Origin of the sequence: Streptomyces sp. NPDC052496, assembly GCF_040679095.1 — a bacterium.
Lineage (GTDB): Bacteria > Actinomycetota > Actinomycetes > Streptomycetales > Streptomycetaceae > Streptomyces.
Map to the genome: position 1 here is coordinate 355,403 of NZ_JBFAUH010000001.1, position 115,343 is coordinate 470,745.

The following is a 115,343-nucleotide window of genomic DNA, read 5'->3' on the forward strand; positions in this document are numbered from 1 at the left end:
CGGCGCCGTTTCGGGTACTCCCCTGCCCTCGTATCTACGGACCCTAACGCGCTGGTCGGCGGGCGCCATCCCGCATTGTCAACTGTTCGCTGTGAGCGCAGGCTCACGGGCGTCCGGCAGCCTTCCCGGGGCCCTGACGACGTACGGGCCCGAACACGCGGGCGTGGCGTGTTCGGGCCCGTACGTCTACTGGCGCTGCGGGACGGCCGGAGCCGCCCGTGCGACCGGGAAGGCCGGGACTCAGGCCTCGGTCTTCTCGGGCTTCTCGGCCTTCTCGGCGTCGGTGCCCTCGGCCTCGGAGGCCTCGACGGTCTCCGTGGTCTCGGCAGTTTCATCTTCGTCGTCCAGGTCGACGACCTCGCCGTTGGTGTCCTTGACCGTGGCGGCCTCGACGACGACCGCGAGGGCCTTGCCGCGGGCGACCTCACCCACGAGCATCGGCACCTGGCCGCCCTCGACGACCGCCTGGGCGAACTGGTCGGGGGACATGCCGGAGGACTGCGCGCGGCGCATGAGGTGCTCGGTGAGCTCCTCCTGGCTGACGTTCAGCTTCTCCTTGTTGACCAGCTCGTCGAGGATGAACTGGGTCTTGATGCCCTTCTCCGCCTGCTCCTTGGTCTCGGCGTCGAACTCCTCCTCGGTCTTGCCCTGGATCTCCAGGTACTTCGCGAGGTCGAGGCCCATCTGGGCGAGCTGGTGGTTGACCAGGTTGTGCTTGCGGGTCTCGATCTCGTCCGCGAGCAGCTTCTCCGGCATCGGCACCTCGACCAGCTTCAGCAGCTCGTCGAGGACCTTCTCCTGGGCCTGGGTGGCCTGGTCGTACTTCTTCATCTGGGCGAGGCGCTTGGCGCTGTCGGCGCGCAGCTCCTCCAGCGTGTCGAACTCGCTCGCCAGCTGCGCGAAGTCGTCGTCCAGCGCGGGCAGCTCACGGGCGGCCACGGCGGTGACGTCGACCTTGACCTCGGCCTCCTTGCCGGCGGCCGAGCCGCCCTTCAGCTCGGAGGTGAAGGTGCCGGACTCGCCGGCCTTCAGGCCCTTGACGGCCTCGTCGATGCCGTCGAGCAGCTCGCCGGAGCCGACGGTGTAGCTGACGCCCTTGGCGACGCCGTCCTCCAGCACCTCGCCGTCGACCTTGGCCTCCAGGTCGATGGTGAGCACGTCGCCGTCCTCGGCGGCGCGCTCGACCGGGGAGGTGGAGGCGAAGCGGTCGCGCAGCTGCTCGACCGACTTGTCGATGTCCTCGTCCGACACCTCGACGGCGTCGACCTCGACCTCGATGCCGGAGTAGTCCGGGATCTCCAGGGCCGGGCGGATGTCGACCTCGGCGGTGAAGGCCAGCAGCTCGCCGTCCTTCAGCTCGGTGATGTCGACCTCGGGCTGGCCGAGGACGTTCAGCTCACCCTCGTTGACCGCTTCGGTGTAGAACTTCGGGAGCGCGTCGTTGACGGCCTCCTCCAGCACGGCGCCGCGACCGAACCGCTGGTCGATGACGCGGGCCGGGACCTTGCCCTGGCGGAAGCCCTTCACCGTGACCTGCTGGTTGATCTTCTTGTACGCCGCGTCGAGGCTGGGCTTGAGCTCCTCGAAGGGCACCTCGACAGTGAGCCGAACCCGGGTCGGGTTCAGGGTCTCCACGGCGCTCTTCACGGTTCGGTCTCCTTGGGGCTGACTTCTGGGGTTCTGCTTGAGATCTGCCGACGCCCGGGACCGGGCGCCCTGCGGATCGCGCCCGGGAGAAGGACACACGGGCACGCAGCTTGCATAGTAACCGCAAGCGGGTTGGCACCCGCAATGTGATCTTGACAGGCCGCTTACGGGCCCTTCGGCACGGGCTCCGGGAAGAGGGCCGTGCGGCCGGGGCGCGGGGCGCCCGGGACACCGTACGGCCGGCCGGGAAGGGCCGGGACGCCGTACGGCTGAACGTGGAGAAACCTGCTGGTCGGGGTGGCCGGATTCGAACCGACGACCTTCCGCTCCCAAAGCGGACGCGCTACCAAGCTGCGCCACACCCCGTCGGTGCGACACGTAGGGTACATGGCCGTGGCCGGTACGGCTGCCGGATATCCACGGGCGCGGCCCCTGGACCAGGGGGCGCACGGCGGACGGGCGGGGGCGCACGGGGCCGGAACGGCCTGCCGCGACCGGCGGCGCCGGGGCGGAGTGTGCGGCGGACCCGGGTGACCCGCTACGATGCACTGCGTGCCGCGGTCACCCGACCGGCGGCGCATGCGGGCGTAGCTCAATGGTAGAGCCCCAGTCTTCCAAACTGGCTACGCGGGTTCGATTCCCGTCGCCCGCTCCATGGACCGTGGCCCGGCCGTGAGGATCTCCTCCGGACCGGGCCTTCGGCGTTCCCGGGGGCCGCCGCGCCCGGCATCCGCCGCCGGCCGGCGATTCTTGTCACGTCCTGACCATGTGCGCCCCCTCCCCGGCGCGCCTCACTAGGGTGACCCCATGGAGATCTGGCTGAATCCCGCGTGTTCCAAGTGCCGTTCCGCCGTCGACCTGCTGAACGAGGAGGGGGCGGACTACACCGTCCGCAGGTACCTCGAAGAGCCGCCGACCGCCGCGGAGTTGCGGGAGGTGCTGGGCCGGCTGGGGCTGGAGCCGTGGGACATCACACGGACGCAGGAGGCCGAGGCGAAGGAGCTGGGCATCGGCGCGTGGGAGCGTACGGACGCCGCGCGGGAACGCTGGATCGAGGCGCTGGCCACGCGGCCGCGGCTGATCCAGCGGCCGATCATCACGGCGGACGACGGCACGGCGCTGGTCGGGCGCAGCGAGGAGGCCGTGCGGGAGGCGGTCGCGCGGAGCGGACGCGACGACCGCTGATCGTCCCGGCGGGCCCGTGCGCCGTGGGGTGCCGGGGTGCGGGCCCGTACGGCGCTAGAAGCTGATGTTGTTGATCGTCTCGGCCACCGAGTTCAGGAACCGGTTGATGGACGGCGCGATGCCGGTGGAGGCGAGGAAGAAGCCGAAGAGGATGGCTACGAGCGCCGGTCCCGCCTTGAGCGACTTGCCGCGTATCAACACGATCATGATGATGCCCAACAACAGCACGACGGACAGCGAAAGAGCCACAACTGATCACACCCTCGGTCGGAACGCCTGGCCGGCCCCGGAAGCATGCAGCCGCGCACACCCCCGCTCGGCACCCATCGTGCCACCAAGTCACTGCCCAGTGGAGGCGGGTGGCGAATCATCGGCCAAGGCTTTGCCTCCGCTCCGGACGGCCGCGGCGCCGCGCCCGGGCGGACACCGGCCCGGCGCCCGGGAATTGACGCCACGGAACGCATTCGGCCGCGCGGCCGGAACCGTGCGCGACCGCCCGGCCGGAGGGCACCGCACCCGTCGGCCCCCTTTTGTGCCTACGTGAATTGATGTGGCACGAGCCCCGCCGACGGACGGCCACCGCCCCGACATACCGGTAGCGAAGCGGACATCACCCCCGCGTCCACGACGGGGCATATGCCCTCGCCTAAGGGGGTGACACAGCCCGGGGCAGACATTCACCGGCCCTCCGGAAAATGCGGCGAGAGTTCGCCCGGAACTCCCGGCGACCGCCGCCCGCAAGGGAATTGCCCGGCACGCCGCACCCGTATTACACATTCGGCGGAGAAGGTTTTACGCATTCCGCGGCCGCCACCAGGGCGCGTCAGATGTCCCCCGCCGCACCGACCCCACGACGCGTGCTTCCCTCGGGCGCCGGACCCCTGGCCGGGGCGCGGCGGGCCCCGCCTCGGGGGCCTCGGGCAGCGGTCCGCGCGCCACCGGACGACCCGGGGCGGAAGCGGCACCGCCCGCCGCCGGAAGCGTCCGGGGCGCTTTCTTCGACCATGCGAAGTATCTGGCGATCACCCTGGTCGCCATGGGGCATTCATGGGGGCCGCTGACCGGTCGGAGCCGAACCGCCGGAGCGCTCTACATGACGGTGTACGCGTTCCATGCAACGGCTGCTCCAGTTCCTGCCGTTCTTCGTCCTGGGGCTGAACCTGCGGTTCGCGCACTTCGCGCTGGTACGGCGGCGTGGTCCTACCGCCGGGAAAGCGCCCAGGAGTTGGGGGCGCCCTGGCGGGCGGGGGTGGTGATGACGCTCGCGATGTTCGACTGCTCGCTGGTCCTGACCGGCTGCTTCCTCGCCTGGGTGCCGGCCCGCCGTACGTGGTGCACGGTGCCGGGCTGGAGCCGAGGACGGCGTGGGCGTTCAGGAAGGAACCGGCGGGACGGGGCTGAGGCCCGCCACCGGGTGGCCGCCGAGCGCCGCCATCCGGGCCGCGACCTGCTCGGGCGAGGGCCGCTCCAGGCTGTCGGCGAGGGCGCCGTCGGCGAGGAAGAGGACCCGGTCGGCCCAGGAGGCCGCCACCGGGTCGTGGGTGACTATGACGACCGTGGTGCCGAGCCCGTCGACGACGCGCCGCAGCAGGCCGAGGACCTCGCCGGCGGAACCGGCGTCGAGCGCGCCGGTGGGCTCGTCGGCGAAGAGCACGTCCGGGTCGGTGACCAGCGCGCGGGCGATGGCGACGCGCTGCTGCTGGCCGCCGGAGAGCCGGCCGGGACGCCGCCCGGCGTGACCGCCGAGGCCGACCCGGGCGAGCGCCTCGGCCGTGCGCCGTGGGTCGGCGCGCTGTCCCGCGAGCCGCATCGGCAGGGCGACGTTCTGCTCGGCGGTCAGCGACGGCAGCAGGTTGAACGCCTGGAAGACGAAGCCGAGGCGTTCGCGGCGCAGGGTGGTGAGCCGGCTCTCCCGCATCCGGGTGAGGTCCGTACCTCCGACGCGGACCGTGCCGCCGGTCGGCCGGTCCAGGCCCGCCGCGCACTGCAGCAGCGTGGACTTCCCCGAGCCGGAGGGGCCCATCACGGCGGTGAAGCTGCCGTGCGGGAGGGTGAGGTCGATGCCGCGCAGGGCGTGTACGGCGCCCGCTCCGCGCCCGTACTGCCGCCGGACGCCGCGCAGCTCCACGGCGCAGGAGTGGCCCGCCTCCTGCTCCGGCCCGGCCCGGCGCCTGTCGCGCAGCCCCATCACGCCGCCTCCCGTCTCGTACGTCCGTCGTCCCGTGCGCCCGTCGCCGCTGCGTCCGTCGTCCCGTGCCTCCGTCGCCTCGTGCTCCGGTCGCCCTCCGACCGTACGGAGCGGGGGTGAACCTGGGCCATGACGGCTGCCGGTGGCTCCGGGGTGGGGAAAACCCCAGCCAGGGCTCTCCTCGGGAGGGCTGGTGAAGGTCCCGGAGGCGGGTCGGTGGAGGAACGGGTGGGTGCCGGCGTGGCAGGTGGCGCGCACGGGGCCGCCGGGCCGGAAAAGTCGTTTGGTAAACTAACCATTAACGCTTTCTTGACTCCCCCTTGACCGAACAGCGTCCGGCCGAACTTCTGGAGGAGCCATCGGACACGCAGAAACCCTCCTCGCGATGGGCGGGGCCTTCCTGGCCGCCGCCGTCCTCGCCCGCCTGGGCAGCCGTATCGGGCTCCCCACGATCCCCCTGTTCATCCTGGCCGGGATACTGCTCGGCCCGCACACCCCCGGCGTCTCGCTGGTCGACGACCCGCACGAGCTGGAGATGCTCTCCCTGCTGGGTCTGGTGCTGCTGCTCTTCTACCTCGGCCTCGAATTCCACCTGGACGACCTCAAGGAGGGCGGCCGGAAGATGGCCGTCGCCGGGGCCGCCTACCTGGCGCTGAACGTCGGCGCCGGACTCGTCTTCGGCTTCCTGGTCGGCTGGGGCACCCCCGAGGCGCTCGTGCTGGCCGGTGTGCTCGGCATCTCCTCGTCGGCGATCGTCACCAAGGTCCTGATGGACACCGGCCGCCTCGGCAACCCCGAGACCAAGCCGATCCTGGGCATCATCGTGGTCGAGGACATCTTCCTCGCGCTGTACCTGGCCGCCCTCCAGCCGGTGATCTCCGGCGCCGACTCGATGGCCTCGGCGGTCCTCGACGCGGGCAAGGCGTTCGGCTTCCTGCTGCTCCTGGCCGTGGTGGCCCGCTGGGGTACGCGGGTGATCGGCAAGCTGATCGCCACCAAGGACAACGAGCTGCTGGTCATCTCCTTCCTCGGCGCCGCCGTCTTCGTGGCGGGCGTCTCGGAGTGGTTCGGCGTCGCGGACGCGATCGGCGCGTTCATGGTCGGTCTGATGCTCGGCAGCACCAGCTCGGGCAAACGGATCATGGAGCTGGTGCATCCGCTGCGGGACGCCTTCGGCGCGATCTTCTTCTTCGCGTTCGGCCTGTCCATCGACCCCGGTGACCTGCCGTCGGTGGTCTGGCCGGTGCTGATCGCGGTGGTGCTGACGCTGGTCATGAACGTGGTCGCGGGGCTGGTCGCCGCGCGGATCTACGGCTTCGGGCCGCGCCCGGCCGCGAACATCGCCACCGCGCTGCTGGCCCGCGGCGAGTTCGCGCTGATCCTGGCGACGATGGCGGCGGGCGCCGGGCTGGACGAGCGGCTGGCGCCGTTCATCGCCGGGTACGTGCTGGTCCTGGCCGTCCTGGGGCCGCTGGCCGCGGGCCGGTCCGCGTGGCTGGCGCGGATCCTGCCGGGCGGCGGGGACCGGACGGTCACGGCACCGTCCACGGCTCCCGCGGCAGCGGGCGGCCGGTCTCCAGGAGCGTCTTGAGGTGGGCGAGCACCGCGTACCAGCTCTGGGCCGCCGCGTCCCGCTCGGCCTCGCCGGCCAGGCCCTCATGAGGCCGCGGTCGGCCCGGGGCCGGTGAGGGCGTGCCAGGCCTGCTGCGGCGTGCCCTCGATGTGCGTGACGTTGCCGAAGGTGAGTGTGCCTGCCGTGCCGTCCTCCGTGTGCCGTGCCGGGCGTCCGGCTCACCGTACGGCTCAGTCGCGGCAGATCAGCAGCAGCGCGCGGTCGTCGTTGACGTCCTTGGCGACGGCTTCGATGAGGTGCCAGGCGGCGCCGGCGAAACCGCAGGCCACATAGCGGTCGGCCTCGCCGGTCAGCCGGTCGATGCCCTCCGCGATGTCCCGGTCGGCGGCCTCGACCAGGCCGTCCGTGAAGAGCATCAGGACGTCACCGGGGCGCAGCGTCCCCTTGACCGGGTCGAACTGCGCCCCGTCGTACACCCCGAGCAGCGGCCCTTCGGCCGCCTTCTCCTCCCAGCGGCCGGTGCCCGCGCTGAGCTGGAGGGCGGGCAGGTGCCCGGCGGACAGCAGCTCGTAGTCGCCGGACTCCAGGTCGAGCACCAGGTGGATGGAGGTGGCGAAGCCCTCGTCCCAGTCCTGGCGCAGCAGGTAGCCGTTGGCGGCGGGCAGGAAGCTGTGCGGCGGCAGCGAGCCGAGCAGGCCGCCGAAGGCGCCGGACAGCAGCAGAGCGCGGGAGGCCGCGTCCATGCCCTTGCCGGACACGTCGGTCAGCACGACTTCGAGGATGTTGCCGCCGTGCGTGCGTGAGGCGACCACGAAGTCGCCGGAGAAGGACTGCCCGCCGGCCGGGCGCAGCGCCATCTCGCGGTGCCAGCCGGCCGGCAGTTTGGGCAGTTTGCTCTGTACGCGGATACGTTCGCGCAGGTCGAAGAGCATCGTGCCGCCCCGTCGCCACGGCACGCCGACCCGGCTGCGGAACTGCGCGATCAGCAGTCCGGACAGGCCGACCGCGGCGACCACCAGGACCGTGCCCGGCGTGATCCGGTCGCGGCCCTGGTCGTACGGGCCGAGCAGGGACGCCTCGACGATCAGCGCGGCGGCGGAGGTGCCGTACAGGGCGAGCAGGTTGGCCGGGCGCAGCAGCAGTCCGCCGGCGATGACCGGCAGGACCAGCGCGGTGGGCGCGATCCAGTCGGGGCGCCAGACGGTGCCGCAGGCGATGGCGGGAATGGCGATCAGGAGGGCCACCAGGGCGATCCAGTCGGAGCCGTCGCCGCGGAAGTAGTCGACCCCGGCCTTGCGCACGCTGATGCGGACCCGGTGCATCGCCTTGCGCCACCGGGCCGTCGGGGACTCCGCTCCCGTGCTGCTCGCCATTGTTCTGGGACCTTATCCACCCGTTCGGCGGCGCGTCGATTCACGGCACGCCGCCTGGCGCAATCACCGGGAAACGCCGTTCGAAAAACGGTCGCGCGGGCGGAAGCCGTCCTGCTACGCATGGCGTATGACGACCGAGTTACGGCAGCTTCGGCCGGACGAGTGGGACGACTGGTACGACAAGCTGGAACGCGCCTTCGGCGGCACCCCGGAGGCGCCCGAGGAGCGGGCCCTGTGGCGCCGCCTCGGAGAGCCTGAGCGCTGCCTGGCGGTCCGCGACGGCGGCGAAGTGGTGGGCACCGCGGGGGCGTTCTCCTTCCGGCTGTCGGTGCCCGGCGGCGCCGTCGTCCCCGTGCCCGGCGTGACGCTGGTCAGTGTGCAGCCCACGCACCGGCGGCGCGGCATCCTCCGCGAGATGATGCGCCACCAGCTCGCGGACTTCCGGGCGCGGCGCGAGCCGCTGGCCGTGCTGACCGCCTCGGAACCGGCCATCTACGGGCGCTTCGGGTACGGCGCGGCGTCCGAGGCGGTGCGCATGACGCTGGACACGCTGCGCCTGTCGGTCCGCGTGCCGGAGGGCGGTGACGACGTACGGCTGCGGCTGGTCGACCCGGAGGACGGGCTGGCGGCCTGCGAGAAGGTCTACGAGCAGCTGGTCACCGGCCGGCCCGGGATGCTCGCCCGGCAGCCCGGCTGGGAGCGGCTGCCGCTGCTCGACCCGGAGGCCGACCGGGACGGGGCCGGGCCGGTGCTGTGCGTGCTGGCCGAGGTGGCCGGTGAGGTGCGCGGGTACGCGCGCTACGCCGTGAAGGCCGCCTGGAGCGGGGGCAGCCCGGACGGGACGGTGGTCCTGCGGGACGTCGAGGCGCTGGACCCGGTGGTCTACGCCGCCCTGTGGCGCTACCTGTTCGGCATCGACCTGACGTCGCGCGTGACGGTGCTCAACCGGCCGGCCGACGATCCGCTGCTGCACCTCGTGGACGACATCCGGGGCTCCCAGGTCGTGGTGCGCGAGTCGCTGTTCGTCCGGCTGGTGGAGGTCGGCGAGGCCCTGGCGGCGCGGACGTACGCGACGCCGCTGGACGTGGTCCTCGACGTGGCCGACCCGTTCTGCCCGTGGAACGAGGGCCGGTGGCGGCTCACCGGTGACGAGAAGGGCGCCTCGTGCGAGCGGACCACGGACCCGGCCGACCTGGCGCTGTCCGTGCGCGAGCTGGGCGCCGCCTACCTGGGCGGCTTCTCCCTGGGCGCGCTGGCCACGGCGGGCCGGGTGCGCGAACTGCGGCCGGGCGCCCTGCGGGAGGCGTCGACGGCGTTCGGCACGTACGGCAGGCCGTGGCTGCCGCACGGCTTCTGAGGGCGGCGCGCGGCGCCCCGGCCCCCGCCCGGCCCCAGGCCTATTTCGGCTGGCAGGTGGGGCACCAGAAGAGGTTGCGGTTGGCCAGGGCCGCGGTGCGGATCTCGGAGCGGCAGATGTGGCACTCCTGGCGGGCCCGGCGGTAGACGTAGACCTCGCCGCCGTGGTCGTCGACGCGCGGCGGGCGGCCCATGGCCTCCGGGAGGTGTGCGTCCCGTACCGTGTCGATGCGGTTGTGCCGCACGCCTTCGCGCATCAGCGCGACCAGGTCCGCCCAGATGGCGTCCCATTCGGACCGGAGAAGATCACGTCCGGCGCGGTACGGGTCGATGCCGTGCCGGAAGAGGACTTCGGCCCGGTAGACGTTGCCGACGCCCGCGATCACCTTCTGGTCCATCAGCAGCGCCGCGACGGACGTACGGCTGCGGGAGATCCGCGCCCAGGCGCGCTCGCCGTCGTCCTCCGGGCGCAGCGGGTCGGGCCCGAGCCGGTCGTGTATCGCCTGCTTCTCGGCGTCCGTGAGCAGCGCGCAGGCGGTGGGCCCGCGCAGGTCCGCGTAGGCCGTGCCGTTGGCCAGCCGCAGCCGGACGGTGTCGGTGGGCGGCGGCGCGGGGGCGTCGCCGAAGGTCAGCTTGCCGAAGAGGCCGAGGTGGATGTGGACCCACCCGGCGGGCCCGAAGCCGAGGAAGAGGTGCTTGCCGTGCGCCTCGGCGGTGGTCATGACCTGGCCGTCGATCAGCGCCGCGCTGTCGGAGAACTTGCCCTGGGGGCTGCTCGCCCGGACCGGCGCGCCTTCGAAGAGCGCACGGTGGTCCAGCGCGAGGCGGTGGATCGTGTGCCCCTCGGGCATGGGCCGGTGCCTCCTCGGCGGGATGGGACGGGGTGCGTACGGCGTCCGCCCGCGCCGGGAGCGGCGCGGGCGGTACGGGCGGGCGGGCTCAGCCCTGCTGCGGGTGGTGGGCCGGGATCTCCGGCAGCTCGCCGGTGCTCTCGTAGCGGGAGAGCATCTCGATGCGGCGGGTGTGCCGCTCCTCGTTCGAGTACGGCGTGGCCAGGAACGCCGCGATGAAGCTCGTGGCCTCCTCCTGGGTGTGCATCCGGCCGCCGACCGAGATCACGTTGGCGTCGTTGTGCTCCCGGCCCAGCTTGGCGGTCTCCTCGCTCCAGGCGAGCACCGCCCGTACGCCCTTGACCTTGTTGGCGGCGATCTGCTCACCGTTGCCGGAGCCGCCGATGACGATGCCCAGGCTCTCCGGGTCGGCCGCGGTCCGCTCGGCGGCTCGCAGGCAGAACGGCGGATAGTCGTCCACGGCGTCGTAGATGTGCGGGCCGCAGTCCACGGGCTCGTGGCCGTGGGCCTTGAGCCAGTCGACGAGGTGGTTCTTCAGTTCGAAACCGGCATGGTCGGAGCCGAGATACACGCGCATGTGCTGAGTGTGGCACGAGTGTGTGTCCCGACGGGCCCGGGGTAGGTGTCGCCGGGGTTCCCGCCTGCCATACATGCGGTGTACACGCGGTGACGTGCGGAAATGAGATCCACGCAACGATCCGGATTCAGATCTTCCAAACCGCCCGTTAACGCGGTTCTAATGCGGGGACTCGACACCGAGAACCACAGAAGGACGGTGCACATGGGCGCGCACCCGCCGACCATGAACGCGGGCCAGGCGGCCGGGAACCCCGGCGGCGGCCCCGGCGAGGGCCGGTCTCCCGACGGCCTTCAGGCAGGACTCAAGAACCGCCACCTGTCGATGATCGCGATCGGCGGGGTGATCGGCGCGGGCCTGTTCGTGGGCTCCGGCGCGGGCATCGCGGCCGCCGGGCCCGGCATCCTGCTCTCGTACGCGCTGACCGGCCTGCTGGTCGTCCTGGTGATGCGGATGCTCGGCGAGATGGCCGCCGCCTCCCCCACCTCCGGCTCGTTCTCCGCCTACGCGGACCGGGCGCTGGGCCGCTGGGCGGGCTTCACCATCGGCTGGCTGTACTGGTTCTTCTGGTCGGTCGTGCTGGCCGTCGAGGCGACCGCGGCCGCCTCGATCCTCACCGGCTGGGTGCCCGCCGTCCCGCAGTGGGCGTGGGCGCTGCTGGTGATGATCGTGCTGACCGGCACCAACCTGATCTCGGTGGGCTCGTTCGGTGAGTTCGAGTTCTGGTTCGCCGGGATCAAGGTCGTGGCGATCGTGGTGTTCATCGTGGTCGGCGCGCTGGCGATCTTCGGGCTGCCGCCCGGCGACCACGCGGTGGGCATGGCGAACCTGACCGGCCACGGCGGCTTCCTGCCGAACGGGCCCGGCGCGATCCTCTCCGGCATGCTGCTGGTCGTCTTCTCCTTCATGGGCAGCGAGATCGTCACCCTGGCGGCCAGCGAGTCGCCCAACCCGGTGCAGGCCGTCCGCAAGGCCGTCAACAGCGTCATCTGGCGGATCGCGCTGTTCTACATCGGCTCCATCACGGTGATCGTGACGCTGCTGCCGTGGGACGACCCGGCGCTCGACAAGAGCCCGTACGTGGCCGTGCTGAAGTCGCTGGACATCCCGGCGGCCGGCACCGTGATGGACGTCGTGGTGCTCACCGCCGTGCTGTCCTGCCTGAACTCCGGCCTCTACACCGCTTCCCGGATGGCCTTCTCGCTCGGCGAGCGCGGCGACGCGCCGAAGTCCTTCGCCCGGGTGAACAAGGGCGGCGTCCCGGCGACCGCGATCTGGGCCTCGGTGGCCTTCGGCTTCGTCGCGACGATCTTCAGCTACACCTCCAAGGACACCGTCTTCGAGTTCCTGCTGAACTCCTCCGGCGCGGTGGCGCTCTTCGTCTGGCTGGTCATCTGCTTCTCGCAGCTGCGGATGCGCAAGGTCATCGAGCGGGACATGCCGGAGCGGCTGACCGTACGGATGTGGCTGTACCCGTACCTCACGTACGCCACGATCGCGCTGATCCTCTTCGTCATCGGCTACATGTTCTACAACCCCGACGGGCGCAAGCAGATGGTGCTCTCGGTGGTCGCGGCCGTCGTCGTACTGGCCGTCGGCCTGGTGCTGGACCGGCGGCGGCGCGCCAAGGGCGAGGCGGCGGGCGACGCCCCCGCACCGGGTCAGGGGGACGTGCGGAAGGACTCCTTGACCCGCTCGTAGGCGCGCAGGGCGGCGGTCCCGGCGGAGTCCAGGTACCAGAGGTTGAGCTGGTAGGTCCGGTTCCCGGTACGGAAGCCGAGCTGCCGCCCGTGGGCCGGCCTGCCGTCCCGGAGGTAGGCGAACTCCCAGACGACGGCGGGGTGCCCCTGGAAGGTGGTGCGCTCCAGCCGGATCCGGCGGTAGCCCGGCACGTCGTACTGCTGTGCCTCGTACTGCTGCCAGACCGTGAGCAGATCACCGCCGGAGGACGGGTCCTGACGCGCCGAGACGAGCGTGGACCCGTCCTTCGTGCTGTACGTGACGTGGGCGGCCGACTCCTCGGTACGGTTCCAGCCCGCGGGCGGCACCCAGCTGAAGCCGCTCTCGGCACGGCGGGGGCCGGACGTGTCCGCCGGGGCGCCGCTGCCGGTGCCGGGGCTCGTGCTCGTGCTCGTGCTCGCGGTGGAGGGGCGGGCGCTCCCCGTCCCCGTCCCGGCCGTACCGCCGGGGTCCGCGCCGCGCGTCGCGACGAGGATCACCACGACCGTGACGGCCGACGCGAGGACGCCCCCGGCGGCCAGCAGGGCACGGCGCTCGGGACGGGAACGGGCGGGCGGGGCCGCGGGAGCGGCCGGGGGTGCGGGGCCGGGATCAAGGACCGCTGGAGCGGCGGGGGCTTCGGCGGGGACTTCCTGTCCCGGTGCCGGGGCCGGCGCCGGGTCGGCCACCGTGGGCGTACGGACGTCCACGACCCGCGCCGCGTTCATCGGCGCCGTCGGATTCGCCGCCGCGGCCCGGCGGACCAGCGGTTCGAGGCGTGCCTCGACCTCGTCGAGCGCGGGGCGTGCCTCGGGTGCCTTGTTCAGCAGGTCGGTCAGCACCTCGCGCAGCGGGCCCGCGGCGGGCGGGATGGCCGGCTCCTCGTGCAGCACCGCGTGCAGCGTGGCGAGGGTCGTGGCCCGCGTGAACGGTGACTGGCCGCCGACCGCGGCGCACAGGGTGGCACCCAGCGACCACAGGTCCGAGGGCGGCCCCTGCTCCTGGCCCGCCACCCGCTCGGGCGCCATGTAGTCCGGCGAGCCGATGAGCATCCCGGCCATGGTCAGCGCGGTGGCGTCCTGCATGGCGGCGATGCCGAAGTCGGTCAGCACCACCGCGCCGCGGTCGTCGATCAGGACGTTGCCGGGTTTGATGTCCCGGTGGAGTACGCCCACGGCGTGCACCTCGCGCAGGGCACGGACCAGTCCGGTGCCGACCCGGGCCGCCGCCTCCGGGGCCAGCGGGCCGTCCTGGGCGAGGATCTGCTCCAGGGAGCGGGCCTGGACGAGCTGCATGACGATCCACAGCCGGTCGCCCTCCTCGGCCACGTCGTGCACCCGCACCACATTCGGATGGTCGATACGGGCGGTGGCGCGGGCCTCGCGCAGACTGCGTTCGCGCTGCACCACGCTTTCCTCGCCGGCGCGTTCGTCGATATGTATTTCCTTGACCGCGACCCACCGGTCGAGCATTTCGTCCTGGGCGCGCCACACCCGCCCCATTCCGCCGCGTCCGATCAATTCCAGCAGGCGGTAACGCCCGGCCGCCAGACGCCCGGGCCCCACCTCGCTCGCATTCCCCACCATGCCCAGCCCCCACAGCACCCGCGGAATCTTGTGGTACCCATCAAATACCTCTGTCGAGGACGGGGAAAAGGGGGGTTCAAGAATGTACACAACCCGACAGGGAAAACGCGCGTCCGTGGTCGCCGCGGCCGCCGCGACGCTGGCGCTGGCGGCCGGTCCTGCGGCGCTGGCGGCCGATCCGGTGCCCGGCAGCAGCGCGGGCGGAAAGGCCGGCCCGAGCGCTCCGGCGGGCTACCGGGTGACCACCGAACTGCCGGAGCGGATATCGGTGAAGACCGCCACCGGCGCGACCACGCTGACCGCCAAGGTCACCAACAAGGGCAGTGCCGACACCGGCGCGATACGGCTGACGGTGGCCGGATTCCAGGGGCTGACGGTCAAAAACGTGGCGGGCTGCACCAAGGTGCCCGAAGCACGTCTGCCGGAGGGCGCGAACAGCGCGTATTCGTGCGCCATCGGTTCCCTGGCGAGCGGTATGAGCCGCACGTACCAGGTCACCGCGCAATTCGATCTGAAAAAGCAGGGACAGATCTGCCTGCCGGTGACACTGAGGAACACCGACACCCTGCTCTGGCAGCAGGGCCCGGTCGATTTCGGCACCCGCAGCCCGGTGTCCGACGCGCCGGACACCCCGCTGATGCTGAACACGGTCAACGTACCGGCCGGTTCGGCGACCACCTCGCCGGCGCCCTCGGAGGCCGGCTCCACGGCTCCCGCGCAGCGGCTGCCCCAGACGGGCGCGCCCTCGGTGCTGCCGCTGGCGGGCGCCGCGGCGGCGCTGCTGCTCCTCGGCGGCGCCGGGGTGTGGGTCACCACCCGTAGGTCGGCTCACCGCTGAGGGCGGACCGTACGGCCTGTGTAGGTACGCGGAATGCGGCCGGGCCCCGTACCGCCACGTGGGGTGGTGGTACGGGGCCCGGTCCGGTTCCGTACGGGGGGACGGCGCGCGCGGTGTCAGCCGCGGCGGCCGAGCAGCTTCCACGCGGTGGGCAGCGCGCCCATCGCCAGCGCGGCCTTGAGGGCGTCGCCGACCAGGAAGGGGACCAGGCCGGCCGCGACCGCCTGGCCGAGCGACATGCCGGTGCTCAGCGCGAGGAAGGGCACACCGACCGCGTAGATCAGGGCCGTGCCGACGGCCATCGTGCCGGCCGTGCGCAGCGCGCCGCGGTCGCCGCCGCGGCGGGCCAGCGCGCCCACCGCGGTCGAGGCGAGGAGCATGCCGAGGACGTAACCGAAGGTCGCGCCGCCCGCGCCGGAGGCACCGTTCGCGAACCAGGGCAAGCCCGCCATGCCGAGCAGCGCGTACAGCGCGAGCGAAGCGAAGCCGCGGCCCGCGCCGAGCGAGGCACCCACGAGCAGGGCGGCGAAGGTCTGGCCGGTGACCGGGACCGGGGAGCCGGGGACCGGAAGGGCGATCTGCGCGGCGATGCCGGTGAGCGCGGCGCCGCCGACGACCAGTGCGGCGTCGCGGACGCGGGCGCGGGTGGCGTCCGCCGCGGGCAGCAGATCGGCGAGGACCGCACCGGGCCTGGTGGTTGCGTCAGCAGTGCTCATCGGAACTCCGCGGGGTGTGAGGTGGAGCGGGGACAGGGGGACGCGATGACGTTAGTCCAGCGCCCCTGAGCCGATCATCGTGTGGCGGCGACAAAGGCGCAATGGTGTCCTTGGAGACTTCCGTACAACGCCGCTGCCCCGGGGCCGTACCGGCTCGTCAGCGGTCTTCGCAGGTCACGTGATGCTCATCACGGCATGTTCCCCGGACGGGTGCGCATTTTGTGGTAGCGCGCGGCGGGCGGGGAAACTGGGGCCCAACGCGGAACCCTGTCGGGTTCCCCCAAAGACCCTTGCGAGAGTACAAGTCCATGCACGACGCATCCACCGCCACCGGAACGCCACCTCCGGGCGATGGCGCCGGCGAGCGCGAACCGCTGTCCGCCGGGCTCAAGCAACGCCACCTGACCATGCTCGGGCTAGGTGGGGTGATCGGCGCGGGCCTGTTCGTGGGCTCCGGCGCCGGTATCGCGGTGGCCGGCCCCGGCATCGTGCTCTCGTATCTGATCGCGGGCGCGCTGGCCATGCTGATCATGCGGATGCTGGGCGAGATGTCCTCGGCGATGCCCGCGTCCGGCGCGTTCTCGGTGCACGCGGAGCGCGCGCTGGGCCGCTGGGCGGGCTTCAGCGTGGGCTGGCTGTACTGGTTCCTGCTGGTGGTGGTGCTGGCGGTGGAGGCCACCGGCGCGGCGCAGATCGCCAACGGGTGGGTGCCCGCGGTCCCGCAGTGGGGCTGGGTGCTGATCTTCATGCTGGTGTTCACGGCCGCCAACCTCACCGCGGTCAAGAGCTTCGGCGAGTTCGAGTTCTGGTTCGCGACGCTGAAGGTCGCCGCGATCGTGCTGTTCCTGGTGCTCAGCCTGCTCGCGATCTTCGGGGTGCTACCGGACACCGACGCGGTCGGGCTGGCCAACCTGACCGGGCAGGGCGGCTTCCTGCCCAACGGCTGGCAGGGCGTGATCTCCGGTGTCCTCGCCGTCGCGTTCGCCTTCGGCGGTCTGGAGGTCGTCACCATCGCGGCGGCCGAGTCCGACGACCCGGCGCGCAACGTGGCGCGCGCGGTGCGCAGCGCGGTGTGGCGCATCCTCTTCTTCTACGTGGGCTCGATGCTGGTCGTGGTGACCCTGCTGCCCTGGTCGTCGATGCAGCCGGGCAAGAGCCCGTACGTCGCGGTGCTGGACAGCATCGGCGTGCCGGGTGCGGGCCAGATCATGAACGTGGTGGTCTTCGTGGCGCTGCTGTCCGCGCTCAACGCGAACCTGTACGGCTCCTCGCGGATGGTCTTCTCGCTGGCCGAGCGGGGCGAGGCGCCGCGTTCGCTGCTGAAGGTGACGGCGGGCGGGGTGCCGCGCCGGGCGGTGCTGTCCTCGGTGGCCTTCGGCTTCGTCTCCGTACTGCTGAATCTGCTGTGGCCGGACACGGTCTTCCTCTACATGCTGAACGCGGTCGGCGCGGTGCTGCTGTTCGTCTGGGGCCTGATCGCGGTCTCGCAGCTGCGGCTGCGGCGGCAGATCGAGCGCACGGCGCCGGAGAAGCTGACCCTGCGCATGTGGGCGTTCCCGTATCTGACCTGGACGGCGCTGGCGGCCATGGTGGCGGTGCTGGTGCTGATGCTCACCGACGACGGGGCGCGGCCGCAGTTGCTGTGGTCGGCCGCGGCGACCGCCGCGGTGCTGGTGGTCGCGGGCCTGCGGGAGCTGCGGATGCGGCGTTCCGGCCGCTGACGGGCGCGCGGCACGGCGCCACGGGCGTGGGGCAGGCCGGAATCGGCCGCCCCACTTCCGCTCCGGGAACACGTTGGGTCACGTCTCACAACGGTGTGGATACGGCCGGTCACGATCACGTCTGAATACCGAACAACTGCTGCACGACTGTTGCCCTCAGCGGACACAGACACTCAAACTGAGCGCGTTTTCCGTCGATCGTCTCGCTCCGCTCTCACTTAATGGGACAGGTACGACCATGAATCGGACACCTTCGTCCACCACGCCCGAGCGCGAGCGGACCGGTCAGGTCCCGGGCGCCGGACCTGGCGCGGACGGCTCCGGTGCCGCGGCCGGCCCGGAGGCCGGCTCCCCGCTGTCCAACGGCCTCAAGCAGCGCCATCTGTCGATGATCGCCCTCGGCGGCGTGATCGGCGCCGGGCTCTTCGTCGGCTCCAAGGAAGGCATCGCGGCGGCCGGCCCCTCGATCGTGCTCGCCTACGCCGTCTCCGGCTGCCTGGTCATGCTGGTGATGCGGATGCTCGGCGAGATGGCGGCGGCCAGCCCCGCCTCCGGCTCCTTCTCCGTGCACGCCGGACGCTCGATCGGCCCGTGGGCGGGCTTCACCACCGGCTGGATGTTCACCGCGCAGCTGTGCGTGGCGGTGGCGGCCGAGGCGATCGGCGCCGCCGGGATCATGACCGGCTGGTTCCCGGACACGCAGCCCTGGATGTGGGTGCTGCTGTTCATGGTGGTCTTCTGCGGCGCCAACCTGGCGGCGGTCAGCAACTTCGGTGAGTTCGAGTTCTGGTTCGCGGCCCTGAAGATCACCGCGATCGGCATCTTCCTCGTGCTGGGCCTGCTCGCCATCTTCGGCGTGCTGCCCGGCACCTCCGCCCCCGGCGTGGCCCACCTGAGCGGTGACGGCGGCTTCCTGCCCAACGGCTCGGACGGCCTGGTGATCGGCCTGCTGGCGTCGGTCTTCGCCTACGGCGGGCTGGAGACGGTGACGATCGCCGCCGCCGAGTCCAAGGACCCGGTCCGCGGCGTGGCCCGCGCGGTGCGCACCGCGATGTGGCGGATCGCCCTGTTCTACGTCGGCTCGATGGCGGTCATCGTCACCGTCATCCCCTGGAACAACGCGGACATCGCCAAGAACGGCCCCTACGTCGCGGTCCTGGACTACCTGCACATCCCCGCGGCCGGCCAGATCATGAACGTCGTCATCCTGATCGCGCTGCTGTCCGCGATGAACGCCAACATCTACGGCTCCTCCCGGATGGCGCACTCGCTGTCCGCCCGCGGCCAGGGCCCGCGCTTCCTGCGCACCGTCAGCGGCGGTGTGCCGCGCCGCGCGGTCATCCTGTGCTCCGCCTTCGGGTTCCTCGCGGTGCTGTTCAGCTACTGGTGGCCGGAGACCGTCTTCCAGTGGCTGCTGAACATGGTGGGCGCGGCGATCCTCGTCGTGTGGGGCTTCATCGCCGTCGCCCAGCTGCGGATGCGCCGCCGGCTGGAGCGCGAGGCGCCGGAGCGGCTGGTCGTGCGGATGTGGCTCTTCCCGGTCCTGACGTGGGTGGCGCTGGCCGGTGTGGTGGCGGTGCTGCTGCTGATGCTGCGGGACGAGAACCAGCGCATCCAGCTGTACTTCACGGGCGGATTCGGGCTGGTGCTCGTCGCCGTCGGTCTCGCCAAGCAGCGAATGGCGCGGCAAAAGGACATCGGCTAAGCGCAAGTAAGGCCTACCTCACCGAAAGCGGAAGTGCGGTAAGGCTTACCTCACCAGAATGCGCCGCTCTTTTCGGAGGCGGTGCCGGACCTCGGACCGGGGTCGGGCACCGCCTCCTTCTTTCGGCCCAGACTCCGCCCCTCGGCCGCTCGGTGATCACTCATGCTGGTAGCGTGCAGTTGCAAGTCGATTGCAATTAAAGGTCGTAAGCAGCTGGAGGGCTCGACATGGCCACCTACAATCTTCCGGAACTTCCGTACGACTACGCGGCGCTCGAACCCGTCATCAGCCCCGAGATCATCGAGCTGCACCACGACAAGCACCACGCCGCATACGTCAAGGGCGCCAACGACACCCTGGAGCAGCTCGCCGAGGCGCGCGACAAGGACCAGTGGGGCTCGATCAACGGCCTGGAGAAGAACCTCGCGTTCCACCTCTCCGGCCACATCCTGCACAGCATCTACTGGCACAACATGACCGGCGACGGTGGCGGCGAGCCGCTGGACAAGGACGGCGTGGGCGAGCTGGCGGACGCCATCGCGGAGAACTTCGGCTCCTTCGCCAAGTTCAAGGCCCAGCTGACCAAGGCCGCCGCCACCACCCAGGGCTCCGGCTGGGGCGTCCTGGCCTACGAGCCGATCACCGGCCGCCTGATCGTCGAGCAGATCTACGACCACCAGGGCAACGTCGGCCAGGGCTCGGTCCCGATCCTGGTCTTCGACGCCTGGGAGCACGCCTTCTACCTCCAGTACAAGAACCAGAAGGTGGACTTCATCGAGGCGATGTGGCGCGTCGTCAACTGGCAGGACGTGGCCAAGCGCTACGCGGCCGCCAAGGAGCGCTCCAACGTCCTGCTGATCGCCCCCTGATCCAGGACCTCCTGAGCGTCCTGCCTCGTGATCGTCTTCTCAGCCTTCACCCGGCAGGCGGATAGCGGAAGGGCCCCCGTGGGGACGTGACCCACGGGGGCCCTTCTGCGTCCGGCGGGCGCCCGGCCGGTTCCCTGACCCGGCCGCTCAGTCGAAGACCGGCCCCCGCGTCCGCGTCCGCTTGATCTCGTAGAAGCCCGGGATGGACGCGACCATCAGGGTGCCGTCCCACAGCTGGGCGGCCTGGTCGCCCTTGGGGGCCGGGGTGACGACGGGGCCGAAGAAGGCGATCTGCTCGCCGTCGGAGCCGGGGACGGCGATGACCGGGGTGCCGACCTCCTGGCCCACCAGGTCGATGCCGGCCTTGTGGGAGGCGCGCAGCTCCTGGTCGTACGCGTCGGTGTCCGCCGCGTCGGCCAGACCGGCGGGCAGCCCGGCCTCCTCCAGCGCGGCCACGACCGTCTCCTTCGTACGCGGCAGGCCTTGGTGGTGGAAGCGGGTGCCGAGCGCGGTGTAGAGGCGGGCCAGCACCTCGGAGCCGTACTGCTGCTCGGCGGCGACGCACACCCGGACCGGGCCCCACACCGGGCCGCCGGGGCGGTTGCGCTCGCGGTACTCCTCGGGCAGCTGGTCGAGCTTGTCCTCGTTCAGCACTCCCAGGCTCATCACGTGCCAGCGCACCTCCACCGGGCGCACCTTCTCCACCTCCAGCATCCAGCGGGAGGTCAGCCACGCCCACGGGCAGGACGGGTCGAACCAGAAGTCGGCCGGGGTGCGGCCGGTGGCGGCAGCGGTCTGGGACACGGTTGCTCCTCGGGCGTACGGACGGACGGCCGGTCGGCGGATCGGCCACCGGCTTCAACCGGGACGCGGCGTGCCATGATTCCCCGTGTTCGACATACGAGACGAGGACGAGGGAGTCACGTCGTGCCCGGTGAGAATCTGACCCGAGACGAAGCCCGGGAACGGGCCGGACTGCTGAGCGTCGACGGGTACGACGTGGCGCTGGACCTGCGCTCCGCGGTCGGTGAGGGCGAGGCCGCGCGCACCTTCCGTTCGCGCACCACCGTGCGCTTCCGGTGTGCCGCACCCGGCGCCGCCACCTTCGCCGACCTCGTGGCGCCCGCCGTCACCGCCGTCACCCTCAACGGGCGGGAGCTGGATCCGGCGGAGGTCTTCGACGGAACCCGGGTCGCCCTGGCGGGCCTGGCGGCGGAGAACACCCTGGTGGTCGACGCGCAGTGCGCGTACAGCCGGACCGGTGAGGGTCTGCACCGCTTCGTGGACCCGGAGGACGGTGAGGTCTACCTCTACACGCAGTACGAGCCGGCCGACGCCCGCCGGGTCTTCGCCGCCTTCGAACAGCCCGACCTGAAGGCCCCCTTCCGCTTCGAGGTGACCGCGCCCGACGGCTGGGTGGTGCTCAGCAACGGCGCCCAGGTGGGCGAGCCCGAGGCGGGCACGTACCGGTTCGCCGAGACGCAGCCGATCTCGACGTACATCACGGCCGTCGTCGCCGGCCCGTACCACTACGTCTCGGACACCTACCGGCGCACCCTCGACGACGGCACGGAACTGGAGATTCCGCTCGGCGCGCTGTGCCGCAAGGGGCTGTCACGGCACTTCGACCCCGCGGACATCTTCACCGTCACCAAGCAGGGCCTGGACTTCTTCCACGAGCACTTCGACTTCCCGTACCCCTTCGGCAAGTACGACCAGGCGTTCGTGCCCGAGTACAACATCGGCGCGATGGAGAACCCGGGCTGCGTGACCTTCCGTGAGGAGTTCGTCTTCCGCGGCAAGGTGACCGACGCGTCCTACGAGCGCCGCGCCAACGTGATCCTGCACGAGATGGCGCACATGTGGTTCGGCGACCTGGTCACCATGCAGTGGTGGGACGACCTGTGGCTCAAGGAGTCGTTCGCGGACTTCATGGGCGCGCTGTCGCTGGTCGAGGCGACCCGCTTCACCAACGGCTGGATCACCTTCGCCAACGGCCGCAAGGCCTGGGCGTACCGCGCCGACCAGCTGCCCTCCACCCACCCGGTCACGGCCGACATCCGCGACCTGGAGGACGCCAAGCTCAACTTCGACGGCATCACGTACGCCAAGGGCGCGGCCGTCCTCAAGCAGCTCGTCGCGTACGTGGGCCGGGACGCGTTCCTGGAGGGCGCGCGGCGCTACTTCAAGCGGCACGCGTACGGCAACACCCGCCTGGCCGACCTGCTGTCCGTCCTGGAGGAGACCTCGGGACGCGACCTGGCCGCCTGGTCGCGCGCCTGGCTGGAGACGGCCGGCGTCAACGCGCTCACCCCGCAGGCCACCTACGACGCCGAAGGCCGCGTCACCGAACTGAGCATCCTCCAGGAAGCCGTCCCCGAGCGCCCCGAACTGCGCCCGCACCGGGTGGCCGTAGGCCTGTACCGGCGGGAGAACGCGGACGGCGCGCTGGTCCGCTACGCCCGCGCCGAGCTGGACATCGCCGGCCCGCGTACGGTCGTCACCGAGCTGACCGGCGCCGAGCGCCCGGAGCTGATCCTGGTCAACGACGACGACCTCACGTACTGCAAGGTCCGCTTCGACGAGCGGTCGCTGGCCACGCTGCGCGGCCACCTCGGCGAGCTCACCGAGCCGCTCTCGCGCGCGCTGTGCTGGGCCGCGGTGTGGGGCCTGACCCGCGACGGGCTGATGCCCGCGCGCGACTACCTCGATCTCGTCCTGCGCTTCGCGGGCCGCGAGTCGGACATCGGTGTGCTCCAGTCGCTGCACGCCCAGGCTCGTTACGCGCTCACCCACTACACGGCGCCCGACCACCGCGACCCGGCCGCGCAGGAGCTGGCGCAGGGCGCGCTGCACGAACTGCGGCTGGCCGAGCCGGGCAGCGGGCACCAGCTGTCCTGGGCGCGGTTCTTCGCCTCGGTGGCCATCACGGCCGCCGACCTCCAGCTCCTCCAGGGCCTGCTGGACGGCACGGCCAAGATCGACGGCCTGGCGGTGGACCAGGAGCTGCGCTGGACGTTCCTGGAGCCGCTGGCCGCGCACGGCGCCGCCGACCGGGCCGCCCTGGACACCGAACTGCGGCGCGACGACACCGCCTCCGGCCGCCGCCACCACGTACGGTGCCTGGCCGCCCGGCCCTCGGCCGAGGTCAAGGCGCAGGCGTGGGCGGACGTGGTGGAGTCCGACGAGCTGTCCAACGCGCTGGTCGAGGCGACCATCTCGGGCTTCGTGCAGGCGTCGCAGCGGGAGCTGACGGCCGCCTACGCGCCCCGCTACTTCGACGCCGTCGAGCGGGTGTGGCGGGAGCGGTCGATCGAGATCGGCATGGCCGTGGTCCGGGGGCTGTTCCCCCTGCACCAGGACCGGCAGGAGACGGTGGACGCGGCGGACGCCTGGCTGGCCGGGCACCCGGAGGCGCCGCCCGCGCTGCGGCGGCTGGTGTCGGAGTCGCGCGACGACCTGGCGCGGGCGCTGCGGGCGCAGGCCTGCGACGGGCAGGCCGCCCGCTGACCCACGGCGCCTGCGTGCGGGGCCCGGACGGGTGTCCGAGTGCGTGCGCGGGCGCCAACTCCGCCCGGACCGGCGATTTTCGGCAGTCGAACGCCCGTACTTTAGGACGGCGTTGTCCGGGTTCGTCGACGGGCGTGTAACAGGCGTTAGGAGGCCGGACGGCAGCGGGAATGGCCGGGGCATGAACCACACTTCCCCAACCTCCGGCGGGGAGTCCCCCACCCCGCTCTCCCCCCGTCCGCTGCACGCCCGCTCCGGCACCGGGCCGCGCGTCCTGACCACCCGGCAGCTGCGCGAGCACGGCATCGGCGCGGCGGAGGCCGCCGAGCGGTGCCGCCCCGGCGGCCCCTGGCAGCAGGTGCTGCCGGGCGTGCACCTGCTCCACCCCGGGCCGCCCACCAGCGAGGAACGCCTGCACGCGGTGCTGCTGTACGCGGCGAGCCGGCCTCCTTCCGTCCCGGCCCAGGGCGGTACGGCGCCCGACGCGGAGCCGATGATCACCGGGCTGGCGGCGCTGGCCCTGCACCGTTTCTCCTCCGCTCCCCCGCTGCTCTCCCTGGACCGCGTCGAGGTCCTGGTACCGCGCACCCGGCGGCTGCGCACCACCGGGTTCGCGCAGGTCGTCCGGGCGCGGGTGATGCCGCGACCGCAGCAGATCACCGGAGTGCCGGTCGCTCCCGTACCCCGCGCGCTGGCGGACGCCGTCAGCGGCCTCTCGGACGCCTGCACGGTGGGCCGGCTGCTGACCGAAGCAGTGCGCGGCGGCCACTGCGAAGCGGCGGCGGTTGTACGGGAGTTCAGCCAGGCGCGGCTGCTGAACCTGCCGTACGTGGTGGACGCCGTGCACGCGCTGCTCGCCGAGGGCCGCGCGCTGGCCGAGGGCCGGCTCTACGAGCTGGTGCGGGAGTACGGGCTGCCGGACCCGCTGTGGAACGTGGACCTGCGGCTGCCGGGCGGTCCGCACCTGGGCGGCGTGGACGCGTACTGGCCGGAGCAGGCCGTGGCCGTGGAGATCGACGCCCGGGTGCCACGCCAGGAGGACGACGCTCTCCAGGCGCAGTACGTCCGCAAGCGTGAGCACCTGGAGCGGCTGGGCATCACCGTCGTCCACATCACTCCGCGCAAGCTGCGGGACGCGGCGGAGGAGCAGGCGGCGGTGGTCCGTACGGCTCTGATGGCGGCGGACGACCATGAGCCGGGGCCGTACGTGGTGGTGCTGCCGCGCTGACGCCGGCCGCGGCTGTGTGCGGGCGCACCGTTCAGCGCCGCCGCAGCAGCAGCTCGGTGTTGCGGTCGCCCGGGTCGCCGGCGAGGTCGCTGCGTGCTCCGGGGGCGTTGCAGGACAGTTCGCGGTAGAGCGCCGCCAGGCCCCGCTGCGAGAGGTCGCCGAAGTCCGTACGGTGCGGCGCGTGCGACTCCACGAGCGTGGTGAACAGGGACAGCGTGCCGTCGCGGTTGTCCGTCACCTCCACGACCCGCGCCAGCTGCGGGAAGTCGATGTGCGAGGCGGTGGTGACCTCCCAGAAGGTGCCGTGCGGGGTGATCCGGTTGCGGTGGCTGTGCCCGTTGATCCAGGCCAGTACGTTGCGGTGCCGGGAGAGCAGGGCGGCCAGCTCGGGCCCGCCGTGCCGCCGTTCGGCCGGGCGGGACGGGTCGGGCAGGGTGTTGTCCATGGACGTACTGGTGTGGTGGCTGAAGACGAGGACGTGCTCGTACGCGTGCGCCCGCAGCGTACGGTCCAGCCAGCGCAACTGACCGGAACCGACGGATCCGGTGTGGTGGCCGCCGGGGTCGGTGGTGTCCAGGCTGATGCCCACCACGTCCTCCGCGATGCGGAACGTGTAGTACAGCCGGTCCGCGGCCAGGTCGGCGGCCGTGTAGCCGTGGCCGTACGGGCCGGGCCCGGTGTGCCGGGGGTCGAGGTGCGCGCGCAGGTACGCGGCGCGGGTGAAGGGGGCCCGGCGCTCGTCCGGGGTGACGGAGCGTGCCCGCTTCCCGTGCGCCCGCAGCAGCTGCGCGAACTCCCGCCGGCCCGGGCCCGAACCGTGGCGCACCGCCAGGTAGGCGCGGATCGCCTCGTCGGGCGGCAGCAGTTCCAGCTTGCGTCCGCCGGTCGCCACCTCCGCCAGGAACGGGTCGTCGGGGGCGCAGCAGCCAGCGGGCAGCGAGTCGTGGTTGCCGGCGGTCGAGTACCAGGGCAGGTGCAGTCCGGGGCTGGTGACCGTACGGGTGGCCGCTTCCAGGAAGCCGGGGATGCCGGGGAAGCCCCGCAGTTTGTCGGCGTCGCGTTGGGCGCTGTCCGGCTGCCAGTAGAGCGGGTGACCGCTGTTCTGCACGCCTTCGTAGTGCCGCGGGTCGCCGGAGTTGGGGGTGATCCGGCCGCCGCTCAGCGCGGTCAGGAACCAGTCGAGTTCGATACGGGAGTTGTTGTCCGTGTTGTCGCCGGTGGTCATCGCGAAGGACAGCGGCGCCCCGGTGGCGGGCCCGCCGGGCAGGCTGTTGACGCGCTCCACGAGGGAGACCGCGCCGGCGACGGACAGGGCCTCCTGCGGGCGCCAGGCGCCGGCGGACCGCACCCGTAGGTACTCGTAGCGCAGCGGGTGCTGCACATCGACCACGTGCAGGTCGGTGAGCTGCACGAAGGAGGCCAGTACGGTGCGCCGGTCGGCCCGGCCGGGGCGCGCGGCGGCGAGGTCGCGGCGTACGACGCGGCGCCAGCCGGGGCCTTCGGCGAGCCGGCGGTATCCGGCGGCGCCGCGCGGGGTGGCCACCGAGGCGAGGGTGGTGCCCTCGGCGTACGGCACCCGGGGAACAGGCGGCGCGGCGACCGGCTCCGGGGCGACGAGGGGTGGCACGGAGATGCCCGGCGCGGCGGCCGGGGCGGCACCGGTCCCGTGGACCAGCGCGAGGGCGGCCGTGGCGCCGACGGCGCCGGTGGCGGTGAGGAGGGCCCGGCGATCGAGGCCGGGGACGGTGGGGGCGGCGGACCGTGTACGGGGCATGCACGAGCTCCCTGGTACGGACGGGCAGCGGCGAGGGCAGTGCGGTGAGCCCGCAACTGCCTTCTCACCAGGAAGCGTTGGCAGCCGGCGTGGACCTCGGGTGAACCGTGCGGCAACGCCGGCCGCCGATCGCCGGACAGGGATCACAGCGGTCGACGATGGTTACCGGACGCTCGGACCAGGGGCGGGGCGAGGTCACCGGAGGTTCATGTCGCGGGGTAGGCGGGCGGCGGACCGGACCGGCCGGGCGCCGGACGCCGGATGACGGAGGCGCCGGGCGGGCAGCCCGCACAGCCCGGACGAATGTTCACAATCTTGTGATCACATCCCTCCCCAAACCCCGTCTCCTTACGTCATATTGAGCGGTCATACAGGTCCGATTTCCGGACCCTTCACCCTGAAGAGGTGTGCGATGACCCCCGACACCCCCCGTCCGGCCGCCGGCCGGGCCAGACGCACGGCCCGGCTCGCGGCCGTCGCGGCCGTCGCCGTGGCGACCGCGGCCGGGCCCGCCCTCGCCGCCGCGGGCACCGCCCACGCCGCCGGCACCGACGCGGACCCCCGGATATCCGCCGGCACCACGGCCGAGCCCAAGGCCCCGCACGACAAGCTCGGTTCGCAGGACGCCGAACTGCTCGCCCGCGCCAAGTCCGGCGGCGCCCGGTTCGTCTCGCTGATGCTCGCCACCGCGCCCGGCTCCACCGAACAGGCGGCCGCCGGACTGGACTCCCTCAAGGGCGCTTCCGTAGGACGTACGGACGACAAGCTCGGCTACGTCCGGGCCACCGTGCCCACCGCCCAGGCCGACGCGGCCATCGCGAAGATGCAGAAACTGTCCTCCGTGCACGCCATCGACCTCCGGCAGGAGATCAAACTGCCGGACCCGCGGCCCGGCGCGGACAGCGGGGCCAAGGGCAAACCGCAGGCCGGAAGTTATCCGGCACCGAGCAGGCAGACTCCCGCGAAGAACCCCTACCAGCCGTCCTTCGAGACCGGCGCGGTGGACTTCGTGCGCGACCACCCGAAGGCCGACGGCCGCGGCGTGACCATCGGCATCCTCGACTCCGGCGTGGACCTGGCGCACCCCGCGCTGCAGAAGACCACCACCGGCGAGCGAAAGATCGTCGACTGGGTGACCGCGACCGACCCGATCAGCGACGGCGACCAGACCTGGCGCCCGATGACCACCGCGGTCTCCGGCCCGTCCTTCACCTACGGCGGCCGGACCTGGAAGGCGCCCGAAGGCGCGTACCGGATCAGCACCTTCGCCGAGGCCGCCACCACCGGCGGCGACATGAAGGGCGACCTGAACCGGGACGGGGACACCACCGACCGCTGGGGCGTGCTGTACGACCCGGCCGCCGGCACGGTCCGGGTGGACCTCAACGACAACGGCGACTTCACCGACGACGCGCCCATGAAGCCGTACAAGGACGGCTTCGACATCGGCTACTTCGGCACCGACAAGCCGGACACCCCGATCGCCGAGCGCATCCCCTTCACGGTGGAGATCCGCAAGGACGTCCCGACGGATCCGCTCGGCGGGGACTGGGCGGGCAAGAAGGCCGACTTCGTCAACATCGGCGTCGTGGAGTCCGAGCACGGCAGCCACGTCGCGGGCATCACCGCCGCCAACGGCCTGTTCGGCGGGAAGATGAACGGCGCGGCGCCCGGCGCCAAGCTGGTCTCCTCGCGCGCCTGCACCTGGAGCGGCGGCTGCACCAACATCGCGCTCACCGAGGGCATGATCGACCTCGTCACCCGGCGCGGCGTCGACATCGTCAACATGTCGATCGGCGGCCTGCCCGCGCTCAACGACGGCAACAACGCCCGCGCCGAGCTGTACACCCGGCTCATCGACACCTACGGCGTGCAGCTGATCATCTCGGCGGGCAACAGCGGCCCCGGCGCCAACACCATCGGCGACCCCGGCCTGGCCGACAAGGTCATCAACGTCGGCGCGTCCATCTCCAAGGAGACCTGGGCGGCGAACTACGGCTCGGCGGTGACGCGGAAGTACGCCATGCTCCCGTTCTCCTCCCGCGGCCCGCGTGAGGACGGCGGCTTCGCGCCGGTCATCACCGCGCCCGGCGCCTCGATCAACACCATCCCCACCTGGGAGCCCGGCGGCCCCACCGCCGAGGCGGGCTACGAGCTGCCGCCCGGCTACGCCATGCTCCAGGGGACCTCGATGGCCGCGCCGCAGGCCACCGGCGCCTCGGCGCTGCTGCTGTCGGCCGCGAAGCAGCAGCGCGTCGCGCTGCCCCCGGCGAAGCTGCGCACCGCGCTGACCTCCACCGCCAAGCAGATCAAAGGCTTCCAGTCGTACGAGCAGGGCTCCGGCCTGATGGACATCCGCGCCGCCTGGTCCGCGATCCGCGACGGCGCCGCCGCCCATGAGTACACCGTCCGCGCCCCGGTGAAGACGGCCCTGTCCGACTTCCTGAAGACGCCCGGCTACGGCACCGGCCTCTACGACCGCGAGGGCGGCCTCAAGGTACGGCAGTCCCGGACGTACGAGGTGACGATCACCCGTACCACCGGCCCCGACCGCCCCGTCCGCCACGAGCTGGACCTGATCAACAACGACGGCACCTTCGACCTGCCGGACGAGGACGGCGCGGTCTGGCTGCCGCTGAACCGGCCGGTGACCGTCGAGATCACCGCCAAGCCGCGCACCGCCGGCATCCACAGCGTCACCCTGGACCTGGACGACCCGCGCACCGAGGGCGTCGACCGCAAGATCCTCGCCACCGTCGTGGCCGCCGAGCCGCTGGCCGCGCCCACCCACGCGGTCGTCAAGACCGGCACCGTCCAGCGCAACGCCACCACCTCCCACTTCATCGCCGTCCCCAAGGGCGCCAAGGCCCTGGAGGTCTGGATGAGCGGGCTCGCGGCCGGCAGCCAGACCCGCTGGATCGCGATCACCCCGCAGGGCGTCCCGGCCGACCCGACCGGCACCCCGAACTGCTACCCGAACTACCCCAACCCCGCCAACACCTGCGACCCGACGCGGCGCACCTACAAGAACCCGGCGCCCGGCGTCTGGGAGATCGAGGTCGAGTCGCGGCGCACCTCGCCGCTGCTGGACAACCCGTACACGGTCACCGCGTCCACGGTCGGCGCCGTCTTCGACCCGGCCGTCCGCGTCCTGCCGGAGGTCAAGGTGGGCAGCCCGGCCCCGGTGACGTGGAAGGTCACCAACGCCTCCGCCGCCTTCGAGGGCACCCTCAAGGGCGGCGAGCTGGGCTCGTCCCGCACGGAGCGCCCGACGGTCAAGGAAGGCGAGTCGCAGCGGTACGAGATCGTCGTGGGCGCCGGGGTGTCCCGGCTGGACGCCGCGATCGGCGCGCCCGCCGACGCCAAGGCCGACCTGGACCTGAGCGTCCTGCTCGGCGGCAAGGTCGTCGCCTCCTCGGCGACCGGCGGCTCGGACGAGGCGGTCAGCATCGCCAAGCCGGCGCCCGGCACGTACACCGTCGTCGTGGACGGCTACGCGGTCCCCGCGGGCAGCACCGCCTACGACTACCGTGACGTGTATTACTCCGCCGGACTCGGTTCCCTCAAGACGGACGAATCGAAACCCGTGAAGCTGGGTAGCGGAGCATCGACGCAGGTCACGGCCGAGGTCTCGGTCGCGGGCCCGGCCCCCGCCGGACGCGAGTTCTTCGGCGAGGTCCAGCTGCTGAGCGCTTCCGGCACGGTCACGGGCAGCGGCGGCGTGCGCATCGAAAAGGTCGTGCCGTGACGGCCTGAGATAGTGGACAGTAACGGGGCGGGTGCCCTCGACGGCACCCGTTCCGCTGCTGTACGTACCGAACAAGGAGTGCCATGAGGATCGGAATCGTCGGAGCCACCGGTCAGGTCGGCGGCGTGATGCGGGGCATTCTCGCCGAGCGGAACTTCCCGGTGGAGCAGCTGCGACTGTTCGCCTCGGCCCGCTCCGCCGGGCGTACGCTCCCCTGGCAGGACACCGAGATCACGATCGAGGACGCGGCCACCGCGGACTACTCCGGTCTGGACATCGTGCTCTTCTCGGCCGGCGGCGCGACCTCCAAGGCGCTGGCCCCGAAGGTCGCCGACGCCGGCCCGGTCGTGATCGACAACTCCTCCGCCTGGCGCATGGACCCCGACGTTCCGCTGATCGTCTCCGAGGTCAACCCGCAGGCGATCTCCGAGCGCCGCAAGGGCATCATCGCCAACCCGAACTGCACCACCATGGCCGCCATGCCGGTGCTGCGCCCGCTGCACGCCGAGGCCGGGCTGACCGCGCTGGTCGTCGCCACCTACCAGGCGGTGTCCGGCAGCGGGCTGGCCGGCGTCGCCGAGCTGGACGAGCAGGTCCGCAAGGCCGTCGAGCAGGACGCGACCAAGCTGACCCACGACGGCTCGGCCATCGACTTCCCCGAGCCGGACAAGTACGTCCGCCCGATCGCCTTCAACGTGCTCCCGATGGCCGGCTCCATCGTCGACGACGGTCTGAACGAGACCGACGAGGAGCAGAAGCTCCGCAACGAGAGCCGCAAGATCCTGGAGATCCCGGAGCTGAAGGTCTCCGGCACCTGCGTGCGCGTCCCGGTCTTCAGCGGCCACTCGCTCCAGGTCAACGCCCGCTTCGCGCGCGAGATCACCCCGGAGCGCGCCAACGAGCTGCTGGCCGGTGCCCCCGGCGTCGCCCTCTCGCACATCCCCACCCCGCTCCAGGCCGCGGGCCAGGACGCGTCCTACGTGGGCCGCATCCGCAAGGACGAGACGGTCGACCACGGCCTGTCGCTGTTCCTCTCCAACGACAACCTGCGCAAGGGCGCGGCCCTGAACGCGGTCCAGATCGCGGAGCTGGTCGCGGCGGAGCTGCGCGGCTGAGGCGGTTCCGCGGGTGCCCCGGGGCCCGTACGGATCTTCCGTACGGGCCCCGGGGCGTATCCGTACGTACGGTTACGGCCGCCGCACCTCGAACTGGAAACACCCGTACTCCAGCGCCCGCACGTGCACCAGCACCACGTCCGGCTCCGCGAACGCCTCCGCGAACGCCGCGTCGAACCCGGCGTCCGCGTCCTCCGGAATCTCGAAGAACCGCCCGCCGACGATGTGCCCGTCCGCGTCGTAGCGCCGCAGCGTCCGCAGGGCCCCCGGCCGCGCGAACGGATACCCGGCCCGCCCGGCGTCCGGCCCGCCGCACTCCCCGGCATGGATGAACACCGGTCCGCACTCGTCGTAAGCCCCCGGCCGGGCCCGCCGCTCCTCGGCCCACCGCCGCAGCGGCGCGTACGAGACGAGCGCGACCCGCTCACCTTCCGCGATCGGCCGCAGGCAGCAGCGCAGCGGGCTGCCCACACTGTCCACGCGATCGCTCGCGCCCCCGGCGGCGAACGGTTCCATGGCCCGCCCGGAGTCGTCCGAGACGCGCAGTTCCTGGAGGGCGGTTTCGGGGATGGGGAGGGGTGTGTACGTCGTCATGCGTACAGAGTGGGCGTGCATCCGGCCCGTTTCCGGCGGGAATCGGACGTGGAGGTGGGGCGTCGCGCTCAGAGCGCCAGATGCCTGCGCAGGGCCGCGTCCAGGCCCGCCAGCACCTGTGCCGGTACGCTGCCGACCCGCCGCCCCAGCCGCTCGACGGACACCGCGCGCACCTGCTCGCACTGGGCCTTGGAGTCCCGCGGAAGCCCGCAGTCGTCGGCTGCCAGCAGCACCTGGAACGGGTAGACCCGGGTGACGTTGGAGGTGACGGGCACCACCGTGAGCACGCCCCGTCCCGCACGTTGCACGGACCGGTTGGCGGCGTCGCTGGACACCAGAACCGCGGGACGCATCTTGTTGGCCTCACTGCCCCGGACAGGCTCCAGGTCGACCAGGTAGATGTCACCGCGCCGCATCGACGATCCCGTCACCCGAGGTCCGGTCCCAGAGCTGCGCGTCGTCGCTCTCGTCCCACTCCTCCCACGCCGAGGCGTAGTCCGCCTCCAGCTCGGAAGTGCGCAGCAACTCGACTGCCGCGTGTATCACGGCTGATCGGGATTGGGCGTCCGTCTTCTTGCCGTACGCGTCGACGAACGCGACGTCCTCTTCCGGCAGACTGACACTGATCTTCATACCTCTTATCCTACCCGGGTCGGATCGCACATGCCACCCTCGATACCACTCTCTGCGACGCACGGCTCCATGGAAGGATTGGCCCAAAGTCCGATGCGAAGGAGATGAACGGGTGCCTGGCACGAATCTGACCCGCGACGAGGCGCAGCAGCGGGCGCGGCTGCTGAGTGTGGACGCGTACGAGATCGATCTGGACCTCTCCGGTGCGCAGGAGGCGGGTGAGGGCGGCACCTTCCGGTCGGTGACCACGGTGCGGTTCGACGCCGCCGAGGCGGGGGCGGAATCGTTCATCGACCTGGTGGCGCCGGCCGTGCACGAGGTGGTGCTGAACGGGGAGAACCTGGACCCGGGCACGGTGTTCGAGGACTCCCGGATCGCGCTGCCGGGGCTGCGTGCGGGCCGTAACGAGCTGAAGGTCGTCGCGGACTGCGCGTACACCAACACCGGCGAGGGCCTGCACCGTTTCGTCGACCCGGTCGACCAGCAGGCCTACCTCTACACCCAGTTCGAGGTGCCGGACGCCCGCCGGGTGTTCGCCAGCTTCGAGCAGCCCGACCTGAAGGCCACGTTCACCTTCACCGTCAAGGCCCCCGAGGGCTGGACGGTCATCTCCAACTCGCCGGCGCCCGAGCCGCAGGACAACGTGTGGCGCTTCGAGACGACGCCGCGGATCTCCACGTACATCACCGCGCTGATCGCCGGCCCGTACCACAGCGTGCACAGCACCTGGGAGGGCGAAGGACGGTCCGTGCCGCTGGGCATCTACTGCCGGCCGTCGCTGGCCGAGCACCTCGACGCGGACGCGATCTTCGAGGTCACCCGGCAGGGCTTCGACTGGTTCGAGGAGAAGTTCGACTACGCGTACCCGTTCGCCAAGTACGACCAGCTCTTCGTGCCGGAGTTCAACGCCGGCGCGATGGAGAACGCGGGCGCGGTGACCATCCGCGACCAGTACGTCTTCCGCTCGAAGGTGACCGACGCCGCGTACGAGGCGCGCGCCGAGACGATCCTGCACGAGCTGGCGCACATGTGGTTCGGCGACCTGGTCACCATGGAGTGGTGGAACGACCTGTGGCTGAACGAGTCGTTCGCCACCTACACCTCCATCGCCTGCCAGGCGCACGCGCCGGGCAGCCGCTGGCCGCACGCCTGGACCACGTTCGCGAACTCGATGAAGACCTGGGCGTACCGGCAGGACCAGCTGCCGTCCACGCACCCGATCATGGCCGAGATCCGTGACCTGGACGACGTGCTCGTCAACTTCGACGGCATCACCTACGCGAAGGGCGCTTCCGTGCTGAAGCAGCTCGTCGCCTATGTCGGCAGGGACGAGTTCTTCCAGGGCGTGCAGGCGTACTTCAAGGCGCACGCCTTCAAGAACACCCGCCTGTCCGACCTGCTCGGCGCCCTGGAGGAGACCAGCGGCCGGGACCTGAAGACCTGGTCGAAGGCGTGGCTGGAGACGGCCGGCATCAATGTGCTGCGCCCGGAGCTGACGGTCGCCGAGGACGGCACGGTCGCCTCCTTCGCGGTACGCCAGGAGGCCCCGGCGCTGCCGACCGGCGCCAAGGGCGAGCCGGTGCTGCGCCCGCACCGCATCGCGATCGGCTGCTACGACCTCAAGGACGGCAAGCTCGTCCGTACGAACCGGATCGAGCTGGACGTGGACGGCGAGCGCACCGAGGTGCCGTTCCCCGCGGGCACGCCCCGCCCGGCCGTCATCCTCCTCAACGACGACGACCTGTCGTACGCCAAGGTCCGCCTGGACGAGGACTCGCTGCGCGTCGTCACCGAGCACCTGGGCGACTTCACCGAGTCGCTGCCGCGCGCGCTGTGCTGGGCGTCGGCGTGGGACATGACGCGGGACGGTGAGCTGCCCGCCCGCGAGTACCTGGAGCTGGTGCTGTCGGGCATCACCAAGGAGTCCGACATCGGCGTCGTGCAGTCGCTGCACCGCCAGGTGAAGCTGGCGCTGGACCTGTACGCGGCCCCGGCCTGGCGCGAGACGGGCCTGGCGAAGTGGACCGAGGCGACGCTGGAACAGCTGCGGGCCGCGGCCCCCGGCAGCGACCACCAGCTCGCCTGGGCGCGCGCGTTCGCCTTCGCGGCCCGTACCGACGCGCAGCTCGACCTGCTCCAGGGCCTGCTGGACGGTACGCAGGAGATCCCCGGCCTGGCCGTGGACACCGAGCTGCGCTGGTCGCTGGTGCAGCGGCTGGCCGCGACCGGCCGTGCCGACGAGAAGACCATCGAGGCGGAGCTGGAGCGCGACCGGACCTCGGCGGGCGAGCGGCACGCTGCGGCGGCCCGGGCGTCCCGGCCGACCCCCGAGGCGAAGGCGGAGGCCTGGGCCTCGGTCGTGGAGAGCGACAAGCTGCCCAACGCGGTCCAGGAGGCCGTCATCAGCGGCTTCGTCCAGACCGATCAGCGCGAGCTGCTGGCCCCGTACGCGGAGAAGTACTTCGCCGCGGTCAAGGACGTCTGGAACGCGCGCAGCCACGAGATGGCCCAGCAGATCGCGGTCGGCATGTACCCGGCCCTCCAGGTCTCCCAGGAGACCCTGGACGCGACCGACGCCTGGCTCGCCTCGGCGGAGCCGAGCGCGGCCCTGCGCCGTCTGGTGACGGAGTCCCGCTCCGGCATCGAGCGCGCGCTGAAGGCCCAGCGGGCGGACGAGGCCGCCGCGTAACGCACACCGCACGCGCCGGAGGCGCCCCGGGCCTGGTGGTCCGGGGCGCCTTCGCCGTTGCGTGCCCTTCGGTCCCGGGCAGGGTGACGCCCGGCAGCCGGCGCGCCGGGCGCTGCCGTCTGCCGGGCGGGCCGGTGGTCCGCCGGGCCTCGCCCCCTCCGCCGGACCCCGCCCCCCTCCGGCGGGGCCTGGCGGCCGGGGACGGGCCGGGTCAGCCGTTCAGTTCGTCGAAGCGGCGGACGAGTGCGGCGCGGCCGGCGTCGGTGAGGTCGCCGTGCAGGCGCATCCGGGCCAGGCCGCCGTCGGGGAAGACGTCCAGCCGTACGTGGGTCGCGGTGACCGGGCGCGGGAGCGCGAAGCGGTGCGGGGTGTCGGGCTGGAGTGCGGTCTGCGGCAGGATCTCGAACCAGGCGTCGTCGTCGGCCGGGTCGGCGGTCGCCGCGTCGCAGCCGTAGAGGGCCGCCCAGCCCGCCGCGTTGCCCTTCAGGTACGCGGTGTCGATCTCGACGGCGCGTATCTCGCCCTGCGCGGCGAGGCGGAAGCGTACCCAGTCGTTGGTGTCGCGGACCCGGCGGCGGCGGTTCTCCCAGCCGTCGTCCATCTTGCGGGACAGGTCGGGCTGGATGATCTGCGCGGGCGAGGAGTAGAAGCGGTCGGAGGCGTCCTCGACGACACCGCCGTGCAGGACGGACGCCAGGTCGACGGTGCCGAGCACGTCCAGCCAGGCCGGGTCGGGCACGACCTCGCCGTACACCCGCAGCCGGGCGATGCCGCCGTCGGGGTGCTGCTTGAGGCGCAGGTGGGTGAAGCGGCGCTCGGCCGTCACCTCGAAGCCGTTGGCGGCGTGGCCGCGTACCGGCGTGCGCGGGACGATCTCCTGCCACTTCACGTCGTCGGCGAGCAGGTCCTGGGGGCTCGGGCTGCCGGGCAGCGCGGTGGCCTCGACGGTGATCTGCTGCGGGTAGTTGCCGCGGAAGTGGGCGGTGTCGACGATGACGCCCCGGACGACGCCGGGGGCGGCGAGGCGGATCAGCGCCCAGTCGTGCTCCTCGTCGGTGGGGAAGGGGTGCGCGCCGTCGGCCCCGCGCCGCCGCCGGGTCTCCCAGCCGTCCATGATCTTGCCCTTGTGGCCGAAGCGCTCCGGGTCGAAGACCGCGGGTCCTGGCGTCAGCAGGTTCTCGCGCTCGGCGAAGAACTCGTCGTTCGCGGCGATGACACCGGCGCCGAAGCGGCGGTCGGCGAGGTCGACGAGCGAGGTGAAGGGGAAGTCCCCGCCGCGGTAGTCCGCGTACGGGTCGCCGCCGCCGTACGGGGCGGCGTCGTTGGCGTGCGGGTCGGTGAAGGAGGCAACGGCCGGGGTGGTGGTCATCTCTGCCCTTCGGTGAGGGGGTGACGCTGACTCCTCGACGATCGCAGGATCGATTCCTCCAGGTCTATCGAAAGTTTCTGGAGGCTATGTTCAGGCAAGCTGAAAGATGTGCGCGTATCAGGTGATCCGAACGGTATGGATGTTCAGGCACACCTGAACGGGATGCCTCAGTGAGCCGCCTCCCCCGGCGGTACGGCCGCGTCCTCGGCGACCCGCCGGAGCGCGGCCAGCACCCGCGCCAGCCCCGGCGCCCCTTCCGCACCGCGCCGTACCGCCGCCACCACATGCCGTCGCGGCTGGTCGGCACGGAGCACCCGCACCGCCACCGCGGCGCCGCCCTCGTCCCGTACGGGCGCGGACCGGCCCCGCGCCCCCGACATCGCCATCCGCGGCACCAGCGCCACCCCCATGCCCGCACCGACCATGGCCAGGATCGCGTCCCAGTCGGCGGCGGCGTGCGCCTGTTCCGGCACGAAACCGGCGTGCTCGCACGCGGTGGTGGTGATCTGCGACCAGGGGCCGCTGCTCCCGTAGATCCACCGCTCGCCCGCCAGGTCGGCGAGCCGCAGGCCCGGCTCGTCCGCCAGCGGGTGCCCGGCGGGCAGCGCCACGTCCAGCGGGTCGGCGAGCAGCGCGAGCCGGGTGAACTTCGGGTCGCGCGGCGTCGGCGCGTGCGCGGCCAGCGACAGCGCGAGGTCGACGCTGCCCTCCGCCAGCAGCTCGTACGCCTCCGCCGCCTCCGCCTCCCGTACGGACACCGCGAGGCCCGGGTGCGAGCCGCGCAGGTCCCGTACGGCGGGGACCACCAGCGCGGGGATCGAGGTGGAGAACGCGCCGACCCGCACCTCCCCCGCCTCGCCCTGGAGGTAGCCGAGCAGTTCGGCGTCGGCGCGCTCCAGTTGCGCGAAGACGGCATCGGCGTGCCGCAGGACCAGGTGCGCGGCGTCCGTCAGGCGGACCCGCCGGCCGTGCGCCTCCAGCAGCGTCACCCCGAGCTGTCGGGCCAGCCCGGTCAGCTGCTGCGAGACCGCCGAGGGCGTCAGGTGCAGCGCCTCGGCGGCCGCGGTGACCGTACCCAGCTCGTGCAGGGCGCGCAGGACGCGCAGCTTCTTGATGTCCCAGTCGGCCATGCGGGCAGCGTACGCAGGCGGAACGGCGGTCTCCCTATCCCCGTGCCGCCCGGCGGGCCTCCCGGGCCGCCAGCCGCTCGTCGAACTTGCGCGCCTGGTCGTCCAGGCCACCCATGAACAGCCCCAGCTCCTCCTGGGCCCGCAGGCCGGCCGGGCCGAGACCGCCGATCTCCAGGACCTTCAGGTAGCGCAGCACCGGCTGGAGCACGTCGTCGTGGTGGATGCGCAGGTTGTAGATCCCGCCGAGCGCCATGCGGGCCGCGGCGCGTTCGAAGCCGGGCATGCCGTGGCCGGGCATGCGGAAGCCGGTGACCACGTCCCGTACGGAGCACATGGTCTGGTCGGGCGCGAGCTCGAAGGCGGCGGCGAGCAGGTTCCGGTAGAAGACCATGTGCAGGTTCTCGTCGGTGGCGATGCGGGCCAGCATCCGGTCGCAGACCGGGTCGCCGGAGTGGTGGCCGGTGTTGCGGTGCGAGATGCGGGTGGCCAGCTCCTGGAAGGCGACGTACGCGATCGAGTGCAGCATGCTGTGCGCGTTGTCGGACTCGAATCCGGCCGACATGTGCGCCATCCGGAAGTTCTCCAGCTCGACCGGGTCCACGGCCCGGCTGGTGAGCAGGTAGTCCCGCATGACGATGCCGTGCCGGCCCTCCTCCGCCGTCCAGCGGTGCACCCAGGTGCCCCAGGCGCCGTCCCGCCCGAAGAGGGAGGCGATCTCGTGGTGGTAGCTGGGCAGGTTGTCCTCGGTCAGCAGGTTGACCACCAGGGCGATCCGCCCTATGTCGGTGACCTTGGACTGCTCGGGGGCCCACGGTTCGCCGCCCATGACGCCGTCGAAATTGCGGCCGTCACTCCAGGGCACGTACTCGTGCGGCATCCAGTCCTTGGCGGCCTTCAGGTGCCGGTCGAGCTCCTTCTCGACGACCTCTTCGAGGGCGTACAGCAGCCGGGTGTCGCTCCATGCGGCCTGGCCGCGCTCTCCGGCATGGCGGTCGGGGGCGATGGTCACGGGTACTCCTGGGGACGGGGTTACCTACGGCTCCGTAGGTTACGCCATCGTAGGTTAGGGCCGTGTGAAGACAAGTTCGCGGGCGGGATCCGGCCCGCGGCGGGAGGGCGGCAGCGGCCCGGTGCGGTATACGCGGGCACGAAAAAGAGGGCGCCCGCAGGTTCTCGCGAACCTGCGGGCGCCCTCGAAGAGGCGTGGGAAGGAGTCCCGGATCAGACCTTGGACTGCTTGCGGGACTTGTCACCGGCCATCACCAGACCGGCGATGACCAGGAAGAGGACGAGGGGAGCGGCGACATAGAGGCCGAGCGTCTGGACGACACTCAGGCCCGGACCCGGGTCGTCACCATCGTCGCGGGTGAGCGCGAACGCGGGGGACGACATCAGCAGCATCAGCGCGGTGCCGGCCGTGATGGTTCCGGCGCGCAGGGCGTTCTTCTTGACCAGATTGCTCACGAGGTCAACGTATCGGACGCCGTTCACCCTCGCGCGCCCGGGGTGGCCTTACGGTTGACCGCGCCGGACGGGAGCGTGCTCACGGCCGGCCGGGGCCGGGACAGGTGGGCCGTCACGGGCGTCAGGTGCGGAGCGGCGCGGGACGCGAGCACCCGTACGCGTACGGCGTCGGCGGTCACCGGCGCGGGCAGCGCCAGGATGCGCCGGTGGCCGACGGTCGCCCCTCCGGCGATCCGCCGCCAGACCCCGCCGGCCGCCCGCGCCTCGACGGCGAACCGTTCCACCCGCTGCCCGTACCGCAGGTCCTCACCGAGCCCGACCCGGTCGAAGGTGATCACACCCGGGGCCCGGCCGCCCTGCAAGAGGTCGCGCCCGTACGTCTCCCGTACGGCCCGCCCGAAGCCGGTGAGGGAGGCGACGTCGGCCGCGTCGATCCGGCCGCTCCGGTCCGGTGCCGCATTGAGCAGCAGCGACGCGTTGCGGCCCACGCTCTTCTCGTAGAGGTCCATCAGCCGGGCGGGCGTCTTGGGCCGCTCCCAGGGATGGTGGAACCAGCCGGGCCGGAGCGAGACGTCCGCCTCCGCCGGATACCACTGGAGGTACGTGGTGGTGGGGGCCAGCAGCCTGGCGCGGGAGCCGATGTCGGCGTCGGTGGAGTCGTTGGGCAGGCCCCCGGAGAGCACCGACCAGGGGTCGACAGCGGACGGGGTGACGCTCCACTCCGTCTCACGCGCCACGCCGCGCTCGTTGCCGACCCAGCGCACGCCCTGCGGCCCCTGGAAGACGACGGTGCGCGGCGAGAGGCGGCGGATCGTCTCGAACCACTGGCGCACGCCGTACCGCTGCGTGATGCCGGCGTCCGCCCACGGGTTCGCGCCGTCCAGCCACAGCTCTTCGACCGGGCCGTACTGGGTGAGCAGTTCGTAGACCTGGTTGAGGTAGTACGCGTCGTAATCGTCGGCGCGGACGGTGAAGGAGGGCAGCCGGCCGTCGCGTACGGCGTCGGCGCGGTCGTCGCCGGGGACGAGGGTGGGGAGGGTGCGCTCGGTGACGGCGCTGCCGTTGCCGAAGCGGCCCAGCCCGGCGGGCGTCCGGCCGCGGTCCGCCAGGGCGACCCGTTCGGGCAGGGTCAGCGGCCTGCCCTCGGCCTGCTTGCGCCGGATCTCCTCGACCCAGCGCGCGTGCCAGGCGTGCGGCAGTTCGGCGCCGTCGGACGGGGAGAGGTAGAGGCCGACCTTGAGCCCGGCCTCGCGGGCGGCCCGTACGTACGCGCCGACGACGTCCGGCTGCCCGGGGCTCGCCCGGACGGTGTGCGGGGTGTAGCGGCTGGGGTAGAGCACGAAGCCGTCGTGGTGCTTGACGGTCAGCATGACCTGCTCGGCGCCCGCCGCCCGGTACGCGCGCATCCACTGGCCCACGTCGATGCGCGGCGGCGCGAACCACTTCGGGTCCTCGGTCCCCGAGCCCCACTCGCGGCCGGTGAAGGTGTTCATGCCGAAGTGCGTGAACGCGGTGACCTCCCGCTGCTGCCAGGCGCGCTGGGCGGCGGTCGGCACGACGTTCGCGGCCTTCTCGATGATCCGCGCCGGGCTGTCGCAGGGCAGGACGGTCATCTGGGAGGCGGGGCGTACGGGGCCCTGGCAGGGGCCCGGGGCGGGCTGCCGGCCGGTGGCGGTGGCCTGCGACGTGACCGGCAGGGCCAGGGGGACGAGAGCGGCGGTGACGGCGCACGCGAACGCGGCCCGCAGCCGGGCGCGTGGGCGGCTTCTTGCCATGGTTCCCTCCAACTCTCCGACCACGCGCGGTCGGATCTCTTGGACGGCGTCCACGGCATGGTGCCGTACGGCCGGAGCGGCCGGAAGACCGGCGCGGGCCGCCGCGCCACCCCCGGCCCGCCTCGACTAACCCTGTTCGCCGCGCAGTTCCCGCATCAGCGCATGGAGCCGGGGCGACGCGGCGATCTCCTCCAAGGACAGCGGGCGCCCCGTCGGGCCGGCGATCGGCAGCCGCCAGTTGGGATATTCGTCCCATGTCCCCGGAAGGTTCTGCGGACGCCGGTCGCCCACCGCGTCCGGCAGCCACACACCGACCATCCGGGCGGGCGTGCGCAGCAGGTAGCGGTGCAGCGCCTTGACCGCGGCCTCCTCACTCCCCCGTCCCTCCGGCAGCAGCCCCAGCCGGTGCAGCGTCTCCAGCCACTCGCCGACCTCGACCGCCTCCGCCGCCTGTTCCTCCCGGAGCGGGCGGTCCAGCAGCCCGAGGCCGTGGCGCAGTTCGGCGTGCTGCCCGGTCAGCCGGGCCGCCGTACTGGGCAGGTCGTGCGTGGTGACCGTGGCCAGGCAGTCGGCGCGCCAGTCGGCGGGCGGCAGCGGCCGGGCCGGTTCCTCGGTGTAGTCGCGTTCGAACCACAGGACGGAGGTGCCGAGCACCCCGCGTTCGGCCAGCTCCGTACGGACCACCGGCTCGACCGTCCCCAGGTCCTCGCCGATGACGGCGGCGCCCGCGCGGTGCGCCTCCAGGGCGAGGACGGAGAGCATCGCCTCGGCGTCGTAACGTACGTACGCGCCGTCCGTCGGCGGCCGCCCCTCCGGCACCCACCACAGCCGGAACAGGCCCATGACGTGGTCGATGCGCAGGCCGCCCGCGTGCCGCAGCATGCCGCGCAGCAGACCGCGGTACGGGGCGTAGCCCTGGGCGGCCAGCGCGTCCGGCCGCCAGGGCGGCAGGCCCCAGTCCTGGCCGCGCGAGTTGAAGGCGTCGGGCGGCGCGCCCACGGACATGCCGGCCGCGAAGGCGTCCTGCTGGGCCCAGGTGTCGGAGCCGGAGGGGTGGACGCCGACGGCCAGGTCGTGCACCAGCCCGATGCCCATCCCGGCCTCCTCGGCGGCGCGCTGGGCGGCGGCGAGCTGCTGGTCGGTCAGCCACGCGAGGCGGCTGTGGAAGTCGATGCGGTCCAGCAGGCAGCCGCGCATCCGTGCCGTACGGGCCGAGCGCGGGTCGTCCAGGCCGGCGGGCCAGCCGCGCCAGTCGGGCCCGTACCGCTCGGCCAGCGCGCACCAGGTGGCGTGGTCCTCCAGGCCGGCGCCCTGTTCGGCGAGGAAGTCGCAGTACGCGGCGCGCCGGCCGGGGCCCAGCGGCACCTTCCGGAGCAGCTCCAACGCTTCCTTCTTCAGCTCCCACACCGCGTCCCGGTCGATCAGCGCGCCCTTGCGCAGGACCGTTTCGCGCAGGTTCTGCGCCCGTACGAGCAGCGCGTCGGCCCGGTCGCGGGCGTCGCCTTCGAGGAAGGCGAACTCGGGGATCTCCTCGATGCGCAGGTGGACGGGGTCGGGGAAGCGGCGGGAGGAGGGGCGGTACGGCGAGGGGTCGGTGGGCGCTCCCGGTACGGCGACGTGCAGCGGGTTGATCTGCACGAAGCCGGTGCCGAGCGTGCGTCCGGACCAGGCGGCCAGGTCGGCGAGGTCACCCAGGTCGCCCATGCCCCAGGAGCGGGCGGAGAGCAGGGAGTACAGCTGCACCATGAAGCCGTGGGTACGGCCGGGCGGCGCGGGCATCCGGTCGGGGGCGACGATCAGGTGGGCGCGGGCGGAACGGCCGTCGGGTGTGTGGGCGCGCAGGGTGTGGATGCCGAGGGGGAGGCGGCCCACGTGGCTGCCGGGGCCGTGGACGGGCTTCCGGCGGCGCTGCCGGGCGTCGGCGCGGCGCGGGGCCCGGCCGTCCTGGCCAGGCGGCTCGTACGCGTACTCCGCGCGGCCTCCGGGGTCAGGACCCCAGTCGAGCACCTCGCCCGACTCGGTCTCCACCCGAAGGGCGGTGCCCTCGGGCAGGCGCGACAGGTCCGGCGGGCGCCCCGGGCGCACCACGACGGTGGGCGGGAGCAGGGCACGGCCCGCGCCGTGGTCGTACGCCTCCAGTGCGGCGCGTACGGCGTGCGGAGTCGAGGCGTCGACCCCGAGTGCGGCGAGCACGGCGACGACGGTGTCGTCACCGACGTGTTCGATGCGGCCCGGTGCGGGCTCATAGGACGTGCACACACCGTGCAGACCGGCGAGCCGCGGTAGGCCCATCAGACCTCCATGGTCTCCGTGCCCAGGCCGGCCGCGGTGGGCTCGCTGGTCAGCGGCAGCTCGGCGGCGATCGGGGACTCGCTGGTGAGCGGAGCGGCGTCGGCGAGCGGAGGCTCGCTGGTCAGGGGCGGTTCGCAGAAGCAGAGCGAGCCGGAGCCGTCCAGGCCGGAGTCGGGGTCGGACACCCCGGCGAACAGATCCGGCTCGACGGGTTTCTCCGGCGCGGAAATTTCCGGTCCGGAGGGTTTGACGCGCTCTGCCGGGTACTCGGGGGCGGACGACAGTGCGTCGAGGAGAAGCTGAGCGGACGCGGCCACGGAGGGCCTCCCGTTCGTCGGTAGTGGGACACGACCTGCCCTACCCACTCCGGGCGGTCGCAGACGTATCCATTCAATCAACGTGACCCAGGTCACACATCCCTCGTGCAGGCGATTTGCCGGTGGCGGACGGGTGACGGCGCAGGGATGCGCCCGGGAGGCACGTTCCGGAGGAAGTCCTTCAGCGCCTCGGGCCGCCCGTGGCGCTCCTTCGGACCGGCCCTCGGACCGGCCTCGGTCCGCCCCTGCGCGCACCCCTTCGTCCGGCCCCTGGCGCACCCTCGGTCCGCCCCTCGGACCCGCCGCGACACGCCGGTCGCACGGGGCATACCCGGCACTTCGCCTGCTGCCGTTGACACCCTCACCACCACAGTGGTGGGCTCACTGCCGAAGGCTTGTCCGGCGGGGTTCCACGGGGTACGAGGCCCCGCGGCGGAAGTCGGCTCAGGGGCGCGCGGCCGCGGGGCCGCCGGGCTGCGGCCGGCCGGTGCGACCGGCCGGGTGAGTAGTGGTTACGGGGACTGAGGAGAGACCGTGCGAGTCCGGAACAGCGTTCGGGACGCCGGATGGGGCGACAGGCGGAGCGAGGGCAGCGGCACGGCCGGGGGCGGTGGAGCCGGGAACGGTGATACGCGCCCGGGCGGAGCCGGTGACGGCGACGTCCGCCGGGCCGGGGGCGCCGGCGCGCCGCCGGCCGGGCCCACCAGCATCGGCACCGGCAGTGCCGGCCGGCTGGGGGCCGCACGGGCGCGGGCCCGTACGCGCGTCGCCGGAGCCACCGCCCTCGCCGCCGCCGTCATCGGCGGGCTCCTGGGGAGCACCGTCCCCGCCCACGCGGCGCCCGCCGACCCGGCCGTCGGCACTCCCGACCTGCCCGGGCAGTCCGACGGCTCCGGCCGGACCGCCTCCGCGGGGCAGCTGCCCGCCGTGTGGCCGCGCCCGCAGTCGATGCGGCCGGCCGGCCCGTCCGTGCAGCTGGGCGACGAGGCCGCCGTCGTCGCCGCGCCGGACGCCGATCCGTACGCCCTGGACGCGCTGCGCGCCCTGCTGCGCGACGCCGGGATGCGTACGGTCCATGACGTCGCCCCGGGGCAGACGCCGCCCGGTGAGGGCCCGGTCTTCCGCGTCGGCGGCCCGGACGCCGAGAGCGCGCTGCGGGCCCTGCGCGCGTCCGCACGCGGCGATCTGCCGTCCGGCGGCTACCGTCTCGCGGTCGGTGAGACGGCGGGCCGGGACACGGTCGCTCTGGACGGTGTCGGGCCGGACGGCCTCTTCCATGCCGTACAGACGCTGCGCCAATTGATCGTGGAGCGCGCCGAGAAGGGCGGCGGCGAGGGCGGCAGTGGTGGCCGCGGTAGGGACGGCGGTCGCGGTGGCGGCAAAGAGCTGGCCTCCGTCGTCGTCCGGGACTGGCCCGGCACCGCCGTACGCGGCATGACCGAGGGCTTCTTCGGCCAGCCCTGGACCCACGAGCAGCGCCTGGACCAGCTGGACTTCCTGGGCCGTACGAAGCAGAACCGCTACCTGTACGCGCCCGGCGACGACCCGTACCGCCAGTTCCGCTGGCGCGAGCCCTACCCGGCGGCGCAGCGTGCGGACTTCCGGGCGCTGGCCGAGCGGGCCCGCGCCAACCATGTGACGCTGGGCTGGGCCGTCTCGCCCGGCCAGGCCATGTGCATGTCCTCCGAGGACGACCTGAAGGCGCTGCGCCGCAAGGTGGACGCGATGTGGGCGCTGGGCGTACGCGCCTTCCAGCTCCAGTTCCAGGACGTCAGCTACAGCGAGTGGCACTGCGATGCGGACGCCGACACCTTCGGCTCCGGCCCGGAGGCCGCCGCGAAGGCGCACGCCAAGGTGGCGGACGCGCTCGCCGAGCACCTCGCCGCGAAGCATCCCGAGGCGCCGCCGCTCACGCTCATGCCGACCGAGTACTACCAGGACGGCTCGACCGCCTACCGCGAGGCGCTGGCGGCCGCGCTGTCCGACCGGGTCGAGGTCGCGTGGACCGGCGTCGGTGTCGTCCCCCGTACCATCACCGGAAGCGAACTGGCCACGGCCCGGGAAGCGTTCAGGCACCGGATGGTCACGATGGACAACTATCCGGTCAACGACTATGCGCAGGACCGTATCTTCCTCGGCCCCTACACGGGCCGCGAACCCGCCGTCGCCACCGGTTCCAGCGCCCTGCTGGCCAACGCCATGGCCCAGCCCACCGCGTCCCGCATCGCGCTGTTCACGACCGCCGACTTCGCCTGGAACCCCCGCGGCTACCGGCCCGGCGCCTCCTGGCAGGCAGCCATCGACGACCTCTCCGGCGGCGACGCCACCTCCCGCGCCGCCCTGCACGCCCTGGCCGGCAACGATGCCTCCTCGGTCCTCGCCGCCGACGAGTCCGCGTACCTCACACCGCTGATCGAAGCGTTCTGGAAGGCCCGCGCCGCCGCCACGAACAGCACCGACCCGCGCGACGACGAGCGCTACACCGAGGCCGCCGCCCGGCTGCGGGCCGCCTTCCACACGATGAGCGGCGCGCCGGAACGGCTGTCCCCCGGGCTGGCCGAGGAAGTACGTCCGTGGGCGCGCCAGTTGGCGCGGTACGGTTCGGCGGGCGAGCGCGCCGTGGACATGCTGGTGGCGCAGGCCCGCGGTGACGGGGCGGCCGCGTGGACCGCACAGCGCTCCGTCCAGGACCTGCTGAAGAAGATCAAGAAGAGTCCGGTGACGGTCGGAAAGGGCGTTCTGGGCCCCTTCCTCGACCGCGCGATGACCGAGTCCGACGCGTGGACCGGCGCCCGCTCCGACACCCCGCCCCCCGACGACGGCGCCCACCCCACGTCCCTGACCGTCCCCTTCGACCGTCCCCGCCCGCTGACCGCGGTCACCTCGCTCACCGAGCCGAGCCCGTCCGCCGCCGCCGTCTCCGTGGAGGCGCACGTCCCCGGCGAGGGCTGGCGCCGCCTCGGCGGCCTGTCCAGCACCGGCTGGACGCAGACCGAGGCGCGCGGCCTGAAGACCGACGCGATCCGGCTCGCCTGGCAGGACGGCACCACCGCGCCGTCCGTGCACTCCTTCACGCCGTGGTTCGCCGACACCCCGGCGGCCGGCCTGGAGCTGTCCCGCGACGCGATCGACGCCGACACCGGCGGCACCTTCTCCGTGGACGCCCGGATCTTCTCCCGCCGCCCCGCCGACGTGGAGGGCAAGCTCACCGCCACGGCACCCAAGGGGTTCACCGTACGGGCGCCGGAGCACGTCACGGCCCCGCGCGGCGGCACCGCGACCGCCCGTATCCAGGTCACGGTCCCGCGCGACGCCAAGTCCGGCACGTACGAGATCCCCGTCACCTACGGCGACCAGAAGCGGACGCTGACCGTCCGGACCTATCCGCCGACCGACGGCCCCGACCTGGCGCGCGGCGCCGCGGTGACCTCCTCCGGCGACGAGACGTCCGAGTTCCCGGCCTCGGCCGTCACCGACGGCGACCCGAAGACCCGCTGGTCCTCCCCCGCCCAGGACGACGCCTGGCTCCAGTTCGAACTCGCGCGCCCCGCCCGCCTCGGACGCCTCACCCTGACCTGGCAGGACGCCTACGCGACCGGCTACACGGTCCGTGTCTCGTCAGACGGCGTCACCTGGCGCACGGCGGCCACCGTCCGCGACGGCAAGGGCGGCCGCGAATCCGTCCGCATGGACGCGGAGAACGTCCGTTTCGTACGGATCCAGGGCGACAAGCGCGCGACCCGCTTCGGCTACTCACTGTGGAGCGTGGAGGCGTACGCGGTGAAGGGCTCGGACCGGCCGGCCCCGCCGCCCGCCCGGCAGCCCGACGGCACCCGGCCCGACAGTGCCCGGCCCGGCACGCCCGCCCGGCCCGGCTCCTCCGGAGGCGCGCCCGGGGACACGCCTGGAGGCGCAGCCGGAAGCGCGGCCGGAAGCCCCACCGGAAGCGCGACCGGCACCGCCGCCTCGGCCGCCTCGGCCGAGGGAACCTGGCCGGCGGTCGGCCGGTAGCGGCTCATGCGCGGGGCGCCGGGCCCGGACTCGTCCGGACCCGGCGGGCCCCACGCGAAAACCCGGACCTATGCCGATACGGCATCGATCCGGGCCAGTGCGTCGTCCGCCCCGTACGGCTGCAGATATGGCAGCCAACGGGGATCCCTATGCCCCGTACCGATGATCCGCCAGGCCAGGCCCGACGGCGGCGCGGGCTGATGCCGCAACCGCCAGCCGATCTCGGCGACATGCCGGTCGGCCTTGACGTGGTTGCAGCGGCGGCACGCGGCGACGACGTTCTCCCAGGTGTGCTGCCCGCCACGGCTGCGCGGAACGACGTGATCGACGCTGGTTGCGACGCCACCGCAGTACATGCACCGCCCGCCGTCCCGGGCGAAGAGGGCACGGCGGGTCAACGGGACGGGACCGCGAAAAGGCACCCGCACGAACCGCTTGAGGCGGACCACACTCGGAGCGGGCATCACACGGGTCGCGCTGTGCATCAGGGCGCCGGACTCCTCAAGGCTGACGGCCTTTTCGTTGAGGACGAGGATGAGCGCGCGGCGGAGCGGTACGACGCCGAGCGGCTCGTACGACGCGTTGAGGACCAGGACATGCGGCACGGGTGCCTCCTTGTACGCCGGCGGCGCGTGGCTCGCGCCGGGACGATCTCTCCACAGTGTCCCCCGGTGCCTGGTCGGAGCGCCACCATCACCGGGTAACGGGTCCGAGGTGTTTTCGACCACATGCCTTTACTTCCCCCCAAACAGACCCGCAATTGGTCCGGTCACTCTCGAACACCGGCGCGGACCGCCCCCGTTGCCCCGTTAGTGTGGTTGGTCTGCCCGGGGCACGGTAAGTACCGACCCGGGTCTGCTGTCCCACACGGAGGTCCCTGCTGTGTTCTGGTCCGCTTCCCCAGCCGCCACGCCGCCCGGCGCGCATCGCCGGGCGTCGCTCGACGACGCCACGGAGAAGGCCACCAACGCCGCCGGATGGGTGGAGGAGAACTGGGCGACCTGGCTCACGTCCGCCCTGCAGATCGCGCTGATCATCATCATCGCCGTGATCCTGCGGCATGTGATCCGGCGCACGATCACCAAGCTCATAGAACGGATGAACCGCACCGCGACGGCCGCCCAAGGCACCGCGCTGGGCGGGCTCCTGGTCAACGCCGAACGCCGCCGCCAGCGCTCCGAAGCCATCGGCTCGGTGCTGCGCAGCGTCGCGTCCTTCGTCATCATGGGCACCGCGGCCCTGACGGTGCTGTCCGTCCTGAAGATCAACCTGGCCCCGCTGCTCGCCAGCGCCGGCGTCGCGGGCGTCGCCATCGGCTTCGGCGCCCGCAACCTCGTCACCGACTTCCTCTCCGGCGTCTTCATGATCCTGGAGGACCAGTACGGCGTCGGCGACGAGATCGACGCGGGCGTGGCCACCGGTACGGTCGTCGAGGTCGGCCTGCGCGTCACCAAGCTGCGCGGCCCCAACGGCGCCATCTGGTACATCCGCAACGGCGAGGTCAAGCGCATCGGCAACCTCAGCCAGGGCTGGTCCACCGCCACCGTCGACGTCATGATCGCCCCGGACCAGGACCTGGACCGCGCCCGCGACGTCATCACCACCGTCGGCGAGGAGATGTCCAAGGCCGAACCCTGGAACGAACAGCTCTGGGAGGCCGTCGAGGTCCTCGGCCTCAGCGAGGTCCACCTCGACTCCGTCACCATCAGCGTCTCCGCCAAGACCATGCCCGGCAAGGCCCCCGGCATAGAACGCGAACTCCGCTGGCGCATCAAAAAGGCCCTCGACGCCGCCGGCATCACCCTGGCCCCCCGCCCCCTCCCCGACGACTCCCCCGAACCCCCCACCCCCGACCCCACCGCCACCGTAGCGGCCCCGTCGGCCCTGGCCAGCCCGACTTCCCCGCAGTCGCTGGCGACTACGCCTATTCCGGCGCCGAATATGAACAAATAGTCACCAGCACACAGCGCGCCGCCCCGAACCGGTTCCCGGTTCGGGGCGGTGTCACGTCGGAGGAGTTGGTGCTTCCTTGCCGGGCCTCAGGCCTCCGCTGCCAGGTAGTCGTAATAATCGGCCGGTCCCGTCAGTACAGCCTGGAAATACAACGGCTCCCCATCGCTGTCCAGCGGAACCTCATGACCGGCAACGCGCGTGAAACCCAGGGAGAGCTGCGGCACATACGCGTAGAGCGTCTCGTCCCGGACGGTGAACCCCATGTCCTCCACCCGCTCCAGCAGTTTCCGGGCCGGCGTACGGAAGACGTCGAGGCCCCGGAACCGCACGGTGATCTGTTCGGGACCAGGACGCGGGATCCACACCTCGGCCGCCGTGAGAGTCCGGCCGTCCTCGAAGTGAAGGACGGTCTCGAACTGCGGGTGCAGCACGACGGCCTTCATGTGACGGACCGGATCGGCAACGCCCGCATCCTGAACCTTGACCCGCCCCCATTCCGCAGCCTCGGCCAGGACGGTTTCCGCCGCCGCGCCCAGTGGAAAGCCGGTGATCCCCTGAGGCGGCTCCAGCTCGATGTCCCTCTTCATGCTCTTACCGCCATACGCTTGCTCCCTCTTCCGCGCCTGTCGCCTTGGAGAGCCCTCACCCGAAAACGCTGCACACCTCGCCGGCCGGTCGCGGCCCCATGTCCTCAGCCGTGTCGGCCACCGCCGGCGCACCGCCCTCGGACTCCGGCGTCTCCGGCCCCGGCTCAGCCTCCGCCGGCTCCCACGCGCCGTCTTCCCGAACCCGCTTCGGCCGACGCCCTTCGATCAGTACGCCCAACCCGGCGAGCACCGAATTACCGAGATACCACCAGCCCCCGTGGTTGACCATGAAGAGACGGCCCCGCTCGTCCACGGCCAGCAGGGAATCGTCCCCATGCGATCCGAGCGGGAAGACACGGCTGCCGATCAGCTCCCCGAAACCGCGCATGGTGGCCGGCGCATGACGTCCTTCCCGCGGATCAAGAATGAAACCCCGCAGGCCGCATTCCAGGCCGGGCCCGTGCAGAAGCACATGCAGCCCGTGGAATTGGCGCACCGCCCGTTCCGCTGCCGGGAAGAGCTCCCACGAGGCGCCGGTCCCGGCGCCGGCCGTACTCACCGTCTCCAGCATGGCCAGCAGCGCGGACGACCCCGCGTCGCGCGTCGGCGACCACCCCGCATCGCCGAGCACCGCGAGTACGCTGCGTACGCTGCGATCCGTCACCTCACTCATGCCGTCAGGCTCCGACGAAAGCCACGCCCAGCCGGTCCAGCAAGGACTGACAGGCAGCACAAGGCGCCGTCGACTGCCCGTGGTCCGGGTCGCCCTCTTCACGGATCATCTTGGAGACCATCGCGGCCCCGGTGAAGTACGGAAGAGCCTCCGCGAGGGAAATTGACGGCCGGCCCGGACGCTCCGCGTCGAGACCCCACAGCTGGTCAGAGATCAGCGCGGACTCCGCGCAATAACCGAGAAACGGTTCGCGCATCTCGACCGGAAGGCCGTCGAAGAACTCGCGGACAGCCGGATGCAGATTCGGCTCACCGTCACCGCTGAGGTTCGTATGGCTGTACACCTTTCCTTGCACGAGCAGCGAGGAGGCCGTACCGGGGATGATGCCGGACATAGTGTTAATCCAACTCCTGAAGGTTGTTCACGATCCAATTCCCGAACGCTTCGTATGCATCGCTTCCGAGGAAGAAGAAGCCGGACCAGTGCATGTAGTAGAACTTGCCCGACTCGTCCATCAGCACTCTCGCCCCTTCCGGTTCTTCGTACCCCACCCGGAACAACCTGGTCCCGAGTTCACCGGAACGCTCCGACATCTCCTCGAAGTCACCCGAGTGGCCACCCGCCGGGTTCACTACCAGAATCTCTTCGGGATCGATGGGATTCCGCAGGTCGAGAAGGCCGAAAGAATGCAGGAACTCCACAGCGGCGGGCACGGGAGGGGTCGGAAATCCCTCCTTCTCCGACTGGGCAACAGCCATGTCGACGAACTGATCGATGGTCTCCGAAACATTTCGGCCGACCTCCCAGCCGTTCCCGGCCAGCCACTGCTCCACTTCGCTCTTGGGCCACCCCGGAATGACCATACCTCTCACCTTTCGAACGCCTACCTGTGTGCGACGATTCCCAACGCATGCATCATCGGCCCGCACGTTGTGCACGGCTTCTTGTAATCACCGTGTGAAATACTCACGGGCTCCTCGCCAGGATTCTTTGACGGCTTGACGTCATCACCTATCTGGCGCGTATGCATGATTCCCCCTTCGAGTGCCCGACGAGCATCCTCCGGGGTTCTTATCTTAGTGCCATCCGGATCCATCTGATGAAGGCGGTCCGATATGAGGGAGACTTCGGCACACTTGCCATGGTTCGACGGGACGTTCCTCCCCTGGTCTCGGTATCCACCTGCGATGCCATCCAATACTTGTTGCAGCGCCGGATGCGCCCGTGGATGTTTCTGTGGCTGCCGAACCGGGACTCCCGCTGCGATCTCCTGCGGCGTGCGTGAGATCTTACGCTGGACGGAACTTGTGTGCGCCGTTATGAGGCCGTCATGCAGGAAACTGCCGGCACACCCTTCCCGACGGTAGTCCTTTCCCGGAAAGGGGTTGTTCTGCCCTCCCTTTTGAGCCTTGTCCGCGAGTTCCCTCGCTTGGTTCTCCAAATGGTCGAGTTGGGTCTTCGGATCCAGGTGCGAGACATCGACCGGGTCGGTTCGGTAGTGCCGCATCTGATCGGCACTGTGCCCGTGCCACCAAGGATCCCGTGCCCCGTCCCCGTTCCCGCCGGTCTTTCCCTTACCGGGCGGGCGGCCTCCGCCGCCTCCCCCGCCGGCGTCCGCGCCCTTCGGTCCCTTCGGGTGCGGCTTGCCTCCCTTGCCGAGACCTGAGAAGTGACTGGAGAGTTTCTGATCGTTCTCCTTGTGGTTCTTGGCCATCTGTTTGACGCCGCGGGTCATGTTGTCGTCGAGGTGTTTGGCGGATTTCTTGACCGCGTCCTCGATGCCGTCGATGACCTTGTCGAGCATGGTGTTGGCCGCGTCCGCGATGGCGTCCTTGCCGCGGGTGCGGCCGTGGTGATGCTTGGCGCGGCCGATTTTGCCGCCGGCGTTGGTGCGGAAGTGGCCGCCGGCGCTCTGCAGGCCGGTGACGGCCTTGTCGTGGGCGTCGTGGTCGAAGGTGAAGCCGCCGCTGCCCCCGGCACCGCCGCCGCCTCCGCCTCCCGCGCTCAGCAGCTGCATGGGATTGTCGGCGGCGGACTTGGCGGCGTCCTTGGCGCCCTGGACGCCCTGGCTGAAGCCCTCCTTGCCCGCCTTGGCGGTCTGGCTCAGGTCGACGCCGTCCTTGACGCCCAGCGCGTTGGCGCCGAGCTGGACGACGAGGTCGCCGACCATCGCGGCCAGGGCCTCTTCGACGGGGGTCAGGGCGATGCTGACGACCTGTTCGGCGACCTGCCGACAGACCTCCTTGAACAGGCGCTTGACGATCACGCGCGTGGCCTGGGTCGCGCCCAGCGCGCCGAGTTCGGACAGGCCGAAGGTGAAAGGGGCGGCGGCCTGGGCGGCGATGACCTCGGCGGCCAGGATGCCCAGCTGGACGATCGCGCCGAGCTTGGCGCCCTCGATCAGGACGGCGACGCCGTCCAGGGCGGTGGCCGCCAGTTCGCCGCACTGGGCGAGCTTCGCCAGGTGCGTACCGTTGATCTTGCTCCAGTGGGCGTTCAACGCCTCGGCCGCCTGCCCGCCGCCCGCCGAGGAGACCAGCGCCTGGACCGCCTCGTGCGCCTGGCTCGCGCCGTCGTTGATGTCGCCGGCGAACTCCCGCATGGCCGTCGCCATCTCGCGGTAATCGTCCTCGTCCACATTCGGCCAGGACACCCCGATGATGTCGAGGATCTCGTCGGCCCAGCCCGGCAGCACCACACCCATGCAGAAAACGCCCCCCGTCGAACACCACCGAACCCACTGGTAACAGCCCGGAGGACGCTGCCACCTGCGTAAACGGTTCTTCAAGGAGAGAACGAGCCGACATCTTCGGCAGGTCCCCCGGCCGCCCCGCCGCTCCCCCCGTCACCTGTATGCAGTCGTTTACCGCCCGATCTCCGGGTGACTCGGCTGACCATGGAGACCGAGATCAAGCTGCGCGTCGACGGGCAGGAGTACGAGGTGACGGTGGATTCGCGTACCACCGTGCTCGACGCGCTGCGGGAGCGGCTGGGGATCACCAGCCCCAAGAAGGGGTGCGATCACGGGCAGTGCGGGTCGTGCACCGTGCTGCTGGACGGGCGGCGGGCGACGACCTGTCTTGCGTTGGCCGTGTCGTACGACGGAGCGGAGATCGTCACGGCCGAGGGGCTGGGGGGCGGGGGCGGGGAACTGCATCCCGTACAGCAGGCATTCGTGGATCATGACGCGCTCCAGTGCGGGTACTGCACCCCGGGCCAGGTGTGTTCGGCGGTGGGTGTGCTGCGGGAGGCGGCGCAGGGGTGGCCGAGTGCGGTGACCGAGGTGGGTGCGGAGGGGGGCATCGCGCCGGAAGCGCTGGGGCATGAGGAGATCGCCGAGCGGATGAGTGGCAATCTGTGCCGTTGCGGGGCGTATGTGAATATCGTTCCCGCCGTTGCGGCTGCTGCCGAGGCCACGGCCGAAGGGGTGGACCGGTGAAGCCGTTCCGGTACGAGCGTGCCGCCGACGCCGCCGGGGCCGTGGCCGCCGTGGCGGCGCACCCCGGGGCCGCGTTCCTGGGTGCCGGTACGAATCTCGTCGACCATCTGAAGCTCGGCATCGCCTCCCCCGACCTGCTGGTCGATGTCACGCGGCTGCCCATGGACCAGGTGGAGGAGCTGGACGGCGGTGGCCTCCGGGTGGGCGCGAACGTGCGGAACGCCGACCTCGCCGCCCACCCCGCCGTACGTACCCGTTACCCCGTCCTCTCCCAGGCCCTGCTCTCCGGGGCATCCGGGCAGCTCCGCAACCTCGCGACGACCGGCGGCAACCTCCTCCAGCGCACCCGCTGCGCCTACTTCCAGGACCCCAGCGCCCCCTGCAACAAGCGCGACCCCGGCTCCGGCTGCGCGGCCCTGGAGGGCTGGACCCGCTACCACGCCATCCTGGGCGCGTCCTCGCACTGCGTGGCCGTGCACCCGTCCGACATGGCGGTGGCCATGACCGCCCTGGACGCGGTGGTCGTGACGCTGGGCCCGGACGGTGAGCGCCGGATTCCGCTGACCGAGTTCCACCGGCTGCCGGGCGACGCGCCGCACCGCGACACGGTCCTGCGGCACGGCGAGCTGATCACCGCCGTCGAGCTGCCCGCTGTCCCGTATGCGGCCCGCTCCCGATACCGCAAGATCCGCGACCGTGCCTCGTACGCCTTCGCGCTGGTCTCCGTGGCGGTGGCGCTCGACCTGGAGGACGACGGCCGCACCGTACGGGAGGCCCGTATCGCGCTGGGCGGGATCGCGCACAAGCCCTGGCGGGCCGAGCGTGCCGAGCAGGCCCTGCGCGGGCTGCCGGCCACCGAGGAGAGCTGCCGTACGGCGGCCGAGGCCGAGACGGCCGACGCGCATCCGCTGCGGGACAACGCGTTCAAGGTCCCGCTGGTCCACAACACGCTGGCCGCCGTCGTACGCGAGCTGGTGCCGGAGACGCCGGCGGTTCCTGGCGGCCTGGAGGGGACACGATGACGAGTACGTTCGAGAGCCGGGCCGGGGACCGGGACACGAGTGGGGTGGGGAATCGCCCATCGGATGACCCGGCTCGCCCCCGTGCGGTCGGCGCCGACCAGGAGCGCTCCGACGCCCGCGACAAGGTGCTCGGCCGGGCCCCGTACGCCTTCGAGCACCCGGTGGAACGTCCCTGCTACGCGCACGCCGTGCTGTCCGCCATCCCCCGTGGGCGCATCACGGCCATCGACACGGAGGCCGCGCGCCAGGAGGACGGCGTCATCACCGTACTGACGCACGAGAACGCCGAGCGGCTGGCGTCCACGGACGACGCGGAACTGGCGGTCCTCCAAGAGCCCGAAGTGGCCTTCCGGGGGCAGGTCGTGGGGGCGGTGATCGCCGAGACGCCGGAGGCGGCCCGGGAAGCGGCGTCGCTCGTACGGATCTCGTACGCCGAGGAACCGCACGCATCCGAACTGAAACCGGGCGAAAGTGAGCTGTACCGGCCGGAGACGGCCAACGGTGGTGCGGGTACGGACAGCGAGCTGGGCGACCTGGACGCCGCCATGGAGGCGGCCCAGGCGGACCCGGGCGCGGTCGCGCTGGACGAGACGTACACGACCGCGATGACCCACTGCAACCCGATGGAGCCGCACGCGACGATCGCCGTGTGGCAGGGCGACGAGCTGACGCTGTACGACTCGTCCCAGAGCGTGCACGGGCACCGCGACACACTGGCCGAGGTGTTCGGTATCGACCCGGCCCGGGTGCACATGATCTGCCCGTACGTCGGCGGCGGTTTCGGCTCCAAGGGCGAGCCGCACGCCCACTCGGTGGTGGCGGCGCTGGCCGCGCGGGCGGTGCCCGGACGGCCGGTGAAGCTCGCACTGACGCGGCAGCAGATGTTCACCCTCGTCGGTTACCGCACCCCCACGTACCAGCGGGTCCGGCTCGCGGCCGGCGCCGACGGGCGACTGACCGGCATCGGTATGGACGCCGTCGAGCAGACCTCGCGGATCAAGGAGTTCGCCGAGCAGTCCGCCAACCCGACCCGGACCATGTACGCCGCGCCGCACCGCAGGACCACCCACCGCCTGGCGGCGCTCGACGTGCCCGTACCGTCCTGGATGCGGGCGCCCGGCGAGTGCCCCGGCATGTTCGGGCCCGAGGTGGCGATGGACGAACTCGCCGAACGCCTCGGCCTGGACCCGGTCGAGCTGCGCATCCGCAACGACGCGCCGTACGACCCGGAGTCCGGCAAACCCTTCTCCAGCCGCAACCTGGTCGCCTGCCTGCGCGAAGGCGCGCGCCGCTTCGGCTGGCAGGGGCGCGATCCGCGCCCGGGCGTACGGCGGGACGGCCGCTGGCTGGTCGGTACGGGCGTCGCCTCCTCCGCCTATCCGGTCAACCGGGTGCCCGGCTCGGTCGCCGCGGTCCAGTACCGGGACGACGGGCGCTACCGGGTCGGCATCGGGGCCGCGGACCTGGGCACCGGCGCCTGGACCGTACTCGCCCAGATCGCCGCCGACGCCCTGGACGTCCCGCTCGACCGCGTCGAACTGCGCCTCGGCGACACCGCGCTCCCGAAGGCGACCGTCGCGGGCGGGTCCTCCGGGACGGCGATGTGGGGTTCGGCGATCGTGGCGGCGGCCCAGACGTTCCGCAAGCGCCACGGCCACGACCCGTCACCCGGCGACCACGCCCAGGCCGAAACGCCCGGCAACCCGCACGCGGAACGTTTCGCCATGCATGCCTTCGGGGCGCAGTTCGTCGAGGTACGGGTGGACGCCGACACCGGCGAGGTACGCGTCCCCCGCCTCCTCGGCGTCTTCGCCGCCGGCCGCATCATCAACCCGCGCACCGCGCGCTCCCAGCTGATCGGCGGCATGACGATGGGCCTGTCCATGGCCCTCCACGAGGAGACCGTGACGGACCCCCGCTACGGCCTCCTCGTCAACCACGACCTGGCGAACTACCACGTCACGGCCAACGCCGACGTCCACACCATCGAGGCCCACTGGATCGACGAGGACGACCCGTACGTCAACCCCCTGGGCGCCAAGGGCATCGGCGAAATCGGCATCACGGGCACGGCAGCGGCCGTCGTCAACGCGGTCCGGCATGCGACGGGGGTCCGGGTGCGGGAGGTGCCGGTGACGTTGGACAAGGTGTTGGAGGGGATGCGGGTGGGGTGAGGGACGCGAACCGAAGTCGCCCCGCCCCCTTCCCCTCTGTACCTGTGCTCAAGCGAGCGGTCAGGCTGGGTCATGCGGAGGTGGGGCGGCACGGAGTGTGCAGTGTTCTCCGGGGGCGGCCGCACCCCTGCAAGCCGGAGCCCTCTCGCAGCACAACGCGTGCGCCCAGAACTCCGGCAGCTCGTGGAAGATCAGGTCGTTGTCGTCATCGAACACCAGGCCGCTCCAGGCGTGGTTGATTCGCGCGACGGCCTCGGCCGACGGGATGCCGAAGCGCTGCACCATCTCGTCGGCGATGTCCCGCAGGTACGCCTCGGCCGGCGGGGAGACCGCCATACTGAAGACGCCTGAACCGGCCGCACCACCCGTTACGTCCACATCCCCACCCCGCTGTCGATGGCTTCTCGGCCCATTGTCAGTGCCGTGCGGTTCACTGGTCACAGGTGGACGAATCGGTGACGGAAGTACGGGGGCCGGCTGATGAGTGAGAGCGTGCGGCAGGAGAGCCGTGGGGGTGTGGGCCGGGAGGCGCTGCTGGCGGCTGCCATGGAGCCGACGGCGGAGTGGCTGGAGTCGGTGTTCGGCGCCGGCTCGCTGTGGCGGCCGGCGGAGGACGCGCTGCCCGCGCGGCTGGAGGACGAGGAGAGCCGCAGGTTCCTCACCGAAGTGGGCTTCCCCTCGGTGCACCTGGACTTCATCGACTTCAACTCCACCGCCCTCGCCCAGGACGGCCCGTGGTCGGAAGACCCGGACGAGCTGTTCGGCAACCGCTACCCGGACGACGACTCCCCGCCCAAGTCGTACGCCTACGGGATGGGCGACTCGATGGGGTACAGCCTGATGCTGCTGGGCGACACCGGCAGCATCACCCTGTACGACCCGAACGGCTGGGACCACGCCGCGGGTTACGCGGGCCACGTGATCGACAGCCTGCCGCTGCTCGCGGGGGTGCTGGGCCTGCTGGCGTCGTACGAGGACCGCCTCGTCGGCGACGACGAAACCGATCGGGAGGCTGCCCTGCGCGAGGTCCGGGAGCTGATCGACCGGATCGAACCGGTCGAGGACTGCCGCTTCTGGGAGGAGATATTCGAGTGGCTGGGGGATCAGTAGCGGGACGCTTTCAGAGCCGTGAGGAAGGCCGCCCAGGCGGGTGCGGGGAAGAGGAGGTGCGGGCCGTCGGGGCGCTTGCTGTCGCGGACGGAGACGGGTGAGCCGGTCGGGAGGCCGTCGGCTATCTCCAGGCATTCCCCTTGACCGCCGCTGTGGGTGCTCTTGCGCCAATCACCGCCTGCGGGACTCACGACCCTGACACCTCGACAACGGACGCTGTGACGGTCATATCTGACCGGGCCGCGCAGGCACTTCACCCGCCGTACGAGCCGAAACGAAATCGGTGAAGGACGCCCAGGCCAGGGTGGAGAACCGCAGGTGCGGGCCGTCCGGGCGCTTGCTGTCGCGGACGGAGACGGGTGAGCCGGTCGGGAGGCCGTCGGCTATCTCCAGGCATTCGTCCTGCCCGCCGCTGTACGTGCTCTTGCGCCAGGTGATGTCTGAGGGGTTCACGCTCGGTGCTCCTTGGCGATGCGTTTGATCCGGGTCACTGATTCCGCGGGTGAGAGGGCAGACGTACGGGCATCGGCGAACAGCTCGCGGTAGCGCGACACCCCCGGTTCCCGCTCCAGCCAGACCGCACCGGTGGGGTTCTCCGCTCGTACGACATCCAGCGCCGACACCTGCGGGAAGCTCAGCAGCAGGTACGGCCCGAACATACCTGCGTGTGCGCCTCGGGAGAACGGCAGGACCTGAACCGTGACGTTCGGTTCCTCGGCCATCGCCGCAAGGTGTTCGAGCTGGGCTCGCATCACCGTCGGGCCGCCGACCTGCTGGAGCAGTACGCCTTCGGTCACCACGGCCCACATGGTGAGCCTCGGCTCGTTCGTGAGGCGTTGCTGACGAGCCAGTCTGACCTGGACGAACTGCTCGATCTCTTCCGGAGAGTGCCACGCCCTGGATGCCACGGTGACGGCTCGCACGTAGGCCGGTGTCTGCAGGAGGCCCGGGACAAGTTGGCATTGGAAGGTCTTGATGGAGTCGGAGACCGCTTCCAAGGCGATGTAGTCGCGGTAGGTATCCGTCAGCACCTCCCCGTACTGGTTCCACCAGCCTTCTCTCCGGCGGCGGTTGGCGACGCGAGCCAGAGCTGTGAGACGCCTCAACGTGTCCGCGTCCCGCACGCCGTACGTGTCCAGCAGGGCCACGAGGTCCGGCATGCGGAGCGGTACCCGGCCGTTTTCGATGCGGCTGATCTTTCCCTTCGTACAGTCCAGCGCCTCAGCCGCAAGGGCTGTGGACAGCCCCGCCGCCTCGCGGAGCATGCGCAGCTCATCGCCCAATTGCCTGCCCAGGACGGTCGAGGGATGCGCCGCCGATTCCAGCACCATCAGTCCAACCTCCTTGCGCGTGCGCCAAGTTTGGATGGTCGATGTCGCCTGGCTCAACACCGCTTCACTCGTTCGTGGAAGCGTTCAACGTTGCATGAGTCTCCGTCCCAGGTGCAGTCTGCTGAGGGTTCGTTCTCGCACCCTCAGAGGGGCTTCGCCATGACCGAGAGCCTGCTTCCCCCTGCCTCCGTCACCCACCACTTCAGCCGGAACCGGCGCAGTCCCCGCCTGGCGCGCGCGGCCTTCCGCGCATGGGCCGCCGTGCAGAACCTCGCCCCCGCGACCGCCGAGACCGGCGAGCTGGTGATCGGGGAGCTCGCCGCGAACGCCGTCCTTGCCGCCACCGGCCCCGGACGACGGATCGAGATCCGGTTCTCGCTGGTCGACGGCGCACTGCGCATCGAGGTGTCGGACGCCGGGGACGGGACGCCCGTCGTCCGCTCGCCCAAGGTGCTGGACGAGCACGGCCGGGGCATGGTGCTCGTCGACGTACTGGCGGACGGCTGGGGCGTGGCGGGCCGGCCGGGGCCGGGCAAGACCGTCTGGGCCGTGCTCAAACTCAGTGGTCCAGACCCATTGACGGGGTGCTGACGCGGCGCCTACGTTCCTGTGCATCGATTGGAAACTTTCTTAACAGATCGCACGGCGAGAGGTGGGGCGGGCGTCATGGCCGGAGGGCAGGGCGGGCAGGGGACTCCTGGGACGCCGCGGGTGTTGCGGGCCATGAACGACCGGGCCGCGCTCGACCTGCTCGTCTCGCAGGGGCCGTTGACGCGGACCCAGATCGGGGAGCTGACCGGGCTGTCCAAGCCCACCGCGTCGCAGCTGCTCGGGCGGCTGGAGGCGGCCGGGCTGGTGCGGACGACGGGGAACGTGACCGGGCGGCCGGGACCGAACGCCCAGCTGTACGAGGTCAACCCGGACGCCGCGTACGTCGCCGCGCTCGCCGTCGACCCATGCGGGATCACCGCCGCGGTCGCCGATGTCACCGGGCAGGTGCTCGGTGAGGAGCGGATCGGTACGGACGCCGTGGACGAGGACGCCCAGGACAGGACGGCGCGGCTGGTGGCGGCGGCCGTCGACGGGGCGTTGGCCAAGGCCGGGCTGGCGCGGGAGCGGTTGCACGGGGCGGTGATCGGGACGCCGGGCGCGCTCGATCCGCAGACCGGTGTGCTGCGGTACGCGCCGCACCTGCCCGGCTGGCAGTCGCGCACGCTCCGGGAGGAGCTGGCCGGGGTGCTCGGCGTGCCGATCGTCATCGAGAACGACGTGAATCTGGCGGCGGTCGCCGAGCAGCACGACGGCGCCGCGCAGGATTTCGACGACTTCGTGCTGGTCTGGGCCGACGAGGGGGTCGGTGCGGCCATCGTGCTGGGCGGGCAGTTGCTGCGTGGCGCCACGGGCGGCGCGGGCGAGATCGGCTACATGCCGCTGCCGGACGCACCGCTCGCGCGGGACGGGGACCGCAGCGCGGCCCGGCCGGACGCCGGCGGGGGCTTCCAGCGGCTCGTCGGGGCACCGAGTGTGGTGGAGCTGGCGCGGGAGCACGGGGTGCGGGACGCCCGTACGGTCGGCGAGGCGCTGGCCGACGACGGGGTGCGTGCCGAGGTCGCGCGGCGCTTGGCGACCGGGCTGGCGGCGGTGGTGGCCGTCGTGGACCCCCGGCTGGTGGTGCTGTCCGGTGAGGTGGCCCAGGCGGGCGGTGAAGCGTTGCGGGAATTGGTCGAGGGGGAATTCACCGGGCTCGCGCTGCCCCGGCCTGAGCTCCGGCTCAGCAATATCGGGGGGAATCCGATCCTCATCGGCGCACTGCGAACGGCGCTCGCCGAAGCGCGTAACACCGTGTTCGACACGGCCTGATGGGACGGTACGGGGATCGCCACGTCAGGCCCGTAACGGTCCGGCCGCTCAGGCCCGTAATGGCCCGGTCGCCCAGATCCGTAATGGCCCGGGCGCTCAGGCCCGCAACGGGCCGATTATCCGCCGGGCACCTCGGCGGCGGAAGCGCCGTCCGCCCCGCCCCTTTCACCACCCGCATCACCTTCTGTCATCACCCCTGCCGTAAAGGAAGTCCGCCATGCGTCCGCGTATGCGCATCTGCCTGTCGGCGGCGCTCGCCGGAGCCGGTCTGATTCTTTCGGGCTGTGCCAATCCGAGCGTCGGCAGCGATCGCGACGATCCCACCCAGCCCGTCACGCTGAAGTTCTGGCACGGCTGGGCCAACGCGTCCGAGGTGAAGGCGATCGACGACAGCATCGCCCGCTTCGAGAAGCTGCATCCCAACATCACGGTGAAGACGGTCAACAACGTCACCGACGCGACCGTGAACCAGGCGCTGCGCGCCGGCGGGGACGACGCCCCTGACGTGGTGTCGTCGTTCACGACCAACAATGTCGGGCAGTACTGCTCGTCGGGGATGTGGGTGAATCTCGACCCGTTCATGAAGAAGACGGGCGTGGAGAAGGCGAAGGTGTTCCCCAAGACGCTCCTCGATTACACGAGTTATCAGGGGAACCAGTGCGCCCTGCCGCTGCTCGCGGACTCGTACGGGCTGTACTACAACAAGGACGCGTTCAAGGAGGCCGGTATCGAGCGGCCGCCGCGCACCATGTCCGAGTTCAAGCGGGACGCGGCCAAGCTGACCAAACGGAAGCCGGACGGGTCGCTGGCGCGCGCCGGGTTCGTACCCAACTTCCGGCTGTACCAGAACAGTCCGGACCGGCTGTTCGCCCAGTGGGGGCCCACCTACTTCGACCGCAAGGGGAAGGCGCACCTGGCGAAGGACCCGCGCAGCAAGCAGTTCTTCACCACGCAGCGGGAGCTGATCGACGCGCAGGGCGGGTATGCCGCGCTGGAGAAGTTCCGTACGACGTTCGGTGACGAGATGTCCTCGCAGAGTTCCTTCATGACGCAGAAGGCGGCGATGCATCTGGACGGTGAATGGCGTGGCCTGATGCTGGAGGAGGGGAAGGCGAAGTTCGACTGGGGGTCGGCGCCGCTGCCGGTGCCGGACGACCAGGCGGACACGTACGGCCGGGGCTTTCTGACCGGCACGGTCGCGGGCATCGCGCACAGCAGCAAGCATCAGAACGCGGCGTGGGAGCTGGTGAAGTTCCTGACGATGGACACGGACCAGGTGGTGCGGTTCGCCAACGCCATCCACAACGTGCCGTCCACCTTCGCCGCGCTCAAGTCACCGAAGCTGGACGCCGACCCGTCGTTCCGTACGTTCCTCGACATCGCGCGGAATCCGCACAGTACGGCGCTGCCGCCGTCCGTCAACGGCGGGCAGTACGTGGTGTCGCTGCAGGACTTCTCGTACGACGTCGAGGCCGGGAAAGTGCCCGACCTCGACAAGGGCCTGCGCGAGCTCGATGCCCAGATAGACGCCGACAATCTCCAGTCCGTGAACTGACGGAGTCCTGCCATGTCCCTCGTCGAATCCTCCGAGCGCCGGGCGGCCACCGCGCCGCGCCCGAAAGCGCCCGCGCTGCGCCGTAAGCACACGCGTCAGCGGCTGCGTACGCTCGGTTTCCTCTCCCCCTGGCTGGTCGGTTTCAGCGTCTTCTTCGGCTATCCGCTCATCGCCACGGTCTATTTCTCGTTCATGCACTACAACCAGATTCAGCAGCCGTCATTCGTCGGCCTGCGGAACTGGAAGTACGTCTTCACGCAGATGCCGCTGTTCGGTCCGGCGCTGTGGAACACGCTGTGGCTGGTCGTGGTGATGGTCGCGCTGCGCGTGGTCTTCGGCCTCGGCGTCGGCATGCTCGTCACGAAGATCAAGTCGGGCGTCGGCCTGTTCCGAACGGCCTTCTACCTGCCGTATCTCGCGCCGCCGGTCGCGGCGACGGTCGCCTTCGTCTTCCTGCTGAACCCCGGCACCGGCCCGGTCAACGGGCTCTTGGAGGCCGTCGGCATTCCCGCGCCCGGCTGGTTCAACGACGCGGCCTGGGCGAAGCCGTCGCTGGTCCTGCTCTCCCTGTGGGGCATCGGCGACCTGATGGTGATCTTCATGGCGGCGCTGCTGGACGTGCCGAAGGAGCAGTACGAGGCGGCCGAGCTGGACGGGGCCGGCGCGTGGGCGAAGTTCCGGTACGTGACCTGGCCGTCGATCACGCCGATCGTGATGTTCGCGGTGGTCACCGGGGTCGTGCAGACCATGCAGTACTACACGCAGGCGCTGGTCGCCGGGAAGCTGGCCTCCGGCGTGAACATCGGCCCCGGCTCGGTCATCCAGCCCGGCTACCCGGACCACTCCACCCTGACCGTGCCGCAGCTCGTCTACTCGCTCGGCTTCCAGAACTTCAACACGGGCGCCGCGTGCGTGCTCTCGCTCGTGCTCTTCGTGATCGCGATGGCCGTCACCACCCTGCTGATGCGCAAGCGCGCCGGCCTGCTCCCGGCGGAGGACTGAATCGACATGACCACGACGACCCTGAGAGCGGGCAGCGCCCCCGCCCGTAACGCCGGCTCCGCCGGCCGGGGGCCCGCCGCGGCCCGCGCCCGCCGCAAGCGGCTGCTGCACTGGACGGCCGTGCACGCGGTCGCGATAGCCGCCGCGCTGTTCTTCGTCCTGCCGTTCGTGTTCGTCTTCCTGACCTCCGTCATGAGCGACGAACAGGCGATGAGCGGCGAACTGTGGCCGCACGAATGGAACTGGTCGAATTACGCGACGGTCTTCACCACGCCCGGTTTCCTGGACTGGTGGAAGAATTCACTGATGTACGCGGGGCTGGGCACGCTGTTCACGGTCTGCTCGGCGATACCGGTGGCGTACGCGCTGGCCAAGTTCCGGTTCCGTGGCCGGCGTACGGCGATGGTCCTGGTGATCTCGACGATGATGCTGCCGCCGCAGGTCATCGTGATCCCGATGTATCTGGTGTGGGCGCAGCAGCTCCATCTGTCGGGCTCGCTGTGGCCGCTGCTGATCCCGATGGCGTTCGGTGACGCGTACTCCATCTTCCTGCTCCGGCAGTTCCTGCTGACCATTCCGCAGGAATACCTGGAGTCGGCGAAGGTGGACGGCTGCGGCGAGGTCCGTACCCTGCTGCGCATCGTCGTGCCGATGGCGAAGCCGGGGATCGCCGCGGTCGCACTGTTCCAGTTCTTCTACTGCTGGAACGATTATTTCGGGCCGCAGATCTACGCCGCGCAGAACCCCGCCGCCTGGACGTTGAGTTACGGACTCGAATCGTTCAAGAGCGCGCACAACGTCAACTGGAACCTGACCATGGCCGCGACGCTGCTCGTCATGGCCCCCGTCATCATCGTTTTCTTCTTCGCGCAGAAAGCCTTCGTCGAAGGCGTCACGCTCACCGGAGTGAAGGGCTGATCGATTCATGCTGTCGTCCGCCGGGGGAACGCCCCCGCACCCCCACCTCAAGATCGCCGTGGTCGGCGGAGGCTCGACCTACACCCCCGAACTCATCGACGGTTTCGCCCGGCTGCGCGACGCCCTGCCGCTGGCGGAGCTGGTCCTGGTCGACCCGGCCGCCGACCGGCTGGACCTGGTCGGCGGCCTGGCCCGGCGGATCTTCGCCCGGCAGGGGCACCCGGGCCGGATCTCCTGGACGTCCGACGTCGACGCCGGGGTGGACGGCGCCGACGCGGTCCTGCTCCAGCTGCGCGTCGGCGGGCAGGCGGCCCGCAACCAGGACGAGACGTGGCCCCTGGAGTGCGGCTGCGTCGGGCAGGAGACCACCGGGGCGGGCGGCCTCGCCAAGGCGCTGCGCACCGTCCCGGTCGTCCTGGACATCGCCGAGCGCATCCGCCGCCGTAACCCCGACGCGTGGATCGTGGACTTCACCAACCCCGTCGGCATCGTCACCCGGGCCCTGCTGTCGCACGGCCACAAGGCCGTCGGCCTGTGCAACGTGGCCATCGGCTTCCAGCGCAAGTTCGCGCGGCTGCTCGGTGTCGCGCCGGAGCGGGTGGAACTGGAGCACGTCGGGCTGAACCACCTGACGTGGGAGCGGTCGGTGACGGTGGACGGCGAGGACGTGCTGCCCCGGCTGATCGCCGAGCACGGCGCGGCCATCGCCGAGGACCTGCACATGCCGCGTTCCCTCGTGGAGCGGCTCGGCGTCGTACCGTCGTACTACCTGCGCTACTACTACCAGCACGACGAGGTGGTGCGGGAACTGCGCAGCAAGCCGTCGCGGGCGGCGGAGGTCGCGGCCATCGAGCAGCAGCTGCTGGAGATGTACGGCGACCCGTCGCTGGACGAGAAGCCGGAGCTGCTGGGCAAGCGCGGCGGCGCGTTCTACTCGGAGGCGGCCGTGGCGCTGACCTCGGCACTGCTCGGTGACACCGGGGACGTGCAGATCGTCAACACGTTCAACAACGGAACGCTGCCGTTCCTGCCCGACGACGCGGTGATCGAGGTACCGGCGACGGTGGGCGCGGGCGGTGCCGCGCCACTGCCCGTACGGCCGCTGGAACCGCTGTACTCCGGGCTGATCGCCAACGTCACGGCGTACGAGCACCTCGCGCTGGAAGCGGCCCTCAAGGGCGGCCGGGACCGGGTCTTCGAGGCGCTGCTCGCCCACCCGCTCATCGGCCAGATCGCGTACGCGGACCGGCTGACCGACGAGCTGATCGCGCACAACCGGGAGCACCTCACGTGGCTCTGAGTGACGGTGAGGGGGGCCGGGCGGTGTCCGGGGAGGCGCGCGCGGCGGTCGCCGGCGGGCCGGGTGCCGACGGGTTGGCGCTCGCCGTCGACGCGGGCAACAGCAAGACCGACGTGGCGCTGGTCGGCGCGGACGGGACGGTGCTGGCCACGGCACGCGGTGGCGGTTTCCAGCCGCCGGTGGTCGGCGTGGCGCGGGCCGTCGGCGACCTGGCCGTACTGGTGGACGCGGTACGGGAACGGGCCGGCGTGACCGGCCCGGTGGGCCAGGTGTCGGCCTACCTGGCCAACGCCGACCTCCCCGCCGAGGAGAGCGCGCTGGCCGCGGAGATCACCTCGTACGGCTGGGCCCGTACGGTCACCGTCGCCAACGACACCTTCGCGCTGCTGCGCGCCGGGCTACCGGACCACGGCGAGCCGGTCGGTGTCGCGGTGGTGTGCGGCGCCGGCATCAACTGCGCCGGCCTGGGGCACGACGGCCGCACCGCCCGTTTCCCCTCCGTCGGGCGGCTCTCCGGCGACTGGGGCGGTGGCGGGCACCTGGCCGAAGAGGCCCTGTGGTGGGCCGCGCGGGCCGATGACGGACGCGGTGAGCCGAGCGCGCTCGCCCGGGAGGTACCCGCCCACTTCGGGCTGGCCACCATGCCGGAGCTGATCGAGGCCCTGCATCTCGGTCTCCTCCCCCGCGAGCGCCGTTACGAGCTGACGCCGTTGCTCTTCGCGGTGGCCGCCGCCGGTGACGCGGTCGCGCGGGCCCTGGTGACGCGGCAGGCGGAGGAGATCGCGCTGCTGGCGTCGGTGGCGCTGGACCGGCTGGGCCTGCTGGACGAGCGGACGCCGGTGGTCCTGGGCGGCGGCGTGCTGGCCGCGCGGCATCCGCTCCTGCACGACCAGCTGACCCGCCTGCTGGCGGAGCGCGCCCCGAAGGCGGAACCGCGCGTGGTGACGGCGCCCCCGGTGCTGGGGGCCGCGCTGCACGCGCTGGACCGGGCGGGGGCGGGGGCCGGGGCGTATGAGCGGGTGCGGGGGGAGTTCGGCTAGAGGGGTGGGGGGCGGCGGGGTTCGGGGGGGGCGGGGCGTGGGGTGGCGGGGCGTGGGGCGGTCCCGTGCTCGCGCGCTCGGAAGGGCCGCGCTCCTCGGTAGTTCGGGCGCGGGCCCACGGGCTCGCCCGGCCGTATGCCGGAAACCCGTACACGCGTGCTCATTTCGGGAACCGCGCCCGGTGGGGCGGGCGTGGAGGAAGGCGGGGGACACGGAACGCCCGTCGAACAGGAGGATTCGGCGGGGCCCGATCCGCACATGATCCAGGCAATAACGGTGTGGTTGTCAGTCCCTGCGGCCATACTGACTGCTGGCCGTGCATCTGTTCCCGTGCGCCCGTCGCGCGGGGCCGGGGCCGCCGTCCGCGACCAGGGGGAGGTTCCGTGTCCAACCCGCAGACCGGCGCTGTTCCGCCGTCGTCGGGCCGCGCCGCCGGGACGGCCGCGTCCGCCGCGGGCACAGGCCCCTTCGCCGGAGCCGGCTCCTCCGGTGGTACGGGCCCCTCCGGTGGTACGGGCTCCGCCCCCGAGGCGCGGCGGCGTACGGCCTGGGCCGACGGGGTGGACCAGCTGCGGGCCGCGGCCACGACCGAGCCGGGCCGGCTGCGGATCATCGGGGCCGTACTGGCCTTCCTGGTCCTCGCGTTCGGGGCCGCCACGGCCTGGCAGGTCGCCGACCGGTCCGCCGCCGCGCGCGACGTCGTGGAGCGCAGCCAGCCGCTGACCGCGGACGCCGCGGACATCTACCGCTCGCTCGCCGACGCCGACACCACCGCCGCCGCCGGATTCCTGGCCGGCGCCAAAGAGACCCAGGCCACCCGCGACCGGTACGAGACCGACATCGCGACGGCCGCCCGCCTGCTGGCCAAAGCCTCCGCCAACACCAGTGGTTCGGACGCCGCGGCCCGTCAGATAGGCAAGCTCAACAGCCTCCTCCCCCGGTACACGGGCCTGATCGAGACGGCCCGCACCAACAACCGGCAGGGCCTGCCCCTCGGCGGCGCCTACCTGCGCTACGCCAACGCGCAGATGCGCGACGAACTCCTCCCGGCGGCCCGCGGGCTGTACACGACCGAGACGACGCGCCTCGGGGAGGACTACGACTCCGCGAAGGCGTGGCCCTGGCTCGCGCTGACCGCCGGGGTGCTGGCGCTCGGCGCCCTCACCTGGGCCCAGCGCCGCAACTACCGCCGTACGAACCGGGTGTTCAACCGCGGTCTGCTGGCCGCCACGACCGCCTCGGCCGTCGTCCTGCTGTGGCTGCTGGCCGGCCACTCCGTGGCCCGCTCGGGCCTGAACACGTCGTACGAGAACGGGGCGAAGTCACTGAAGGTCCTCAACGAGGCCCGTATCGACGCCCTCCAGGCCCGCGGGGACGAGAACCTGACCCTGGTCGCGCGCGGCGCCGTGGTGACCAAGGACCAGCAGGACTTCTACGAGGTCGGCTACCGCGCCGGCATGAAGGACCTGGCGGGCCCGGACCGCGCCGGCGCCGCCGCGGCGGACAGCAGACTGGGCACGGCCCTGACACTCGCGGACGACGACACCGGCCGGCGGCCCGTCCAGGACGCGGTCGAGACCGTACGGCAGTGGCAGGCACGGCACGCCGAGGCGCGGGCCGCCGACGACCAGGGGGACTACGACCGGGCGCTGGCCAAGGTGATCGGCGGCGACGCGGCGACCGGCGAGTCCTTCGACCGGGTGGACCACCGGCTGGCCCAGGCCCTGGCCCACGAGCAGCAGGAGTTCCGACGGGCCGCCGACGACGGGCGCGGCGCGCTGGCCGGACTGGCGGCCGGCGCCGTGGTGCTGGCCGTCCTGGGGGCGACGGGCGCGGTACTGGGCATCGGGCGCAGGCTTTCGGAGTACCGGTGATGGGGCCTGGTGATGGCGACATGACGATGCGCGCGAGGGCACTGCGGAACCTGCGGGCCGCGCTGGCCCCGGTGGCGGCGGGGGTGTGCGTGATGGCGGCGACGGCCGCCGTCCTCGTCCCGGTGCTCGGCGGGGACGTCCCGGCGCCCCGTCCCGTGCCGCACGGGACGGGCACCGCGCGCGCCGACGCCGCGGCGGCGGACTGCACGCCCGCCGACGCCGCCGCCAGCCTGCGGCCCTCCCCCGACGACGGGCCCGCGGTGGACCGCATCAAGGCCCGGGGGCGACTGATCGTCGGCGTCGACCAGAACACGTACCGCTGGGGCTACCGCAATCCGGCCACCGGCGATCTGGAGGGCTTCGACATCGATCTGGTGCGGGCGATCGCCGAGGACATCCTCGGACCGGACCCGAAGATCACGTTCCGGGCGATCCCCACCAACCAGCGCATCCCCGCCCTCCAGAAGCGCACCGTCGACCTGGTCGTCCGGACGATGACCATCAACTGCGCCCGCAAGCGCCAGGTCGCGTTCTCGACCGCGTACTTCCAGGGCGGACAGCAGGTCCTCGCACCCAAGAACTCGACGGTCACCGCCTTCGACGACTCGCTGAAGGGCAAGCGCGTCTGTACGGCGGCCGGTTCGACGGGCGAGGCCCGGCTGGCCGAGGAGCGGCACGGCGCCCGGGTCGTGACCGTACCGAACCAGCTCGACTGCCTGGTGCGCCTCCAGCTCGGCGAGGCCGACGCGGTGGTGACGGACAACGCGCTGGCCGCGGCGCAGGCCGCGCAGGACCCGACGGTGCAGCTGAAGGGGAAGCCGTTCACCGACGAGCCGTACGGCGTCGCCGTCAACCGCGCCGACACCGACCTGGTACGGCGGGTCAACAAGGTCCTGGAGGACTACCGCGCCGGCGGCAGCGGGAGCCGCTGGATGGCCGCCTACAAGAAGTGGCTCCAGGCGGACCTGCCCGGCATAACCAAGGCGCCCGAGCCCCAGTACAGCGACTGAGCCGTGCGGGGCCGGGCGCCGCACCGCACACCGGGCGGCCCGCGGCCGGGACCGGGCGGCAGCCGCCGGCACCGGGCGGCCCGCCGCGGCCCGGCGTTCGCCCGCCGGACGCGTCACCATGGAAGGAGCACCGCGGGCGCGGGGCGGGAGGGGAGGCAGCAGGAGCGGCGCCGGCGGGTTGCGCACCCGTGGCGCAGTGGGGCGCCACCGCGCGGCCGCACCGCCCGGAGGCGTGCCCCGCCCGTACCGCCGTACGCACCAGCCGTGACAACCGTCACAACCACCGCGCACCACACGCACATTGGAGAGGTGATCGATGGGGGCCCCTGGACCCTTCCCCGGCTCCCCGGGGAAGTCCCACGACCCGGTGCTGAGCCGGGAGGAGGTGGACCGCGCCCTGGGCCGGCTCGCTGCCGAGTACGAGGCGATCGAGACCTCGCTGCTCGCCCTGCAGGACCACGCGGGCCGCAGGCTCCTGGAGGGCGCCGAGCTGACCGGCCTCACCAAGGAGCGCTGGGCCGCCACCGAGCAGTCCATCACCGTCCTGTGGGCGCACTTCGACGCGTACACCAAAGCGCTCACCACCGCCCGCGAGCTGCGCGCCCGGCGCCGCTGGCCGTCCCCCGACGACCTCGCCGAACTGACCGAACTGCTCCGCGGCACCCGCGTCACCGTCTCCGGAGCGGCCACCGGCGGCAGTTCACCGCAGCCGGGCGGCGGCCCCGCCCGGCTGAGCGAACAGTTCAGCCTGGACGAGCTGGTGGAGCGGATGAACGGCCTGTACGCGGCGGCCCTGGACGTGATCGTCTCCGCCGACGCCGTGTGGTCCGCGCTGCCCGCCCGGATAGACCTGCTCGCCGCCGAACTGCGCCGCACGCTGTCCCTGGCCCGATCGGTCGGCGTACGCCCCGGGGAGCACCCGGCCGGCGACGACCTGGAGCGCATCACGTACGAGCTGACGCAGCTGCGCGCCCAGGTGGTGGCCGACCCGCTGGCCTTCTGGGTGCCGGACGCCGACCGCAGCGCCGCGCCCGGCGGCGGCCGCCCGGACACCGCCCGCTACGACCGCGCGGCACTCGCCCTGGAGGACGCCCGGCGGGAGATCGAAGCGGTCCTGGACGTACGGCAGGACGCCGAGCGCCGGCTCATGCAGCTGCGCGACGTGCTCTCCCGCGCTGACCGGACGCTCACCGAGGCGCGGCAGGCCCGCGGCGAGGTGCTCGCGAAGATCGCCGCCTCCGAGGTGCCCGCGGTCAGCGGTCCGTCCACGGCGCTGCACGAGCAGCTGTCCATCGCCGCCGAGTACCGCCGGCACGCCCAGTGGCACCGCCTCTCCCCCCTGCTCGACAGCCTGGAGCAGCGCGCCGAGGACGAACTGCACCGCGCCCGCGAATCGTTGACGGCCGTGACCGCTCCGCTGGCCGTACGGGCTGAACTGCGCGGCCGCCTGGACGCGTACAAGGCGAAGGCCGCACGGCACGGCCTGGCCGAGGACCCGCTGCTGATGGAACGCTACGACGCCGCGCGGCGGATGCTGTGGAGCGCGCCGTGCGACCTGCGGGTGGCCGAACAGGCGGTGCTGCGCTACCAGCGGGCGGTGGCCGAGGCACTGCGGCCACCGGAGCCGGACCGCGGGCCGGCGGACGGACCACAGGGGGGAACATGAGCGAGGAGCGGACCAGTGGCGTCCCGTGCCAGCGGCGTGAATGCCCGGGCACGTACGAAGACGTGAGCGGCGGCGAACTGTACTGCGACACGTGCGGCCTGGCGCCGGTCGTGTCACCGGAGGGGCTGGTGGGCTCGCCGCCCACGGGGGTTACTGCGGGGCGGCGGGGTGGGGTGGGGTCTGGGGGATCCGGGGGATCCGGGGGATCCGGGGGGTCAGGTAGTTCCGGGGGCTCCTCGACCTCTCGGCGTTCCGTCTCCGGTCGGTTGTCCCGGTCGTTGGCCGGTACCTCGACGCGGTCGATGTCCGTATCCGTACGCAGCGCCGGGCGCGGCACCGGTACCGGTTCCGGGGCGTCCCGCGGGCGGCTGGGGGCGGGGCTGGTGTCGATACCGGAGGTGCCACGTCCGGATCCGCGTACGGCCGTCCTGGAGAACCCGGAGGTGCCCGAGCGCAAGCGGTTCTGCAGCCGCGGCGACTGCGGGGCCCCGGTGGGCCGGGCGCGCGGCGACCGTCCGGGCCGTACGGAAGGTTTCTGCACCAAGTGCGGCCACCCGTACAGCTTCGTGCCCAAGCTGCGCCCCGGTGACGTGGTGCACGGCAGCTACGAGGTCGTCGGCTGTCTGGCGCACGGCGGCCTGGGCTGGATCTACCTGGCGATCGACCGCGCGGTCTCCGACCGCTGGGTGGTGCTCAAGGGCCTGCTCGACACCGGCGACGAGGAAGCCCTCGCCGTGGCCGCGTCCGAGCGCCGCTTCCTGGCCGAGATCGAGCACTCCAACATCGTCCGCATCTACAACTTCGTCGAACACCTGGACCGTACGACCGGCAGCCTGGACGGCTACATCGTCATGGAGTACGTCGGCGGCAAGTCCCTCAAGGACATCGCCAACGAGCGGCGTACGGCGAACGGGCGCCGCGACCCGCTGCCGGTCGAGCAGGCGTGCGCGTACGGCATCGAGGCCCTGGAGGCGCTCGGCCACCTGCACAGCCGCAACCTCCTGTACTGCGACTTCAAGGTGGACAACGCCATCCAGCAGCACGACCAGCTCAAGCTGATCGACATGGGCGCGGTCCGCCGGATGGACGACGACGAGAGCGCGATCTACGGCACGATCGGCTATCAGGCGCCCGAGGTCGCCGTCGCGGGCCCGTCCGTCGCCTCCGACCTCTACACGGTCGCCCGCACCCTCGCCGTGCTCACCTTCGACTTCCAGGGCTACACCAACGTCTTCGTGGACTCGCTGCCCGACCCGGAGAACATCGAGGTCTTCCGTACGTACGAGTCCTTCTACCGCCTGCTGGTGCGGGCCACCGACCCCGACCCGGCACGGCGCTTCTCGTCGGCGGCGGAAATGGCCGAGCAGCTGACGGGGGTCCTGCGGGAGGTCGTGGCCCTCCGGACGGGCGAGCAGCGGCCCGCGCTCTCCACCCTGTTCGGGCCCGAGCTGCGCGTCGTGGACACGGATGTGGTGGCGCGCGCGGAGGGGGACGCGTCCCTGCTGGGGGCGCGTGCGGTGTCGGTGGGGCGGAAGGGGAACGCGGTGGTCGGCCCGGCCATCGGGGTCGGGGCGCCTGGGGGGATTGGTGAGGGTGGCGGGGGTGGGGTGAGTGGTAAGACGGCGGTGTCGACCGGTAACACCGCCCAGGTCGCCTACGAAGTCACATCGGCTACCGGCCCGCGGCCGGGCTCCGGCCCGCGGACGGGTACCAGTTCACGCACGGGCGCCGGTCAGGTACGCGGTGTGCCCGCGCTCCGGCCGCTCGACGCCGGCCTCGCCGTACTCGCCCTGCCCGTACCGCGCGTCGACCCCGCCGACCCGAACGCGGGGTTCCTGGCCGGTCTGTTGGCCGCCGCGCCCGCCGAGCTGGTCAGCGCGTTGCGCGCGGCTCCCGCGGACACGATAGAGACCCGGCTGCGCAGGCTACGGGCCCAGTTGGAGCTGGGCGACGGCGCCGCCGCCCTGCGCGAACTGCGCGCCGTAGAGGCGGAGCCGGACCAAGGTTGGGACGAGGATTGGCGGGTGGTCTGGTACCGCGGTCTGGTGGCACTGGCGACCGACGACCGCGAGACGGCGGCCCTGTCGTTCGACGCGATGTACGACGCGTTCCCCGGCGAGCCGGCGCCGAAGCTGGCGCTCGCCGTCTGCGCCGAGGTGCTGGGGCAGCTGGACAACGCGGCGGAGTACTACCGGCTGGTGTGGGCCACCGACCACAGTTACGTCAGCGCGGCGTTCGGGCTGGCCCGGGTGCGGCTGGCGGCCGGTGACCGGGCCGGCGCGGTGGCCGCCCTGGAATCCGTACCGGAATCCTCCATTCACTACACTGCGGCGCGCATCGCGGCGATCCGGGCCCGGCTGCGGCAACGGCCCGCTCATGAGGCGTTGCTGGAGGACCTGCGGGCGGCGGCCGGACAGGTCGAGCAGCTGGCGGGCTCCGGACTGGACGCGGAGCGCCGCGAACAACTGACGACCGAAGTGCTGGGCTGCGCCCTGGACTGGGTACTCTCCGGTAGCCACGGTGCCGAGCAGCGGGGGCGTACATTGCCGTCCGGGGCCCAGGGCCCCGGCTCCGGCGGCACCGCCGACCGGCCCGGTCTGCTCGGCAGCGCACTGGACGAACGCGGCCTGCGCTTCGGCCTGGAGCGGTCGTACAGACTGCTCGCCCGGCTGGCGCAGCGCGGCGAGGAAAGGATCGAGCTGGTGGAACGGGCCAACCGCTTCCGCCCCAGGACGTGGGTGTGACATGGGTGTGACAGGGCCGTTCCGGTGTGCGAGCTGCAGTGAGCCGCTCGAACCGGGGGACAACTACTGCGGGTTCTGCGGCGCCGACGTCGTGGCGCCCGCCGGGCCGGACGGGGCCGGTGACCGGCCCACGGTCCCGCTGGGCGACACGGCGCACCCCGCATCCGGAGCGGGGGCCCCGCCGGGGGCCGTCGCGCTGCCCGCATCGTTCCTGATGCCGGGAGCGGGCGGGGCAGGAGAGGCTGGAGGGGCGGTGGGGGCGCCGGGAAGTACGGGAGGTACGGGTCCGACGACACCGGCCGTTGCGGGGCCGGGTGCGCCGACCGTTCCGGGGCCGGGGGCACCAGCCGTTCCGCCGTCGGTGCCCGGGCAGGCCGCGCCGTCCACGCCGGTGGTCGCGCCCGGCCCGGTTCCGTCGTACGGCACCCCCTCCCCGTACGGTACGGACATCCGGCACGACAACGGGTCCACGTACGCCACGGCCGCCTCCCACACGAACGGATCGGCGCACGTCCCGCACGCTCCCGTACCGGCGCCGCCTCCGCCGGATTACGCGCCCGCGGTACCGCACGCCCACGCGCAGGCCGGCGCGCAGTCCCGGGCACCTCACGCGGAGGCGAGCGTTCCGCCGGCGGCCGGTCACGGCGGCCACGGTCATGGCCATGGGTACGGACATACGGAACCGGCCGCTCCCCATGGCGGCACTCCGGACCCGCGCGTCGTCGGGTACGACCTCGCCGCGGAGGCGGCGGACCGCCCCGCGGCCGCGAGCGGCTCGGGTCCGGAGCCTCGGCCTACGTCCCCTACGCCCCCAGCACCCCCAACAACTTCGACGCCCCCGGCACCTCCGGCGGAACCCCCGGGCCCACCGAGCCCTGCCGGCCCTACAGCCCCCACAGAGCCAACGGGAACAGCAGGCTCAGCGGAAGCGGCAGGAGCAGCAGGCGCGGCGGGAGCAGCAGGCGCAGCAGGCGCAGCGGGAGCACCGGAACCGCCCGCCCCCACACCCCCCTCCCCCGAACACCAGACCCCCGCCCAAGGCACCCGCGTCTGCGCCGTCTGTCACGCGGGGACGGTCACCGGGGACGGTTACTGCGAGAACTGCGGGCACGCCCAGCCACGCGAACGTGACCACATGGAGCGGGAGCTGGCGGGCGTGGCGGCGGTCAGCGACCGGGGCCACCGCCACCACCGCAACGAGGACTTCTTCGCGGTCGCCGAAGGGACGCTGCCGGACGGCTCGCCCGCCGTGCTGGCCGTCGTCTGCGACGGGGTCTCCTCCGCCACCCGCCCCGACGACGCGTCCGCCGCCGCGTCCGGGACCGCGGCCCGGTCGCTACTGGCTGCCCTGCCCGGCGGTACGCACCCGCAGCGGGCCATGCACGACGCGATCCTCGCCGCCGCGAAGTCCGTCAACGCCCTGGCCGCCGCGCCCAGCCAGGCCCAGCAGCACGACTCGTACCGCCAGCAGAACGCCCCCGCCTGCACGTTCGTCGGCGCGGTGGTCGGCGGCGGGCTGCTCGTCATCGGCTGGGTCGGCGACAGCCGCGCGTACTGGATCCCCGACGACCGCAGCGCGCCCGCCGTCCGCCTCACCGAGGACGACTCATGGGCGGCGCAGATGGTCGCCAACCAGCTGATGTCGGAGGCGGAGGCGTACGCGGACGACCGGGCGCACGCGATCACGGGCTGGCTCGGGGCGGACGCGTACGAACTGGAGCCGCACACCGCTTCCTTCAAGCCCGACGGACCGGGTGTAGTGGTGGTGTGCACGGACGGGCTGTGGAACTACGCGGAGGCCGCGGAGCAGGTGGCCGCGGTACTGCCGGGCGACGCGCACGACCGGCCGCTGCACAGCGCGCGGACCCTGGTCGCCCACGCTCTGGCCGGTGGGGGCCACGACAACGTAACAGTGGCGGTGGTGCCGTTCCCGGCGCCGCGGGGACGGGCAGGATCGGCCTGAGCACCTGCCCTGGGGGGCCGTCCGCCACGTAGGCACCGGTGGCCGGGAGCTGTGACGCTCCCGGCCACACCTGCATGACTCGTACGTACCAGCAACCGCACACCTCACTCACGCCCATCCGGAACCGCACGAACCACCAGAAGAACGGCGCCAACGGGGGGATGATCACGGGGACTTCCGCCCGCCCAAGTGTCTCTTCACCGCCGCGAGGGCTGCGCTGCGGAGCCTCGCGGCGGCACAAAGGAGCGGAACAGATGGCCAACTTCTCCAAGTCCGGCGTGCCGCGGTTCGCCGTCGAGGTGTACCAGAACGCGTACCTGCCGGAGGGCGGGCGCGAGGTGAACGCCATCGTCACCGTCACCGCCACCGGGGGCGGCACCAGCGGCGGCCTGCCGCTCTTCGCGGCCGGTACGGACGCGGGCGGGACCGGCGCCGCCCGCGTGCACGGCGGCGTACGGCACGCGGGCGTCGTGATCATGGTGGACTGCTCCGGCTCGATGGACTACCCGCCCACCAAGATGCGCAACGCGCGCGACGCGACGGCCGCCGCGATCGAGACCGTCCGGGACGGCGTCGCCTTCGCGGTGGTGGCCGGTACGCACCAGGCCGCCGAGGTCTATCCGGGCGGCGGGCGGCTCGCCACCGCCGGTCCGGCCACCCGCGCGCAGGCCAAGGAGGCGCTGCGCAAGCTGAGCGCCGGCGGCGGCACGGCCATCGGCACCTGGTTACGGCTGGCCGACCGGCTGCTGGCCGATGCGGACCTCGGCATCCGGCACGGCATCCTGCTCACCGACGGCCGCAACGAGCACGAGTCGGCCCAGGACCTGCGCGCCACCCTCGACGCCTGCGCCGGCCGCTTCACCTGCGACGCCCGCGGCGTCGGTACGGACTGGGAGGTCAAGGAGGTCACCGGCATCGCCTCGGCGCTGCTCGGCACGGCCGACATCGTCGCCGACCCGGCCGGGCTGGCCGACGACTTCACGCGGATGATGGAGGCGGCGATGGGCAAGGAGGTGGCGGACGTCACCCTGCGGCTGTGGACACCGCAGGGCGCACAAGTCGCTTTCGTGAAGCAAGTGGCGCCGTCCGTCGCGGACCTGACCGGCCGGCGTACCGATTCCGGCCCGCGGACCGGCGACTATCCGACAGGTTCATGGGGTGACGAGTCGCGCGACTACCACGTTTGCGTACGCGTTCCGGCCGCCGAGGTGGGGCAGGAGATGCTGGCCGCACGGGTCTCGCTGGTCCTCCCCGACCCCGGCGGCGGCGCCCCGCAGACCCTTGCCCAGGGGCTGGTACGGGCGGTGTGGACGGACGACATGTCCGCTTCGACCATGATCAACCCTCAGGTCGCCCATTACACGGGACAGGCCGAACTGGCCCAGGTCATCCAGCAAGGGCTGGATGCCCGCAAGTCGGGCGATGCGGACGGCGCCACCGCGAAACTGGGCCGGGCCGTGCAACTGGCGAGCGCGTCCGGGAACGAGGACACTGCGAAACTGCTTGCGAAGGTGGTGGACGTCGTCGACGCGGCGACCGGTACTGTGCGACTGAAGGCGAAGGTCACAGAGGCGGACGAGATGACGCTCGAAACGCGCTCGACCAAGACAGTTCGCGTCAAGAAATAACAAACCAGACGTACTACCGAACACAATCGGTACTGAGGGGGAAGATCCGACATGCCGACCTGCCCGAACGGCCATCAGTCGGTGGCCGAAGACTGGTGCGAGGTGTGCGGCCACCGGATGGCGGGCGCTGTTCCCCCGCCGCCCTCCCTGCCCGCGGGATTCCTCAATACACCTCCGGCCGGCCAGCCGGCCCCGCCGCCGCCCGCCCCGCAGGGCGGGCCCGGCCCTCAGAACGGTCCTGGTGAGGCCGGCGGTGCCGGTGCTTCCCAGGGCGGGCAGGGCTTCCCCGGTCAGGCTCCGCCGCCGCAGCAGGCCCCGGCCCCTCAGTCCCCGATGCAGCAGGCCTCCGCTCCCCAGGCCCCGCCGCCGCCCGCGCCGCAGGGCCCGATGGGGCAGGGGCCCGGTCCGGCTCCCGCTGCCCCCGCTCCTGGCCCGCAGGGCGGGCCCGGCGGTTCCGGCGGTTCCGGCGGTTCCGGCGGTTCCGGCGGGCAGGGCAGCCACGGCGGTCCGGGCACTCCGGGTGGGCAGGGCAGCCACGGCGGTCCGGGTATTCCGGGCGGGCAGGGCACTCCGGGCGGGCAGGGAAGTCAGGGTGGTCAGGGCGGTTACGGTTTCCCGCCCCCGCAGCAGGGTCCGCCCGCCCCGCCGCAGCAGGGCCCTGGTCAGCAGCCGCAGTCGGGGCCGCCGGCTCCTCCGGGTCAGCAGGGCGGGCCGGGCGGCCCGGGCGGCCAGCCGGAGCTGTGCCCCCAGTGCCGTACGCCGCGTGAAGCGATGGCGCCCTTCTGCGAGGAGTGCCGCTACAACTTCCTGACGCACTCGGCCACCTCGTACGCCCCGCCGCCCCCTGGCCCGGGCCCCCACGGCGGCCAGGGCGGTTACGGCTTCCCGCCGCCGCAGCAGGGTCCGCCCACCCCGCCGCAACAGTACGAGTACCAGGGCTCGCGCCCGTCGCAGATCAACCGCCCCGCCGAACCGCTCTCCCCCGAGCAGTCCGGGCAGTTCGGGCAGCCCGAGCAGCCGGGCCAGTTCGGCCGGCCTGAGCAGTCGGGCCAGTTCGGGCAGTCCGGCCAGTTCGGGCAGCCCCCGCAGGGTGGCCAGCCGGGTCCGGCCGGGCAGCCGGGTCGGACGGCGCCGCCCCCCGCACCGCACGCCGGGCAGCAGCCGCCCGGTCAGCCCGGCCCTCACGGTGCGCCTGCCGGCCAGCCCGGTCCGACGCTTCCGCCCCGCGCTGCCGACGACGACTGGCCGCTGCCCCCGCCCAACTCCCAGACCACTCCCCCGCCGCCCACTCCGCCGGGCCCGCAGGGCGGCCCGGACCCGAGCCAGGGCGGTCAGGGTGGTCCGGGCAGCCAAGGCGGTCCGGGCAACCAAGGCGGTCCGGGCAACCAGGCAAGTCAGAGTGGCCAGGGCAGTCAGGGCGGCCAGGGCGGTTACGGCTTCCCGCCCCCGCAGCAGGGGCCGCCCACCCCGCCGCAGCAGCAGGGGCCACCCTCCCCGCAGCAGCAGGGCCCGTACGAGCCCCAGCAGCCTCCCCAGCAACAGCCGCCGCAGGTTCCGTACGACCCGCAGGCCGCCCAACAGGGCGCGCCTCAGGCCCCGTTCGAGCAGCAGCAGCCCGGCCCCTTCGGCCTGCCGCCGCAGCAGCAGCCGGACGGGCACCAGCAGCCGCACCCCGACCAGCAGTGGAACCAGCCCGCGCCGGGGCCCGCCGCCCCGCCCGGACCGCCGCCGGTCGTCGGTGACGGCTGGGCGGTGGCGATCGCGCCCGACCGTGAGTACTTCATGGCGATGATGGGCCGCAGCGGCCCGGAGGCGGCCGGCCTCAACCTGCCCGCCTACTCCCCCGAGCAGCAGGTCCCGCTCACCGGCGGCCAGATCACCATCGGCCGCCGCCGGCACAGCACGGGCGAGTCCCCGGACATCGACCTGGGCCGTCCGCCGGAGGACCCGGGCGTCTCGCACCAGCACGCCCTCCTCGTCCAGCAGCCCGACGGCAGCTGGGCCGTGGTCGACCAGAACTCCACCAACGGCACCACCGTCAATCTCGCCGAGGACCCCATCCAGCCCTACGTCCCCACCCCCCTCCACGAGGGTGACCGCATCCACGTAGGCGCCTGGACCACCATCACCGTCCGCCGGGCCTGACACGGCAGCGGCGGAGAGCGCCGGCCGCGGTACCCCCACCGCGGCCGGCGCTTTCCGCTGTCTCAGCCTGCCGGCAGCGCCCATCTGTGCGGTCCCTCCGGGGAGTCCAGCCAGGCGTACTGACGGGTGCGGTGGACGGTGACGCCGAAGCGTTCGCGGTGCGGATGGTTCTCCTGTTGCCACAGGGCGTGGGCCTCGCCGGGGGTGAGGCTTGCGGCGGTCAGCGTGCGGAGGAAGTGGAAGCGATCGTCGCGCAGGGTCTCGCGGGGGATGCCGTGGCGGGAGCCCGGGTGCTGCCCCTCGAGGGCAGGGGATTCGGGGGGCGTGGTGGGTTCCGTACGGGCGCGCAGCGGGACGAAGTACGCCGGGGTGTGCAGGAAACGGCCTTCCGCCCGTACGGCCTCCGGGTCCGTGACGCGGAGTGCGACCAGGCCGGTGGCGAGGGGCGCCAGGACGAGCGCCCCGGGTGTGCACTGGGCGATCCACGCGGGCGGTACGGACGGGAGGGCGCAGGTGGCGATGATCCGGTCGTAGGGCGCGCGGTCCGGGCAGCCGAGGGAGCCGTCGCCGGTCACCACGGCGGGCCGGTGCCCGGCCGTGGCCAGCCGGTCGCGCGCCGGGCCGGTGATCTCCTCGTCCAGGTCGACGGTGGTCACGCGGTCCGCGCCCAGCCGGTGGGCCAGCAGCGCCGCGTTGTAGCCGGTGCCCGTACCGATCTCCAGGACGCGGCAGCCGGTGTCCGGGCGCTGGTCCTCCGCCTCCTCGACGCGCAGCGCCTCCAGCATCATGGCCATCAGCGACGGCTGGCTGCTGGAGGACACCACCTCGCCGTCGCGCATGCACGTCGCCAGCGCCGTGTCCGTATAGACGCCGTCCAGCCAGCGCAGCCGGCGCTGCGGGTCGGGGTCGGAGCCGGACAGCCGCTGGTAGCCGCGGGGTGTGGCCACGAAGTAGTACGGGACGAAGAGGTGCCGCGGCACGTCCTCGAAGGCGGCCCGCCACCGCGGGTCGCGGAGCCGGCCGCCCGCCTCGATCTGCCGGACCAGCTCGGCGCGCGCCGCGACCGTCGCCGCGCGCTCCGGATCCGGGACCGGCTGAGGGGTCGTTCCCAGAGCCGTCTCCGGGGCCCTCTCCGGGGTCGTTCCCAGGGCCGTCTCCGGGGTCGCCTCCGGGCCCCGTTCCGGACCGGACTGTGTACCGCTCATGTCTCCACTGTCCTACGTCGCAGGTCCTCGGCCGAGTAGTCCGGCACCGCCGAGTCGTCTGACACCATGGAAGGGTGAACAAGATTCCGCGCGGCACGCTTCAGGAACAGACCTTTTACGAGCAGGTCGGCGGGGAGCCGACCTTCCGCCGCCTGGTGCACCGTTTCTACCAGGGGGTGGCCGAGGACCCGCTGCTGCGGCCGATGTACCCGGAGGAGGACCTGGGACCGGCCGAGGAGCGGCTCGCGCTCTTCCTCATGCAGTACTGGGGCGGCCCCCGCACGTACAGCGACGGCCGCGGCCACCCGCGGCTGCGGATGCGGCACGCGCCCTTCACGGTGGACCGTGCCGCTCACGACGCCTGGCTCAAGCACATGCGGGACGCGGTGGACTCCCTGGAGCTGTCCCCCGAGCACGAGACGCAGCTGTGGAACTACCTGACGTACGCGGCGGCGTCGATGATCAATACGGCTGAGTGACGCCGTAGGGGAGTGGCGGGTGGCGGGCAGCAGCAGTCGGCGCACCCGCCCGGCCCCGGCCCTACGCGACTGTCAGCAGACGTGCGCGCCTCCGGCCCCACGTGGCTTTCCCGGCAGACGCCAGCACTCCGGCCCCACGTGGCCTTTTCAGCAGACGCCAGCGCTCCGGCCCCACGTGGCCTTTTCAGCAGACGTTACGTCTGCGTCTCAGGCCGGCGTCACCGGGAGCGCCGACGGTCCGCCCGTGCGGACCGCGACCGACCCGTACGGCGTCCGCAGGCGCAGCCAGCCGCCCGCGGCCAGCAGGGTCAGGGCCGGCGGCTCCGCCAGTGCAGCTCCCGCGGAGCCGGAGCCCTGGCCGCCGCCCGTCGCCCCGTAGGCGCCGGCCTGCGCTTCGGCCCGGGCGGGGCGCAGGAAGCCCAGGGACTGCGCGGCGTGCGCGGCGCGCAGCGGCAGATGGGTGTCGCCCAGCGTGCATGACCAGATCTCGCGGCCGATGCGGTCGCGCTCGGCGCGCGTACGGCGTTCCGGCGGCAGTGCCTCGTCCCGGGCGCGGAACTCGGCGACGGCGAGCGCCACGGTCCTGCCGAGCGCCTGCGGCGAGGGCAGTCCGGGCACCTGCTGCCAGCCGCCCCGCGGCGGCAGGACACCGGCCCACGGCGGGCCGGTGACGGCGGCGGGCAGCGTCAGGCTGTCCGCCGACTCGTCGATGCCTTCGAGCAGATCGCCGGCGGAGACGGTGAGGTCGAGACCGGCGTCGGGAGCGGTGTCAAGGGCGGTGCCGGGCAGGGCCTCGGGCGCGGCCGGCGCCAGACGCGCCGTACGGATCGCCAGCACCTCGAACGACGGCGGCCGCCCGAACACGGCGAGCACCCCGCCGCCCGCCTGCAACCGCACCGCGGCGGCCCGGTCGTAGTGGATCAGCCGGGCCAGGAAGGCGGCGAGGTCCGCCGCCTCCCCGGCATCGGCCAGGCGCAACGCCGTCATGCGGCGACGGCCCCCTCCTGCTGCTTCGCGTCGGCCGCACCGGCCGCGTCGTCCAGGTACTCCTGGAGGAAGGACCTCTCCTCCGCGGTGATCCGGCGGGGCCGTTCCGCGGCGAAGTCGTACGGCACGACGACGGTCGAGGCACGCACGTACACCGCGTCCTCGTCCTTGATCTCGTACGCGATCGTCATCGACGCGGCGCCTATCTTCGTCACCCACGACTCGACGGTCACCGGCGCGTGCCGGTGGACCAGCGGACGTACGTAGTCGATCTCGTGGCGGGCCACGACGGACCCGCCGGAGAAGGACGTGCTGCCCTCGCCCGGCGCCAGCCGCCACATGAAGTCGATCCGTGCCTCTTCGAGGTACCGGATGAACACCGCGTTGTTGACATGACCGAACGCGTCCATGTCGGACCAGCGCAGCGGGCAGGAGTACAGGTGTCGCACGCGGCTCAGCCCCGGGTGAGCTTCTTGTACGTGGCGCGGTGCGGACGGGCCGCGTCCGGGCCGAGGCGCTCGACCTTGTTCTTCTCGTACGACTCGAAGTTGCCCTCGAACCAGAACCACTTGGACTCGCCCTCGTACGCCAGGATGTGCGTGGCGACGCGGTCCAGGAACCAGCGGTCGTGGGAGACGACCACGGCGCAGCCGGGGAACTCCAGCAGCGCGTTCTCCAGCGAGGACAGGGTCTCGACGTCGAGGTCGTTGGTCGGCTCGTCGAGGAGCAGCAGGTTGCCGCCCTGCTTGAGGGTCAGCGCCAGGTTCAGGCGGTTGCGCTCACCACCGGAGAGCACACCGGCCGGCTTCTGCTGGTCCGGGCCCTTGAAGCCGAACGCCGACACGTAGGCGCGGGACGGCATCTCGACCTGGCCGACGTTGATGTAGTCCAGCTCGTCCGACACCACGGCCCACAGGGTCTTCTTGGGGTCGATGTTCGAACGGTTCTGGTCGACGTAGGAGACCTTGACCGTCTCGCCGACCTTGATCTGGCCGGAGTCCGGCTCCTCCAGACCCTGGATCATCTTGAACAGCGTGGTCTTGCCGGCGCCGTTCGGGCCGATGACACCGACGATGCCGTTGCGCGGCAGGGTGAAGGAGAGGTCGTCGATGAGGACCTTCTCGCCGAACGCCTTGTTCAGGTGCTCGACCTCGACGACGACGTTGCCCAGACGCGGGCCCGGCGGGATCTGGATCTCCTCGAAGTCCAGCTTCCGGGTCTTCTCCGCCTCGGCCGCCATCTCCTCGTAACGGGTCAGGCGGGACTTGGACTTGGCCTGGCGGCCCTTGGCGTTGGAGCGGACCCACTCCAGCTCTTCCTTCAGACGCTTCGCACGCTTGGCGTCCTTCTGGCCCTCGACCTTCAGGCGGGCGGCCTTCTTGTCCAGGTACGTGGAGTAGTTGCCCTCGTAGGCGATCGCGCGGCCGCGGTCCAGCTCCAGGATCCACTCGGCCACGTTGTCGAGGAAGTACCGGTCGTGGGTGACGGCGACGACGGTGCCGGCGTACTTGGCGAGGTGCTGCTCCAGCCACTGCACGGACTCGGCGTCCAGGTGGTTGGTGGGCTCGTCGAGGAGCAGCAGGTCGGGCGCCTCCAGGAGGAGCTTGCACAGCGCGACGCGACGGCGCTCACCACCGGAGAGGTTGGTGACCGGCCAGTCGCCGGGCGGGCAGCCCAGCGCGTCCATGGCCTGCTCCAGCTGGGTGTCCAGGTCCCACGCGTTGGCGTGGTCCAGGTCCTCCTGGAGCTTGCCCATCTCCTCCATCAGCGCGTCGGAGTAGTCGGTCGCCATCAGCTCGGCGACCTCGTTGAAGCGCCGGAGCTTGTCCATGATCTCGCGGGCGCCGTCCTGGACGTTCTCCAGGACCGTCTTGCTCTCGTCCAGCGGAGGCTCCTGGAGGAGCATCCCGACGGAGAAGCCCGGGGTCAGGAACGCGTCGCCGTTCGACGGCTGCTCAAGACCGGCCATGATCTTCAGCACCGTCGACTTGCCGGCGCCGTTGGGCCCCACGACACCGATCTTCGCGCCAGGCAGGAAGCTCAGCGTCACGTCGTCAAGGATGACCTTGTCGCCGTGCGCCTTGCGCGTCTTGCGCATCGTGTAGATGTACTCAGCCAAGAGAAACCGTCCGGCAGTCTGGATCTGTCATGGTCAATGCGGCTCCGCCGCGTGGGCCGATGAGCGGCTCCGCCGCGCGAGGGCAGATACACCCCATCTTGCCGTACGGCCAGCCCGCGATGGAAACGAGTACCTCGGAGGGGTGTGATCCGGGGCACGGGGTGGGGGGCCTGTGGAGGTTCCGAGGCACGGAGTGGGGGCCGGTGGAGGGGCCTGTGGAGGTTCCGAGGGGGCCCTGTGGGGTGCGATGGGGTCTGTGGAGGGGCGGCGAGTGGCTGGGAGGAAGCCGTGGGGCTGCGGGCCTGCTGTGGCGCGCAGCCCCGGGAACGCCGCCGCCCTCCGTGGCCGAGGAGCGGTTCCGCTCGGACACGGAGGGCGGTGAGTGGTACGCGTACGGTCACGGGGCGGAACGGTCCGCGCCGGGGCGGGCTGAGTCGGGGCGAGCCGGTCCGCGCCGGGGCGGGCCGGGTCGGCCGCGGTCCCGGGGCTTACCGCCCCGGGACCGGTGACTCCGTACCCGTACCTCGGTTACGCGTTGACGCCCGCCTTCTTCTTACGGAGGAAGAAGACCGCGCCGCCGCCGACGACGACCAGCGCGACCGCGACGCCGGCGATCACCGGGGTGGCGTTGCTGGAGCCGGTCTCGGCCAGGTCGCCGCCCGCGCCACCGCCGGTGCTGCCGGAGCTGGTGCCGCCGGCCGAGGCCGGGCTGGGCTGCGACGAGGGCTTGCCGGGGGTGGTGCCGGCGGTCTTGCAGTCGAGGACGCCGGTGAAGGTCTTCTTGAAGCCGCCCTCACCCGCGATCGTGATCTCGTACGCCTGGTCCTCGCCGACCGGGACGGTGATCGTCTCGGACTTGCCCGGCGCGATCACGTGCTCCTTGCCCGAGAGCTTGAAGCGGAACGGCGCGTCGCCCTTGTTGGTGGCCGTGACGTCCACGCCGCCCTTGGAGCAGTTCTTCTCCGCGGTGACGGCCGGAGCCGCGCCCTGCTTCTTCCAGGAGGCGGTGGCGGTGGCGGTCGCGGTGGACTCGCTGGAGCCGGCCAGGATCATGGTCTGGCTCTTGACGCGGCCGACGCTGCCGGTGAAGGCGCGGCCGACCGAGACCTTGGTGGCGGCCTGCGCGGTCAGCGAGGTCGCGCCGTCCTTCGCGCCGGCGGGCACGTCGAAGAAGAGCTTGGTGCCGTTGACCGCCTTGGTGACGGGCTTGCCGTCGGAGCCGACCACCTTCACGCCGGCGGGGCTACCGGCGGCCGGGGAGACGGTCACGCTGTTGGCGTTGGTGTGGACCGTGACCGGGCCGAGCTTGCTGCCGGACTTCCCTGAGACGGCCGGCGGGTCCAGCTTCAGCGACGCCTCGGGCTCGGCCAGGCTCTTGGCGCTCTTCTCCAGGTAGTCGGCGAGCTTCTCGGCCGCGGGGTCGAGAGCCTCGACGTCGGCCTTGTCGGAGAAGCGCCAGATCGCGACCTGGGTACCGGCGGCAGCGGTCTTCTCGCTCAGGCTCCCGGCACCGGCCTTCTGAGCGAGCGAGGCCAGGTCGTTGACCTGCGGGTAGGAGTTCTGCAGGATCCAGCGGATCTTGCCGGCGTCCTCGTTGTCGTGCAGCGACGAGGCGCTCCAGGGCACTTCCTGGTACTTCGCCCGCTGCTGCGTCGGGGTGCTGATGTCGATGCAGTACGTCTGGAGATTGCCGCCGCCCTCGACGGTCATCTCGAAGAGTCCGGCGCCGATGCGCTCGTCGTGCCCGTTGACGTGCCGCACCGCATCGCCGTAGGTCTTCAGGCCACCCAGCGTGGCACTGGCACCGCCGTGGGTCGGCGCCGCGTCATCAGCCGCGGCAGGGCCCGCGGTGGCTATCGCTCCCGCCGCGACCAGGCCCGACGCCAGGACCGCGGCGGCAAGGCGGGCTGCGCCCCGCCTCTTCACTGAAATCATGAATTTCCCCTCTGGGCGAGGCGGGATCGATAGGGGAGATGCCTCGCCGGAATGAACCCAAAGAACTCAACAGCCGAATACATCAGCCCCCGTGAGTACTCGTGAGTACCCGACGGATCCTAGAGAGCGGGCGCAACATGGTCCCCCTCAATACCGTCCCATAAGCGATCCGAATCACAATCGTTACCGACTCCACCCCACTTGACCTGGCATTATCGACAAATCACCGGGACTTTCCGGGCACTGGACGCTTCTCCGGCGTAAGGCGCATCGAGGGCCGCGGGCGCGTTCCCGGAGATTGCTGACGGGGTGTCGGGAGGGTGTCAGGTAGCGGCAATAGCCGCCACCTCCCGGGTGGCCGTCGGTGGGGGCGACGCCCAGTCAGGTTCGGGGCCGGGAACGGAAACGGGAGCGGGAGCGGGGGCGGGGGCCGGGGCCGGGGAGGTGGCAGGTGTTTCGGGTGTTGCGGATGTGGTGAGCGTGGTGGGCGTGGTGGGCGTTGTGATCGGGGTGGGGGCTTCTGGGCCGTCCCGCCGGGCGGCCGGGGGTGGCGCCGAATCCGTACTCATCCGGCTGATCCGCCGGAAGGCGGAGGTGCCGCGTGACAGGTCGTGTCCGACGGCCACCGCGTCCACCTCGACGGACACCCGGCGCTGAGCGCCCTGGTTGCGCTGGCCGTTCGCCCCGCCCGGCCCGCCCTCTTCACCCCGCCCGTTCACTCCGCCCGGCCCACCCTGCCCGTCAGAGCCGGCCTTGTCCTCGGGCAGCTCCCGTTCCCACACCCGCATACGGCCGTGTACGACGAGGGGTTCGCCGCGCGACACCGAGGCGGCGACGTGGTCGGCGAGCGACCGCCACGCACGGACGGTGTAGAAACTCGTGTCCCCGTCGACCCAGCACCCGCGCTCTTTGTCCCAGCGCCGCGCGGACGTCGCCAGGCGGAACCGCACCGCCGAGACGCCTGTCGTGGTCTGCCGGTGCTCCACCGCCGTCGCGGCGTTCCCCACCAGCGTCACCATCGTCTCGTACATCGCCATCGCCTCCCCCGTCGTGGGCCCACGGTGAGCCCTTCGGCCCGCTGCCCGGGCCTGCGTGGAATCCATGCTGCACGGATTCGCCGGAGCCTGCCGAGGCCTGTGTGCTACCGACGGGTTGTGGACAACTCCGTCACACGGGCGAGGCCTTCGCCGCGTTCCTCCCAGCCCCGTCTCGCGTTCCTCCCAACCCGGTCTCGCGTTCCTCCCAGCCCGGTCTCGCGTGCCTCCCAGCCCCGTCTCGCGTTCCTCCCAACCCCTCTCACAACCCCGCCGCCACCGCGTACTGCTCCCGAACTTCCCGGTAGCGCAGCAGTTCGGCGGCGACCGGTTCCAGCACCGCGGCGCGGCCGCAGCCCGCTGCCGCCGTACGCAGCCGGCGTTCCGCTTCCTGGCCGTACCGACGGGCCGCCCCACGTCCCGCCACCCCGCACACCCAGGAGAGGGCCGGGCCACCCGCCGTCCCGATGGCCGTCACCAGCAGCGCGGACAGCCACTCCTCCGTCTCCGCCGCGCCCACCATCACGGCCAGCAGCCACAGCAGCCCGGTGATCTGCGCCATCGTCAGCAGCCCTTGCAGCACGGAAGCCGCCGTCCACCATCGCGGCCGCACCTGGGGCCCGGCACGCAGGGCGCCTTCCGAGACGGCCGCCGCCCGGTCCAGCGCCTCCGGCAGTTCCTCGGCGCCCCGGACGGCCGCCTCGCGCACCGCCTGCGCCCAGGGCGCCGGCAACCCCTCCGACGCCTCCCCCGCCACGGCCCGTACGGCCTGCTCGACCAGCGGCCGGGCCGTCGCCCGCCCGTCCACCGGCACCCAGCCGCTCACCGTGCCGTACGCGCCGTCACCGCACGCTTCACCGCTCACGTCACCGGCTGCTCCTGCCTCCACATCCGCCTCCGACTCCGCATCCGCCTCCGTATAGGCGTCCCGGTGCCACAGCTTCGACGGCCCGGTACGCCCCGGACTCGTCCGCCCGGACCGGCCGCACCCCGTACCCGGCCGCCGGCCGCGCAGCCGCAGACGTAGCCACGGCGTGCCGCACGCCCGCTCGCCGTGCCGCAGCCAGTCACGCTCCGCCGCGCTGCCCATCGCCCCGGCGCCGACCGCCTCGGCGAGCCAGTCCTCGAACTCCTCCCGGGCCGCTTCCGTCAGCCCGTACCGCCCGTCCGCCACGTACACCGGCCGCAGCCGGCCCGCCGCCGCCTCCACGTCGGCGGCCAGCCGCCGGTCCGGCGCGCCGCGCTCCGCGACGAACTGCCGCAGCGCCTCCTTCAGTTCGCCGACGCCCTCGCCCGTGGCCGCCGACAGCGCCAGCACCGCGGCGCCCGGCTCGCCGTGCTCACCGAGGGCCAGACCGTCCTCGTCGAGCAGTCGCCGCAGGTCGTCGACCACCTGCACGGCGGCGTCCCCCGGAAGCCGGTCCACCTGGTTGAGTACGACGAACATGACCTCGGCGTGGCCTGCCAGCGGCCGCAGATACCTTTCGTGCAGCACCGCGTCGGCGTACTTCTCCGGGTCGACCACCCAGATCACCGCGTCCACCAGTTCCAGCATCCGGTCGACCTGCTCGCGGTGCCCGGTGGCGGCCGAGTCGTGGTCGGGCAGGTCCAGCAGGACGAGGCCGGGCAGTACGGCCGCGCCGCCGGCCGGTGTGTGTCGGCGGCGCACCGGTACGCCGAGCCGGTCCAGCAGTGCGTGCGCGCCCGGCTGACCGCCGGCCCATACACAGGCCACCGGCTCCGAGGTCGTCGGCCGACGCGCGGCCACGTCCGACAGGTCCGCCCCTACGAGCGCGTTGAACAGGGAGGACTTGCCGCTGCCAGTGGCTCCCGCGACGGCGACGACGGTGTGCTCCCCGGACAGCCGGTACCGCTCGTCCGCCGCGCCCAGCACCCGCCCCGCCTCGGCCAGCGTCGCCTCGTCCAGGCGTGTCCGGGACAGTCCGACCAGTTCCCGGAGGGCGTCCAGGCGTGGCCGCAGCCGCTGCCGGGCCGAGCGCCGGTCCCTGGAAGGTCCGGAGAGTCCGGAAGGTTCGAAGGGCCCGGAAGAGCCGGAGGGGCCGGCGGAGCCGGAGGGGCCGGAGGCTTCGAAGGCCCTGGAGGTTTTGGAGGACCTGGGAGTTCTGGTGCTTCTGAGGCCTCTGGGGGCTCCGGGACCGCTGCGCTCCTTCGTGGGGCGAAGGGCGGGCGCAGGGGCGCACTCCTTCGCCTCCTGTGCTCGTTCGCGTCTGCTCCGGGGCTCCTGGACGGGCGCCGCGGGCTCCTGGAGGACGGCCAGTACGGCTTCGAGTTCGCTGTCGCCCTCGTCCTCCCACTCCTGCCAGTCGCGCTGCTGGTGCCACTCGTCCCCGTCCAGCCAGCCGTCCTCCTCCCCCTGGTGGGGGCCCCGGTCCCGGTCTTCCCACTCCAGCCACTCAGGCCACTCACGCCACTCAGGTTGCCTGCCTTCGCGGGGTTCCGCCGCCGCTTCCCGTGCGCGAGCATGGCGCCGGCCGGAGGCGGGCTTCGCGTCGGCACCCTCCTGTGCGCGGCGTGCGATCAGCCCGTCGTTCCAGGAGGTACGCGCCTCGGCCGGGGGTGGGGGCGGCGCCGGGGACGAGGCCGAGGAGGGGCGGGGGGCGTCCGCTTCCGTGCGCAGGACCGTTTCCGTACGCAGGACCGCGTCCGTGCACAGGACCGCGTCCGTGCCTGTATCCGTGATGGACACCGCGCCCGCATCCGTACCGGGATCAGTGCCCGCATCCGTACCGGAATCCGCGCCCACATCCGTGGCGGGATCCAAGCCCGCCCCCGTCGCGGAATCCGAGCCCGCACCCGGCACGGGATCCGCGGCCGCCCCCGTCGCGGAATCCGCGGTTCCCGGCCGGCCCCGACCTCGACCCCGATCCCCGCCCCGACCCTCGCCCCGACCCTCATCCCCGCCCATACGCCCCACAGGAGCAGTCACCGCGTCACCTTCTCCTTCTGCAGTAGAGACAGCGCGGCGATCAACGCGGCCTGGTGGTCCGGCCGTACGCCCAGCGACTCCAGCGGCGTCAGGCGCCGCTCCCGTTCGCCGTCCAACGCGCGCTGAAGGTACGTGTCGAGCAGCCGGCCGCCCCGGTCACGCAGCCGTACCGCGGCCTGTGCGCCCAGTAGGTCGGCGAGGGCCTCGCCCGCCGTACGGGCCCGGCGGCCGCCCAGCAGGGCGGTGGCCAGCAGCGCCGCGGCCTCCTCCGGGTCGGCCGCGGATTTCGCGCGGTCCCCGGCCCGCGCCCCGCGCGCCCCGCGGCCGCCACGCGCCGCGCGCGCCTCCCGTACGCCTTCCTCCGCCAGTTCCTCCAGGCAGCGCCGCCACCGCCGTACGACCACGCCCAGGCGCGCGGCGGAGGCGGCGGCGTCCGCCACCTCCGCCAGGGCCGCGTCCGCCGCGGCGGGGTCCTGGCGCCACGCCTCGGTGGCCCGTTCGTCGGCTTCCTCCACCGCGCAGCGCAGCAGGGAGGTGAGGCCGTGGGTCAGGGCGTCCAGCAGTTCGTCGGGGCGGCCGCCGAGTTCGTGGTCGCGCCAGTGGGCGCGGGCGTCGCCGGACAGCACCTCGCCCTGCTCGACCTCTCGCCGTACTCGGGACGCGGCCTCCTCGTACGCCTGCTCCACCTGGTCGGCCAGCCGCAGCGTGGCGGCGTGCTGGGACGCGGAGGCCCCGGCGAGGGCCGGCATCCGTGAGTGCAGGGAAGCCAGGATCCCGGCGGTGGTGCGGGCGGCTGCCGCGTTGCGGACCGCCGGGTCCTGGGCGTGCCGTTCCAGCCAGCGGCGCAGCGCCGCCACCGCCGTGGCGGGCAGCAGTCCGCTGCCGCCGCCGGCCGACTCGGGCAGCTCGGGGATGGTGAAGCGGGGTACGTCCCCGAGTCCGGCGCGGGTCAGTAGTGCGGCGTAGCGCGCCGAGATGTCGGTGGCGATCTGGTGCGGCACCCGGTCCAGCACGGTGACGAGCGTGACGTCGTACTCCTTGGCCGTACGCAGCAGGTGCCACGGCACCGCGTCCGCGTACCGGGCGGCGGTGGTGACCAGCACCCATACGTCGGCCGCGCAGATCAGCTCGGCGGCCAGCTCCCGGTTGCGCGCGACCAACGAGTCGATGTCGGGGGCGTCCAGGAGGGCCAGTCCGCTGGGGAGCGCCGGGTCGGTCTCGATGCGCAGGGGAGCCAGGCCCGCCGCGCTCTGCGCCGCGCCGCGGACCTCCGCGTCATCTTCACCTTCGTAGGTGTACGGACACTCGCGTTCACACGTGTCGTCGTACGCGTCGCCGTACGCGTCGGGCTCCTCGGGGCCGTCCTGCTCGGGCACCCAGACGCGGGTGAACTGCGGCAGTACGCGCCGTCCCGCGAACCAGTGGTGATCGTCGGGGTGGCAGACGAGTACCGGCGTCCGGGTCGTCGGCCGCAGCACGCCTGCCTCGCTGACGCGCCGGCCCACCAGCGAATTGACGAGGGTGGACTTGCCGGCGCCGGTGGATCCGCCGACGACCGCGAGCAACGGGGCCTGCGGAGCGCGCAGGCGGGGCATCACATAATCGTCGAGCTGGTCCAGCAACTCGGACCGGGTACGCCGGGCGCGGGCGGCGCCGGGCAGTGGCAGCGGGAAGCGCGCGGCGTCGACGCGGTCGCGCAGCGCGGACAGGACGTCAAGGAGCCGGGGTGGTACATCCAAGGTTGCCACTCGTGCAGAATGCCCAATTTTGGCAGGTTTTTGAAGCGTATAGCCCTCTGTGCGCGCCGCGTAAACCCGTACAGATCGGGATCAGCGACGCATGAGGCAGTCGCGATCAGAGAGGCTCAGGCATAACGAGTGCACAACACCCGACGCGTGAGGCGCCAAAAACGGTGCAGAATTCGTACCTGCCTGCGATTATCGGGACCGCTTCACCGAACCTCCACAACGTGCCACGGAGGTGAAGCAACCGGGACGAGGCACGCGGAGCCCTATCCTTGTCGGCGGCCCGTGTGATCCACGTCCACCACCCGGCCCCCGTAGCTCAGTGGATAGAGCAGGTGCCTTCTAAGCACTTGGCCGCAGGTTCGAGTCCTGCCGGGGGCGCACCGTCCGCTGCGGCGGAGGCCCTGGCTGATACGCCGGAAGTCTCGGTCGGCACGGCGGGGACTCCGGTCGGTACGGCGGGGACTCCGGTCGGTACGGCGGGGACTCCGGTCGGTACGCCGGAGGCCTCGGTCGATGCACCGGAGGCCCCGGCTGGTACGCCGAAGGTCCCGGCCGGTACGCCGGAGGTTCCGGTCGATACGCCAGAGGCCTCGGCCGATACGTCAAGGCCCGGCCGGTACGCCGGAGCCGATGCCGGGCGTCACTCGGCCGCTGTGTGGGCAGGCCGGCTGTTTCTTGCCAGGGTCTGCAGTTCCGCCGACCCTGCCTGCCGCCTTTTGCCCGGGCCTGTCGCTTCTCTGCCCAGGTTGCCTCTTACTTCGACCGTTCGCGCTTCAGCAGGCGGCGTTCGCGGGTGTTGGGGTGGCGGACGATCACACCGGCCATGCCGACGGAGCCGCTGAGCCGGATGAGCGGGGTGTCCGGGTGCCGCTCGGGGGTGGTGCGGTCCCTGAGGGCGCCGAGGCCGGTCGCGATGCCGGCGGTGTCCGCGGCCCACTCCTCGGGGATGACGACCGTGACGCCCGCCATCTCTCCGTGCACCTCCACCTCGACCTCGGGCAGCCGGCACTCGGTCCGGGTGAAGTCGAGCCGTACGCCGCCCATGCCGCCGTGTGCGGTGATGTGCGCGGGCACCTCCCAGCGCCCCGTACGGGAAGCACCGTGGAAGCCCCCCTTGAGAACCAGCGGTTCGCCCGGGTCCGTCACGGAGACGGCCCGCGGCAGGTCGGCGGTGAGCGGCGCCAGGTCGGCGAAGGTCTTGGCGGTCAGCGCCTGTTCCAGCCGTTCGTCCAGCTCCGCGAGGTCGATACGGCCCTCGGCCGCCGCCTCCCCCAACCGTTCCACCACGGCCTCCCGGTCGGCGTGGGAGGCGCGCAGCTCGCCCCAGGAGGTGGGTTCCGGAGTCTTGGCGGTCATAGGGGTGATGATACGAACAGTGGGCTCCCGTACGGGACATGCCTGAGGGGCCCGCGCAGACGGGCCCGCGCGAACGGGCCTACGCGAACGGGCTCACGCGAACGGGCCCGCGCGAACGGATCCAAGCGGAAGGGCCCACGGCCGGGGGTTGACCCCCTGGGACGCAGTGTGGTTTGCCCCACCCGGACCCGGGTTCTGGCCCGACTGTTTCCTCCGGCTCCTCGCACCAGCATGGACGGCGATCGGCGATCACCTTCATGACGGGCTCCCGGCCGGCCCGTGGCACGCCACGGGCCGGCCGGGTGCGAGGAGAGGAAAGCTGCCATGCCGCGTCCCACGCACCGAACGGGTGCCGGCCCATGAGCCTGGACGAACGGTCGCGCCCCCGAAGACCGCTGTCCCGCCCGGCCGCCGGCCTTCCGGCGGTCCGACGCGACCGGGCCGTCGACGGGCTGCGGGCGCTGGCCCTGCTCGCCGTACCGACCGGCCACTGGCTCGCCGGCGGCTTCACCCTCGACGCCGACAGTGCGCTGCACAACGCCAGTGCGCTGTCCGCGTCCGCGCCCCTCGCGCCGATCACCTGGGTGCTCCAGATGCTGGGCATCTTCTTCCTCGTCGGCGGCTACGCCTCCGTGCTCTCCTTCCGGCGCGCCACCGCGCGGGGCACGTCCCCGGGCGACTGGCTGCGCGGCCGGCTGGCCCGGCTCGTACGGCCTGCCGTCGGTGTCACCGCCGTCTGGGCCGTACTCGCCGCCGTCCTGTACGCGGCCGGGGTTCCCGTCGCGACGCTGCACACGGCCGCCACGCTGGTCGTCCAGCCCCTGTGGTTCGTCGGCGTGTACGCGGTGGTGACGGCGCTGACGCCGTACTGCGTCGCGGTCTCTCGGTGGCTCGGGGGCTGGGCGGCCGCCCCACTGGCGGTGGTCGTCGCCGTCGTGGACTTCCTGCGCTACGGCCCGTACGCCGACTCGATCCCGTACTGGACCACGTTGATCAGCGTGATTCCAGGCTGGCTCTTCGGCTATCAACTGGGCGTCTCCTGGGGTGAGAAGCGGCTCGGCCGGCGCGGCGCCCTGCTGCTGCTCGCCGGCGGCGCCGCGCTCTTCGCCCTGCTCCTCCTGGCATTCCACTACCCGGCGAGCATGGTCGGCGTCCCCGGCCAGGACCGCAGGAACTCCCACCCGCCGTCGCTGCTGGTGATCGCCCTCGCCGCCGCGCAGTCGGGCGCGGCGATCCTGCTGCGCGACCGCATCGCGGCTCTGCTGCGGCGGCCCGCGCTGTGGGGGCCGGTCACGGCCGTCAACCGGTCCGCGATGACGATCCTGTGCTGGCACCAGACCGCCATGCTGGCCCTCGCCGTACCGGCCTCGTTCGCCGGTACGACGGTGGCCGGCCTGACCACCACGCCCGACTTCACCGCCTGGATGGCGACCCGGCTGCCGTGGCTGCCCCTCTTCGCCGTCACGCTCGTCCTCATCGCCCGGGCGGCACGGCGGCTGGAGATGCCGTGGACGGGGGCTTCCCGGGGGGAGCGGGTGTGTGCGGGGGTGCTGGCGGTGGGATTCGCGGCGTTCGCGCTGCGGTTGGCGGGGGTGTGAGGTCTGCCGCTCAGCGCTTGTGGCTCGTGGGGCACGGCTCACGGCTCATGGCTCATGGCTCATGACTCACGGCCCGTGGCTCACGGCTCGTGGCTCATGACGACGAAGAGCACCCGTTCCGGGGTCGGGACGGGTGCTTTCGTGTGGGGGCGCTTTCCCGTATAGCTGCGTGGGGCCGTGCGCGGCCGTTGGGGAGCCGTTTTGGGGCTGCTTGGCGCGAGGCTCAGTTGGCCATGGCTTCGGCCAGGCTGCGGGGCCGCATGTCGGTCCAGTGCTCCTCGACGTAGTCCAGGCACGCCTGACGGTCCTCCGGGCCGAAGACGCTCTGCCAGCCGGCCGGGATCTCCGCGAACGACGGCCACAGCGAGTGCTGGTTCTCGTCGTTCGTCAGGACGTGGTACTGCGCCTCCGGGTCTTCGAAGGGGTTCGTCATGCGCGTGGCCTCTCGGTGAGGAAGTTACCGGTGGAGAATTGGATTATGCGTGAGGTTGCGCCGCTGTCGTAGGGCGGGGAGGGGTTTGGGGAGGAATCGGGGAGGGTTCGGCGGGTTTCGTAGGGGGCTCGGGCTCGGGCTCGGGGCTTCGAGTGGGCTTTGCGTGGGGTTCCGGGGCTTCGGGGTTCCGGGGCTTCGGGGTTCCGGGGTTCAGCGGGAAGGCCGGGCAGGGCCGGTGGCGGGCACGGCAGAGCGCGAGGGCTACGGGGCCCTCGGCCCGGTAACCCTCGCGCTCGCGAAACCCCGTACGCCCCTCACTTCCTCCCGAGGCCCGCCGGATGCCGCTTGCGGAGCGCGGGACGCATCGGCAGCAGGGTGCCCGCCGTGACCGTCGCCGCCACCACCGCCACGATCAGGCCGGCCTGCGCGGGCGGCAGGTACGGCAGCGCCCCGGTCAGCGGCAGGCTGAGCGCGGTCAGCGGGATCACCGCGACCGCCGCGCCGACCACCAGGCCCGCCAGTCCCACGACGGCCGCCTCGATGCGCAGCATCCGCCGGACCTGCCGCCGTCCCGCGCCCACGAGGCGCAGCAGCTGGATCTCCTGGCGGCGGCCGATCATGATGAGGGTGAGGGTGCTGAGTACGGCGATGACGGTGAAGCCGCCGATCACACCCACCGCGACCATGGTGATCACCTCTCCGACACCCCGGTCCTCGGCCTCCCGCTGCTCCCCCGCCGGGTCCGTCACGACGTGCGCGCCTACCGCGGCGTCCGCCAGTACGCGCTGCACAGCGGCTTGAACCTGCCGCACGGAGGCCTGCTCCTGCTGCCCGCCGGCCCCGCCCCGGTGCGCGCCGACCCCACCCTGATGCCCGTCGGCCCCGCCCTGCTGCCCGGTGCTCAGCAGGACGCGGGAGTGCAGGGGTGCGGACATGTGCGGCGCCAGTTCCTCGGGAGCGAAGAGGAAGTCGCCCAGGGCGAGCGAGCGTTCGTAGACGGCGGCCACGCGCAGCGCGACGTTCGCTCCGTCGCCGTACCGCAGCGTGACCGTGGACCCGATGCCGAGTCCCAGCGACCGCGCCCGGTCCTTGCCCACCGCGACCGTGCCGTGGCCCAGCTTGCCCGGGTCGCCCTCGACGAATCCCGGGTCCAGTACGTGCGGCAGGGCCGCGGGACTGACCGCCAGGACCGGCAGCCGGTCCAGCCGGGGGTCGCCGAGTTCCTTGCGTGCCAGGACGACCGTGCTGTGCAGCACTCCAGACGCAGCCGCCACCCCCGGTACCCGCGCGACTTTGCGGACCGTCTCCTCCGTGATGCCCGGGCCGTCCGTGGTGACCGCCAGGTCGGCGCGTACCGCGTCCTCGGCCTGTCGGCCGCCCTGCCGGTCCAGCGTCGCGCCGCCCGACAACTGCACCGAGACGAAGGCCACCATGAGGATGATCGGTGTGATCGCGGCGCCCAGCCGGCGCGCGTTGGCCTGAGCGGCGGCGGCAGCCAGGTAGCCGCCCGCGCCGCCGAGCCGTCGTGCGGGCGCGCCGAGCACCCGTAGGGCGCCGCGGGCGATCCAGGGGCCGAGCAGCGCGCACCCGATCACCAGCGTCACCGCCGCGGTGCTCGCGGCCATCGCGGCCACCTCGCCGAACTGCAGTACCGCCGTACCGGCCGAGGCAGCGCCCAGGAAGAGCATCACCAGTCCGGTGACGGTGCGGCCGCGGCCCGGCCGCTCCGGCTCGCGCTGCGCCTCGCCCATCGCTTGCGCGGGGCGGATCCTGGCCGTGCGCCGGCAAGCCAGTGCGCCGGCGGCCCACGCCACGAGAACGGTCAGTGCGGCGGTCAGCAGCGGCGCCGCGTACAGCCACCAAGGGGTGGGCAGTTCGAGACCGGCGGGTACGGCGTCGCGGGCGCGCAGCAGGCGCAGCAGGAGCCCGAAGACCGGCACCGCGCCGAGCGCGCCGAGCGCGGCAGCGACGACGGCGACCGTACGGACCTCCCGGCTCACCGTCGCGCGCAGCTGCCCCGGTGTGGCTCCGACCGCGCGCAGCAGCGCCATCTCGCGGGCGCGCTGATGCACGGCCTGCGCGACCGTGCCGGCCACCACGAGCACGGCGATCATCACGACGAGCACACAGACCGAAGCGAGAAGCTGCAGCAACCCCGAGCGACTGGGTGCCGCGTCGAGGAACTCCGGTTCACCCCGACTGTCGCCGGTCAGTACGCGCAGCGCGGTGTTGTCCTCCTCGTAACGCTGTGCGGCCGTCGTGCTGCGAGCCGGCCCGGCGCTGTCCAGTGCCTTTCGTACGCCTGCGTGGATCTGCTCGTCGCTCACACCGGGCGCGGCGAGCACGCCGACGGCGTCGGTGCTCTCCGGGTGCCCGGCCAGCCGCCGGGCGTGCTGGTCGGTGAAAAAGACGGCGCCCTGGTGCGCCAGGCCGGTGCGATCCCCCTGCCCTCCGGGGGCGGCGATGCCGGAGACCTCGTACGTGGCGGGGTCGCCGAGCGCCTGCACCGTGATCTCGTCGCCCACGCGTACGCCGGCGCGGTCGGCCAGACGGCCGTCCAGGACCACCTGCCGGGGGCCGGCGGGGGCGTGTCCTTCGCGCAGTGTGAAGGGCGCCAGGGCGGCGGCCTGCCAGGGGTGGCCGTAGGTGGGGTGGCCGTAGGTGGGGTGGTCGGTGAGGTGGTCGGTGGGGGTGGCGGAGTGCTTCGCCGTCGCTGTCATGGCGACCGGGAAGGCGTCGTCCGCGACGGCGGCCCGTACGCCCGGGACAGCCGCGATCCTGGGCAGTACCGAACGCGGCACCCGCACCCGTTCCGTCAGCTCCGCCGACGTCGACTGCGTCTCACCGCCCAGGGATTTCGCCGTAAAACGGGTGGTCTGGTCGCCGGTGACGACGGCGGCGGCGCCCGCGTACCGCTCCACCCGCGCGTGCCCCGCCACCGCGGACACCGTGGCCAGCGCGAAACCGCCGAGCACCAAAGAGGTGAGCACCAGTACCGCGAACACCGCGGCCCACGCCTTGCGGTGCAGCTTCAGCGACCGGGCGGCGAGGAAACGGGCGGTGCGGCGGGGGCGGGTACCGGGTCTGTCCTGAGTCGGGTACGTCATGAGCTCGCCCCGCCGCCCAGCTGCCGCATCGCGTGCGCGACGCTGTCGGGTTCCGGCTGGTCCAGTACGCCGACGAGGCGCCCGGCGTCGATGAACAGGGCCCGGTCGGTCCAGGAGGCGGCAACCGGGTCGTGCGTGACCATCACCACCGTGTGTCCCGCGCGGTCCACCGCCTCGCGCAGCAGGGTCAGTACGTCGGTGGCGGTGACCGGGTCGAGGGCGCCGGTCGGCTCGTCCGCGAAGATCACCGCGGGGTCGGTGACCAGCGCGCGGGCGATGGCCACCCGCTGCTGCTGCCCGCCGGAGAGCAGCAGTGGGGAATCGTCGGCCCGGTCCGCCAGCCCGACCGAGTCCAGGACGCGCAGCGCTCGCGCCCGTATCTCCGCGCTGCCCGGCGCCGCGCCGCCCAGCAACAGCGGGAGCGCGGCGTTCTCGACGACCGAGAGCGAGGGCACCAGGTTGAGCGACTGGAAGACGAAGCCGACGCGTTCGCGGCGCAGCCGGGTGAGGTCGGCTTCGCCGATCCGGGACAGGTCGGTGCCGTCGATGCGCACCGTCCCGGAGGTCGGCCGGTCCAGGCCGGCGGCGCACTGGAGGAACGTCGTCTTGCCGGAACCGGACCGCCCCATGACGGCCACGAAGCTGCCCCGCCGGACCGTGACGCTGACGTCGTCGAGGGCGGCTACGGTCCTGGTGCCGCGGCGGTAGGTGCGGGTGACGGATTCCAGCGACAGCGCGGCGTCGGGCGACAAGGCGGCGTCGGGCGGCAAGGCGGCGTCGGGGACGAGGGGGTGGTCGGCTGTCGTTACGGCTTTCGAGTTCGTGAGCGGGTGCGGGGCCGGGGCCAGGGCCAGGGCCGGGGCCGGGGCCGGGGCCGGGTATGAGCCGGAGTTCGCGGGCGAGTTGGGATGCGGGTTCGGGTTCGGGTTCGGGTTCGGGTTCGGGCTGGCGTACGAGCCCGAGTCCGAGCCCGAGCCCGGTGTCCGATCGGTGGGCCGGGGCGCCGTACCGTCCTTGCCGGGCGCGCGGAGCAATGCCGCGTCCCCCGTCGCTCTGCCGCGTCCCCGCGGGCGAAGCCTGATCATTTCGTGCACCCCTCCGGCCTTGCGCCTGATCCACCTGCTCGCCGATGTTTCGGCTGCTCAGACGCTATGGGCGGGGCGCGGCGGTATCGAGGGGGTGCGCACCCCACTCTGGAGGGCACTCAGCTACACCATGGGGGTGGGGATGGGGGCGGGGGCGGGGGCGGGGGCGGGGGTATCGGAACGGGGTCTCGGGGTGGTGGTCACGCGGAGAAGTGGGGCGTCACGGGACGATCGTGCCGCCGCCCGGTGAGCGCCGGTGTGTCGCGGCGGCCACCGGGCGGCGTACGTACGTCCTCCCCACCTCCGTCGGCCGGCGCACGCCCCGAGGGCCGCGCCGACCGAGCAGAAGAGCACCTCCACCGGTCAGAGAACCGCCTCGAACGCTCAGCCCACGGCAAGGAGTGCAGGCAATCCCCGCGGCGATGGAATGCAGACAATCAACCCGCAGCTACGGGGTGCAGAGAATCGACCCGCAGCGATGGCGTGCAGAGAATCAACCCACGGCGATGGAATGCAGATAACGCATCAACGTCATCAGCACATCACGGCTGGAAGTACGCAGCCGCGCGTCGCAGTCGACGATCGGCACCTCGGGGGGCAGGTCGAGGGCGCCCCGGATCTCCTCGACGGGGTGGACGGGGGCGTCCGGGAAGGAGTTGATGGCGACCACGAAGGGGACGCCGCGCTCCTCCAGGCGGCCGATGACGTCGAAACTGACCTCCAGGCGGCGGGTGTCGATGAGGACCACCGCGCCCAGCGCGCCGTCGAACAGCCCGTTCCACAGGAACCAGAAGCGCTGCTGGCCCGGCGTACCGAACAGGTACAGCACCAGTTCGTCGTTGAGGCTGATACGGCCGAAGTCCATCGCCACGGTCGTCGAGGTCTTCCGCTCGACACCGACGATGTCGTCCACGCCGACACCGGCCTGCGTCATCGTTTCTTCGGTGGTCAGTGGGCGGATCTCGCTCACCGAACCCACCAGGGTCGTCTTGCCGACCCCGAAACCGCCCACGATCACGACCTTGACCGCGGCGGCGGCCGTCTCGGGCAGTTCGTCCTCGCTCCGCGGCCCCTGGGCGGGGCGCTCGACGAGCGTTTCAGAGCTTTTGAAGTCCATGGATCACCGCCTCAATAAGGGCACGGTCGGGAAGTTGGGCGGGAGGTACGGGCGCGCGCGCCACCACCCGCCCGTCGGCCAGCAGGTCACCGAGCAGGACGGTGACCACGCTGACCGGCAGCTGCATGTAGGCGGACAGTTCCGCCACGGACAGCGGGGAATGGCACAGCCGCATGATCGACGCCTGCTCCGGCTGCATGCCCGGCTTCGGCCCGGCCTTCGACACGATCAGCGTGACCAGGTCGAGGGAGGTGGTGTGACCGGAGGCGCCACTGCGCCCACCGGTGATCACATAGAGCCGCTCGGGGCTCTGTTCCTCCCAGTCCTGGTCCGCTCCGCTCATGCCGCGTCCCCGCTTCGCCCCGCCGTACCCGCGCGCGGCCCGCGCCGCCTGCCGATCCGCTCGCTGCGCCCGCTCATGTGTCCTGTCCGTCGTGGCGCGGTGGGCTGCTGAGGTGCTCACCGATCCGGGCCACCAGGTCCCGCATCCGCTGCCCGATCAGCCCGGCGTCCACACCCTCATCGGCCAGGACTGCCAGATAAGCGCCGGCGCCCGCCGCCATCAAGTAGAAGAAGCCACCGTCCAGTTCGATGACGACCATGCGCATCCGGCCGTCGCTGTGGGGGAACTCCGCGGACACCGCGCCCGCCAGACTCTGCAGTCCGGCACAGGCCGCCGCCAGTCGGTCGGCGGTGTCGGTGTCCGTACCGTACTGGGCCATGCGCAAGCCGTCCGAGGACAGCACGACCACGTGACGGGTCTGCGGAACGCTTTCCGCAAGATCCTTGAGCATCCAGTCCATGTTGGGCCGGTGCTGAATCATGGCTACTCACTCTTTTCCGACGACTCGTCACTCTTCTCACTGGCTGCACTAGCGGCACTGACTGAAGTCCCCGTACCGGCGGCGGGATCCGGATGACCGGCCCGGCCGACGTTTTCTCCGGGCCGCTCCGCGGAAACGTTCCACTGACCCGGTTGACCGTGCTGGTCCTGGCTCGACCAGTCGTGAGGCGGTTGGTGCTGGCCCGGTTGGTTCTGACCCGGTTGGTTCTGGCTCGACCAGTCCTGGGCCGACGGGGCCTGGCGCGACCAGTCCCGACCCGAATGGTGCTGGCCCGACTGATGCTGGCCCGACTGATGCTGGCCCGGCTGGGACTGGCCCGGCTGACTCTGGGGCTGAGCGTTCGACGTACCCCGCGCATCCGAATGCCCGGATGCGCCTGAGGTACCAGAAGTGCCCGAGGCACCCGAGGCGCCCGTCGCACTCGACCCGCCCGGCCCACTCGACCCACTCGACCCACCCGACTGACTGTCCCCCGACAGGCCGCTCTGGAACGCGGCGAGCCACATACCGGGCTGCACCGGCGCCGCGTCGCCCGTCCCGGCGGCGGGAGGCGTGGCGGCGGGCGCCGCGGGGGCGCCAGGAGCGGTCGGGGGCACGGGCGCCGTGGCGCGGGACTTGCGGCGACGTTGCGGCAGCCCGTTGGCGGTCCGTTCGGTCACGAGGGGGAGGTCATCCTGGGTCTCCTCCCGGACGTCGTCCCGGAGCTGCGGGGGCACGGACGCGGCGACCGGCGCGGGGGCCGCGGGGATGGACGGTGCGGCCGGGGCCGGCGCGGGGCCGGGCTGCACGGCCGGACGCGTCGCGGCGTGCCGGGGGCCGGCGGCCCGCGGAGCACCGTTCACCTGGCGGCGCTCCGTACGGGCCGTACGCGGGCCCGAGGACGCGCCGATGCCGTGCGCACGGCCGGTCGCGGCGGCAGTGGTGATCAGGTCCTGCGGAACGATCAGCACCGCGCGGACCCCACCGTACGCGGAAGGCCGCAGCGACACCTGGAAGTTGTACGCCTGCGCCAGCCGGCCGACCACGGCCAGACCCAGCCGCGGGGTCTCTCCCAGGTCGTTGACGTCGATGCCCTGCTGCGCCTGCTGGAGCATCCGCTCGGCCCGATTGCGGGCCTCCTCGCTCATGCTGACGCCGCCGTCCTCGATCTCCACGGCGATACCGGACTGCACCTCGACGGCGGTCAAGTGCACCCGGGTCTGCGGCGGCGAGTAGCGGGTGGCGTTGTCGAGCAGCTCGGCGAGGGCGTGGATCAGCGGCTCGACGGCGGTGCCGACGACCGCGACCTCCGACACGGAGTGCAGCTCGACGCGCTGATAATCGATGATCCGCGACATCGCGCCACGCAACACGCTGAACAGCGGTACCGCACGGCTCCACTGACGGCCCGGGCGCGCACCACCGAGTACGGCGATGGAGTCGGCGAGGCGGCCGATCAGCGCCGTACCGTGGTCCAGGCGCAGCAGATCGCCGAAGACCTCGGGGGACTGTCCGTGCCGGTCCTCCATGTCCCGGAGTTCCTGGGCCTGTTGGTGGACGATCGCCTGCACGCGGCGGGCGATGTTCACGAACGCGCGCTGCGCGGACTCGCGCAGGTCCTCTTCCGCGATGACCGCGTCGAGGACGGAGCGCAGCACCGCCTGGTGCGCCGCGGTGAACTCCGGCGTCAGCCCCGACTCCCGCCCTTGCCGCGTCACCTCCTCGGTGATCGCGGCGTGCACGTCCTCGGGGAACTCGCCACGTCCGAGCCGGGCCACCACATCAGGCAGCAACTCCTCGGCCAGCCGTACGGTCTCGGCCTCCTGCCGGTCCAGCGCGGCCCGCTGCGCCGCGGCCTGCTCGCGGAGCGCGGTGAGCGCCTGACCGCGGCGGGTGACCTCGGCGGTGACCAGCGCCACCGCCACGGTCGCGACCGCGCCGATCCACATCACCGGCGTACTCGCCTGCGGGGGGACCATCGCGGCGGCGACCGCCGCGGCCACGGCGGTCGCCGCGGCGGGCAGTATCCACGCGAGAACCGAGGCAGGACGCGGCCCCTCGGGCGACGATCCTTCTCGAACCATCTGCACCCTAAAACCCTCAAAACATCGACAGATCACAGGACGTCTAGCGGGCCCCAGCTCCCCGTTCAGCGCCGCCACAGAGATACCTGCGGTAACTGCCTTCATACACTGGGCCGGTAGTAGCATAACCGCCTTTGATCAAGGACTGACGCCAGGTCACTCCCCGTCCTGCACAGGCGGATCGGAGCCCTCCGCCAGCGCGGTGACCACCGGCGACCGACGGGCGAAGCGCCGGTGACCACGGTCCGAACGCCCAACCAGAAGCGGACAGACAGGCCGCAACACCGACTCCCGGCCACGTCACCCGCCGCCCTCCGAGCACCGCAGCGCCACACAAGGCCACCACGACTTCCACAAGCCCCAAACAACACGACACGCACACCGTCCACAACGAAATCACCACGCAGGCCACCCACCTCGCGACAACACCCACACCCCAGCCACACCACCGCTAAAACTCATAGCCCGCCCCCCCGCCCCCTCCCACCCCTCGCCCCCGCTTATGAATCTTGTGGCTCTCCAGAGCGCTCAGAGCACGCGCAGCCCTCAGAACACTCAGAGCCCTCGAACCCCTCAGACCCCACGCCCCCCACGCCGCTCATCTCAGCCCCCCACGCCGCCCAAGCAGCGCACCCCCGCCACCCCGCCGCTCCCCGCCACCTAAGCAGCCCTCCCCCCGCCCCAAGCAGCTCACCTCAAGCCGCCCACACCCCCCAAGTCACCAAAGCCCCCCAACCCACCCAGCCCACCCAACCCACCCAGATCGATACCCTCGGATATCTCCTCCCCCTCCCGCAGCATCGCGGCCAGCGCCTGCGAGTCGTTCAGGAGGCCGTTGCGTGCGTCGATCGCCTCCTGGGTGGGCGGGGCCAGGAATTCGCCGGCTGCTCGGCCGCCCTCCTGGCACCGCGTGACGAAGGGTCGCATCCGCTCTTCGTAGCGCGTGAACGCCGTGACGTGGTCACCGTTGGCGGCCGCCAGCTCGCCCGCGAGGACGTACGCCCCCACGACAGCCGCCCCGGTCCCCATGCCGCCGACGGTGGCTCCGTACGCCGCGTCGCCGAGCAGGGCTATTCGGCCGGTCGACCAGCGCGGCACGTCCGCCCGGCTGATGGAGTCGAAGTAGAGACTGTCGGCCCGCCATACCGTCCGTGCCAGATCCGTAACCCGCCAACCGCTCCCCTCGTACGCCTGCGATATCAGCTTCTTCTGCTTTTCCGTGTCACGCCGGTCGTAGGTGAGCTCCTCCGAGGCGAAGACGCCGAAGACCTCGCCCGCGTACCCCGGGGCACCCGCGCGCCGGGGCGTACGGCCTACGCTTAACAGGCGGCCGGGTTCGTTGTAGCCCACGGGCCCGGCTACGAAGTCCGTGCCGTCGGCCGGTAGGTCCCAGGCGGCTATGTAGTAGCCGAGGTGGCTGACGAACTCCTCCTCCGGACCGAAGGCCAGCCGACGCACGGTGGAGTGCAGGCCGTCCGCGCCGATCACGAGGTCGAAGGTGCGCGGGGCTTCACGTTCGAAGGTGACGTACACGCCGTCCGCCCCATCCGTCTCAGCCAGGGACGTTATGGAGTCGTTGAAGAGGTATTCCACCGGTGGCGGCAGAGGCCGCCCGTCCGCTGCCCGCTCCCCCGCCGCCTCAGCGACCTCCGGTCTGTCCGAGTGAGCCGTACGCCCATGCAGGCTGTGGGCGTAGAGGATGTGGGAGAGATCCGAGCGGAGGATTTCCACTTCCCCACCGGCAAACTCCGGCGGCAGCGTCGCCACTTCACTTCCGCGCTCGTCGATGAAGCTCATCGGGCTGCCATTCGTCCGGTGCCGCCGGATTTCCTCCAGCACACCCATCCGCTCCAGCACCGCCAGGGTCGCGCTGCCCCGGAAGTCGACCGCGAACCCGCCGCCGCGCAGGCTCGGAGCCACCTCCACCACGGTCGGGCGACAGCCGTAGCGCCTCAGCCAGTACGCCACCGCCGGCCCGGCGACGCTGGCCCCGGAGATCAGGACGGTCGGCCCGCCAGCCGCCGCACATGCCGTTCCGTACGTCATCACACGCTCCTCACGCCCGATCGTCACTTCGACGAGAGAAACTGTATCCGCTGGACACTGTTCTGTATACCCCGGACACAGTTTTAGGATGCGGAGGTGGCTGGAGACGGTGAGAAGAAGCAGAGCAGCGAGCTGGGCGGTGGGCAGGTTCCCGAGGTGGCGGCCGATGTCTTCGCCGAACAGGCGGGAAGCATCGAGCTGCTGTGGGGTGATCGCGGGCGCCCCAGCCGCGGCCCCAAGCCGGCCCTGAGCCTGGACCGGATCACGCGTACGGCCATCGCCCTCGCCGACACGGGCGGCCTGGCCGCCGTCTCCATGCAGCGGATCGCGGGTGAACTCAATTTCACCAAGATGTCCCTGTACCGGTACGTGCCGGGCAAGACCGAGCTGGTCGCCCTCATGATCGACACCGCCATGGGCGCACCTCCCGCCCTTCATACGGACGCGGGCTGGCGAGCCGCGCTGCGCGCGTGGGCCGAAAGCCTGTCGGCAGTCCTCCATCGCCACCCCTGGCTGCTGTCGGCCACGATGGGCCCCCGCGTCATGGGCCCCAATGAACTCGGCTGGACGGAGAGCGCCCTCACCGCCCTCGCGGACACGGGCCTGAACGGCGCCGAACAACTGGACGCGGTGGTCGTGGTGAACGGCCACATCCGCGCCCTCGCCCAGATCGCCACATCCATGGGCGTAGGCAGTACGCGGACGCAGGGGGCCGCCCACGGCGCCACGCGGAACCCCGAGCAGGCCATGAGCGCGGCACTGAACGAGCTTCTGGCCGGCCGTTCCGACCGCTACCCCGCGCTCACCGCCGCCGTCGCGTCCTCCGCGGTCGGCGACTCTCGCGACCAGGCTTTGGAGTTCGGCCTGGAGCGGATCCTGGACGGCTTGGAGAGCTACATGGCCCGGCGCGCCGCGCAAGATGACACGGCCGTCGCCCCGGGCGAAGCCTCGTCACCCGGCTCCGCGCGCTGACACAGCACCACACGGCGACGCGGAGAACGTCGGGGCAGAGTTCGTCACCCGGCAACCCCAGCCATCCCGGCAACCCCGGCAGTCCCGCCAACCCCGGCCATCCCGGCAACCCCAGCCACCCCGGCAACCCCAGCCACCCCGGCCATCAGGTCAGAGTTCCTTGCCCGACGGTCAGGTCAGAGCTCCTCGCCCGACAGCAGCGGTTCGAAGCGTTCGTAGGCCGCGTAGTCGCGGAAGTGCCGCGCATAGAGGTCGGCGTCCTGCGTCAGGTCCTCGTCAAGTGTCGCGCTCACGTCCACGACACACTTGAAGCGCCAGGACACGCTCTCGCCGCGGTCATTGAGGTAGCTCGTCTCCCGGGAGCGCGCCCGCCGCTCGGCCCGGCTCCGGGCGTCCGCGTCGTCCGCCGCGTAGACGAGCATGACGCTCTCCTCGTACAGCGGATCGCCACCGCCCTTGCCCGGGGACTCCATGAGCACCATCGCGATGTACGGTCTGGGCCCCTTGACCGGGACGTCCTGCCGGCCGCCGGTCGCCACGGCGCACTCACCGCCCTCGGTGATCGATCTGCCGTGGGCGACGGCCCATCGGCGCGTCGGTACGGTACCCGTCCGCACCCATTCAGCCGGCTGGAGGACCTTTACGTTCAGCATCGGCGTCAGCTTCCGGATCCAGCTGCGAATGAGGCTACGGGCAGGCACACGGGCGACCCTACAAACGCGGATACGGTCGGGGCCAGGCATTTGGCGGCGGACGCAACCGCCGCTGCGCTCACGCGTTGTACGCCCGTGGGTGCCGAAGTCGGGTCCGGACCCGGACCCGGACCCGGACCCGGGCCCGGACCCGGTGCAAGCATCCCCGTATCGATCATGAGCGCCAACAGATTCGGCATGATCGTTCCTCCAGGGTGAAACGATTACTCACCGTGACCGGCCTCGCAGCCGGCGCAATCATCTTCACCCGTTCCGGGGGTTACCGCACGTCGACGTCCATCGATGTCCATCGGCGCGCACCGACACGCACCGCCGCACCTCGGCACCTACGAAGGGGGCAGACAGAGAAGGACCGGCGGGGCAGCAGACCAACCGGACTCACCACCCCAAAACAACCGCCGGCCCCCGCCCGCCCATCAGAGCCGTACAGCCTTACGCGGCTGTTCCATCGCCCCGGCCAACAGCCCTTGCAGCGTCGCGAATTCGTCCACGCACCGGCCCGTGCCGTTGACCACGCAGTCCAGCGGGTCGTCGGCGACCACCACCGGCACGCCCATCTCCTGGCGCAGCCGCTGGCTGAGGCCGCGCAGCAGCGCGCCGCCGCCGGTGAGCGCTATGCCGCGCTCGATGATGTCCCCGGAGAGCTCGGGCGGGCACTCGTCGAGGGTGCGGTGTACGGCCTGCACGATCGCCTCGACCGGCTCGGCCAGCGCCGAACGGATCTCCTCCTCGGTGATCTCCTGGATGCGCGGCAGGCCGCTGACGTGGTCCCGGCCGCGTACGGTGTAGGACGTACGGCGCTCCGGCTCGCCCTCCTCGTCCACGTCGACCGGGGTCCACGCCGCGGAGCCGATGGCGATCTTGATGTCTTCGGCGGTGCGCTCGCCGATCGCCAGCGAGTGCTTCTTCTTCACGTACGAGATGATCGCCGCGTCCAGCGCGTCGCCCGCGACCCGTACCGACTGGGCGGTGACGATGCCGCCCATCGAGACGACGGCCACCTCGGTCGTACCTCCGCCGATGTCCACGACCATGCAGCCGACCGGCTCGGCCACCGGCAGGCCCGCGCCGATCGCCGCCGCCATCGGCTCCTCGATCAGGTGCACCTCACGGGCGCCGGCACTGCGCGCCGAGTCGATGACGGCCCGCCGCTCGACGCCGGTGATCCCGGAGGGCACGCAGATGACGACCCGCGGCTTGGAGAAGCGGCGGGTGGGCAGCGCCTTCTTCATCAAGGCGCGCAGCATCTGTTCGGCCGCGTCGAAGTCGGCGATCACACCCTCCTGGAGGGGGCGCATCGCCGTGATGCCGGACGGGGTACGGCCGATGGTGCGCTTGGCCTCCGAACCGACGGCGATCACCTCGCCGGACGCGTTCACGGCGACGACGGACGGCTCGTTCAGGACGACGCCCTTGCCGCGTGAGTAGACCAGGGTGTTGGCGGTTCCCAGGTCGATGCCTATGTCGTACGTACCGGACGAAGTGCTGGACGCCATGGAAGGTTCGCTTGCTCTCTCTCGACTGGACGACAGGGCCCCGCGCGCAGAGCCCTCGAACATCGCGCCCCGGGCGGCACGTGTGGCTCGCCGATCCGCTCGGGATGTGAAGCCCACCGAGCTCGTCAAGCTCGCCAATGGCGCCATTTGCGGGCAATTATCAAGACTACAGGCGGTGCCGAATGGTTCCGGGCCGACGCGTTCAGCTCGGCGCGGAGGGCGGCGGCGAGGAAGGGGACGAGGGGGAGGGCGGGGAGGGCGAGGGAGAAGGAGAGGAAGACGGCGAGGCAGACGGAGCAGTCACCTTTCGCGTCCCGCCCGTATCGCTCACCTCCCGCGTCCCACTCGTATCACTCACTCTTCGCGTCCCACCTGTATCACTCACTCTCCGCATCCCGCCCGTGTCCCCCACTCCCCGCGTCGCCCGGTTCTTGCCGCCCGGGCCCCGTGACAGAGCCTCAGCCAAGTCGTCCAGCGCGTCCAGAAGCAGCTCGGCACCGCGCAGGGCTACGCCGCGGGTCTCGGACTGCGCCGCCCACTCCTCCCATACGGCGCGCAGTGCGCTCCAGTCCAGGTCGCGCCGCTCCCGTACGGCGTCGACCGCGCGCGGCAGTGACTCGCGCAGCTCTTCCGTGAACGCGTGGGCACCCGATGATGGTTCCGCGTCCTTGTCCGGAAGGTGCGCTTCCACGATCATCGTCACCCGGCCCATCGTGGACAGGGCGGACTGTGCCGCAGCTGCCGCGCTCAGCGACAGGCCGCGGTGGCGCACCGGCTCCTTCTCTGCGCGCGATTCGCTCTCCTCCCAGGCGGCACGGGCCGCGCGGGCGTCCAGGAGGGCTTCACGGACCTGACGGGGGCGGCGTTCGGCGGGCCGCGCGTAACGGTCGAAGACGGCGATGGCGTACCGGCCGTTGGCCTCCAGCCACTGGGCCAGCCGTTCGCGCAGCCGCGGGGTCTCCCAGGCGGGGAAGAGCGCGTAGGACAGCATCGCCAGCACTCCGCCGACCAGGGTGAGGACGACGCGTTCCTGGACGGTCTGTTCCCAGCCGGCGCCCGCGATGCCGAGCAGGAAGACGACGTACGCGGCGACGCACGCCGAGGTCACCGACACCCCCGTACGCATCAGCAGGTACATCGCCAGTACGCACACGATCGCCAGCGCCGCGCTGACGTACAGGTTCGGGTGGGTCAGCCCCATGATCGCGCCGCCCACCGCGACCCCGACCAGGGTGCCGATGAAACGGGCGACGCCGCGCGCGTACGTCTGCCCGAAGTCGGGCCGCATCACCATCACCGAGGCCAGCGGCGCCCAGTACCCGTGACCGAAGGGCAGCGCCTGGCCGATGAGATAACCCGCGGCGGCCACCGCGCTGACGCGGAGCGCGTGCCGGAAGATGTGCGACGACCAGCGGATCTCACGGCGTACGGCGCGCAGCGCCACCGGGATCAGCTTCGGCACGCTCGGGCGCAGCAGGTGCCCGCGCTCCGCCTCGGTGGTGGGCCGGGTGGCCCGGACGGGCTCGTCCGTGAACTCCACGGCATCGGCCAGCAGCGAGATCAGCCGCAGCGCGGAGCGGCGGGCGGCCCCGGTGAGCCGTGGCCCGTCGCCGTCCTGCGGCATTTCGAGGGTGGCCATCGCCTCGGGCGGCAGGCGTACGGACTTGCCGTGCCGGATGGCGGTCGCGACGGCGTCCAGTACGGTGCCGGCCGCGCCGAGCAGTTCGCGCGCCCGGTCGCGTTCGGGCCCCTCTACGGGTGCGCCGACGACCGGGTCGGCGAGCGAGGCCAGGACCGGCCTGACCTGTTCGGCCAGCGCCCGGGGCCCGTGCAGCTGGACCGGCCGGCGCTTGGCCTGACGCGGGGTCACCGCGGAAGCCAGACGGGCGTTCATCAAGGGCTGCGGGTCGAAGGGGGCGACCGGGTCGTGCCGCAGCCGGCGCGCGTAGTCCGCTTCGGCGGCCAGCGCGTCGGCGAGCGCGTCGCGCTGCGCGCCCCACGGCCGTACGGGAAACAGCACGATCAGCGCGGCCTGGACGAACCCGCCGAAAGCGATGATCGCCGCGTGTTCCAGCGCGCCGAGGACGGAGGTCGGCAGCGTGACGGTGACGAGCATGACCGAGACGGTCTGCGTACCGACCAGTCCAGAGACCGGGCCGACCGACCAGGCCAGGCCCGCCAGGAAGGTCCACAGGGAGAGCAGGACCAGGAAGCCGGCGATGTGCGCGGCGGCCAGGTAACCGAGGAAGGTGGAGACGGAGAGGCCGCCCGCGACGGCGAGGGCCAGGACGGGCCGCGGGCGCCAGCTGCGTTGGAAGGTGGCGATACCGGCGGCGAACGCGCCGAACGCCGAGGAGACCGCCAGGGCCGGATTGCCGAGATAGAGGCACAGACCGATGACGATGGCGACACCGACCGAGCCGCGGATCGCGATCAGCGGGGTGAGCTTGGCCTTCTCGATGGTCAGCCCGGAGCGGGCGGTCTTCTTCAGCGCTCGCGACCAGGTCATGCCACCGAGAATACGTACTCACGGGCGTCGAAACGGAATGATCTGTGCCGGTTTGCGGGTGGGGTTTGGTGGGGACTCGGGTGGGTTGTGGTGGGGGTTGCGGGTGGGGGTTGCGGGTGGGGCCCGTGGGTGGGGCCCGTGGGTAGGGGCTCTTGGGCTGGGGCTCTTGGGCGGCGCTCTTGGGGGAGACGGCGGGCCGGACGGATTCCGGCGGCTGGTTCAGCCGAAGGTCACCGCGGCACCGTGTTCCCGCGCCCTCGCGTCACCCTGCCCTCGCGTCACCCCGCCCTCGCGTCACTCCGTCCCCGCGCCACCCCGTCCGCGCATCACTCCCTCCCCGCATCACCCCGTCCCCGCATCACCCCGTCCGCGCATCACTCCGCCCCCGTCCCCGCCCCCGCGCCTCCCCGCCCGCCGTTTCGTCGAGAAAATCACCGTAAAGGCGGTTTCTGTTACGGGTAAACCGCGCAGGTCACAGCCGTATCACGCGATCGGCGCCGGCCCGCACGAGCAACGCGCCCCCCGAAGAGGGAAACCCCGGCACCGGCCGCGCCCTCTTGCTCGACAGCCGGACGTCCTCCGGCCCGCTCAGCAAGGAGAAGTTCCCGTGCGTAAAACCCTGCTCACCCCGGCGGTCGTACTGACCACCCTGGCCGCCCTCGCCGCCACCGCCGGCTGCGGCTCAGGCGGATCGGGCGGATCGAACGGTTCCGACGACGCCCCGGTGCGCTTCGGTGACGCGAAGGGATCGCACGGTGCCACACGACCGGGCAAGGCGTCCCTGGCCCAGATGCCCACCAACCCGATCAGCTTCAAGGAACAGCGCAAGGTCGGCGGCGCCGGGAACGGCACCCCCATCGGCGTGGCCACGTACCACGGCCCCAAGTCCGGATTCACCGGGAAGGTGTGGGTATGGGCGCCGCCGGAGTACTACGAGAAGAAGAATGCCGACAAGGGGTTCCCGGTCCTGATGGCGCTGCCCGGCGCCGAGGGCTACCCCGTCAATTACTGGATCGGCGGCGACCTGAAGCTGGAGGAGAACCTGGCGCAGTGGTCGAAGGAGGGCAAGAGCCTGCCGTTCATCGTCGTGATGCCGGTGCTCAACCCCAACGCCAAGCAGTACTACGACGCCAGCGACATACCCGGCCAGCCGAAGATGGGCACCTGGCTGAACGAGGACGTCCCCGACTTCGTCCGGCAGAACTTCCGTACGCTCAAGAGCCGGGACGGCTGGGCGATCATGGGTTCCTCGTCCGGCGGCTTCGCCGCGCTGAAGAACGTTCTGCAGCACCCGGAGACGTTCAAGGCCGCGATACCGAGCGGCCCCGACATCGTGCCGGACTCACCGCTGTGGCGGGGACACGCGAGGGAGCAGCGGGAGAACAACCCCGAGGTCCTGGCCCAGCGGCTGATCAGCAAGGGCGGACCCGAGGTGTACCTGGCCTTCCAGGACGGCTCCAAGGAGGCCACGGTCGTGCCGAAGGTCAAGAAGTTCATCGCGCGCTACGGACGTGGCCCGGTCAAGACGCGGCTGCAGACGGTCGTCGGGGGGATGCACGGGGCCGACACATATGTGAAGGGCATGGGTGAAGGCACGATGCAGTGGGTCAGCGCCCATATGCAGGGGCCGGCGGAGTAGCCCGCGTCCTGGGGCCGCCCACTGCATCGTGTCCCCTCCTCCTTCTCCCTCTCCCTCCCTCCTCTCAGCTCCCCGCCCCGAGCCTCACACCGAGCAGGACACGTCCAGCAATTCGATGGGCCGCGTCGCGTCCAGGTCCACGTACGCGGTGAAGTGCTCTTTCCGGTTACCGCTCCAGTACGTGGTGACGGTCGCCCAGCCGACCCTTGCGGACTGTGCGGTGGTGACCTTGCCGACGGAGATGTCGCGCGGTGTGTTCTGGGCGCACAGCAGCAGGTCGTAGTCAGGCGTCTGCGCGGCCTTCTTCTTGAGCTCGGCGGAGACCTGGTGCTCGCGCTTCCAGGCACTGGGGCCGTGCTTTCCGTAGAAGGAGACCAGGAAGCGACGGATCTCCTCGGCGGTCCAGCGGCCGTTCGGGTCGGTGCGCAGATCCCGCCGGTCCGAACGGGACTGCTGTTGTACGGAAGCGTTCGATCGCGCGGAAGCCCCCGGTTGTACGGGAGCGCCCGGCCGTACGAAAGCGCCCGGCCGTACGGATGCGCCTGGGCTCGCGGCGACGGCCGGGGCCGCGGACGCGACGGTCAGCGTGAGGCCGAGAGCGGCAGCAGTCGCGACGGCCATGGTGGCCGTAGCAGTGGCCGTAGCAGTGGCCGTGGCAGTGGCAGTGAGAGTGGCAGTGGCGATGGTGCGCGAAGCGTGACGGAGCATGAGATGTCCTCGACTTCCGACTTCATGTTCTATGTGCGCATTGCCGGTCTTCACCGACTGAGACAACCGAGGCCCCGGCATGGTTGCGGACCGCCGGGCACACCACCCGGCTGGAGCAACGGGCCCAATCACCGCCCCGGAGCGCGACGGCGGATTTCCGCCGGTGGCCGACGCCGGCGAGCACTTGACTGGCGCCATGACACAGCACGACACGACCACGACGCTGAAACGTTTCTACGAGGCAGAGCGCGCGTACATCGCCGCGGGCGGCCCCGGCCAGGCGGACTTCTCACCCCTCGCCGCCTGCCTGTCCCCGGACGTCGTGCTCCACCAGTCCCCCGACCTTCCGTACGCCGGCGCGTGGCACGGTCCGGAGGGACTGGAACGGTTCATGGGGGTGATGGGCCGGCTGTGGCGGTCGATGGAGTTCCTGGAGCAGCGGCAGCTGGTGGACGGGGACGAGGTCGTCATCACCAGCCGGGTACGGTTCACGGCCCGCGCCACGGGGCGCACGCTGACCACCACGATCGTGCAGCTGATCACCGTACGGGACGGACTCCTGCACGAAATCCGCCCGTTCTACTGGGAACCGGCGGCGGTGGCGGAGATCTGCGCCCCGCAGACCGACACGCATTTGCCGTAACCGACGGCCCCC

At 72.1% G+C, this 115,343-nt stretch carries 88 protein-coding genes, 3 tRNA genes and 2 pseudogenes; 41 read left to right on the top strand and 52 right to left on the bottom strand.

Annotated features, from left to right (window positions below):
* Positions 1–240 precede the first annotated feature (240 nt).
* Both tig and AB0L45_RS01685 read right to left on the bottom strand, forming a co-directional pair.
* A complete protein-coding gene (gene tig, locus AB0L45_RS01680) occupies positions 241–1,647 on the bottom strand; it encodes a trigger factor (RefSeq protein WP_365834972.1) in 1,407 nt (468 codons plus the stop codon).
* A gap of 289 nt (positions 1,648–1,936) precedes the next feature.
* Positions 1,937–2,013, bottom strand: a tRNA-Pro gene (locus AB0L45_RS01685).
* 215 nt (positions 2,014–2,228) lie between these two features.
* Here AB0L45_RS01685 and AB0L45_RS01690 point away from each other — a divergent pair.
* Positions 2,229–2,302, top strand: a tRNA-Gly gene (locus tag AB0L45_RS01690).
* A gap of 152 nt (positions 2,303–2,454) precedes the next feature.
* Entirely contained in the window at positions 2,455–2,832 is a 378-nt protein-coding gene (locus AB0L45_RS01695; protein WP_365834974.1) for an arsenate reductase family protein, read from the top strand.
* Positions 2,833–2,886: 54 nt separating this feature from the next.
* Here the strand turns inward: AB0L45_RS01695 and AB0L45_RS01700 are convergent, their stop codons facing one another.
* The gene (locus AB0L45_RS01700; RefSeq protein WP_030020551.1) at positions 2,887–3,081 is read right to left on the bottom strand and encodes a hypothetical protein; all 195 of its coding nucleotides are present in this window, start codon (positions 3,079–3,081) and stop codon (positions 2,887–2,889) included.
* 736 nt (positions 3,082–3,817) lie between these two features.
* On the opposite strand from AB0L45_RS01700, the pseudogene AB0L45_RS01705 reads away from it, so the two are divergent.
* A pseudogene (locus AB0L45_RS01705) lies at positions 3,818–4,171 on the top strand (hypothetical protein); the annotation flags it as partial.
* A 33-nt stretch (positions 4,172–4,204) separates the two neighbouring features.
* Here the strand turns inward: AB0L45_RS01705 and AB0L45_RS01710 are convergent.
* Positions 4,205–5,020: an ABC transporter ATP-binding protein gene (locus AB0L45_RS01710; protein ID WP_365834976.1), complete on the bottom strand. Its 816-nt coding sequence runs from the start codon at positions 5,018–5,020 to the stop codon at positions 4,205–4,207.
* Positions 5,021–5,405: 385 nt separating this feature from the next.
* On the opposite strand from AB0L45_RS01710, the gene AB0L45_RS01715 reads away from it, so the two are divergent.
* The gene (locus AB0L45_RS01715) at positions 5,406–6,611 is read left to right on the top strand and encodes a cation:proton antiporter (protein ID WP_365834978.1); all 1,206 of its coding nucleotides are present in this window, start codon (positions 5,406–5,408) and stop codon (positions 6,609–6,611) included.
* 212 nt (positions 6,612–6,823) lie between these two features.
* On the opposite strand, the gene AB0L45_RS01720 is transcribed toward AB0L45_RS01715, so the two are convergent.
* A complete protein-coding gene (locus AB0L45_RS01720) occupies positions 6,824–7,966 on the bottom strand; it encodes a PP2C family protein-serine/threonine phosphatase (RefSeq protein WP_365834980.1) in 1,143 nt (380 codons plus the stop codon).
* 127 nt (positions 7,967–8,093) lie between these two features.
* On the opposite strand from AB0L45_RS01720, the gene AB0L45_RS01725 reads away from it, so the two are divergent.
* Positions 8,094–9,323, top strand: a complete 1,230-nt coding sequence (locus AB0L45_RS01725) for a GNAT family N-acetyltransferase (RefSeq protein ID WP_365834982.1) — start codon at positions 8,094–8,096, stop codon at positions 9,321–9,323.
* Positions 9,324–9,363: 40 nt separating this feature from the next.
* Here the strand turns inward: AB0L45_RS01725 and AB0L45_RS01730 are convergent, their stop codons facing one another.
* Entirely contained in the window at positions 9,364–10,173 is an 810-nt protein-coding gene (locus AB0L45_RS01730) for a DNA-formamidopyrimidine glycosylase family protein (RefSeq protein ID WP_365834984.1), read from the bottom strand.
* Positions 10,174–10,261: 88 nt separating this feature from the next.
* Positions 10,262–10,750, bottom strand: a complete 489-nt coding sequence (locus tag AB0L45_RS01735; protein WP_365834986.1) for a ribose-5-phosphate isomerase — start codon at positions 10,748–10,750, stop codon at positions 10,262–10,264.
* Between the two features lie 204 nt (positions 10,751–10,954).
* Here AB0L45_RS01735 and AB0L45_RS01740 point away from each other — a divergent pair, with 204 nt between their 5' ends.
* Complete coding sequence (locus tag AB0L45_RS01740) at positions 10,955–12,451, top strand: amino acid permease (protein WP_365834988.1); 1,497 nt, start codon at positions 10,955–10,957, stop codon at positions 12,449–12,451.
* On the opposite strand, the gene AB0L45_RS01745 is transcribed toward AB0L45_RS01740, so the two are convergent.
* Entirely contained in the window at positions 12,412–14,073 is a 1,662-nt protein-coding gene (locus AB0L45_RS01745) for a serine/threonine-protein kinase (RefSeq protein WP_365834990.1), read from the bottom strand. The two genes, AB0L45_RS01740 and AB0L45_RS01745, sit on opposite strands and share 40 nt — an antisense overlap.
* Before the next feature lie 64 nt (positions 14,074–14,137).
* On the opposite strand from AB0L45_RS01745, the gene AB0L45_RS01750 reads away from it, so the two are divergent.
* On the top strand, positions 14,138–14,893 hold the full coding sequence (locus tag AB0L45_RS01750) for an LPXTG cell wall anchor domain-containing protein (RefSeq protein WP_365834992.1): 756 nt from the start codon (positions 14,138–14,140) through the stop codon (positions 14,891–14,893).
* 116 nt (positions 14,894–15,009) lie between these two features.
* Here AB0L45_RS01750 and AB0L45_RS01755 read toward each other — a convergent pair whose 3' ends face one another.
* The gene (locus AB0L45_RS01755) at positions 15,010–15,609 is read right to left on the bottom strand and encodes a biotin transporter BioY (protein ID WP_365834994.1); all 600 of its coding nucleotides are present in this window, start codon (positions 15,607–15,609) and stop codon (positions 15,010–15,012) included.
* A 308-nt stretch (positions 15,610–15,917) separates the two neighbouring features.
* Between AB0L45_RS01755 and AB0L45_RS01760 the strand changes: the two genes are divergently transcribed.
* The 3 genes from AB0L45_RS01760 to AB0L45_RS01770 all read left to right on the top strand — a co-directional run bounded on the left by AB0L45_RS01760 (position 15,918) and on the right by AB0L45_RS01770 (position 19,904).
* Positions 15,918–17,330 carry an amino acid permease gene (locus tag AB0L45_RS01760; RefSeq protein WP_365834996.1) on the top strand — a complete coding sequence of 471 codons (1,413 nt, stop codon included), beginning with the start codon at positions 15,918–15,920 and terminating at the stop codon, positions 17,328–17,330.
* A 238-nt stretch (positions 17,331–17,568) separates the two neighbouring features.
* On the top strand, positions 17,569–19,035 hold the full coding sequence (locus AB0L45_RS01765; protein WP_365834999.1) for an amino acid permease: 1,467 nt from the start codon (positions 17,569–17,571) through the stop codon (positions 19,033–19,035).
* Positions 19,036–19,262: 227 nt separating this feature from the next.
* A complete protein-coding gene (locus tag AB0L45_RS01770; RefSeq protein WP_031001846.1) occupies positions 19,263–19,904 on the top strand; it encodes a superoxide dismutase in 642 nt (213 codons plus the stop codon).
* A 147-nt stretch (positions 19,905–20,051) separates the two neighbouring features.
* On the opposite strand, the gene AB0L45_RS01775 is transcribed toward AB0L45_RS01770, so the two are convergent.
* On the bottom strand, positions 20,052–20,708 hold the full coding sequence (locus tag AB0L45_RS01775; protein ID WP_365835000.1) for a DsbA family protein: 657 nt from the start codon (positions 20,706–20,708) through the stop codon (positions 20,052–20,054).
* 123 nt (positions 20,709–20,831) lie between these two features.
* Here AB0L45_RS01775 and pepN (AB0L45_RS01780) point away from each other — a divergent pair, with 123 nt between their 5' ends.
* On the top strand, positions 20,832–23,414 hold the full coding sequence (gene pepN, locus AB0L45_RS01780) for an aminopeptidase N (protein ID WP_365835002.1): 2,583 nt from the start codon (positions 20,832–20,834) through the stop codon (positions 23,412–23,414).
* Between the two features lie 181 nt (positions 23,415–23,595).
* Positions 23,596–24,642, top strand: a complete 1,047-nt coding sequence (locus AB0L45_RS01785; protein ID WP_365835004.1) for a hypothetical protein — start codon at positions 23,596–23,598, stop codon at positions 24,640–24,642.
* Positions 24,643–24,673: 31 nt separating this feature from the next.
* Here the strand turns inward: AB0L45_RS01785 and AB0L45_RS01790 are convergent, their stop codons facing one another.
* Positions 24,674–26,416 carry a TIGR03767 family metallophosphoesterase gene (locus AB0L45_RS01790; RefSeq protein WP_365835006.1) on the bottom strand — a complete coding sequence of 581 codons (1,743 nt, stop codon included), beginning with the start codon at positions 26,414–26,416 and terminating at the stop codon, positions 24,674–24,676.
* 412 nt (positions 26,417–26,828) lie between these two features.
* Between AB0L45_RS01790 and AB0L45_RS01795 the strand changes: the two genes are divergently transcribed.
* Together AB0L45_RS01795 and AB0L45_RS01800 are read left to right on the top strand one after the other, a co-directional pair.
* A complete protein-coding gene (locus AB0L45_RS01795) occupies positions 26,829–30,164 on the top strand; it encodes a S8 family serine peptidase (protein ID WP_365835008.1) in 3,336 nt (1,111 codons plus the stop codon).
* A gap of 83 nt (positions 30,165–30,247) precedes the next feature.
* Positions 30,248–31,279, top strand: coding sequence for an aspartate-semialdehyde dehydrogenase (locus AB0L45_RS01800; protein ID WP_365835010.1), 1,032 nt, complete (start codon positions 30,248–30,250; stop codon positions 31,277–31,279).
* A gap of 72 nt (positions 31,280–31,351) precedes the next feature.
* On the opposite strand, the gene AB0L45_RS01805 is transcribed toward AB0L45_RS01800, so the two are convergent.
* From AB0L45_RS01805 to AB0L45_RS01815, 3 genes are all read right to left on the bottom strand, one after another.
* Complete coding sequence (locus AB0L45_RS01805) at positions 31,352–31,873, bottom strand: DUF1203 domain-containing protein (protein ID WP_365835012.1); 522 nt, start codon at positions 31,871–31,873, stop codon at positions 31,352–31,354.
* A gap of 68 nt (positions 31,874–31,941) precedes the next feature.
* Entirely contained in the window at positions 31,942–32,289 is a 348-nt protein-coding gene (locus tag AB0L45_RS01810) for a type II toxin-antitoxin system PemK/MazF family toxin (RefSeq protein WP_365835014.1), read from the bottom strand.
* The gene (locus AB0L45_RS01815; protein ID WP_365835016.1) at positions 32,276–32,506 is read right to left on the bottom strand and encodes a ribbon-helix-helix domain-containing protein; all 231 of its coding nucleotides are present in this window, start codon (positions 32,504–32,506) and stop codon (positions 32,276–32,278) included. Before AB0L45_RS01815 ends, AB0L45_RS01810 begins: the two co-directional genes overlap by 14 nt.
* Positions 32,507–32,618: 112 nt before the next feature.
* Between AB0L45_RS01815 and pepN (AB0L45_RS01820) the strand changes: the two genes are divergently transcribed.
* Positions 32,619–35,195: an aminopeptidase N gene (gene pepN, locus AB0L45_RS01820; protein ID WP_365835018.1), complete on the top strand. Its 2,577-nt coding sequence runs from the start codon at positions 32,619–32,621 to the stop codon at positions 35,193–35,195.
* A gap of 211 nt (positions 35,196–35,406) precedes the next feature.
* On the opposite strand, the gene alc is transcribed toward pepN (AB0L45_RS01820), so the two are convergent.
* The 7 genes from alc to AB0L45_RS01855 form a co-directional block, all read right to left on the bottom strand.
* On the bottom strand, positions 35,407–36,564 hold the full coding sequence (alc, locus tag AB0L45_RS01825; RefSeq protein ID WP_365835020.1) for an allantoicase: 1,158 nt from the start codon (positions 36,562–36,564) through the stop codon (positions 35,407–35,409).
* A 167-nt stretch (positions 36,565–36,731) separates the two neighbouring features.
* The gene (locus tag AB0L45_RS01830) at positions 36,732–37,694 is read right to left on the bottom strand and encodes a LysR family transcriptional regulator (protein WP_365835022.1); all 963 of its coding nucleotides are present in this window, start codon (positions 37,692–37,694) and stop codon (positions 36,732–36,734) included.
* A gap of 34 nt (positions 37,695–37,728) precedes the next feature.
* The gene (locus AB0L45_RS01835) at positions 37,729–38,703 is read right to left on the bottom strand and encodes an acyl-ACP desaturase (protein ID WP_365835024.1); all 975 of its coding nucleotides are present in this window, start codon (positions 38,701–38,703) and stop codon (positions 37,729–37,731) included.
* 212 nt (positions 38,704–38,915) lie between these two features.
* Positions 38,916–39,158, bottom strand: a complete 243-nt coding sequence (locus AB0L45_RS01840; RefSeq protein WP_365835026.1) for a hypothetical protein — start codon at positions 39,156–39,158, stop codon at positions 38,916–38,918.
* 23 nt (positions 39,159–39,181) lie between these two features.
* Positions 39,182–40,933, bottom strand: coding sequence for an alpha-L-fucosidase (locus AB0L45_RS01845; protein ID WP_365835028.1), 1,752 nt, complete (start codon positions 40,931–40,933; stop codon positions 39,182–39,184).
* Between the two features lie 126 nt (positions 40,934–41,059).
* On the bottom strand, positions 41,060–43,225 hold the full coding sequence (gene malQ, locus AB0L45_RS01850; RefSeq protein WP_365835030.1) for a 4-alpha-glucanotransferase: 2,166 nt from the start codon (positions 43,223–43,225) through the stop codon (positions 41,060–41,062).
* Positions 43,225–43,542, bottom strand: coding sequence for a hypothetical protein (locus tag AB0L45_RS01855; protein WP_365835032.1), 318 nt, complete (start codon positions 43,540–43,542; stop codon positions 43,225–43,227). Before AB0L45_RS01855 ends, malQ begins: the two co-directional genes overlap by 1 nt.
* A gap of 732 nt (positions 43,543–44,274) precedes the next feature.
* Between AB0L45_RS01855 and AB0L45_RS01860 the strand changes: the two genes are divergently transcribed.
* A complete protein-coding gene (locus AB0L45_RS01860) occupies positions 44,275–47,553 on the top strand; it encodes a beta-N-acetylglucosaminidase domain-containing protein (RefSeq protein WP_365835616.1) in 3,279 nt (1,092 codons plus the stop codon).
* 68 nt (positions 47,554–47,621) lie between these two features.
* On the opposite strand, the gene AB0L45_RS01865 is transcribed toward AB0L45_RS01860, so the two are convergent.
* A complete protein-coding gene (locus AB0L45_RS01865) occupies positions 47,622–48,158 on the bottom strand; it encodes an HNH endonuclease (protein ID WP_003982442.1) in 537 nt (178 codons plus the stop codon).
* Between the two features lie 277 nt (positions 48,159–48,435).
* Here AB0L45_RS01865 and AB0L45_RS01870 point away from each other — a divergent pair, with 277 nt between their 5' ends.
* The gene (locus AB0L45_RS01870; protein WP_365835034.1) at positions 48,436–49,506 is read left to right on the top strand and encodes a mechanosensitive ion channel family protein; all 1,071 of its coding nucleotides are present in this window, start codon (positions 48,436–48,438) and stop codon (positions 49,504–49,506) included.
* A gap of 86 nt (positions 49,507–49,592) precedes the next feature.
* Here the strand turns inward: AB0L45_RS01870 and AB0L45_RS01875 are convergent, their stop codons facing one another.
* From AB0L45_RS01875 to AB0L45_RS01895, 5 genes are read right to left on the bottom strand one after another with little or no spacing between them, the layout of a single operon-like run.
* A complete protein-coding gene (locus AB0L45_RS01875; protein ID WP_365835036.1) occupies positions 49,593–50,093 on the bottom strand; it encodes a hypothetical protein in 501 nt (166 codons plus the stop codon).
* A gap of 55 nt (positions 50,094–50,148) precedes the next feature.
* The gene (locus AB0L45_RS01880; RefSeq protein ID WP_365835038.1) at positions 50,149–50,766 is read right to left on the bottom strand and encodes an SUKH-3 domain-containing protein; all 618 of its coding nucleotides are present in this window, start codon (positions 50,764–50,766) and stop codon (positions 50,149–50,151) included.
* A 4-nt stretch (positions 50,767–50,770) separates the two neighbouring features.
* A complete protein-coding gene (locus AB0L45_RS01885; protein ID WP_365835040.1) occupies positions 50,771–51,160 on the bottom strand; it encodes a YwqJ-related putative deaminase in 390 nt (129 codons plus the stop codon).
* 4 nt (positions 51,161–51,164) lie between these two features.
* Positions 51,165–51,629: an SUKH-3 domain-containing protein gene (locus AB0L45_RS01890; RefSeq protein ID WP_365835042.1), complete on the bottom strand. Its 465-nt coding sequence runs from the start codon at positions 51,627–51,629 to the stop codon at positions 51,165–51,167.
* Between the two features lie 20 nt (positions 51,630–51,649).
* Positions 51,650–53,470, bottom strand: a complete 1,821-nt coding sequence (locus AB0L45_RS01895) for a YwqJ-related putative deaminase (RefSeq protein WP_365835044.1) — start codon at positions 53,468–53,470, stop codon at positions 51,650–51,652.
* Between the two features lie 177 nt (positions 53,471–53,647).
* Between AB0L45_RS01895 and AB0L45_RS01900 the strand changes: the two genes are divergently transcribed.
* Genes AB0L45_RS01900 through AB0L45_RS01910 form a run of 3 tightly spaced genes read left to right on the top strand, consistent with a single transcriptional unit; the run spans position 53,648 to position 57,401 of the window.
* On the top strand, positions 53,648–54,205 hold the full coding sequence (locus tag AB0L45_RS01900; protein ID WP_365835046.1) for a (2Fe-2S)-binding protein: 558 nt from the start codon (positions 53,648–53,650) through the stop codon (positions 54,203–54,205).
* Positions 54,202–55,227 (top strand): xanthine dehydrogenase family protein subunit M, encoded by a 1,026-nt coding sequence (locus AB0L45_RS01905; RefSeq protein ID WP_365835048.1) that lies wholly within the window; start codon positions 54,202–54,204, stop codon positions 55,225–55,227. Before AB0L45_RS01900 ends, AB0L45_RS01905 begins: the two co-directional genes overlap by 4 nt.
* The gene (locus AB0L45_RS01910; protein WP_365835050.1) at positions 55,224–57,401 is read left to right on the top strand and encodes a xanthine dehydrogenase family protein molybdopterin-binding subunit; all 2,178 of its coding nucleotides are present in this window, start codon (positions 55,224–55,226) and stop codon (positions 57,399–57,401) included. The genes AB0L45_RS01905 and AB0L45_RS01910 overlap by 4 nt, the downstream gene beginning before the upstream one ends.
* A gap of 60 nt (positions 57,402–57,461) precedes the next feature.
* On the opposite strand, the gene AB0L45_RS01915 is transcribed toward AB0L45_RS01910, so the two are convergent.
* Positions 57,462–57,737 carry a hypothetical protein gene (locus AB0L45_RS01915; protein WP_365835051.1) on the bottom strand — a complete coding sequence of 92 codons (276 nt, stop codon included), beginning with the start codon at positions 57,735–57,737 and terminating at the stop codon, positions 57,462–57,464.
* A gap of 144 nt (positions 57,738–57,881) precedes the next feature.
* On the opposite strand from AB0L45_RS01915, the gene AB0L45_RS01920 reads away from it, so the two are divergent.
* A complete protein-coding gene (locus AB0L45_RS01920) occupies positions 57,882–58,511 on the top strand; it encodes an SUKH-4 family immunity protein (protein WP_365835053.1) in 630 nt (209 codons plus the stop codon).
* On the opposite strand, the gene AB0L45_RS01925 is transcribed toward AB0L45_RS01920, so the two are convergent.
* The 3 genes from AB0L45_RS01925 to AB0L45_RS01935 are packed head-to-tail and all read right to left on the bottom strand — an operon-like array spanning position 58,505 to position 59,842.
* Entirely contained in the window at positions 58,505–58,702 is a 198-nt protein-coding gene (locus AB0L45_RS01925; protein WP_365835055.1) for a DUF397 domain-containing protein, read from the bottom strand. The genes AB0L45_RS01920 and AB0L45_RS01925 overlap by 7 nt on opposite strands.
* Before the next feature lie 34 nt (positions 58,703–58,736).
* Entirely contained in the window at positions 58,737–58,964 is a 228-nt protein-coding gene (locus tag AB0L45_RS01930; RefSeq protein ID WP_365835057.1) for a DUF397 domain-containing protein, read from the bottom strand.
* On the bottom strand, positions 58,961–59,842 hold the full coding sequence (locus tag AB0L45_RS01935; RefSeq protein ID WP_365835059.1) for a helix-turn-helix transcriptional regulator: 882 nt from the start codon (positions 59,840–59,842) through the stop codon (positions 58,961–58,963). The genes AB0L45_RS01930 and AB0L45_RS01935 overlap by 4 nt, the downstream gene beginning before the upstream one ends.
* Positions 59,843–60,001: 159 nt before the next feature.
* On the opposite strand from AB0L45_RS01935, the gene AB0L45_RS01940 reads away from it, so the two are divergent.
* The 14 genes from AB0L45_RS01940 (at position 60,002) to AB0L45_RS02005 (ending at position 80,547) form a co-directional block, all read left to right on the top strand.
* The gene (locus AB0L45_RS01940; RefSeq protein WP_365835061.1) at positions 60,002–60,433 is read left to right on the top strand and encodes an ATP-binding protein; all 432 of its coding nucleotides are present in this window, start codon (positions 60,002–60,004) and stop codon (positions 60,431–60,433) included.
* Positions 60,434–60,565: 132 nt separating this feature from the next.
* Positions 60,566–61,702: an ROK family transcriptional regulator gene (locus AB0L45_RS01945; protein WP_365835064.1), complete on the top strand. Its 1,137-nt coding sequence runs from the start codon at positions 60,566–60,568 to the stop codon at positions 61,700–61,702.
* 217 nt (positions 61,703–61,919) lie between these two features.
* Positions 61,920–63,257, top strand: a complete 1,338-nt coding sequence (locus AB0L45_RS01950; RefSeq protein ID WP_365835066.1) for an ABC transporter substrate-binding protein — start codon at positions 61,920–61,922, stop codon at positions 63,255–63,257.
* 12 nt (positions 63,258–63,269) lie between these two features.
* Positions 63,270–64,259 (top strand): sugar ABC transporter permease, encoded by a 990-nt coding sequence (locus tag AB0L45_RS01955; protein ID WP_365835068.1) that lies wholly within the window; start codon positions 63,270–63,272, stop codon positions 64,257–64,259.
* Between the two features lie 6 nt (positions 64,260–64,265).
* Positions 64,266–65,177, top strand: a complete 912-nt coding sequence (locus tag AB0L45_RS01960) for a carbohydrate ABC transporter permease (RefSeq protein WP_365835070.1) — start codon at positions 64,266–64,268, stop codon at positions 65,175–65,177.
* A 7-nt stretch (positions 65,178–65,184) separates the two neighbouring features.
* Complete coding sequence (locus tag AB0L45_RS01965; protein ID WP_365835072.1) at positions 65,185–66,477, top strand: 6-phospho-beta-glucosidase; 1,293 nt, start codon at positions 65,185–65,187, stop codon at positions 66,475–66,477.
* Between the two features lie 23 nt (positions 66,478–66,500).
* A complete protein-coding gene (locus AB0L45_RS01970) occupies positions 66,501–67,517 on the top strand; it encodes a BadF/BadG/BcrA/BcrD ATPase family protein (protein WP_365835618.1) in 1,017 nt (338 codons plus the stop codon).
* 383 nt (positions 67,518–67,900) lie between these two features.
* Entirely contained in the window at positions 67,901–69,391 is a 1,491-nt protein-coding gene (locus AB0L45_RS01975) for a hypothetical protein (RefSeq protein WP_365835074.1), read from the top strand.
* Between the two features lie 26 nt (positions 69,392–69,417).
* Positions 69,418–70,401 (top strand): glutamate ABC transporter substrate-binding protein, encoded by a 984-nt coding sequence (locus tag AB0L45_RS01980; protein ID WP_365835620.1) that lies wholly within the window; start codon positions 69,418–69,420, stop codon positions 70,399–70,401.
* A gap of 316 nt (positions 70,402–70,717) precedes the next feature.
* Complete coding sequence (locus AB0L45_RS01985; protein ID WP_365835076.1) at positions 70,718–72,067, top strand: hypothetical protein; 1,350 nt, start codon at positions 70,718–70,720, stop codon at positions 72,065–72,067.
* Entirely contained in the window at positions 72,064–74,811 is a 2,748-nt protein-coding gene (locus tag AB0L45_RS01990; protein WP_365835078.1) for a tetratricopeptide repeat protein, read from the top strand. Before AB0L45_RS01985 ends, AB0L45_RS01990 begins: the two co-directional genes overlap by 4 nt.
* Position 74,812: 1 nt before the next feature.
* Positions 74,813–76,774, top strand: a complete 1,962-nt coding sequence (locus AB0L45_RS01995) for a PP2C family serine/threonine-protein phosphatase (RefSeq protein ID WP_365835079.1) — start codon at positions 74,813–74,815, stop codon at positions 76,772–76,774.
* A gap of 254 nt (positions 76,775–77,028) precedes the next feature.
* Complete coding sequence (locus AB0L45_RS02000) at positions 77,029–78,402, top strand: VWA domain-containing protein (RefSeq protein WP_365835080.1); 1,374 nt, start codon at positions 77,029–77,031, stop codon at positions 78,400–78,402.
* Positions 78,403–78,453: 51 nt separating this feature from the next.
* Positions 78,454–80,547, top strand: a complete 2,094-nt coding sequence (locus tag AB0L45_RS02005; protein WP_365835082.1) for an FHA domain-containing protein — start codon at positions 78,454–78,456, stop codon at positions 80,545–80,547.
* A 62-nt stretch (positions 80,548–80,609) separates the two neighbouring features.
* Here AB0L45_RS02005 and AB0L45_RS02010 read toward each other — a convergent pair whose 3' ends face one another.
* Entirely contained in the window at positions 80,610–81,752 is a 1,143-nt protein-coding gene (locus AB0L45_RS02010; protein ID WP_365835084.1) for a methyltransferase domain-containing protein, read from the bottom strand.
* Positions 81,753–81,826: 74 nt separating this feature from the next.
* Between AB0L45_RS02010 and AB0L45_RS02015 the strand changes: the two genes are divergently transcribed.
* Positions 81,827–82,231 (top strand): globin, encoded by a 405-nt coding sequence (locus AB0L45_RS02015; protein WP_031004512.1) that lies wholly within the window; start codon positions 81,827–81,829, stop codon positions 82,229–82,231.
* Between the two features lie 207 nt (positions 82,232–82,438).
* Here AB0L45_RS02015 and AB0L45_RS02020 read toward each other — a convergent pair whose 3' ends face one another.
* The 7 genes from AB0L45_RS02020 to AB0L45_RS02050 form a co-directional block, all read right to left on the bottom strand.
* Positions 82,439–83,218: a hypothetical protein gene (locus AB0L45_RS02020; protein ID WP_365835086.1), complete on the bottom strand. Its 780-nt coding sequence runs from the start codon at positions 83,216–83,218 to the stop codon at positions 82,439–82,441.
* Positions 83,215–83,667, bottom strand: coding sequence for a thioesterase family protein (locus AB0L45_RS02025; protein ID WP_365835088.1), 453 nt, complete (start codon positions 83,665–83,667; stop codon positions 83,215–83,217). The genes AB0L45_RS02020 and AB0L45_RS02025 overlap by 4 nt, the downstream gene beginning before the upstream one ends.
* A gap of 5 nt (positions 83,668–83,672) precedes the next feature.
* A complete protein-coding gene (gene ettA / locus AB0L45_RS02030; protein WP_365835090.1) occupies positions 83,673–85,337 on the bottom strand; it encodes an energy-dependent translational throttle protein EttA in 1,665 nt (554 codons plus the stop codon).
* 528 nt (positions 85,338–85,865) lie between these two features.
* The gene (locus AB0L45_RS02035) at positions 85,866–87,272 is read right to left on the bottom strand and encodes an LAETG motif-containing sortase-dependent surface protein (protein ID WP_365835092.1); all 1,407 of its coding nucleotides are present in this window, start codon (positions 87,270–87,272) and stop codon (positions 85,866–85,868) included.
* Positions 87,273–87,595: 323 nt separating this feature from the next.
* Positions 87,596–88,309 carry a single-stranded DNA-binding protein gene (locus tag AB0L45_RS02040; RefSeq protein ID WP_365835094.1) on the bottom strand — a complete coding sequence of 238 codons (714 nt, stop codon included), beginning with the start codon at positions 88,307–88,309 and terminating at the stop codon, positions 87,596–87,598.
* A gap of 259 nt (positions 88,310–88,568) precedes the next feature.
* On the bottom strand, positions 88,569–91,088 hold the full coding sequence (locus AB0L45_RS02045) for a YfjP family GTPase (protein ID WP_365835096.1): 2,520 nt from the start codon (positions 91,086–91,088) through the stop codon (positions 88,569–88,571).
* A gap of 161 nt (positions 91,089–91,249) precedes the next feature.
* Entirely contained in the window at positions 91,250–92,992 is a 1,743-nt protein-coding gene (locus AB0L45_RS02050; RefSeq protein WP_365835622.1) for a dynamin family protein, read from the bottom strand.
* 314 nt (positions 92,993–93,306) lie between these two features.
* On the opposite strand from AB0L45_RS02050, the gene AB0L45_RS02055 reads away from it, so the two are divergent.
* Positions 93,307–93,379, top strand: a tRNA-Arg gene (locus AB0L45_RS02055).
* Between the two features lie 375 nt (positions 93,380–93,754).
* Here the strand turns inward: AB0L45_RS02055 and AB0L45_RS02060 are convergent.
* A complete protein-coding gene (locus AB0L45_RS02060; protein WP_365835098.1) occupies positions 93,755–94,357 on the bottom strand; it encodes a DUF1707 domain-containing protein in 603 nt (200 codons plus the stop codon).
* A 359-nt stretch (positions 94,358–94,716) separates the two neighbouring features.
* Here AB0L45_RS02060 and AB0L45_RS02065 point away from each other — a divergent pair, with 359 nt between their 5' ends.
* On the top strand, positions 94,717–95,955 hold the full coding sequence (locus AB0L45_RS02065) for an acyltransferase family protein (protein WP_365835100.1): 1,239 nt from the start codon (positions 94,717–94,719) through the stop codon (positions 95,953–95,955).
* Between the two features lie 223 nt (positions 95,956–96,178).
* Here the strand turns inward: AB0L45_RS02065 and AB0L45_RS02070 are convergent, their stop codons facing one another.
* From AB0L45_RS02070 to AB0L45_RS02105, 8 genes and pseudogenes are all read right to left on the bottom strand, one after another.
* On the bottom strand, positions 96,179–96,388 hold the full coding sequence (locus AB0L45_RS02070; protein WP_365835102.1) for an MbtH family protein: 210 nt from the start codon (positions 96,386–96,388) through the stop codon (positions 96,179–96,181).
* 314 nt (positions 96,389–96,702) lie between these two features.
* Complete coding sequence (locus AB0L45_RS02075; protein WP_365835104.1) at positions 96,703–99,495, bottom strand: FtsX-like permease family protein; 2,793 nt, start codon at positions 99,493–99,495, stop codon at positions 96,703–96,705.
* Entirely contained in the window at positions 99,492–100,265 is a 774-nt protein-coding gene (locus AB0L45_RS02080; RefSeq protein ID WP_365835624.1) for an ABC transporter ATP-binding protein, read from the bottom strand. The genes AB0L45_RS02075 and AB0L45_RS02080 overlap by 4 nt, the downstream gene beginning before the upstream one ends.
* Before the next feature lie 808 nt (positions 100,266–101,073).
* The gene (locus AB0L45_RS02085) at positions 101,074–101,697 is read right to left on the bottom strand and encodes an ATP/GTP-binding protein (RefSeq protein WP_365835106.1); all 624 of its coding nucleotides are present in this window, start codon (positions 101,695–101,697) and stop codon (positions 101,074–101,076) included.
* A complete protein-coding gene (locus AB0L45_RS02090) occupies positions 101,678–102,040 on the bottom strand; it encodes a DUF742 domain-containing protein (protein ID WP_365835108.1) in 363 nt (120 codons plus the stop codon). The genes AB0L45_RS02085 and AB0L45_RS02090 overlap by 20 nt, the downstream gene beginning before the upstream one ends.
* A 73-nt stretch (positions 102,041–102,113) precedes the next feature.
* Positions 102,114–102,521 carry a roadblock/LC7 domain-containing protein gene (locus AB0L45_RS02095; protein ID WP_365835110.1) on the bottom strand — a complete coding sequence of 136 codons (408 nt, stop codon included), beginning with the start codon at positions 102,519–102,521 and terminating at the stop codon, positions 102,114–102,116.
* A 479-nt stretch (positions 102,522–103,000) separates the two neighbouring features.
* Positions 103,001–104,605 (bottom strand): annotated as a pseudogene (locus tag AB0L45_RS02100) (ATP-binding protein); the annotation flags it as partial.
* Positions 104,606–105,295: 690 nt separating this feature from the next.
* Complete coding sequence (locus AB0L45_RS02105; RefSeq protein ID WP_365835112.1) at positions 105,296–106,651, bottom strand: FAD-dependent monooxygenase; 1,356 nt, start codon at positions 106,649–106,651, stop codon at positions 105,296–105,298.
* Positions 106,652–106,747: 96 nt separating this feature from the next.
* On the opposite strand from AB0L45_RS02105, the gene AB0L45_RS02110 reads away from it, so the two are divergent.
* A complete protein-coding gene (locus AB0L45_RS02110; RefSeq protein WP_365835114.1) occupies positions 106,748–107,623 on the top strand; it encodes a TetR/AcrR family transcriptional regulator in 876 nt (291 codons plus the stop codon).
* Between the two features lie 176 nt (positions 107,624–107,799).
* Here AB0L45_RS02110 and AB0L45_RS02115 read toward each other — a convergent pair whose 3' ends face one another.
* From AB0L45_RS02115 to AB0L45_RS02125, 3 genes are all read right to left on the bottom strand, one after another.
* Positions 107,800–108,276, bottom strand: coding sequence for a DUF4288 domain-containing protein (locus tag AB0L45_RS02115; protein ID WP_365835116.1), 477 nt, complete (start codon positions 108,274–108,276; stop codon positions 107,800–107,802).
* Positions 108,277–108,752: 476 nt separating this feature from the next.
* A complete protein-coding gene (locus AB0L45_RS02120; RefSeq protein ID WP_365835118.1) occupies positions 108,753–109,832 on the bottom strand; it encodes a rod shape-determining protein in 1,080 nt (359 codons plus the stop codon).
* A 202-nt stretch (positions 109,833–110,034) separates the two neighbouring features.
* The gene (locus AB0L45_RS02125; RefSeq protein ID WP_365835120.1) at positions 110,035–112,341 is read right to left on the bottom strand and encodes an FUSC family protein; all 2,307 of its coding nucleotides are present in this window, start codon (positions 112,339–112,341) and stop codon (positions 110,035–110,037) included.
* Positions 112,342–112,948: 607 nt separating this feature from the next.
* Between AB0L45_RS02125 and AB0L45_RS02130 the strand changes: the two genes are divergently transcribed.
* The gene (locus tag AB0L45_RS02130) at positions 112,949–113,980 is read left to right on the top strand and encodes an alpha/beta hydrolase-fold protein (RefSeq protein ID WP_365835122.1); all 1,032 of its coding nucleotides are present in this window, start codon (positions 112,949–112,951) and stop codon (positions 113,978–113,980) included.
* A gap of 84 nt (positions 113,981–114,064) precedes the next feature.
* On the opposite strand, the gene AB0L45_RS02135 is transcribed toward AB0L45_RS02130, so the two are convergent.
* Positions 114,065–114,601 carry a hypothetical protein gene (locus AB0L45_RS02135; RefSeq protein WP_365835124.1) on the bottom strand — a complete coding sequence of 179 codons (537 nt, stop codon included), beginning with the start codon at positions 114,599–114,601 and terminating at the stop codon, positions 114,065–114,067.
* Between the two features lie 283 nt (positions 114,602–114,884).
* Between AB0L45_RS02135 and AB0L45_RS02140 the strand changes: the two genes are divergently transcribed.
* The gene (locus AB0L45_RS02140; RefSeq protein ID WP_365835125.1) at positions 114,885–115,331 is read left to right on the top strand and encodes a nuclear transport factor 2 family protein; all 447 of its coding nucleotides are present in this window, start codon (positions 114,885–114,887) and stop codon (positions 115,329–115,331) included.
* The last annotated feature ends 12 nt before the right edge of the window (positions 115,332–115,343 follow it).

What these genes read in the sequence shown, in the direction of transcription:
- AB0L45_RS01695 (WP_365834974.1), top strand. Translation starts at nt 2,455, where the DNA reads ATGGAGATCTGGCTGAATCCCGCGTGTTCCAAGTGCCGTTCCGCCGTC.
- AB0L45_RS01710 (WP_365834976.1), bottom strand. Translation starts at nt 5,020, where the DNA reads ATGGGGCTGCGCGACAGGCGCCGGGCCGGGCCGGAGCAGGAGGCGGGC.
- AB0L45_RS01715 (WP_365834978.1), top strand. Translation starts at nt 5,406, where the DNA reads ATGGGCGGGGCCTTCCTGGCCGCCGCCGTCCTCGCCCGCCTGGGCAGC.
- AB0L45_RS01720 (WP_365834980.1), bottom strand. Translation starts at nt 7,966, where the DNA reads ATGGCGAGCAGCACGGGAGCGGAGTCCCCGACGGCCCGGTGGCGCAAG.
- AB0L45_RS01725 (WP_365834982.1), top strand. Translation starts at nt 8,094, where the DNA reads ATGACGACCGAGTTACGGCAGCTTCGGCCGGACGAGTGGGACGACTGG.
- AB0L45_RS01730 (WP_365834984.1), bottom strand. Translation starts at nt 10,173, where the DNA reads ATGCCCGAGGGGCACACGATCCACCGCCTCGCGCTGGACCACCGTGCG.
- AB0L45_RS01735 (WP_365834986.1), bottom strand. Translation starts at nt 10,750, where the DNA reads ATGCGCGTGTATCTCGGCTCCGACCATGCCGGTTTCGAACTGAAGAAC.
- AB0L45_RS01740 (WP_365834988.1), top strand. Translation starts at nt 10,955, where the DNA reads ATGGGCGCGCACCCGCCGACCATGAACGCGGGCCAGGCGGCCGGGAAC.
- AB0L45_RS01750 (WP_365834992.1), top strand. Translation starts at nt 14,138, where the DNA reads ATGTACACAACCCGACAGGGAAAACGCGCGTCCGTGGTCGCCGCGGCC.
- AB0L45_RS01755 (WP_365834994.1), bottom strand. Translation starts at nt 15,609, where the DNA reads ATGAGCACTGCTGACGCAACCACCAGGCCCGGTGCGGTCCTCGCCGAT.
- AB0L45_RS01760 (WP_365834996.1), top strand. Translation starts at nt 15,918, where the DNA reads ATGCACGACGCATCCACCGCCACCGGAACGCCACCTCCGGGCGATGGC.
- AB0L45_RS01765 (WP_365834999.1), top strand. Translation starts at nt 17,569, where the DNA reads ATGAATCGGACACCTTCGTCCACCACGCCCGAGCGCGAGCGGACCGGT.
- AB0L45_RS01770 (WP_031001846.1), top strand. Translation starts at nt 19,263, where the DNA reads ATGGCCACCTACAATCTTCCGGAACTTCCGTACGACTACGCGGCGCTC.
- AB0L45_RS01785 (WP_365835004.1), top strand. Translation starts at nt 23,596, where the DNA reads ATGAACCACACTTCCCCAACCTCCGGCGGGGAGTCCCCCACCCCGCTC.
- AB0L45_RS01790 (WP_365835006.1), bottom strand. Translation starts at nt 26,416, where the DNA reads ATGCCCCGTACACGGTCCGCCGCCCCCACCGTCCCCGGCCTCGATCGC.
- AB0L45_RS01795 (WP_365835008.1), top strand. Translation starts at nt 26,829, where the DNA reads ATGACCCCCGACACCCCCCGTCCGGCCGCCGGCCGGGCCAGACGCACG.
- AB0L45_RS01800 (WP_365835010.1), top strand. Translation starts at nt 30,248, where the DNA reads ATGAGGATCGGAATCGTCGGAGCCACCGGTCAGGTCGGCGGCGTGATG.
- AB0L45_RS01805 (WP_365835012.1), bottom strand. Translation starts at nt 31,873, where the DNA reads ATGACGACGTACACACCCCTCCCCATCCCCGAAACCGCCCTCCAGGAA.
- AB0L45_RS01810 (WP_365835014.1), bottom strand. Translation starts at nt 32,289, where the DNA reads ATGCGGCGCGGTGACATCTACCTGGTCGACCTGGAGCCTGTCCGGGGC.
- AB0L45_RS01815 (WP_365835016.1), bottom strand. Translation starts at nt 32,506, where the DNA reads ATGAAGATCAGTGTCAGTCTGCCGGAAGAGGACGTCGCGTTCGTCGAC.
- alc (WP_365835020.1), bottom strand. Translation starts at nt 36,564, where the DNA reads ATGACCACCACCCCGGCCGTTGCCTCCTTCACCGACCCGCACGCCAAC.
- AB0L45_RS01830 (WP_365835022.1), bottom strand. Translation starts at nt 37,694, where the DNA reads ATGGCCGACTGGGACATCAAGAAGCTGCGCGTCCTGCGCGCCCTGCAC.
- AB0L45_RS01845 (WP_365835028.1), bottom strand. Translation starts at nt 40,933, where the DNA reads ATGGCAAGAAGCCGCCCACGCGCCCGGCTGCGGGCCGCGTTCGCGTGC.
- malQ (WP_365835030.1), bottom strand. Translation starts at nt 43,225, where the DNA reads ATGGGCCTACCGCGGCTCGCCGGTCTGCACGGTGTGTGCACGTCCTAT.
- AB0L45_RS01875 (WP_365835036.1), bottom strand. Translation starts at nt 50,093, where the DNA reads ATGAAGAGGGACATCGAGCTGGAGCCGCCTCAGGGGATCACCGGCTTT.
- AB0L45_RS01880 (WP_365835038.1), bottom strand. Translation starts at nt 50,766, where the DNA reads ATGAGTGAGGTGACGGATCGCAGCGTACGCAGCGTACTCGCGGTGCTC.
- AB0L45_RS01885 (WP_365835040.1), bottom strand. Translation starts at nt 51,160, where the DNA reads ATGTCCGGCATCATCCCCGGTACGGCCTCCTCGCTGCTCGTGCAAGGA.
- AB0L45_RS01890 (WP_365835042.1), bottom strand. Translation starts at nt 51,629, where the DNA reads ATGGTCATTCCGGGGTGGCCCAAGAGCGAAGTGGAGCAGTGGCTGGCC.
- AB0L45_RS01895 (WP_365835044.1), bottom strand. Translation starts at nt 53,470, where the DNA reads ATGGGTGTGGTGCTGCCGGGCTGGGCCGACGAGATCCTCGACATCATC.
- AB0L45_RS01910 (WP_365835050.1), top strand. Translation starts at nt 55,224, where the DNA reads ATGACGAGTACGTTCGAGAGCCGGGCCGGGGACCGGGACACGAGTGGG.
- AB0L45_RS01915 (WP_365835051.1), bottom strand. Translation starts at nt 57,737, where the DNA reads ATGGCGGTCTCCCCGCCGGCCGAGGCGTACCTGCGGGACATCGCCGAC.
- AB0L45_RS01920 (WP_365835053.1), top strand. Translation starts at nt 57,882, where the DNA reads ATGAGTGAGAGCGTGCGGCAGGAGAGCCGTGGGGGTGTGGGCCGGGAG.
- AB0L45_RS01935 (WP_365835059.1), bottom strand. Translation starts at nt 59,842, where the DNA reads ATGGTGCTGGAATCGGCGGCGCATCCCTCGACCGTCCTGGGCAGGCAA.
- AB0L45_RS01940 (WP_365835061.1), top strand. Translation starts at nt 60,002, where the DNA reads ATGACCGAGAGCCTGCTTCCCCCTGCCTCCGTCACCCACCACTTCAGC.
- AB0L45_RS01945 (WP_365835064.1), top strand. Translation starts at nt 60,566, where the DNA reads ATGAACGACCGGGCCGCGCTCGACCTGCTCGTCTCGCAGGGGCCGTTG.
- AB0L45_RS01950 (WP_365835066.1), top strand. Translation starts at nt 61,920, where the DNA reads ATGCGTCCGCGTATGCGCATCTGCCTGTCGGCGGCGCTCGCCGGAGCC.
- AB0L45_RS01955 (WP_365835068.1), top strand. Translation starts at nt 63,270, where the DNA reads ATGTCCCTCGTCGAATCCTCCGAGCGCCGGGCGGCCACCGCGCCGCGC.
- AB0L45_RS01960 (WP_365835070.1), top strand. Translation starts at nt 64,266, where the DNA reads ATGACCACGACGACCCTGAGAGCGGGCAGCGCCCCCGCCCGTAACGCC.
- AB0L45_RS01965 (WP_365835072.1), top strand. Translation starts at nt 65,185, where the DNA reads ATGCTGTCGTCCGCCGGGGGAACGCCCCCGCACCCCCACCTCAAGATC.
- AB0L45_RS01980 (WP_365835620.1), top strand. Translation starts at nt 69,418, where the DNA reads ATGCGCGCGAGGGCACTGCGGAACCTGCGGGCCGCGCTGGCCCCGGTG.
- AB0L45_RS01985 (WP_365835076.1), top strand. Translation starts at nt 70,718, where the DNA reads ATGGGGGCCCCTGGACCCTTCCCCGGCTCCCCGGGGAAGTCCCACGAC.
- AB0L45_RS01990 (WP_365835078.1), top strand. Translation starts at nt 72,064, where the DNA reads ATGAGCGAGGAGCGGACCAGTGGCGTCCCGTGCCAGCGGCGTGAATGC.
- AB0L45_RS01995 (WP_365835079.1), top strand. Translation starts at nt 74,813, where the DNA reads ATGGGTGTGACAGGGCCGTTCCGGTGTGCGAGCTGCAGTGAGCCGCTC.
- AB0L45_RS02000 (WP_365835080.1), top strand. Translation starts at nt 77,029, where the DNA reads ATGGCCAACTTCTCCAAGTCCGGCGTGCCGCGGTTCGCCGTCGAGGTG.
- AB0L45_RS02005 (WP_365835082.1), top strand. Translation starts at nt 78,454, where the DNA reads ATGCCGACCTGCCCGAACGGCCATCAGTCGGTGGCCGAAGACTGGTGC.
- AB0L45_RS02010 (WP_365835084.1), bottom strand. Translation starts at nt 81,752, where the DNA reads ATGAGCGGTACACAGTCCGGTCCGGAACGGGGCCCGGAGGCGACCCCG.
- AB0L45_RS02020 (WP_365835086.1), bottom strand. Translation starts at nt 83,218, where the DNA reads ATGACGGCGTTGCGCCTGGCCGATGCCGGGGAGGCGGCGGACCTCGCC.
- AB0L45_RS02035 (WP_365835092.1), bottom strand. Translation starts at nt 87,272, where the DNA reads ATGATTTCAGTGAAGAGGCGGGGCGCAGCCCGCCTTGCCGCCGCGGTC.
- AB0L45_RS02040 (WP_365835094.1), bottom strand. Translation starts at nt 88,309, where the DNA reads ATGGCGATGTACGAGACGATGGTGACGCTGGTGGGGAACGCCGCGACG.
- AB0L45_RS02060 (WP_365835098.1), bottom strand. Translation starts at nt 94,357, where the DNA reads ATGACCGCCAAGACTCCGGAACCCACCTCCTGGGGCGAGCTGCGCGCC.
- AB0L45_RS02065 (WP_365835100.1), top strand. Translation starts at nt 94,717, where the DNA reads ATGAGCCTGGACGAACGGTCGCGCCCCCGAAGACCGCTGTCCCGCCCG.
- AB0L45_RS02070 (WP_365835102.1), bottom strand. Translation starts at nt 96,388, where the DNA reads ATGACGAACCCCTTCGAAGACCCGGAGGCGCAGTACCACGTCCTGACG.
- AB0L45_RS02075 (WP_365835104.1), bottom strand. Translation starts at nt 99,495, where the DNA reads ATGACGTACCCGACTCAGGACAGACCCGGTACCCGCCCCCGCCGCACC.
- AB0L45_RS02085 (WP_365835106.1), bottom strand. Translation starts at nt 101,697, where the DNA reads ATGGACTTCAAAAGCTCTGAAACGCTCGTCGAGCGCCCCGCCCAGGGG.
- AB0L45_RS02090 (WP_365835108.1), bottom strand. Translation starts at nt 102,040, where the DNA reads ATGAGCGGAGCGGACCAGGACTGGGAGGAACAGAGCCCCGAGCGGCTC.
- AB0L45_RS02095 (WP_365835110.1), bottom strand. Translation starts at nt 102,521, where the DNA reads ATGATTCAGCACCGGCCCAACATGGACTGGATGCTCAAGGATCTTGCG.
- AB0L45_RS02105 (WP_365835112.1), bottom strand. Translation starts at nt 106,651, where the DNA reads ATGACGTACGGAACGGCATGTGCGGCGGCTGGCGGGCCGACCGTCCTG.
- AB0L45_RS02115 (WP_365835116.1), bottom strand. Translation starts at nt 108,276, where the DNA reads ATGCTGAACGTAAAGGTCCTCCAGCCGGCTGAATGGGTGCGGACGGGT.
- AB0L45_RS02120 (WP_365835118.1), bottom strand. Translation starts at nt 109,832, where the DNA reads ATGGCGTCCAGCACTTCGTCCGGTACGTACGACATAGGCATCGACCTG.
- AB0L45_RS02125 (WP_365835120.1), bottom strand. Translation starts at nt 112,341, where the DNA reads ATGACCTGGTCGCGAGCGCTGAAGAAGACCGCCCGCTCCGGGCTGACC.
- AB0L45_RS02135 (WP_365835124.1), bottom strand. Translation starts at nt 114,601, where the DNA reads ATGGCCGTCGCGACTGCTGCCGCTCTCGGCCTCACGCTGACCGTCGCG.
- AB0L45_RS02140 (WP_365835125.1), top strand. Translation starts at nt 114,885, where the DNA reads ATGACACAGCACGACACGACCACGACGCTGAAACGTTTCTACGAGGCA.